This window comes from Brevundimonas sp. D3-1P (assembly GCF_055809335.1).
In genome coordinates this window covers 719,317-832,730 of record NZ_CM147908.1, presented here as the reverse complement: position 1 = coordinate 832,730, position 113,414 = coordinate 719,317, and the positions used below count along the sequence as shown (strand labels likewise).

Annotated in this window: 102 protein-coding genes and 3 tRNA genes (2 of these 105 only partly in view); 74 read left to right on the top strand and 31 right to left on the bottom strand. The window is 67.4% G+C overall.

Going from position 1 to position 113,414, the window contains the following annotated elements:
• The 4 genes from clpX to AC0L6G_RS04175 all read left to right on the top strand — a co-directional run.
• Positions 1–820 carry the 3' portion of an ATP-dependent Clp protease ATP-binding subunit ClpX gene (clpX, locus tag AC0L6G_RS04190; RefSeq protein ID WP_150823963.1) on the top strand. 449 nt of this gene lie to the left of the window's left edge, so 820 of the gene's 1,269 nt are visible here — the last part of the coding sequence; its start codon lies off the left edge, out of view; the stop codon is at positions 818–820.
• A gap of 469 nt (positions 821–1,289) precedes the next feature.
• Complete coding sequence (gene lon / locus AC0L6G_RS04185) at positions 1,290–3,686, top strand: endopeptidase La (protein ID WP_293827124.1); 2,397 nt, start codon at positions 1,290–1,292, stop codon at positions 3,684–3,686.
• A 101-nt stretch (positions 3,687–3,787) separates the two neighbouring features.
• Positions 3,788–4,063, top strand: coding sequence for an HU family DNA-binding protein (locus AC0L6G_RS04180; protein WP_293827125.1), 276 nt, complete (start codon positions 3,788–3,790; stop codon positions 4,061–4,063).
• Positions 4,064–4,095: 32 nt separating this feature from the next.
• Positions 4,096–4,172 (top strand) — tRNA-Val (locus AC0L6G_RS04175).
• 57 nt (positions 4,173–4,229) lie between these two features.
• On the opposite strand, the gene AC0L6G_RS04170 is transcribed toward AC0L6G_RS04175, so the two are convergent.
• Positions 4,230–7,529, bottom strand: a complete 3,300-nt coding sequence (locus AC0L6G_RS04170) for an autotransporter outer membrane beta-barrel domain-containing protein (protein ID WP_293827126.1) — start codon at positions 7,527–7,529, stop codon at positions 4,230–4,232.
• A gap of 312 nt (positions 7,530–7,841) precedes the next feature.
• On the opposite strand from AC0L6G_RS04170, the gene AC0L6G_RS04165 reads away from it, so the two are divergent.
• Positions 7,842–9,092 carry a glycosyltransferase gene (locus AC0L6G_RS04165; RefSeq protein WP_293827127.1) on the top strand — a complete coding sequence of 417 codons (1,251 nt, stop codon included), beginning with the start codon at positions 7,842–7,844 and terminating at the stop codon, positions 9,090–9,092.
• Between the two features lie 72 nt (positions 9,093–9,164).
• On the opposite strand, the gene AC0L6G_RS04160 is transcribed toward AC0L6G_RS04165, so the two are convergent.
• From AC0L6G_RS04160 to AC0L6G_RS04150, 3 genes are all read right to left on the bottom strand, one after another.
• A tRNA-Asp gene (locus AC0L6G_RS04160) sits at positions 9,165–9,241 on the bottom strand.
• Positions 9,242–9,323: 82 nt separating this feature from the next.
• Positions 9,324–9,400 (bottom strand) — tRNA-Asp (locus AC0L6G_RS04155).
• A gap of 97 nt (positions 9,401–9,497) precedes the next feature.
• Positions 9,498–11,129 (bottom strand): AbgT family transporter, encoded by a 1,632-nt coding sequence (locus AC0L6G_RS04150; RefSeq protein WP_293826987.1) that lies wholly within the window; start codon positions 11,127–11,129, stop codon positions 9,498–9,500.
• 205 nt (positions 11,130–11,334) lie between these two features.
• On the opposite strand from AC0L6G_RS04150, the gene AC0L6G_RS04145 reads away from it, so the two are divergent.
• The 25 genes from AC0L6G_RS04145 (at position 11,335) to AC0L6G_RS04025 (ending at position 35,027) form a co-directional block, all read left to right on the top strand.
• Positions 11,335–11,712 (top strand): NADH-quinone oxidoreductase subunit A, encoded by a 378-nt coding sequence (locus AC0L6G_RS04145; RefSeq protein ID WP_291536328.1) that lies wholly within the window; start codon positions 11,335–11,337, stop codon positions 11,710–11,712.
• Positions 11,682–12,311, top strand: a complete 630-nt coding sequence (locus tag AC0L6G_RS04140) for a NuoB/complex I 20 kDa subunit family protein (protein ID WP_087119131.1) — start codon at positions 11,682–11,684, stop codon at positions 12,309–12,311. Before AC0L6G_RS04145 ends, AC0L6G_RS04140 begins: the two co-directional genes overlap by 31 nt.
• Entirely contained in the window at positions 12,308–12,952 is a 645-nt protein-coding gene (locus AC0L6G_RS04135) for an NADH-quinone oxidoreductase subunit C (RefSeq protein ID WP_150823955.1), read from the top strand. Before AC0L6G_RS04140 ends, AC0L6G_RS04135 begins: the two co-directional genes overlap by 4 nt.
• Positions 12,953–13,038: 86 nt before the next feature.
• Positions 13,039–14,217, top strand: a complete 1,179-nt coding sequence (locus AC0L6G_RS04130; RefSeq protein ID WP_293827023.1) for an NADH-quinone oxidoreductase subunit D — start codon at positions 13,039–13,041, stop codon at positions 14,215–14,217.
• Positions 14,214–14,609 (top strand): nuclear transport factor 2 family protein, encoded by a 396-nt coding sequence (locus AC0L6G_RS04125; protein ID WP_293826988.1) that lies wholly within the window; start codon positions 14,214–14,216, stop codon positions 14,607–14,609. The genes AC0L6G_RS04130 and AC0L6G_RS04125 overlap by 4 nt, the downstream gene beginning before the upstream one ends.
• On the top strand, positions 14,606–15,283 hold the full coding sequence (gene nuoE, locus AC0L6G_RS04120) for an NADH-quinone oxidoreductase subunit NuoE (RefSeq protein WP_293826990.1): 678 nt from the start codon (positions 14,606–14,608) through the stop codon (positions 15,281–15,283). The genes AC0L6G_RS04125 and nuoE overlap by 4 nt, the downstream gene beginning before the upstream one ends.
• A complete protein-coding gene (locus AC0L6G_RS04115) occupies positions 15,283–15,546 on the top strand; it encodes a hypothetical protein (RefSeq protein ID WP_150823953.1) in 264 nt (87 codons plus the stop codon). Before nuoE ends, AC0L6G_RS04115 begins: the two co-directional genes overlap by 1 nt.
• 5 nt (positions 15,547–15,551) lie before the next feature.
• Positions 15,552–16,865 (top strand): NADH-quinone oxidoreductase subunit NuoF, encoded by a 1,314-nt coding sequence (gene nuoF, locus AC0L6G_RS04110; RefSeq protein ID WP_293826994.1) that lies wholly within the window; start codon positions 15,552–15,554, stop codon positions 16,863–16,865.
• A gap of 2 nt (positions 16,866–16,867) precedes the next feature.
• On the top strand, positions 16,868–17,359 hold the full coding sequence (locus tag AC0L6G_RS04105) for a hypothetical protein (RefSeq protein WP_293826995.1): 492 nt from the start codon (positions 16,868–16,870) through the stop codon (positions 17,357–17,359).
• Complete coding sequence (gene nuoG / locus AC0L6G_RS04100; RefSeq protein WP_293826997.1) at positions 17,359–19,404, top strand: NADH-quinone oxidoreductase subunit NuoG; 2,046 nt, start codon at positions 17,359–17,361, stop codon at positions 19,402–19,404. The genes AC0L6G_RS04105 and nuoG overlap by 1 nt, the downstream gene beginning before the upstream one ends.
• Positions 19,405–19,407: 3 nt before the next feature.
• Positions 19,408–20,481: an NADH-quinone oxidoreductase subunit NuoH gene (gene nuoH, locus AC0L6G_RS04095; protein WP_293826999.1), complete on the top strand. Its 1,074-nt coding sequence runs from the start codon at positions 19,408–19,410 to the stop codon at positions 20,479–20,481.
• A 40-nt stretch (positions 20,482–20,521) separates the two neighbouring features.
• Positions 20,522–21,013, top strand: a complete 492-nt coding sequence (gene nuoI, locus AC0L6G_RS04090; RefSeq protein ID WP_017503987.1) for an NADH-quinone oxidoreductase subunit NuoI — start codon at positions 20,522–20,524, stop codon at positions 21,011–21,013.
• A 72-nt stretch (positions 21,014–21,085) separates the two neighbouring features.
• The gene (locus AC0L6G_RS04085) at positions 21,086–21,712 is read left to right on the top strand and encodes an NADH-quinone oxidoreductase subunit J (RefSeq protein WP_291536342.1); all 627 of its coding nucleotides are present in this window, start codon (positions 21,086–21,088) and stop codon (positions 21,710–21,712) included.
• Complete coding sequence (gene nuoK / locus AC0L6G_RS04080; protein WP_017503985.1) at positions 21,712–22,017, top strand: NADH-quinone oxidoreductase subunit NuoK; 306 nt, start codon at positions 21,712–21,714, stop codon at positions 22,015–22,017. The genes AC0L6G_RS04085 and nuoK overlap by 1 nt, the downstream gene beginning before the upstream one ends.
• Before the next feature lie 2 nt (positions 22,018–22,019).
• Positions 22,020–24,137: an NADH-quinone oxidoreductase subunit L gene (nuoL, locus tag AC0L6G_RS04075; RefSeq protein WP_293827003.1), complete on the top strand. Its 2,118-nt coding sequence runs from the start codon at positions 22,020–22,022 to the stop codon at positions 24,135–24,137.
• Between the two features lie 4 nt (positions 24,138–24,141).
• A complete protein-coding gene (locus AC0L6G_RS04070) occupies positions 24,142–25,626 on the top strand; it encodes an NADH-quinone oxidoreductase subunit M (RefSeq protein WP_293827005.1) in 1,485 nt (494 codons plus the stop codon).
• Positions 25,627–25,635: 9 nt separating this feature from the next.
• On the top strand, positions 25,636–27,078 hold the full coding sequence (nuoN, locus tag AC0L6G_RS04065) for an NADH-quinone oxidoreductase subunit NuoN (protein WP_473252910.1): 1,443 nt from the start codon (positions 25,636–25,638) through the stop codon (positions 27,076–27,078).
• A gap of 4 nt (positions 27,079–27,082) precedes the next feature.
• The gene (locus AC0L6G_RS04060; RefSeq protein ID WP_293827008.1) at positions 27,083–27,847 is read left to right on the top strand and encodes a biotin--[acetyl-CoA-carboxylase] ligase; all 765 of its coding nucleotides are present in this window, start codon (positions 27,083–27,085) and stop codon (positions 27,845–27,847) included.
• The gene (locus tag AC0L6G_RS04055; RefSeq protein WP_293827024.1) at positions 27,844–28,623 is read left to right on the top strand and encodes a type III pantothenate kinase; all 780 of its coding nucleotides are present in this window, start codon (positions 27,844–27,846) and stop codon (positions 28,621–28,623) included. Before AC0L6G_RS04060 ends, AC0L6G_RS04055 begins: the two co-directional genes overlap by 4 nt.
• On the top strand, positions 28,624–30,297 hold the full coding sequence (locus AC0L6G_RS04050; protein WP_473252909.1) for a ribonuclease J: 1,674 nt from the start codon (positions 28,624–28,626) through the stop codon (positions 30,295–30,297).
• A gap of 54 nt (positions 30,298–30,351) precedes the next feature.
• A complete protein-coding gene (locus tag AC0L6G_RS04045; protein WP_293827010.1) occupies positions 30,352–31,260 on the top strand; it encodes a hypothetical protein in 909 nt (302 codons plus the stop codon).
• Positions 31,261–31,385: 125 nt separating this feature from the next.
• On the top strand, positions 31,386–31,652 hold the full coding sequence (locus AC0L6G_RS04040) for a DUF1467 family protein (protein ID WP_291536349.1): 267 nt from the start codon (positions 31,386–31,388) through the stop codon (positions 31,650–31,652).
• Positions 31,653–31,730: 78 nt separating this feature from the next.
• Positions 31,731–33,047, top strand: coding sequence for a proline--tRNA ligase (gene proS, locus AC0L6G_RS04035; RefSeq protein WP_293827011.1), 1,317 nt, complete (start codon positions 31,731–31,733; stop codon positions 33,045–33,047).
• 2 nt (positions 33,048–33,049) lie between these two features.
• A complete protein-coding gene (locus AC0L6G_RS04030; protein WP_473253210.1) occupies positions 33,050–34,330 on the top strand; it encodes a lipoprotein-releasing ABC transporter permease subunit in 1,281 nt (426 codons plus the stop codon).
• Positions 34,323–35,027 (top strand): ABC transporter ATP-binding protein, encoded by a 705-nt coding sequence (locus tag AC0L6G_RS04025; RefSeq protein WP_291536352.1) that lies wholly within the window; start codon positions 34,323–34,325, stop codon positions 35,025–35,027. Before AC0L6G_RS04030 ends, AC0L6G_RS04025 begins: the two co-directional genes overlap by 8 nt.
• A gap of 40 nt (positions 35,028–35,067) precedes the next feature.
• Here the strand turns inward: AC0L6G_RS04025 and AC0L6G_RS04020 are convergent, their stop codons facing one another.
• Entirely contained in the window at positions 35,068–35,622 is a 555-nt protein-coding gene (locus AC0L6G_RS04020) for a hypothetical protein (protein WP_473252907.1), read from the bottom strand.
• A 120-nt stretch (positions 35,623–35,742) separates the two neighbouring features.
• Between AC0L6G_RS04020 and AC0L6G_RS04015 the strand changes: the two genes are divergently transcribed.
• From AC0L6G_RS04015 to AC0L6G_RS03920, 20 genes are all read left to right on the top strand, one after another.
• Positions 35,743–36,399 (top strand): response regulator transcription factor, encoded by a 657-nt coding sequence (locus AC0L6G_RS04015; RefSeq protein WP_293827015.1) that lies wholly within the window; start codon positions 35,743–35,745, stop codon positions 36,397–36,399.
• A gap of 318 nt (positions 36,400–36,717) precedes the next feature.
• On the top strand, positions 36,718–40,170 hold the full coding sequence (gene dnaE, locus AC0L6G_RS04010) for a DNA polymerase III subunit alpha (RefSeq protein ID WP_293827026.1): 3,453 nt from the start codon (positions 36,718–36,720) through the stop codon (positions 40,168–40,170).
• The gene (locus tag AC0L6G_RS04005) at positions 40,170–40,661 is read left to right on the top strand and encodes a DUF3224 domain-containing protein (RefSeq protein ID WP_293827016.1); all 492 of its coding nucleotides are present in this window, start codon (positions 40,170–40,172) and stop codon (positions 40,659–40,661) included. Before dnaE ends, AC0L6G_RS04005 begins: the two co-directional genes overlap by 1 nt.
• A gap of 84 nt (positions 40,662–40,745) precedes the next feature.
• Positions 40,746–41,342 carry a DUF4142 domain-containing protein gene (locus AC0L6G_RS04000; protein WP_293827018.1) on the top strand — a complete coding sequence of 199 codons (597 nt, stop codon included), beginning with the start codon at positions 40,746–40,748 and terminating at the stop codon, positions 41,340–41,342.
• Between the two features lie 240 nt (positions 41,343–41,582).
• On the top strand, positions 41,583–42,506 hold the full coding sequence (rpsB, locus tag AC0L6G_RS03995) for a 30S ribosomal protein S2 (RefSeq protein WP_293827019.1): 924 nt from the start codon (positions 41,583–41,585) through the stop codon (positions 42,504–42,506).
• Between the two features lie 105 nt (positions 42,507–42,611).
• Positions 42,612–43,553: a translation elongation factor Ts gene (gene tsf, locus AC0L6G_RS03990; RefSeq protein WP_293827020.1), complete on the top strand. Its 942-nt coding sequence runs from the start codon at positions 42,612–42,614 to the stop codon at positions 43,551–43,553.
• 127 nt (positions 43,554–43,680) lie between these two features.
• The gene (pyrH, locus tag AC0L6G_RS03985) at positions 43,681–44,415 is read left to right on the top strand and encodes a UMP kinase (protein ID WP_293827021.1); all 735 of its coding nucleotides are present in this window, start codon (positions 43,681–43,683) and stop codon (positions 44,413–44,415) included.
• Between the two features lie 43 nt (positions 44,416–44,458).
• Entirely contained in the window at positions 44,459–45,016 is a 558-nt protein-coding gene (gene frr, locus AC0L6G_RS03980; RefSeq protein ID WP_291536361.1) for a ribosome recycling factor, read from the top strand.
• A 37-nt stretch (positions 45,017–45,053) separates the two neighbouring features.
• Positions 45,054–45,827 carry a polyprenyl diphosphate synthase gene (uppS, locus tag AC0L6G_RS03975; RefSeq protein ID WP_293827022.1) on the top strand — a complete coding sequence of 258 codons (774 nt, stop codon included), beginning with the start codon at positions 45,054–45,056 and terminating at the stop codon, positions 45,825–45,827.
• Positions 45,827–46,645 (top strand): phosphatidate cytidylyltransferase, encoded by an 819-nt coding sequence (locus tag AC0L6G_RS03970; protein ID WP_473252904.1) that lies wholly within the window; start codon positions 45,827–45,829, stop codon positions 46,643–46,645. The genes uppS and AC0L6G_RS03970 overlap by 1 nt, the downstream gene beginning before the upstream one ends.
• On the top strand, positions 46,642–47,838 hold the full coding sequence (gene dxr / locus AC0L6G_RS03965; protein ID WP_473252903.1) for a 1-deoxy-D-xylulose-5-phosphate reductoisomerase: 1,197 nt from the start codon (positions 46,642–46,644) through the stop codon (positions 47,836–47,838). Before AC0L6G_RS03970 ends, dxr begins: the two co-directional genes overlap by 4 nt.
• Before the next feature lie 27 nt (positions 47,839–47,865).
• Entirely contained in the window at positions 47,866–49,083 is a 1,218-nt protein-coding gene (locus tag AC0L6G_RS03960) for a M50 family metallopeptidase (protein ID WP_293827239.1), read from the top strand.
• Positions 49,084–49,112: 29 nt separating this feature from the next.
• Positions 49,113–51,548: an outer membrane protein assembly factor BamA gene (bamA, locus tag AC0L6G_RS03955; protein WP_291536366.1), complete on the top strand. Its 2,436-nt coding sequence runs from the start codon at positions 49,113–49,115 to the stop codon at positions 51,546–51,548.
• A 28-nt stretch (positions 51,549–51,576) separates the two neighbouring features.
• Positions 51,577–52,185: an OmpH/Skp family outer membrane protein gene (locus tag AC0L6G_RS03950; protein WP_291536367.1), complete on the top strand. Its 609-nt coding sequence runs from the start codon at positions 51,577–51,579 to the stop codon at positions 52,183–52,185.
• Between the two features lie 6 nt (positions 52,186–52,191).
• A complete protein-coding gene (gene lpxD / locus AC0L6G_RS03945) occupies positions 52,192–53,205 on the top strand; it encodes a UDP-3-O-(3-hydroxymyristoyl)glucosamine N-acyltransferase (protein ID WP_293827238.1) in 1,014 nt (337 codons plus the stop codon).
• A gap of 2 nt (positions 53,206–53,207) precedes the next feature.
• Positions 53,208–53,672, top strand: coding sequence for a 3-hydroxyacyl-ACP dehydratase FabZ (gene fabZ, locus AC0L6G_RS03940; protein ID WP_291536369.1), 465 nt, complete (start codon positions 53,208–53,210; stop codon positions 53,670–53,672).
• Positions 53,672–54,460 (top strand): acyl-ACP--UDP-N-acetylglucosamine O-acyltransferase, encoded by a 789-nt coding sequence (gene lpxA / locus AC0L6G_RS03935; RefSeq protein ID WP_293827237.1) that lies wholly within the window; start codon positions 53,672–53,674, stop codon positions 54,458–54,460. Before fabZ ends, lpxA begins: the two co-directional genes overlap by 1 nt.
• The gene (gene lpxI / locus AC0L6G_RS03930) at positions 54,457–55,293 is read left to right on the top strand and encodes a UDP-2,3-diacylglucosamine diphosphatase (protein ID WP_293827236.1); all 837 of its coding nucleotides are present in this window, start codon (positions 54,457–54,459) and stop codon (positions 55,291–55,293) included. The genes lpxA and lpxI overlap by 4 nt, the downstream gene beginning before the upstream one ends.
• Positions 55,290–56,468 (top strand): lipid-A-disaccharide synthase, encoded by a 1,179-nt coding sequence (gene lpxB / locus AC0L6G_RS03925; RefSeq protein ID WP_473252901.1) that lies wholly within the window; start codon positions 55,290–55,292, stop codon positions 56,466–56,468. The genes lpxI and lpxB overlap by 4 nt, the downstream gene beginning before the upstream one ends.
• Before the next feature lie 2 nt (positions 56,469–56,470).
• Positions 56,471–57,541: an FUSC family protein gene (locus tag AC0L6G_RS03920; protein WP_293827233.1), complete on the top strand. Its 1,071-nt coding sequence runs from the start codon at positions 56,471–56,473 to the stop codon at positions 57,539–57,541.
• On the opposite strand, the gene gltA is transcribed toward AC0L6G_RS03920, so the two are convergent.
• Positions 57,529–58,830 (bottom strand): citrate synthase, encoded by a 1,302-nt coding sequence (gltA, locus tag AC0L6G_RS03915; RefSeq protein WP_293827232.1) that lies wholly within the window; start codon positions 58,828–58,830, stop codon positions 57,529–57,531. The genes AC0L6G_RS03920 and gltA overlap by 13 nt on opposite strands.
• A 66-nt stretch (positions 58,831–58,896) precedes the next feature.
• A complete protein-coding gene (gene gltX / locus AC0L6G_RS03910) occupies positions 58,897–60,312 on the bottom strand; it encodes a glutamate--tRNA ligase (protein ID WP_293827231.1) in 1,416 nt (471 codons plus the stop codon).
• On the opposite strand from gltX, the gene AC0L6G_RS03905 reads away from it, so the two are divergent.
• Entirely contained in the window at positions 60,311–62,485 is a 2,175-nt protein-coding gene (locus AC0L6G_RS03905; RefSeq protein ID WP_473252899.1) for a ComEC/Rec2 family competence protein, read from the top strand. The two genes, gltX and AC0L6G_RS03905, sit on opposite strands and share 2 nt — an antisense overlap.
• Here the strand turns inward: AC0L6G_RS03905 and lexA are convergent.
• From lexA to AC0L6G_RS03885, 4 genes are all read right to left on the bottom strand, one after another.
• Complete coding sequence (gene lexA, locus AC0L6G_RS03900; protein WP_291539438.1) at positions 62,466–63,161, bottom strand: transcriptional repressor LexA; 696 nt, start codon at positions 63,159–63,161, stop codon at positions 62,466–62,468. The two genes, AC0L6G_RS03905 and lexA, sit on opposite strands and share 20 nt — an antisense overlap.
• Before the next feature lie 130 nt (positions 63,162–63,291).
• Complete coding sequence (gene trpC / locus AC0L6G_RS03895; protein WP_293827227.1) at positions 63,292–64,086, bottom strand: indole-3-glycerol phosphate synthase TrpC; 795 nt, start codon at positions 64,084–64,086, stop codon at positions 63,292–63,294.
• On the bottom strand, positions 64,083–65,120 hold the full coding sequence (trpD, locus tag AC0L6G_RS03890) for an anthranilate phosphoribosyltransferase (RefSeq protein WP_293827226.1): 1,038 nt from the start codon (positions 65,118–65,120) through the stop codon (positions 64,083–64,085). The genes trpC and trpD overlap by 4 nt, the downstream gene beginning before the upstream one ends.
• A gap of 2 nt (positions 65,121–65,122) precedes the next feature.
• A complete protein-coding gene (locus AC0L6G_RS03885; protein ID WP_473252897.1) occupies positions 65,123–65,713 on the bottom strand; it encodes an anthranilate synthase component II in 591 nt (196 codons plus the stop codon).
• An 89-nt stretch (positions 65,714–65,802) separates the two neighbouring features.
• Between AC0L6G_RS03885 and AC0L6G_RS03880 the strand changes: the two genes are divergently transcribed.
• Positions 65,803–65,982: a peptidoglycan-binding protein gene (locus AC0L6G_RS03880; protein WP_293827222.1), complete on the top strand. Its 180-nt coding sequence runs from the start codon at positions 65,803–65,805 to the stop codon at positions 65,980–65,982.
• Positions 65,983–66,013: 31 nt separating this feature from the next.
• Here AC0L6G_RS03880 and trpE read toward each other — a convergent pair whose 3' ends face one another.
• Positions 66,014–67,531 carry an anthranilate synthase component I gene (gene trpE, locus AC0L6G_RS03875; protein ID WP_293827220.1) on the bottom strand — a complete coding sequence of 506 codons (1,518 nt, stop codon included), beginning with the start codon at positions 67,529–67,531 and terminating at the stop codon, positions 66,014–66,016.
• Positions 67,528–69,435: a peptidyl-prolyl cis-trans isomerase gene (locus AC0L6G_RS03870; protein WP_293827218.1), complete on the bottom strand. Its 1,908-nt coding sequence runs from the start codon at positions 69,433–69,435 to the stop codon at positions 67,528–67,530. Before AC0L6G_RS03870 ends, trpE begins: the two co-directional genes overlap by 4 nt.
• A 168-nt stretch (positions 69,436–69,603) precedes the next feature.
• On the opposite strand from AC0L6G_RS03870, the gene tpiA reads away from it, so the two are divergent.
• The 4 genes from tpiA (at position 69,604) to AC0L6G_RS03850 (ending at position 72,894) form a co-directional block, all read left to right on the top strand.
• The gene (gene tpiA, locus AC0L6G_RS03865; RefSeq protein WP_293827217.1) at positions 69,604–70,356 is read left to right on the top strand and encodes a triose-phosphate isomerase; all 753 of its coding nucleotides are present in this window, start codon (positions 69,604–69,606) and stop codon (positions 70,354–70,356) included.
• A 76-nt stretch (positions 70,357–70,432) separates the two neighbouring features.
• Entirely contained in the window at positions 70,433–70,855 is a 423-nt protein-coding gene (gene secG / locus AC0L6G_RS03860; RefSeq protein ID WP_293827216.1) for a preprotein translocase subunit SecG, read from the top strand.
• A 124-nt stretch (positions 70,856–70,979) separates the two neighbouring features.
• A complete protein-coding gene (locus AC0L6G_RS03855; protein ID WP_291539419.1) occupies positions 70,980–72,632 on the top strand; it encodes a CTP synthase in 1,653 nt (550 codons plus the stop codon).
• 103 nt (positions 72,633–72,735) lie between these two features.
• A complete protein-coding gene (locus tag AC0L6G_RS03850) occupies positions 72,736–72,894 on the top strand; it encodes a hypothetical protein (RefSeq protein WP_293827215.1) in 159 nt (52 codons plus the stop codon).
• Here the strand turns inward: AC0L6G_RS03850 and AC0L6G_RS03845 are convergent.
• The 3 genes from AC0L6G_RS03845 to AC0L6G_RS03835 all read right to left on the bottom strand — a co-directional run bounded on the left by AC0L6G_RS03845 (position 72,891) and on the right by AC0L6G_RS03835 (position 77,532).
• The gene (locus tag AC0L6G_RS03845; protein WP_293827214.1) at positions 72,891–73,454 is read right to left on the bottom strand and encodes a GNAT family N-acetyltransferase; all 564 of its coding nucleotides are present in this window, start codon (positions 73,452–73,454) and stop codon (positions 72,891–72,893) included. The genes AC0L6G_RS03850 and AC0L6G_RS03845 overlap by 4 nt on opposite strands.
• The gene (locus tag AC0L6G_RS03840) at positions 73,451–75,670 is read right to left on the bottom strand and encodes a S9 family peptidase (RefSeq protein ID WP_293827213.1); all 2,220 of its coding nucleotides are present in this window, start codon (positions 75,668–75,670) and stop codon (positions 73,451–73,453) included. The genes AC0L6G_RS03845 and AC0L6G_RS03840 overlap by 4 nt, the downstream gene beginning before the upstream one ends.
• Positions 75,671–75,747: 77 nt before the next feature.
• The gene (locus tag AC0L6G_RS03835; protein ID WP_293827212.1) at positions 75,748–77,532 is read right to left on the bottom strand and encodes an acyl-CoA dehydrogenase; all 1,785 of its coding nucleotides are present in this window, start codon (positions 77,530–77,532) and stop codon (positions 75,748–75,750) included.
• A gap of 119 nt (positions 77,533–77,651) precedes the next feature.
• On the opposite strand from AC0L6G_RS03835, the gene AC0L6G_RS03830 reads away from it, so the two are divergent.
• Complete coding sequence (locus AC0L6G_RS03830; RefSeq protein ID WP_293827211.1) at positions 77,652–78,203, top strand: cytochrome b; 552 nt, start codon at positions 77,652–77,654, stop codon at positions 78,201–78,203.
• Positions 78,200–79,117, top strand: coding sequence for an L-threonylcarbamoyladenylate synthase (locus tag AC0L6G_RS03825; RefSeq protein WP_293827210.1), 918 nt, complete (start codon positions 78,200–78,202; stop codon positions 79,115–79,117). The genes AC0L6G_RS03830 and AC0L6G_RS03825 overlap by 4 nt, the downstream gene beginning before the upstream one ends.
• On the opposite strand, the gene AC0L6G_RS03820 is transcribed toward AC0L6G_RS03825, so the two are convergent.
• From AC0L6G_RS03820 to metC, 7 genes are all read right to left on the bottom strand, one after another.
• Entirely contained in the window at positions 79,114–80,178 is a 1,065-nt protein-coding gene (locus AC0L6G_RS03820; RefSeq protein ID WP_293827209.1) for a patatin-like phospholipase family protein, read from the bottom strand. The genes AC0L6G_RS03825 and AC0L6G_RS03820 overlap by 4 nt on opposite strands.
• Before the next feature lie 24 nt (positions 80,179–80,202).
• Positions 80,203–81,048 carry a 3-hydroxybutyrate dehydrogenase gene (locus tag AC0L6G_RS03815; RefSeq protein ID WP_293827208.1) on the bottom strand — a complete coding sequence of 282 codons (846 nt, stop codon included), beginning with the start codon at positions 81,046–81,048 and terminating at the stop codon, positions 80,203–80,205.
• 54 nt (positions 81,049–81,102) lie between these two features.
• Positions 81,103–81,873, bottom strand: a complete 771-nt coding sequence (yaaA, locus tag AC0L6G_RS03810; protein ID WP_293827206.1) for a peroxide stress protein YaaA — start codon at positions 81,871–81,873, stop codon at positions 81,103–81,105.
• A 728-nt stretch (positions 81,874–82,601) separates the two neighbouring features.
• Positions 82,602–84,014 (bottom strand): FAD-binding oxidoreductase, encoded by a 1,413-nt coding sequence (locus AC0L6G_RS03805; RefSeq protein ID WP_293828463.1) that lies wholly within the window; start codon positions 84,012–84,014, stop codon positions 82,602–82,604.
• A 39-nt stretch (positions 84,015–84,053) separates the two neighbouring features.
• Positions 84,054–86,177 carry a DNA topoisomerase IV subunit B gene (gene parE / locus AC0L6G_RS03800; RefSeq protein ID WP_293828461.1) on the bottom strand — a complete coding sequence of 708 codons (2,124 nt, stop codon included), beginning with the start codon at positions 86,175–86,177 and terminating at the stop codon, positions 84,054–84,056.
• Positions 86,152–87,510, bottom strand: a complete 1,359-nt coding sequence (locus AC0L6G_RS03795; RefSeq protein WP_293828459.1) for an O-antigen ligase family protein — start codon at positions 87,508–87,510, stop codon at positions 86,152–86,154. Before AC0L6G_RS03795 ends, parE begins: the two co-directional genes overlap by 26 nt.
• 23 nt (positions 87,511–87,533) lie before the next feature.
• Positions 87,534–88,712, bottom strand: a complete 1,179-nt coding sequence (metC, locus tag AC0L6G_RS03790) for a cystathionine beta-lyase (protein WP_293828457.1) — start codon at positions 88,710–88,712, stop codon at positions 87,534–87,536.
• A 101-nt stretch (positions 88,713–88,813) separates the two neighbouring features.
• Between metC and AC0L6G_RS03785 the strand changes: the two genes are divergently transcribed.
• Both AC0L6G_RS03785 and AC0L6G_RS03780 read left to right on the top strand, forming a co-directional pair.
• Complete coding sequence (locus AC0L6G_RS03785) at positions 88,814–89,881, top strand: amino acid ABC transporter substrate-binding protein (RefSeq protein WP_473252894.1); 1,068 nt, start codon at positions 88,814–88,816, stop codon at positions 89,879–89,881.
• A 31-nt stretch (positions 89,882–89,912) separates the two neighbouring features.
• Entirely contained in the window at positions 89,913–91,235 is a 1,323-nt protein-coding gene (locus AC0L6G_RS03780; RefSeq protein WP_293828453.1) for a dicarboxylate/amino acid:cation symporter, read from the top strand.
• 9 nt (positions 91,236–91,244) lie between these two features.
• Here AC0L6G_RS03780 and sseA read toward each other — a convergent pair whose 3' ends face one another.
• Together sseA and AC0L6G_RS03770 are read right to left on the bottom strand one after the other, a co-directional pair.
• Positions 91,245–92,069, bottom strand: coding sequence for a 3-mercaptopyruvate sulfurtransferase (gene sseA, locus AC0L6G_RS03775; protein ID WP_473252893.1), 825 nt, complete (start codon positions 92,067–92,069; stop codon positions 91,245–91,247).
• A gap of 128 nt (positions 92,070–92,197) precedes the next feature.
• Positions 92,198–93,652, bottom strand: a complete 1,455-nt coding sequence (locus AC0L6G_RS03770) for a cryptochrome/photolyase family protein (protein WP_473252892.1) — start codon at positions 93,650–93,652, stop codon at positions 92,198–92,200.
• Positions 93,653–93,764: 112 nt separating this feature from the next.
• Between AC0L6G_RS03770 and kdsA the strand changes: the two genes are divergently transcribed.
• The 7 genes from kdsA to AC0L6G_RS03735 are packed head-to-tail and all read left to right on the top strand — an operon-like array spanning position 93,765 to position 101,191.
• Entirely contained in the window at positions 93,765–94,643 is an 879-nt protein-coding gene (gene kdsA, locus AC0L6G_RS03765; protein WP_473252891.1) for a 3-deoxy-8-phosphooctulonate synthase, read from the top strand.
• An 18-nt stretch (positions 94,644–94,661) separates the two neighbouring features.
• The gene (gene rfaE2 / locus AC0L6G_RS03760) at positions 94,662–96,134 is read left to right on the top strand and encodes a D-glycero-beta-D-manno-heptose 1-phosphate adenylyltransferase (RefSeq protein WP_473252889.1); all 1,473 of its coding nucleotides are present in this window, start codon (positions 94,662–94,664) and stop codon (positions 96,132–96,134) included.
• Positions 96,134–97,135: an ADP-glyceromanno-heptose 6-epimerase gene (rfaD, locus tag AC0L6G_RS03755; RefSeq protein ID WP_473252887.1), complete on the top strand. Its 1,002-nt coding sequence runs from the start codon at positions 96,134–96,136 to the stop codon at positions 97,133–97,135. The genes rfaE2 and rfaD overlap by 1 nt, the downstream gene beginning before the upstream one ends.
• Positions 97,135–98,271 (top strand): DUF3089 domain-containing protein, encoded by a 1,137-nt coding sequence (locus AC0L6G_RS03750; RefSeq protein ID WP_473252886.1) that lies wholly within the window; start codon positions 97,135–97,137, stop codon positions 98,269–98,271. Before rfaD ends, AC0L6G_RS03750 begins: the two co-directional genes overlap by 1 nt.
• Positions 98,272–98,296: 25 nt before the next feature.
• Positions 98,297–99,286, top strand: a complete 990-nt coding sequence (locus tag AC0L6G_RS03745) for an SPFH domain-containing protein (protein ID WP_293825040.1) — start codon at positions 98,297–98,299, stop codon at positions 99,284–99,286.
• 21 nt (positions 99,287–99,307) lie between these two features.
• Complete coding sequence (locus tag AC0L6G_RS03740) at positions 99,308–99,766, top strand: NfeD family protein (protein WP_293825038.1); 459 nt, start codon at positions 99,308–99,310, stop codon at positions 99,764–99,766.
• A gap of 30 nt (positions 99,767–99,796) precedes the next feature.
• Positions 99,797–101,191 (top strand): MFS transporter, encoded by a 1,395-nt coding sequence (locus tag AC0L6G_RS03735; RefSeq protein WP_473252885.1) that lies wholly within the window; start codon positions 99,797–99,799, stop codon positions 101,189–101,191.
• Here the strand turns inward: AC0L6G_RS03735 and rnhA are convergent.
• The gene (gene rnhA / locus AC0L6G_RS03730) at positions 101,188–101,640 is read right to left on the bottom strand and encodes a ribonuclease HI (RefSeq protein ID WP_293825033.1); all 453 of its coding nucleotides are present in this window, start codon (positions 101,638–101,640) and stop codon (positions 101,188–101,190) included. The two genes, AC0L6G_RS03735 and rnhA, sit on opposite strands and share 4 nt — an antisense overlap.
• A gap of 111 nt (positions 101,641–101,751) precedes the next feature.
• On the opposite strand from rnhA, the gene AC0L6G_RS03725 reads away from it, so the two are divergent.
• Genes AC0L6G_RS03725 through tatC form a run of 3 tightly spaced genes read left to right on the top strand, consistent with a single transcriptional unit; the run spans position 101,752 to position 103,462 of the window.
• Positions 101,752–101,970, top strand: coding sequence for a twin-arginine translocase TatA/TatE family subunit (locus tag AC0L6G_RS03725; protein WP_291537402.1), 219 nt, complete (start codon positions 101,752–101,754; stop codon positions 101,968–101,970).
• 23 nt (positions 101,971–101,993) lie between these two features.
• Positions 101,994–102,578 carry a Sec-independent protein translocase protein TatB gene (tatB, locus tag AC0L6G_RS03720; RefSeq protein ID WP_366098577.1) on the top strand — a complete coding sequence of 195 codons (585 nt, stop codon included), beginning with the start codon at positions 101,994–101,996 and terminating at the stop codon, positions 102,576–102,578.
• Positions 102,575–103,462 carry a twin-arginine translocase subunit TatC gene (gene tatC / locus AC0L6G_RS03715; RefSeq protein ID WP_291537403.1) on the top strand — a complete coding sequence of 296 codons (888 nt, stop codon included), beginning with the start codon at positions 102,575–102,577 and terminating at the stop codon, positions 103,460–103,462. Before tatB ends, tatC begins: the two co-directional genes overlap by 4 nt.
• Positions 103,463–103,562: 100 nt before the next feature.
• On the opposite strand, the gene glnA is transcribed toward tatC, so the two are convergent.
• Both glnA and AC0L6G_RS03705 read right to left on the bottom strand, forming a co-directional pair.
• Positions 103,563–104,969 (bottom strand): type I glutamate--ammonia ligase, encoded by a 1,407-nt coding sequence (gene glnA, locus AC0L6G_RS03710; protein WP_291537405.1) that lies wholly within the window; start codon positions 104,967–104,969, stop codon positions 103,563–103,565.
• Between the two features lie 82 nt (positions 104,970–105,051).
• Positions 105,052–105,390 carry a P-II family nitrogen regulator gene (locus tag AC0L6G_RS03705; protein ID WP_008261682.1) on the bottom strand — a complete coding sequence of 113 codons (339 nt, stop codon included), beginning with the start codon at positions 105,388–105,390 and terminating at the stop codon, positions 105,052–105,054.
• 117 nt (positions 105,391–105,507) lie between these two features.
• Between AC0L6G_RS03705 and AC0L6G_RS03700 the strand changes: the two genes are divergently transcribed.
• On the top strand, positions 105,508–106,323 hold the full coding sequence (locus AC0L6G_RS03700) for an NAD(P)H-hydrate dehydratase (RefSeq protein WP_291537414.1): 816 nt from the start codon (positions 105,508–105,510) through the stop codon (positions 106,321–106,323).
• Here the strand turns inward: AC0L6G_RS03700 and AC0L6G_RS03695 are convergent.
• Entirely contained in the window at positions 106,320–108,431 is a 2,112-nt protein-coding gene (locus tag AC0L6G_RS03695) for a GumC family protein (RefSeq protein WP_473252884.1), read from the bottom strand. The two genes, AC0L6G_RS03700 and AC0L6G_RS03695, sit on opposite strands and share 4 nt — an antisense overlap.
• 175 nt (positions 108,432–108,606) lie before the next feature.
• Here AC0L6G_RS03695 and AC0L6G_RS03690 point away from each other — a divergent pair, with 175 nt between their 5' ends.
• Together AC0L6G_RS03690 and AC0L6G_RS03685 are read left to right on the top strand one after the other, a co-directional pair.
• Positions 108,607–109,308 carry a polysaccharide biosynthesis/export family protein gene (locus tag AC0L6G_RS03690; protein ID WP_291537416.1) on the top strand — a complete coding sequence of 234 codons (702 nt, stop codon included), beginning with the start codon at positions 108,607–108,609 and terminating at the stop codon, positions 109,306–109,308.
• Positions 109,305–110,561, top strand: a complete 1,257-nt coding sequence (locus tag AC0L6G_RS03685) for a lipopolysaccharide biosynthesis protein (protein ID WP_473252883.1) — start codon at positions 109,305–109,307, stop codon at positions 110,559–110,561. Before AC0L6G_RS03690 ends, AC0L6G_RS03685 begins: the two co-directional genes overlap by 4 nt.
• Here AC0L6G_RS03685 and AC0L6G_RS03680 read toward each other — a convergent pair.
• Positions 110,548–111,891 carry an O-antigen ligase family protein gene (locus AC0L6G_RS03680; protein ID WP_293825012.1) on the bottom strand — a complete coding sequence of 448 codons (1,344 nt, stop codon included), beginning with the start codon at positions 111,889–111,891 and terminating at the stop codon, positions 110,548–110,550. The two genes, AC0L6G_RS03685 and AC0L6G_RS03680, sit on opposite strands and share 14 nt — an antisense overlap.
• Positions 111,884–112,684 (bottom strand): WecB/TagA/CpsF family glycosyltransferase, encoded by an 801-nt coding sequence (locus AC0L6G_RS03675; protein ID WP_473252882.1) that lies wholly within the window; start codon positions 112,682–112,684, stop codon positions 111,884–111,886. The genes AC0L6G_RS03680 and AC0L6G_RS03675 overlap by 8 nt, the downstream gene beginning before the upstream one ends.
• A gap of 98 nt (positions 112,685–112,782) precedes the next feature.
• Here AC0L6G_RS03675 and AC0L6G_RS03670 point away from each other — a divergent pair, with 98 nt between their 5' ends.
• Positions 112,783–113,414, top strand: partial view of a sugar transferase gene (locus AC0L6G_RS03670; RefSeq protein WP_293825008.1) — the 5' portion only. 43 nt of this gene lie beyond the right edge of the window; 632 of the gene's 675 nt are visible here — the first part of the coding sequence; the start codon lies at positions 112,783–112,785; its stop codon lies off the right edge, out of view.

Sequence of the window (113,414 nt, the reverse complement as noted above, 5' to 3'; positions counted from 1 at the left end):
CGGCTATGTGGGCGAGGATGTCGAGAACATCATTCTGAAGCTGCTGCAGGCGTCGGACTACAATGTCGAGCGGGCCCAGCGCGGCATCGTCTATATCGACGAGATCGACAAGATCAGCCGCAAGTCCGACAATCCGTCGATCACCCGCGACGTCTCGGGCGAGGGCGTGCAGCAGGCCCTGCTGAAGATCATGGAAGGCACCGTCGCCTCCGTGCCGCCCCAGGGCGGGCGCAAGCATCCGCAGCAGGAGTTTCTGCAGGTCGACACCGCCAACATCCTGTTCATCGTCGGCGGCGCCTTCGCCGGGCTGGAGAAGGTGATCTCGGCGCGGGGGGCCGGCGCCTCCATCGGTTTCGGCGCCCAGGTCAAGGAGATCGACGAACGCCGGACGGGCGACATCCTCAAGGGCGTCGAGCCGGACGACCTGATGCGTTTCGGCCTGATCCCCGAGTTCATCGGCCGTCTGCCGGTCCTGGCGACGCTGGAAGACCTGGACGAGGCGGCCCTGGTCACGATCCTGACCGAGCCGAAGAACGCCCTGGTCAAACAGTACAAGCGCCTGTTCGAGATGGAGAATGTCGAACTGACCTTCACCGACGACGCCCTGATCGCCGTCGCCAAAAAGGCCATCACCCGCAAGACCGGCGCGCGCGGTCTGCGGTCGATCCTGGAAGGCATACTGCTGGAGACCATGTTCGAACTGCCGACCTTCGAGGGCGTCGAGGAGGTGGTGGTCAACGCCGAAGTCATCGACGGCAAGGCCCAGCCCCTGCTGATCTACTCCGAAGCCTCCAAGAAGAAGGCCGACGGCGCCGCCTGACGGACGATCGCCGCATGAAGACAAGGGCCGGGGAGGGCGACTTCCCCGGCCTTTTTCGCGCCAGTCCAATCCACATCGTCTCTTTCCCACAACGTGGGGAGGGGGGACAGGTTGAGCGGCTCTTGACGTCCCACAGGCGCCCGCGATGCGGCGCAGGGCCCCTCCGTCCTCGTCATCCTCGGCACAAGGCCGAGGATGACGGATTCTGAGAGGCGCTCCGCCCAGCCCTCCATCCCACTTCGCAGCCGTCCGGCGCGGGGAGAAACGCGCATGTCCGGCCCCGAAAACACTCTGCGGCCACGCAGATGTGGGCCGTTCGCCCGCCACGCTTGAACCGCGGGTCTTTCAAACCACATACTCATCCGAACGCCGTCGGAATCGACGGGTCGTCACGCGCTGGCCGGGCCTGTCGTCCGGGCGACCGTGACGGCGGGCCGGAGATACGCAATGGCCCGGGAGTATGTGCATCATGACTGAACCCAAGATCCTGCCCGTCCTGCCGCTCAGGGACATCGTCGTCTTCCCGCACATGGTGGTGCCGCTGTTTGTCGGCCGCGAGAAGTCGGTGAAGGCCCTCGACGAGATCATGAAGGGCGACAAGCAGATCCTTCTGGCCACCCAGAAGAACAGCATCGACGACGATCCGTCGCCCGAAGCCATCTATCCCGTCGGCGTGCTGGCCTCGGTGCTGCAACTGCTGAAACTGCCCGACGGCACGGTGAAGGTGCTGGTCGAGGGCAAGAGCCGCGCGCGCCTGACGCGCTTCACCGACCGCGAGGACTATTTCGAGGCCGAGGCCGTCGAGATCGAGGACGAGCCGGGCGAGGCCTCGCAGGCCGAGGCCATGCTGCGGGCCGTGGTCGAGCAGTTCGAGAACTATGTGAAGCTGAACAAGAAGGTGCCGCCCGAGGCCCTCAGCTCCATTCCCCAGATCGCCGACGCCTCCAAACTGGCGGACTCGGTCGCGGCCCATCTGTCTGTCAAGATCGCCGACAAGCAGGGCCTGCTTGAAACCTTCGAGGTGCCCAAGCGGCTCGAGAAGGTCTACGGCCTGATGGAGGGCGAGATTTCCGTCCTCCAGGTCGAGAAGAAGATCCGCTCGCGCGTGAAGCGCCAGATGGAGAAGACCCAGCGCGAATATTATCTGAACGAGCAGATGAAGGCGATCCAGCGCGAGCTGGGCGAGACCGACGACGCGCGTGACGAGATCATGGACCTGGAGAAGCGCATCCGTAAGACGCGCCTGTCCAAGGAAGCGCGCACCAAGGCCGAGGCCGAGGTCAAGAAGCTGCGCAACATGAGCCCGATGTCGGCCGAATCGACCGTTGTCCGCAACTATCTCGACTGGCTGCTGTCCGTGCCGTGGGGCAAGGCCAAGCAGAAGCCGATCGACCTGGCGCGCGCCGAGGACATCCTGGAAGAGGATCATTTCGGCCTGGAGAAGGTCAAGGAACGGATCATCGAATACCTGGCGGTCCAGGCCCGCACCGGCAGCCTGAAGGGGCCGATCCTGTGCCTTGTCGGCCCTCCCGGCGTCGGCAAGACCTCGCTGGCCAAGTCCATCGCCAAGGCGACCGGGCGCGAATACGTCCGCATGTCGCTGGGCGGCGTGCGCGATGAATCGGAAATCCGCGGCCACCGCCGGACCTATATCGGCTCCATGCCCGGCAAGATCATCCAGTCGATGAAGAAGGCCAAGACCACCAACGCCTTCGTCCTGCTGGACGAGATCGACAAGCTGGGCGCCGACTGGCGCGGCGACCCGTCCTCGGCCCTGCTGGAGGTGCTGGACCCGGCCCAGAACTCGACCTTCGGCGACCACTATCTGGAGGTGGACTACGACCTGTCCCAAGTGATGTTCGTGACGACCGCGAACAGCCTGAACATGCCGCAGCCGCTGATGGACCGGATGGAGATCATCCGCGTGTCCGGCTACACCGAGGACGAGAAGGTCGAGATCGCCAAGCGCCACGTCCTTCCCAAGCAACTCAAGGACCATGGTCTGAAGGACGGCGAACTGATCGTGCCGGACGACACGATACGCGACCTGATCCGCTACTACACCCGCGAGGCCGGGGTGCGGTCGCTGGAGCGCGCCCTGGGCGGACTGGCCCGCAAGGCCGTGCGCGAGATGGCCAAGACGGGCGTCAAGACTATCATGGTCGATGAAGCCAAGCTGGCCGACTATGCGGGCGTCAAGAAGTTCCGCTATGGCGAGACCGACGAGGAGGATCAGGTCGGGATCGTCACCGGCCTGGCCTGGACCGAGTTCGGCGGCGACATCCTGACCATCGAGGCGATCAAGATGCCCGGTCGGGGCCGCATGACCGTGACCGGCAATCTTAAGGACGTGATGAAGGAGTCGATCTCGGCGGCGGCCTCCTATGTGCGGTCGCGGGCCCTGGCCTTCGGCGTCAAGCCGCCGGTGTTCGAGAAGACCGACATTCACGTCCACGTGCCGGACGGCGCCACACCCAAGGACGGCCCGTCCGCAGGCGTCGCCATGACGGTGGCCATGGTCTCGGTCCTGACGGGCGTGCCGATCAGGAAGGACATCGCCATGACCGGCGAGATCACCCTGCGCGGTCGCGTCACCGCCATCGGCGGCCTGAAGGAGAAGCTGCTCGCGGCCTTGCGCTCCGGCGTCAAGACCGTGCTGATCCCGCAGGAGAACGAGAAGGACCTGGCCGATGTGCCCGACAATGTGAAGTCGGCGCTGGAGATCGTGCCGATCTCCACGGCGGACGAGGCGCTGAAATGGGCGCTGGTCGGCACGTTGACCCCGGTCGAATGGGACGAGGCGGCCGAACCGCTGCCGACCCCCGTTCCGCCCCTGGACGGGCCGGCCGCCACGGTCAGCCACTGACCGTCGCCTGACCCACCACGCCGCCGGCGATCAGCCGGCGGCGTTTTGGTTTTTGACGCAACCGCCGATCTGCCCTTTACTGATTCGTCTGGAGGGGACGGATGACCAAGGCAGAATTGATCGGCCGCATGGCCGCGGCGGCGAACATCAGTCGCGACCAGGCCAAATCCGCGCTGGAGGCCTTTACCGACGGGGTCGCCGAAGCCCTGACGCAGGGGCGCGACGTCAAGCTGATCGGCTTCGGCAGCTTCGTCGCCGTGGATCGCAAGGCGGGCGTCGCCCGCAATCCGCAGACCGGCGCCGCCGTGGTGCGGCCTGCTTCGCGCACCGCGCGCTTTCGCCCCGGCGAAGGTTTGAAAAGCGCCTTGAACGGCTGAGACGGGGAGGGCATAAGCCCGTCTCGCTTTGAGGGCGGCTAGCTCAGCTGGTCAGAGCATCTCGTTTACACCGAGAGGGTCGGCGGTTCGAACCCGTCGCCGCCTACCAAACAAAAGGCCGCCGGAGCGATCCGGCGGCCTTCGTTTTTGGCGCTTTGGTCGCCGGTCAGAAGCGGAAGCTGGCCCGCAGCAGCAGCGAGTAGCGGACGTAATCCTCAAGCAATTCGGCGTCGCCGGTCAGAGACAGCATCCCCAGCTCGTTGCCGAAGTTCAGGCGGAAGCCCAGGATCGGCCCGCCCCCTTCGATGGCGTCCGGCGACAGGATGAAGTCCGGGCCGCCGCTGGCGAAACGGGCGATGGTCTCGCCCGCGTCCACCGAGATGTTCTGGCGATAGCCGACGCGAAGTTCGGGTCGGATCCAGCCGTTGCGGCCAAAGCCGTAGCCGATGTTCATCGCCGCCACGGCCGAGAAGATGTGGCTGTCGCGCGAATCGATGTCCAGATCGAAGCCGTCGCCGCCGCCGCTCTCGCTGCGCGAACCTTCCGACAGATGGAAGTATTCGCCGTACAGTTCGGGGCGGATGTTGAGCCGGCCGAAGTTGCGCTCGTACGAGGCGCCGCCCGCCACCGCGGCGGTCCAGCCGTGCCAGTCGGACTTGTTGTTCAGATAGACGCCGCTGGCGACCAGGGAGCGGTCGGCGTTGAAGCTGGCGTAGCCGCCCGCCGCGCGGGCCCAGGTTGTCCAGTACTGCCCCTGGGCCCGCCAGTAGAGGCCCAGTTCCAAAAGGTTGGCGGACAGGACCTCTTCGGCCTCGGCCTCCGGGTCCTTGATGTCGGACGAGGTGAAGGCGGCCGAAATGCCGATAGCGCCCAGGCCCGTGCCCTTTTCCACGCCGCCCGCGACGCCGAAGCCTTCCGAGCGGAAGCCGTAGGAATCGGTCTTGTCCTTGTCGGCGTAGAAGTTGATCTCCTGCACCCAGGCGCTGGTCTCGCCTGGGGCGGCGACGGCGTTGCGGCCGGTCAGGGCGCGGGTCACGGCGTCGACGCCGGCCGCCAGCGACATCAGCGGTCCCCCCGAATGGTCGGGCAGCATCTGCTCGTAGGCGTCGATGAAGCCGTCGCGCGTCGTCTGCGACAGGAAAAGGTTGCGCACCGTCTCATTGTCGCCCAGGGCGGCGTAGACGGCGTCGTAGGCCGAGGCTTCGACGGGGATCAGATCGGCTTCGGCGGCCGAGCGGCGGCGCGCGTCGATATAGACGGTGTTGGCCGCCTGATCGACGCCGCCTTCGACCACATAAAGATAGGGCGAGCTGCCGCTGAGCAGGCTCTGGTCGATCTGGCCGACGTTCAGCGAACCGGCGGTGATGATGTCGAACCGCTCGGGCCCTTCCAGCAGCGAGGCGAAGCGCACGCCCAGGGTCGAGCCGGTCGCCAGGGTGGCCGCGCCGCTGACGTTGAAACCGCCCGAGGCGCTGGTGGCCGGGTCAAGAGTGACCAGCAGCGTGCCTTCTGCCCCCACGTTCAGGCTGGTGACGCCGACCACGCCGGTCTGGGTCGCGTTCAGCGTGCCCTTGCCGATGTTGATGTCCAGCAGGCCGTCGGCGTTCTTGATGGCGCCGGTGACGACCGCTCCGCCGCTGATGTTCAGCTTGTCCGCCCCGGCGCCGAAATCGATGTCGCCATTCACGACGCCGTTCTCGATGTCGAGCGTATCGGCGCCCGAGCCCAGCTTGACGGCGCCGACGATGGCCGGCTCGCTTGCGTCTGGAACGCCGTCCTTGTCGGTGTCGGTCGCCGTGCTGTCCGAGGCCGCCGGTATGCCGTACTGACGCAGGGTCACGCCAGAGGTGTTGGCCGACAGGTCGATGGCCGTGACCGTGCCGTCCACGGCCGTCGCGTCGGTGCTGGTGGGCGTCAGGGAGCCGACGATGGCCCCGGCGTTGTTCAACTGGTTCAACGTCCCCGACTGATCGCGGATGACGACGGCCGAGCCGTGGTCGCCGCCGAAGGACGCCACCAGATTGCCGGTGTTGGTCAGGGAGCCGACATTGGCGCCGGCGCCGATCAGGATGCCGGTCGCGCTCTGGGTCTGGCCGCCCGAGGCCACGGCCTGGATGGCCCCCGAGTTGACGATGGCGGGGGCGGTGACGCCCGATCCGATCCAAAGGCCGGTGGCGTTGGCGTCCACGGCGGTGGAGGACACGCCGCCCTCGTTGCGTACGCCGCCGACGACGTTGACGGTCTGGCCGCCTGCGACGCCCAACTGCACGGCGCGCGATTCGATGCCGGAATAGAGGCCCGAGGCTGTGATGGAGCCGCGGTTGATCAGGCCATAGGCCGCATCGCCCGAGCCCACGGCGCCCAGGGTCACGGCCTGGGTGGTCGATCCGACCAGCAGGGCCGGCGCGCCGCCCAGCGAGGTGATCGAGGCGGCCGTCTCGCTGGCGTCGGGGATGCCGTCGCCGTCCCGGTCGGAGTCGTCGCGGTTCTTGACGCCGTCGCCGTCGTCGTCCTCGTCGCCGTTCTTGACGCCATCGCCGTCGTCGTCGCCGTCGATGCCGGCGGCCGAATAGGCCAGGGCTTTATCGAGCAGGACGCCGCCCGCCACATTGGCGCCCACGCGGACCGCCGGTCCGCCCTGAAGCAGGTCGTCGGCGTCCAACTCTTCCAGGAACAGGGTCGTGGCGTTGTCGTAGGAGCCCGTGGCGGGGCGCGCCGGCGGCGGGGTGGTGTAGCGATAACCGGTGGCGACCACCGACGAATGGATTTTCAGCGCGCCGCCCACGTCGCCTTCGATGGAGACGCCGGTGGCATTGGCGCCCAGAGCCGAGATGGTGCCGGCCAGATCGACGTTTCCGGTGATCGGACCCGTCGTGCGAATGGCCGCAGCGTTGTCGCCGGTGGCGCGGATCGTGCCCAGGCTCTGCAACTTGCCGTTCAGGCCCGTCTCGACCGCCAGGCCGTAGGAGTTGGCGCCCTCGACCGTGATCGCGCCGGTGCTTTCGACCAGGACGTCGCCGGTGAAGGGCGAGGGGCCCGCGACGCGTACGCCGTACCGCCCCGTGCCGGTCGCGAACGGACCGTCCAGGTCGCCGTCGCCGTCGGTATCCTTGACGTCGGCCGTTTCCTGGGTGTCGTTGACGGTGATCGAGCCGCCGACGATGACCGATCCCGTATTGCCGCCGTTGACCAGCAAGCCGGTCGAGCCGTCAGCCGACTTGTCCATCGTGATCGAACCGCCGCTGTCCAGATCCACCGTGTGGTTGGAGTCCAGCGTCACGGCGGCGCCCGAGGCCACGGCGACGCTGCCGCCGCTGGCGATGCGGATGTTGTCCGGGCCCGTGCCGGTCGCGTTCGACGTCTGGATCGGGGTCGTGCGGGCGTTTGAGACGACGATCTCGGCCTGGGACCCGGTGGCGACCATCAGAGGGGCGATCGCCACGGCGGTCGCGAGCAGAATACGCATTCGGTAGAAACCCCTGGTGGTCACGCACAACGGTACAGGCGACCCCTTAGCAGGGTCCGCGCCAGCCTTCCTCAAGTTTATCGAATTTGAGGCGAATGCAAGGCCGCGGGAGCCGACGGGCCCGTCTATGACGCGACTGGCGTTCTGCGAAACGCAAGCTTTACGGCGAATACGGAGGGATTTGGCCCGGCCGCTCTTGAGCTTTGCCACGACCGGGTTTACGGGCGTCGCACGGTCTTGCGCCGCGTCCACAACGACGCATCCAACGAACCCCTCCGGCGTTCGACAGCCCAGACCAGACGAGAACGCCCCATGAGCATGACCGACCTCGACGTCCAGGAAAGCGAACTCCGACTGATTCCGGGGCTGGACGTGGAAGTCGCCGATACGCTGCGGGCGCTGAAAGCCGCGGCGATGGACGAGCGGCCGCGCCTGGTGGACACCACCATGCTGTTCGCGCCCCGTTCGGGCGGGGTGAAACGGTATCTCCTCTCCAAGAAGGCCTGGATCGAGGCCAACCGGCCGGGCGTCAGCCATTCGCTGATCGTGCCGGGCGCGCGGCACAAGGCCGGGGCCGACGGCGTCGTGCGATTGCGCGCGACCAAGCTGCCGTTCGGCGACGGTTATCGCTGGCCCACCTCCGTCAAGCGCTGGAGCGCCTGGGTTGCGGCCATGAAGCCGTCGATCATCGAGGCGGGCGACCCCTATACGCCGGGGCAGGGCGCCTTGGAGGCCGGCCAGAGGGTGGGATGCCCCGTCGTCGGCTTCTGCCACTCGGACCCGGCGGGCCTGGCCGCCCTGCACTTCGGCGAATGGGCCAAGAAGCCGGTCGAGAAACGCTGGGCGCGCCTGTTTTCGCAGTTCGACCGCGTCGTGTCGCCCAGCCGCTTCATCGCGCGGCGGCTGGAAGAGGCGGGCGTCGACAATATCGTGATCCGGCCCCTGGGCGTGGAGATCGACACATTCCGGCCCGAGCGCCGCGACCGACAATGGCTGCTGGACCGGCTGGGTCTGGATCAGCACGCGCGCCTTTTGTGTTTCGCCGGACGCCCGGCCAAGGAGAAGAACGTCGACGTGCTGATCGAGGCGGTCCAGAAGCTGGGTGCGCCCTATCACCTAGTGCTGGTCGGCGCCGGGTCGGGCATGCCGGACGAGGACCGGGTGATCTCCCTGCCTTACGAGACCGATCCCCGCGCCGTGGCCAAGATCATCGCCAGCTGCGACGCCTTCGTCCACGCCAACGACAAGGAGCCGTTCGGCCTGATCGTACTGGAGGCCATGGCCTGCGGCCGGCCGGTCGTGGGCGTCAACGCCGGCGGCGTGGCGGAGACGGTGGACGAGACGGTCGGCCAGCTAGCGGCGCGGGCCGAGGCGGCGGACTACGCCGAGGCGGTCCAGGCCCTGTTCGCACGCGACATCGAGGCCATCGGCCGGGCGGCGCGCGAGAAGGCCGTCAGCCAGTTCGCCTGGACCCGGGTGTTCGAGGATCTGTGCAATGTCTATGGCGAACTGACGGGCGAGGCCGCCTTCATGAGCGCCGACGCGGAACTGCATCTGCACTGAGCGCGGGCAGCCGGGCGTGCGCCGCCCGAGCCGGCGGGGCGCGCCACTTCTTCTAGCGATCTGGAAAAGAAGTGGCGCGAGTGACGGGGCTCGAACCCGCGACCTCCGGCGTGACAGGCCGGCACTCTAACCAACTGAGCTACACCCGCGTACCTGCGACGAAACTTTTGAGCTGTTTCGAAAGCCTTATGGGAAGGCGGCGTGCGCCACTCTTTCTATTCCTAGAGAGAGTGGCGCGAGTGACGGGGCTCGAACCCGCGACCTCCGGCGTGACAGGCCGGCACTCTAACCAACTGAGCTACACCCGCGTTTCCCGGCCGAAGCGGCTGTGCGCCCCGGCGAGGGGCGTCGTTTAGGCGGCCCGACCCAGCGCGTCAAGCGACCTTTTTCGGAGAAAGACGCCGCTCAGCGCGAGGGGGCCGGCGACGGTGCGACCGCGGCCGCCTGGGGCGGGCTGTGCGGCCCGGCGACGCCGCCCGCCGCGGGCTCCTGGGCGGCGACGGCGGGGGCGGGCGGCTGGTAATGAACGCCGACGCCCGGCCCCAGCGGCAGGTCGAAGGCGACCCAGGCCGCCACCATCGCCAGGCCGGCGACCAGGAAGGCCCCGGCGTAGGGCAGCATGGTGGCCATCAGCGATCCCAAGCCGAATCGCGGGTCCCATCGCTGGGCGAAGGTCAGGATCAGCGGGAAATAGCTCATCAGCGGCGTGGCGATGTTGGTGACGGAATCGCCCATCCGATAGGCGGCGGTCGTCATCTCGGGCGAAATCCCCAGCAGCATGAACATCGGCACCACGATCGGCGCCAGGGCCGACCATTTGGCCGAGGCCGAGCCGATGAACAGATCGAAGAAGCAGGAGACGAAGACCACGCAGATCAGGAGCAGCGGGGCGGGGAGGGCGATGCTCTTCAGTCCCGCCGCCGCGTTCACCGCCAGGATCGGTCCCAGGCCCGACCAGTTGAACATGGCCACGAAATGGGCGGCGAAGAAGGCCAGCACGATATAGGGCGCCAGCTGGGCGACGCCGTCGCGCATCATGGCCACCAGATCGCGGTGCGACTTGATCGCGCCCGACCCCGCCCCATAGGCCCCGCCTGCAACGAAGAAGGTGACGGCGAAGAAGGCGACCAATGAGCGATAAAGCGGATTGAAGCGCTGCTCCGGGTCGGCCTCGGGGTCCACGAACGGAGAGCCGGGCAGGAAGGTGATCAGGGTCCAGAGCGCGAGCATGCCCAGCACCGCCAGGGCGGCGAAGCCCAGGCCGCGCTTCTCGGCCGATGTCAGGGGCTGTCTCTCCCTGGCGGCGGGCGCGGCCACGCCCTCTGCAGGCTTCCAGACGCCCAGGCGCGGCTCGATGACCCGGTCGGTCAGAAACCAGACGATGGGGGTGAAGACGAAGACGACGCCGACGATGAAGAACCAGTTGCCGGCGATGTTGACCGAATAGGACGGGTCGATAAGGCGGGCCGCGGGCTCGGTGATGCCCAGGATCAGGGCGTCGCTGGCCCCCGGAAACAGATTGCCGGCATATCCGCCGGAAACGGCGGCGAAGCCGGCCGCCAGGCCGGCCAGCGGATGACGCCCGGCCGCGGCGAAGATCACCGCCGCCAGCGGAATGACCACGACATAGGAGGCGTCCGATGCGTGATGCGACACCATCCCGGTGATCACCACGATCGGCGTCAGTATGGCGCGCGGCGCATTCAGCAGGGCGCCGCGGATGGCGGTGGCGAACAGGCCGGTGCGCTCGGCGACGGAGGCGCCGTAGATGATGGTGATGACGATCCCCAGCGGCGGAAAGTCGGCCAGGGTGCGCGGCATGCCGATGATCAGCCGCTCAAGATTCTCGCCCGACAGCAGGCTTTGCGCCGCCAGACGGTCGCCCGTCACGGGATTGACGGCCGACCAGCCCAGGCCCGCCCCAACCATGCTGAGCACGATCAACCCGCCGATCAGCCAGAGAAACAGGAAGACCGGATCGGGCAGGCGATTGCCGATCCGTTCCACGGCGTTCAAGGCGCGGCTGGCGACGCTCATTCGGATGACTTTCGGTTACGCGGGAGAAGCCGCCATAGGGCTTCGGCGGCGCATGAGGCGCAAGCATCGGGCCTGCGACATATGGCGCGCGAAGTTGCGATCCATTCTCAATGAAAACCCAATGCGCGCAGGGGTTTGAACGGCGACGTTGTTGGGTCTAAGAAGCGCCGAATCCCGCCTCTCCCCGGCGGACGAGGTTCTTCGAATGAACGCATTTCTTCTAGAATATCTGCCCGTGCTGGTGTTCGCCGGCGTCGCGGCCGTGGTCGGCATTCTCTTCATCGTCCTGCCGCTGTTGCTGGCGCCGAAGAACCCCGATTCCGAAAAGCTGTCGGCCTATGAGTGCGGCTTCAACGCCTTCGACGATGCGCGGATGAAGTTCGACATCCGCTTCTATCTGGTGTCGATCCTGTTCATCATCTTCGACCTGGAAGTGGCCTTCCTGTTCCCGTGGGCGGTGTCGATGTTCGATCTGTCGCACGCTGGAATGGTGTTCGCCTTCTGGTCGATGATGGTCTTCCTGGGCGTGCTGACCATCGGCTTCATCTACGAATGGAAGAAGGGAGCCCTGGAATGGGAGTAGTCGCCGCTTCCAAGCCTGCGGGCCTGGTCTCCGCCTCGGGCGCGCCGCTGGTTCCGGCCGGCGCCGGCGCGCGTTCGACCGTCGAAGGCTACGACCCCAAGGTTCACGACAAATTCTTCGAGGCGGTGAACATGGAGTTGGGCGAGCGGGGCTATCTGGTCGCCGCCGCCGACGACGTCATCAACTGGGCCCGCACCGGCTCCCTGATGTGGATGACTTTCGGCCTGGCCTGCTGCGCCGTCGAGATGATCCAGATGTCGATGCCGCGTTTCGACGTCGAACGCTTCGGCATGGCGCCGCGCGCCAGCCCGCGCCAGTCGGACCTGATGATCGTCGCCGGCACCCTGACCAACAAGATGGCCCCCGCCATCCGCAAGGTCTACGACCAGATGCCCGATCCGCGCTACGTCGTGTCGATGGGCAGCTGCGCCAACGGCGGCGGCTACTATCACTATAGTTACAGCGTCGTGCGCGGCTGCGACCGGGTCGTGCCGGTGGACGTCTATGTGCCCGGCTGCCCGCCGACGGCCGAGGCGCTGCTGTACGGCCTGCTGCAGCTTCAGAAGAAGATCCGTCGCACGGGGACGATCGACCGATGACCTCCCTTGCTGTCCAGGCCCGACAGGAGGCCTTCCTGACGCCGCTGGGCGCCGAGATGGTCGGCGCGCTTTCGGGCGAAGGCTGGGGCGTCGAGGCCCAGGTGGCCTATGGCGAACTGACCCTGGTCGCGCCGCGCGAGCGGATCGTCGAGGTGATGACCGCCCTGCGCGACCAATTCGGCTTCCAGCAGTTGCTGGACCTCTGCGGGGCCGACTACCCGGATCGCAAGGAGCGGTTCGAGGTGGTCTATCATCTGCTGTCGCTGACCCGGAACGCGCGCCTGCGCGTCAAGGTGTCGACCGACGAGGTTCAGCCCGTGCCGTCGATCATCGCCGTCTATCCGGCCGCCAACTGGTTCGAGCGCGAAGCCTACGACATGTTCGGCATGCTGTTCTCGGGACACCCCGACCTGCGCCGCCTGCTGACGGACTATGGTTTCGAGGGGCATCCGCTCCGCAAGGACTTCCCCATGACGGGCTATGTCGAGGTCCGCTACGACGAGGAACAGCGCCGCGTGGTTTATGAGCCGGTCAAGCTGACGCAGGAATTCCGCACGTTCGACTTCCTGTCGCCGTGGGAAGGCGCCGACTATCCCGCGCCGGTCCTGCCGGGCGACGAAAAGGCGGGGGGCCAGGCGTGATGGCCGATACGACCCATACCCTGCCGCCGCTGGGCGTCGATGTGTTCGAGGACGACCTGGACACCCGCACCGCCCACGCGCGCGAGATGGAGGACCGCAAGTTCACCATCAACTTCGGCCCGCAGCACCCGGCCGCGCACGGCGTGCTGCGCCTGGTGCTGGAGCTGGACGGCGAGATCGTCGAGCGCGTCGATCCCCACATCGGCCTGCTGCACCGCGGCACCGAAAAGCTGATGGAGGCCCGCACCTATCTTCAGAACGTGCCGTACCTGGACCGGCTGGACTACGTTTCGCCGATGAACCAGGAGCACGCCTTCTGCCTGGCCGTCGAGAAGCTGTTGGGCATCGAGGTTCCGTACCGGGCGCAGCTGATCCGCGTCCTGTATTCGGAAATCGGCCGCATCCTGTCGCACATGCTGAACGTGACGACCCAGGCCATGGACGTCGGCGCCCTGACGCCGCCGCTCTGGGGCTTCGAGGAACGCGAGAAGCTGATGGTGTTCTACGAGCGCGCCTGCGGCGCCCGTCTGCACGCCAACTACTTCCGTCCGGGGGGCGTCCACCAGGACCTGCCGATGGACCTGATCGACGACATCGGCCGCTGGTGCCAGGAGTTCCCGCCGGCGCTGAAGGACATCGAAAGCCTGGTCACGGAAAACCGCATCTTCAAGCAGCGCAACGTCGATATCGGCGTGGTGTCGAAGGAGAACGCCTTGGCCTGGGGCTTCACTGGCGTCATGCTGCGAGGCTCGGACATCGCCTGGGACCTGCGCAAGTCGCAGCCTTACGAATGTTACGCCGACCTGGACTTCGACGTGGTCGTCGGCAAGAACGGCGATTGCTGGGACCGCTATCTGGTGCGCATCGAAGAGATGAAGCAGTCGACCCGGATCATGGAGCAGTGCATCCACAAGCTGCGCAACTGCCCCGGCGAGCCGGTCCTGGTCGAGAACAACAAGATCGTTCCGCCGCGCCGTGGCGAGATGAAGCGGTCGATGGAATCGCTGATCCATCACTTCAAACTCTACACCGAAGGCTTCTCGACGCCCGAAGGTGAAGTCTATGCCTCGGTCGAGGCGCCCAAGGGCGAGTTCGGCGTCTATCTGGTGTCGGACGGGACGAACAAACCCTATCGCGTGAAGATTTCGGCGCCGGGCTTCCGCTCGCTGCAGGCGATGGACTGGATGAACCGCGGCCACCAGTTGGCGGACGTGTCCGCCATCCTCGGCTCGCTCGACATCGTTTTCGGAGAAGTGGACCGATGATCGAGCTTCTTGCCAACGACGCTGGCTATTGCAGTTACTACGCCATTAACCGTGACGCCTCGGCGACCGTCGAAGAATTTGGTCGCGCCTACAACGCCCATGACATTTCAGGGCTAAAAGCAGTTCTCGCCGTCAACGCGCAATTTCTCAATGGCACGGTAACGCCGGCAATTGAGCGTATCGCAGATTGGGAAGGCCGAATTTTCCCAGAGACTCCAGTGCTTCGGTTCACAGCTTCCAATCGTCTTTCGCGATATGACCTTGTCACGCAAATCGAAGATTACGAAGGCGGAAGTGCAACTGGCGAGGAACTCGCAGTCTATCGCGTCGAAGGCGGCTGCATAGTGGAAGTGCACATGAGCAACGAACACAGGGTGGATTCCAACCGATGAGCGTTCGTCGTCTCGCCAAGGATCAGCCTGACTCGTTCGCCTTTTCGGCGGATACGATGGCCAAGGCCGAATGGTGGATCAAGAAATACCCGGAAAGCCGCCGTCAGTCGGCGGTGATCCCGATCCTGTGGCTGGTGCAGAAGCAGGAAGGCTGGGTGTCCGAGCCCGCCATCCGCGCCGTCGGCGACCTGTTGGGCATGGCCTATATCCGGGTGCTGGAAGTCGCGACCTTCTACACCATGTTCATGCTGGAGCCGGTCGGCAAGACGGCGCTGATCCAGGTGTGCGGCACCACGCCCTGCATGCTGCGCGGGGCCAATGAACTTATGCGGGTCTGCAAGGAGAAGATCGGTCCCAAGGATCATCTGTCCGCCGACGGCCGCTTCACCTGGCAGGAAGTCGAGTGCCTGGGCGCTTGTTCGAACGCCCCGATGGCCCAGATCAACGACTACTATTTCGAGGACCTGACGCCCGAGACCATCGGCCGGATCATCGACGATTTCGCCGCCGGCAAGTCGCCAGAGCGGGGCTCCTACGCCGGGCGCACCAATGCGGCGCCGGCAGGCGGGGCCAAGACCCTGCTGGACCCGAAACTGTACGACGGTTCGGCCGCCGCGCCGATCGCCAAGCTTCCCAACAGCGATCCGGCCCCGGCCGAGAAGGCGCCCGCCTGATGCCCGCGCCCGATCTGAACACCGAGGCGGGGCGCGCGGCCTATCGCAAGGAACTGCGCGGCGTCGGGCGCCCGTTGCGGGCAGGCGGGCTGGCGATGGTGGTCGGCGCGGCCGTGCTGATCCTGATCTCGCGTCAGGGCACGGTGGGCGCCTGGGCGGTCAACGTCTCCTACTTCATGCTCGCGGCCGGCTGGGCGATGGTCATCGCCGCCATCTGGATGCGCACCCGCCACCACAAGCGCCGTCTGGCGGAAGGACTCTGAGGGCCATGGTCGGCATTCTCGAAGACAAGGACCGGATCTTCACCAACCTGTACGGCTTCCACGACTGGACGCTGGACGGGGCGAGGAACCGCGGCGCCTGGAACGCCACCAAGGACATGCTGGACCTTGGCCGCGACTGGATCATCAACAACGTCAAGGCCTCGGGTCTGCGCGGCCGGGGCGGCGCCGGCTTCTCGACCGGCCTGAAGTGGTCGTTCATGCCCAAGGAGGTGAAGGATCGTCCTCACTACCTGGTCGTCAACGCCGACGAATCCGAACCCGCGACCTGCAAAGACCGGGAGATCATGCGCCACGATCCGCATCTGCTGATCGAGGGCTGCCTGATCGCCAGCTTCGCGATGCAGGCCCACGCCTGCTACATCTATCTGCGCGGCGAATACGTGCTGGAGCGCGAGCGGATGGAAGCCGCCGTGAAGCAGGCCTATGAGGCCAGGCTGATCGGCAAGGACAACGTCCACGGCTGGGACTTCGACGTCTATATCCACCACGGCGGCGGCGCCTATATCTGCGGCGAAGAGACGGCGCTTCTGGAGTCGCTGGAAGGCAAGAAGGGCCAGCCGCGCCTGAAGCCGCCGTTCCCGGCCGGCGCGGGCCTCTACGGCTGCCCCACCACGGTGAACAACGTCGAGTCGATCGCCGTCGTCGGCACGATCCTGCGTCGCGGCGCCGACTGGTTCGCCAGCTTCGGCCGTCCGAACAACACCGGCACCAAGCTGATGTCGCTGTCGGGGCACGTGAACACGCCCTGCGTGGTCGAGGAAACCATGTCGATCCCGCTGCGCCAGCTGATCGAGGATCACGGCGGCGGCGTGCGCGGCGGCTGGTCGAATCTGAAGGCCATCATCCCGGGCGGCGCGTCCTGCCCGGTGATTACGCGCGAACAGGCCGAGACGGTTCTGATGGACTTCGATTCCATGCGCGAGATGCGGTCGTCCCTGGGGACGGCGGGCGTCACGGTCATGGATCAATCGACCGACATCGTGAAGGCGATCGCCCGCATCAGCTACTTCTTCAAGCACGAGAGCTGCGGCCAGTGCACGCCGTGCCGCGAAGGCACCGGCTGGATGTGGCGCGTGCTGGAGCGGATGGCCGTGGGCGAGGCCGATCCGTCGGAAATCGATCTGCTGCTGGATGTCGCCGGCCAGGTCGAGGGCCACACCATCTGCGCCCTGGGCGACGCCGCCGCCTGGCCGGTCCAGGGCCTGATCCGTCACTTCCGTCACGAGATCGAAGAGCGGATCGCCACCTACCGCAGCCGCCGTGCGAACTTCGCCGGCCACGCCATCGCCGCGGAGTAGGGATGCGCCTTTCGCCCGCCATCGTGATCGGAGCCTTCGCTCTCGCCGCCTGCGGCGAGCGTGAAGCTGCGCCCGCGCCTGCGGAAAAGGGTTCGGCCGAGGTCGCGACATCGGACGCGGTTCAGGCGGCGCCCGAGGTTCTGGCCGCCGACGAACTGCGCCGCGTGTGCCAGGCCGGTCTGGCCCGGATTCATGGCCAGGAGCCGGGGGCCATAACGGTCGAGAGCGTTCAGAACGGCGTGGTTCGTGCGTCCTGGCGCGCGCCGGTCGACGGCGGGCGGATGCGCGCCGACTGCCGCGTGGACAACGATCTGATCGTATGGAAACCGCTCGATCTGCCCGATGCAACGCTCGTTCGCTGGATGAACCAGTCGGGCGATCCGGTGATCCGCTACGTCCTGGACGGCGACACGATCACCATCACACAGACGCTCCCTGACGGGACGACGGACCGCGCCGATCTGGCCGTTCCCGCTGAAGAAGAGGCCCGCTGATGCCAGTCGCCAAGGTCAACGGCGTCGAAACCGAGTTCGAGCCCGGCATGACCGTGCTCCAGGTCGCCGAACGCGCGGGGCAGGAAATCCCGCGTTTCTGCTACCACGAACGCCTGTCCATCGCCGGCAACTGCCGCATGTGCCTGGTCGAGGTGAAGCCCGGACCGCCAAAGCCCCAGGCCTCGTGCGCCCTGCCGGCCGCCGACGGCCAGGAAATCTTCACCGACACGCCGATGGTCAGGAAGGCCCGCGAAGGGGTGATGGAATTCCTGCTCATCAACCACCCGCTGGACTGCCCGATCTGCGACCAGGGCGGCGAGTGCGACCTGCAAGATCAGTCGGTCGGCTACGGCCGCGACGGTTCGCGCTATTCGGAGAACAAGCGCGCGGTCGAAGAAAAGAACATGGGTCCGACGGTCAAGACCTTTATGACCCGCTGCATCCAGTGCACGCGCTGCGTCCGGTTCATCACCGAGGTCGCCGGCGTGCCGGACATCGGCATGATCTCGCGCGGCGAGGACGCCGAGATCACGACCTATCTGGAAAAGAACATCGACTCGGAACTGTCGGGCAACGTCAACGATCTGTGCCCGGTCGGCGCCCTGACGCACCGTCCGTGGCAGTACCACTATCGTCCGTGGGAACTGAAGAAGACCGAGACCATCGACGTCATGGACGCCCTGGGATCGAACATCCGCGCCGACTATCGCGGGTCCGAAGTCATGCGCGTGCTGCCGCGCGTGAACGAGGGGATCAACGAGGAGTGGCTGTCGGACAAAAGCCGCTATGTCGTCGACGGCCTGACCGCGCGCCGCCTGGACCGGCCGTGGATCCGCGAGAACGGACGCTTGCGCGCCGCGACCTGGAACGAGGCGCTGGACGCCGTCGCCGCCAAGATCAAGGCTGCGCCGGCCGACCGTATCGGCGCGATCGCGGGCGACCTGCAGGACGCCGAGTCGATGAAGGCGACGCTGGACCTGTTCCGCGCCCTGGGCTCGAACAACACCGATTGCCGCCAGGACGGCGCCGCCTTGGGTTACGGCCCGCGCGAGGGCTGGCTGTTCAACTCCGGCCTCGAAGGCATTGAGGAGGCTGACGCCGTCCTGATCGTCGGCGCCAATCCGCGCACCGAGGCCCCGCTGCTGAACGCCCGTCTGCGCAAGGCCTGGCTGAAGGGCGGGATGGAAATCGGCGTCATCGGCGAACAGGCCGATCTGACGTTCGACTACGCCTATCTGGGCGCCGGCTCGCAGACCCTGGCCAAGCTGCCCAAGTCGGCGTTGGACTTTCTGACCAATGCCGAGCGTCCGGCGATCATCGTCGGCGCCGGCGCGCTGGGCGGTGAGGGCGGCTCGGCCGTCCTGAACGCCCTGGGCGCCCTGGCCAGGAAAGTCGGCGTCGTGACCGACGGCTGGAACGGCTTCAACGTCCTGCACCACGCGGCGGCTCGCGTGGGCGGTCTGGACATGGGCTTCGTGCCTGGCGCAGGCGGTCTGACAGTCGGCGAGATGCTGAAGCCGGATGCGCTGGACGTTCTGTTCCTGCTGGGCGCCGACGAGGTCGATCCGACCGGATCGAACGCCTTCCGCGTCTATCTGGGCAGCCATGGCGACCGGGGCGCACACGGCGCCGACGTCATCCTGCCCGGCGCGGCCTATACCGAGAAGTCGGGGCTTTACGTCAACACCGAGGGCCGGGTGCAGATGGCCGAACGGGTCGTCTTCCCCAAGGGCGAGGCCAAGGAAGACTGGGCCGTCATCCGGGCCCTGTCGGCCCGGGTCGACAAGACCCTGCCTTACGACACCCTGGAGCAGCTGCGCGCCAAGCTGATGGGCGACCATCCGACGTTCGGCCGGATCGACTATCTTCCGGCGCCGACGATGTTCGACGTGGCGTCGCTGGGCGTCGAGGGCGACCTGGGCGACCGCGCCTTCGTCTCGGTCGTGGCCGACCCCTATCTTTCCAACCCGATCGCGCGCGCCAGCGCGACGATGGCCGAGCTGTCCGCCCTGCGGACCCAGCCGGTCGCAATGGCGGCGGAGTAAACCATGGACCCCGTTTCCTTCTGGGCCACGCCGCTGGGCTGGACGCTGATCACGGTCGGTCAGGTCCTGCTGATCACGGTCGGCGTGCTGATCGCCGTCGCCTTCCTGCTGCTGGCCGACCGCAAGGTCTGGGCCGGGGTGCAGATGCGCAAGGGCCCCAATGTCGTCGGCCCCTTCGGCCTGCTTCAGTCCTTCGCGGACATGATCAAGTTCGTGCTGAAGGAGGTCGTAATCCCGGCCGGCGCCGACAAGGCGGTCTTCATCATCGCCCCGATCATCACCGTCATCCTGGCCTTCATGGCGTGGGCGGTCATTCCGTTCGCCCCCGGCTGGGTGGTGTCGGACCTGAACGTCGGCATCCTGTACATCTTCGCGGTGTCGTCGCTGGGCGTGTACGGCATCATCATGGGCGGCTGGGCTTCGAACTCGAAGTATCCGTTCCTGGGCTCGCTGCGTTCGGCGGCGCAGATGGTGTCCTATGAAGTCTCGCTGGGCCTGATCATCATCAATGTGATCCTGCTGGCCGGCACGATGAACCTGTCAGCCATCGTCGACAGCCAAAAGGGGATGTTCTGGAACTGGTACGGCTTCGGCGGCGGCGCCGACACCTGGCCGCTGGTCGTGATCCTGTTCCCGATGTCGATCATCTTCTTCATCTCGGCCCTGGCCGAGACCAATCGCCCGCCGTTCGACCTGCCCGAAGCCGAGTCCGAACTGGTCGCCGGCTATCAGGTCGAATACAGCTCTACCCCGTATCTGCTGTTCATGATGGGCGAGTACGTCAACATCGTCTTCATGTCGGCGATGATCAGCCTGCTGTTCTTCGGCGGCTGGAACCCGGGCGTGCCGCAGGCCTGGATGGATGGGCTGCCGGCCTGGATCGCCTATACGATCTATCTGCTGACCTTCATGGCCAAGACGGTCTTCTGGTTCGTCATGATCTCGATGGTGAAGGCCTTCGTGCCGCGCTATCGCTACGATCAGCTGATGCGCCTGGGCTGGAAGATCTTCCTGCCGACGTCGCTGGTGGCGGTCGTTATCGTCTCGGCCTGGCGCGTGTTCGTGGTGGGGTCGTGATGGTCGCGCCGAAGACGCCTGCTCTCAAGGATAAGTGCTGATGTTCACCCGTATCGTCCAGGCGACCAAGGGCGCGATGATGCTGGACGTCATCGGCGCCATCGGCCTGTCGCTGAAATATATGGCGCGGCCGAAGATGACCGTGAACTATCCGTTCGAGCGCAATCCGCAGTCGCCGCGCTTCCGGGGCGAGCACGCCCTGCGCCGCTATGCGAACGGCGAGGAACGCTGCATCGCCTGCAAACTGTGCGAGGCCATCTGCCCGGCGCAGGCCATCACCATCGAGGCCGAACCGCGCGCCGACGGCAGCCGCCGCACGACCCGCTACGACATCGACATGGTCAAATGCATCTACTGCGGCCTGTGCCAGGAGGCCTGCCCGGTGGACGCCATCGTGGAGGGGCCCAACTCCGAATTCGCCGTCGAGACGCGCGAGGAGCTGCTCTACGACAAGCAACGCCTGCTCGACAACGGCGACCGCTGGGAACGGCAGATCGCCAAGAATCTGGAACTCGACGCGCCTTACCGCTAAGGCGCATCTCGCAAAACAGGTCGCCGATTCCGAAAGGGGTCGCGGCCGAGACGAAAGGGGCTTCGTCCCGACATGCTGCAAGGCATAGCCTTCTATCTGCTGGCTGCGGTCGCCACGGTTTCCGGCCTTCTGGTCGTGACCGCGCGCAACCCCGTGCACAGCGTGCTCTGGCTGATCCTGGCCTTCTTCTCCTCGGCCGGCCTGTTCGTGCTGCTGGGGGCCGAATTCCTGGCGATGCTGCTGGTCGTCGTCTATGTGGGCGCGGTCGCGGTGCTGTTCCTGTTCGTCGTCATGATGCTGGACGTGGACTTCGTGAAGCTGCGCGAAGGCTATGCGCGCTATCTGCCGCTGGGGGCCGTGATCGCCGCCGTGCTGCTGGCCGAGATGATCATCGTGTCGGTCGCCGTGGTGCAGGGCGGGGCGGCGGCGGGCCTGCCGGCGCCGGGCGCGCCGGACGCCAGCGTCACCAATGTCGAGGCCATCGGTCGCGTACTCTACACCGACTACGTCTATTTCTTCCAGGCGGCCGGGATCGTGCTGCTGATCGCCATGATCGGCGCCATCACCCTGACGCTTCGCCACAAGCCGCATATCAAGCGCCAGAACCCGGGCGATCAGGTGAACCGCGACCGTCTCAAGTCGGTCGAGATCAAGCCCGCCGCCACGGGCGAAGGCGTCAGCGCCGAGGAGCTTCTGTGATGATCGGTCTGACCCATTATCTGACGGTCGCCGCGATCCTGTTCACCATCGGGGTGTTCGGCATCTTCGTGAACCGCAAGAACGTCATCATCATCCTGATGTCGATCGAACTGATCCTCTTGGCCGTGAACATCAACTTCGTCGCCTTCTCGACCTATCTGAACGAGATCAGCGGACAGATCATGGCCATGTTCGTCCTGACCGTCGCCGCCGCCGAGGCCGCCGTCGGCCTGGCGATCCTGGTGACCTTCTTCCGCAACCGCGGCGACATCGCCGTCGACGACGCCTCCGTGATGAAGGGCTGAGCGTGACCTTCCATACCCTCGTCATTCTCGGGATCTTCGCCCCGCTGTTGGGCGCCGCCGTCGCCGGCTTCTTCGGACGCCGGATCGGCGACATCCCGTCGCAGGCCGTCACGACCGGCCTGCTGTTCTTCTCGTGCGCCGTCGCCTGGACGGTGTTCGGCCAATGGACCTGGGGCCATCTGGAGCCCTTCACCATCCGCTTGGCGCCCTTCATCAATGTGGGCGACTTCCAGTCGGCCTGGTCGATCCGCATCGACGCCCTGTCGGCGACCATGCTGATCGTGGTGACGAGCGTGTCGTCGCTGGTGCACCTGTATTCCTGGGGCTACATGGCCGACGACGACAGCCGGCCGCGCTTCTTCGCCTATCTGTCCTTGTTCACCTTCATGATGCTGGCGCTGGTGACGGCCGCCGACTTCATGCAGATCTTCTTCGGCTGGGAAGGGGTGGGGCTGGCGTCCTATCTGCTGATCGGTTTCTGGTTCAAGAAGCCGACGGCCAGCGCCGCCGCCATCAAGGCCTTCGTCGTCAACCGTGTAGGCGACTTCGGCTTCATCCTGGGGATCATGACGATCTTCTGGATGTACGGCACCATCAACTTCGCGGAACTGTTCCCGCTGATCGCCACCAAGGCCGGCACGACGTGGGAGTTCCTGGGCGTCCAGTGGTCCGCGCTGGATCTGGCCGGATTCCTGCTGTTCATCGGCGCCATGGGCAAGTCGGCCCAGTTCTTCCTGCACACCTGGCTGCCCGACGCCATGGAAGGTCCGACGCCGGTGTCGGCTCTGATCCACGCGGCGACCATGGTCACGGCCGGCGTCTATATGGTTTGCCTGTTGTCGCCGATCTATGAGTATGCGCCGGGCGCCTCGCAGATCATCGCCATCATCGGCGCGATCACGGCCCTGTTCGCCGCCACGGTCGGCCTGACCCAGAACGACATCAAGCGGGTCATCGCCTATTCGACCTGTTCGCAGTTGGGCTACATGTTCTTCGCGGCGGGCGTCGGCGCCTATCAGGCCGCCATGTTCCACCTCTTCACCCACGCCTTCTTCAAGGCCCTGTTGTTCCTGGGCGCCGGTTCGGTGATCCACGGCATGCATCACGAGCAGGACATGCGCAAGATGGGCGGCCTGTGGAAGCTGCTGCCCGTCACCTATGCGGTGATGACCATCGGCACCATCGCCATCACCGGTCTGGGCATCCCCGGCGTCGGCGGCTTCGCCGGCTTCTATTCCAAGGATTCTATCATCGAGAGCGCCTACGCCTCGGCCGCCGGCGGCCACGGCGCGGTGGGCCTGTTCGCCTTCTTCGTCGGCATCATCGCCGCCGGCCTGACCGCCTACTATTCGTGGCGTCTGGTCTTCATGACCTTCCACAACAAGCCGGTGTGGAAGGAAGAGGGGGCGCATCACGCCGACGATCACGCCACGGACGCGCAGTTGGAAACCCACTCCGAGCCGTTGCCCGACGCCGACGGTCACGGCCATGCGGTCGCCCATGCCGCGCATGACGATCACGGCCACGACGATCACGGCCATCATGGCCCGCTGCATCCACACGAAAGCCCGCCGGTCATGCTGATCCCGCTGATCCTGCTGTCGGTCGGGGCGGTCGCCGCAGGCTTCGTCTTCGCGCCGCACTTCATCGGCCACCACGAACACGAGTTCTGGCGCGGGGCCATCTTCACGGGCGAGCACAACCACGTCCTGCACGAAAGCCACTCGGTCCCGACCTGGGTGAAGTGGTCGCCGCTGATCCTGACGCTGATCGGCACGGCCTTCGCCTACTGGATCTATGTCGCCCGTGAAGGCATGGGCGCACGGATGGCGGCGCGCGACGGCGTCATCTACCGCTTCCTCTACAACAAGTGGTATTTCGACGAGCTGTACGACTTCGTCTTCGTGCGCGGCTTGCGCGCCATAGGGAACTTCTTCTGGAAGATCTGCGACGTGAAGATCATCGACGGGCTGGGGCCGAACGGCGCCGCCTGGGTCTCGCTGAAATCCGCCGCTCGACTGGCCAAGATCCAGTCCGGCTATGTCTATCACTACGCCTTCGTGATGCTGCTGGGGGTCGCCGGTCTGCTCACCTTCGCCATCCTCGCGTGGGGAGCCTGATCTCGTGCCCTACATTCTGAGCCTCGTTACATTCCTGCCCCTGGTCGGGGCCCTGGCGATCTTCGTCGCCCGGCTGACGTCCAAGACTGCGGACGCCGCCGCGCCGGCCGCGCGCTGGATCGCGCTGATCACCACTCTGGTCGTGCTGGCGGTCTCGGTCGTGCTGGTCGCCGGCTTCGATCCGGCGAACACCGGCTATCAGTTTGTGGAACTGGTCCCCTGGTTCGCGGGCGCCAGCTATCATCTGGGCGTCGACGGGATTTCGGTCCTGTTCGTGCTGCTGACCGCCTTCCTGATGCCGATCTGCATCCTGGCCAGTTGGAAGTCGGTCGAGACGCGCGTCGTCGAATATATGATCGCCTTCCTGGTGCTGGAGACGCTGGTCGTCGGGGTGTTCACCGCGCTGGACCTGTTCCTCTTCTACATCTTCTTCGAAGGCACCCTGGTCCCGATGTTCCTGATCATCGGCATCTGGGGCGGTCAGAACCGCATCTACGCGGCCTACAAATTCTTCCTCTACACCCTGCTGGGGTCCGTCCTGATGCTGCTGGCCATGCTGTGGATGGCGCACGAAGCCGGCACCACCAGCATCCCCGAGCTGAAGCGCTTCGCCTTCGACCCGGCCGTTCAGCCGATCCTGTGGTTGGCCTTCTTCGCCTCGTTCGCGGTCAAGATGCCGATGTGGCCGGTCCACACCTGGCTGCCCGACGCCCACGTCCAGGCGCCGACGGCCGGTTCGGTCATCCTGGCCGGCATTCTGCTGAAGCTGGGTGGATACGGCTTCATCCTGTTCAACGTGCCGATGTTCCCGATGGCGTCGGAGATGTTCCGCCCGCTGGTCTTCACCCTGTCGGTGATCGCCATCGTCTATACGTCGCTGGTCGCCTGGCGTCAGACGGACATCAAGAAACTGATCGCCTATTCGTCGGTGGCCCACATGGGTTTCGTGACCCTGGGCATCTTCTCGGGCAACGACATCGGCATGCAGGGCGCCATCTTCCAGATGATCAGCCACGGCCTGATCTCGGGCGCGCTGTTCCTGTGCGTCGGCGTCGTCTACGACCGGATGCACACCCGCGAGATCGCCTTCTACGGCGGCCTGACGTCCAGGATGCCGTGGTACGCCGCCATCTTCCTGATGTTCACCATGGCCAACGTCGGCCTGCCGGGCACCTCGGGCTTCATCGGCGAAGTGCTGACCATGACGGGCGCGTATCACGCCTCGACCTGGGCGGCGCTGGTGGCGGCCTCGGGCGTGATCTTCTCGGCCGTCTATGCGCTGACGCTCTATCGGGCGGTCATGTTCGGCGAGATCACCAATCCGAAGCTGGAGACCATCGCCGACATCGACAAGCGCGAACTGCTGCTGTTCGCGCCGCTGATCGTCGGGACCCTCTGGCTGGGGGTCCATCCGGCCTCCGTCCTCGATTACACCGGGCCTGCCGTCGAGGCCCTGACCAGCGCCTATCGCGCCGCGATCGGCGGGTGAGACTTAAAGATGCCTGATCTGTCCTCCGCCCTGCATCTCGCCGCCTCGGAAGTCACCCTCGCGGTCGGCGCCCTGGTCCTGCTGATGGTCGGCGCCTTCGTCGGCGACAAGAGCGCCCGCCTGGTGTCCATCCTCTCGGTCCTGCTGCTGATCGCCGCCGCCGTCGTCGCCATCGTCGGACCGTGGGGCGTCGCCTTCAACGGCGCCTATGTCGCCGATCCGCTGGCCATCTACGCCAAGAGCCTGATCTATCTGTCGGCCGCCGTCGCGGTCGTGCTGGGCGACGGTTGGATGAAGCGCACGCGCATCGCCAAGTTCGAATATCCGGTCCTGATCGTGCTGGCCTCGGCCGGCATGGGCATGATGGCGTCCTCGGGCGACCTGATCTCCATGTATGTCGGGATCGAGCTGCATTCGCTGGCCCTCTACGTGCTGGCCGCCTTCCACCGCAACGACGTCAAGGCGTCCGAGGCAGGTCTGAAGTATTTCGTCCTGGGCGCCTTGTCGTCGGGCCTGCTGCTGTACGGCGCCAGCCTGATCTACGGCTTCGCCGGTTCGATGCGGTTCGAGGACATCGCCGCCGTCGCCGCCGACAATCCCGGCCCGGGCCTGGTCTTCGGCCTCGTTTTCCTGATCTGCGGCCTGGCGTTCAAGGTTTCCGCCGCGCCGTTCCACATGTGGACGCCCGATGTCTACGAAGGCGCGCCGACGCCGGTCGTGGCCCTGTTCGCCACGGCGCCCAAGGTGGCGGCCATGGTGCTGATCGCCCGCGCGCTGGAAGCCGGTTTCGGCGACGCCCACGCCCAATGGTCGCAGGTCCTGATCGCCATTTCGGTGATCAGCTTCGTCGTCGGCGCCTTCGGCGGCCTGGCGCAGAAGGATATCCAGCGTCTGCTGGCCTATTCGTCCATCGCCAACATCGGTTATGCTCTGCTGGCCATTGCGGCGGGAACGGCCGAGGGGCTGCAGGCCATGCTGATGTTCATGACGCTCTACGTCATCGACCAGCTCGGCTTCTTCGCCATTCTGCTCAGCCTGTCCAAATCGGGCCGGCCGATCCGGCGCATCGCCGATCTGGCCGGTCTGAAGAAGGACCGTCCGCTGACGGCTGTCGCCTTGACGGCGCTATCGCTGTCGGTGCTGGGAATGCCGCCATTCTCGGGCTTCTGGGGCAAATACTATGTGTTCGGCGCCGCCGCCGATGCGGGCCTGTGGCCGGTCGCCGCCGCCGGTCTGGTCGCCTCGGTCGTCGCGGCCTTCTACTATCTGCGGATCATCAAGCTGATGTGGTTCGATGCGCCGGTCGACGACATCGCCACCGACAAGGCCCCGGCCGAGGCCCGGTGGGTCGGCTGGGCCTGCGCCGCCTTCGCCTTCCCGTTGGTGATCGTCGGTCTGACCTGGCTGGACCCCCTGACCAAGGCCGCGAGCGCCGGCTTCGGAAACGGGTAGGGCGTTGACGCCCGCCCCCCTGGTCATCCTCGAGGAGATCGACTCGACCAACGCCGAGGCGCGCCGCCTGGCCGAGGCCGGGGAAGCCGGGCCGCGCTGGATCGTGGCCCGCCGCCAGACCGCCGGTCGCGGGCGGCGTGGCCGAAAATGGGAGACGGAGCAGGGCAACCTGGCCGCCACCCTGCTGGTCACGACGCCGCGTTCGGCGGCGGAGGCCGCCCAGGCCACCTTCGTCGCGGCCCTGGCTGTCGCCGACCTGCTGGACGTTTTCGTCTCGCCCGCCCTGGTGACGATCAAATGGCCCAACGACGTCCTGCTGGACGGGGTCAAGGCGTCGGGCATACTGGTTGAGTCCGGGCGGCATGGGAACGGCGACCTGTGGCTGGCCATCGGAATCGGCGTGAACCTGGCCCATGCGCCGGAAGGCACCGAACGGGGCGCGACGTCGGTCGCCGACCGCCTGCGCGCCGACCTGGCCTATGTCCCCCCCATCGAGGCCGCCGCCGAGATCCTGGCCGAGACCTTCGCCGTCTGGTGGGGCCGCTGGCAGACCTTGGGCTTCGAGCCGGTGCTGGACGCCTGGACCAGCCGTCTGGTCGGTCTGAACGGCCCGTGCACGGCGCGCCTGGACAATGAGACGATCGAGGGCCTGGCCGAAGGGGTGGAGCCGGACGGCGCGCTTCGCCTGCGTCTGGCGGACGGCGCCGTGCGTCTGATTTCCGCCGGCGACGTCTTCTTCGGCGCGATGTCGAAGGTCGGGGCGGCCTGATGCTGTTGGCCATCGAGCAGGGCAACACCAATACGCTGTTCGCCGTTCACGACGGGCGCGACTGGATCGCCCAATGGCGCGCCGCGACAGAGGCCAGCCGCACGGCCGATGAATACGCCGTCTGGCTGAACCAGCTGATGGTGATGAAGGGCTTGCGGGTCGCGGACCTGACCGGATGCATCATCTCCAGCGTGGTGCCGCAGTCGATCTTCAACCTGCGCAACCTCGCGCGTCGCTATCTGAACATCGAGCCCCTGGTGATCGGCGAGAACGTCGAGCTGGGCATCGACGTGCGCATCGCCAAGCCCAGCGAGGCGGGGGCCGACCGGCTGGTCAACGCCATCGGCGCCAAGCTGGTCTATCCCGGCGACCTGATCGTGATCGACAGCGGCACGGCGACCACCTTCGACATCGTCGCCGGCGACGGCGCCTTCGAGGGCGGGTTGATCGCGCCCGGCATCAATCTGTCGCTCCAGGCCCTGCACGAGGCGGCGGCCAAACTGCCGCGCATCGCCATCCAGCGGCCCGAGCATGTGATCGGACGCGGCACGGTCGAGGCCATGGAATCCGGCGTCTTCTGGGGCTATGTTTCGCTGATCGAAGGCTTGGTCGGGCGCATCAAGGCCGAATGGGGCATGCCCATGACGGTCATCGGCACCGGCGGCGTCGCCAGCCTGTTCGAAGGCGCGACCGACAGCATCGACCACTTCGATTCCGACCTGACTATCCGTGGCCTCCTCGCAATCTGGCGTCGCAACGCCCATCTGACTGACTGAATGAAAAAGCAAAACCAAGACGAACTCGTTTTCCTGCCGCTGGGCGGCTCGGACGAGGTCGGTATGAACCTGAACGCCTATGGCTTCGGCCCGGAGGCGAACCGTGAGTGGCTGGTCGTCGATGTCGGCGTCACCTTCGGCGACCTGTCGACGCCGGGCGTGGACGTCATCGTGCCCGATCCCACCTATCTGCAGGGCGAGACGATCAAGGGCATCGTCCTGACCCACGCGCATGAAGACCATATCGGCGCGCTGGGTTGGCTGTGGCCGCGCATAAAGGCGCCGGTCTATGCGACGCCTTTCACCGCCTATCTGATCCGCGACAAGCTGCGCGAGCGCGGCATCTTGGACGAAGTCGAACTGATCGAGGTTCCGCTGGGCGGCACGGTCGATATCGGATCGTTCGGCGTCACGTTCGTCAACATGACCCACTCGATCGCCGAGCCCAGCGGCCTGGCCATCGACACGCCGTTGGGCCTCGTGTTCCACACCGGCGACTGGAAGATCGACGACCAGCCCGTCATCGGCCGGCAGACCGACGCCCCCGCCATCCGCGCCTTGGGCGACGAGGGCGTGCTGGCCATGGTCTGTGATTCCACCAATGTCTTCGTGCCGGGCGTCGCCGGGTCCGAGGGCGATGTCGCCGTCGCCCTGTCCAAGCTGATCTCGACCCTGAAGGGCCGCGTCGCCGTTGGCTGTTTCGCGTCGAACGTCGCGCGCATGGACAGCGTCATCCGCGCGGCCGAGGCCTGCGGCCGTCGCGTGGCCCTGGCCGGGCGGTCGATGCACCGGATCACGGCCGCAGCCAAGCACGTCGGCATGTTGCAGGACGTCAAACCCTTCCTGTCCGATGAGGAGGCCCGCGTCTGGCCCGCCGACCAGATCCTGTATCTGTGCACGGGCAGCCAGGGCGAGGCGAGGGCGGCGCTGTCGCGCGTCGCCGACGGGACGCACCCGACGGTCAAGCTGGGCCTGGGCGATCACTGCATCTTCTCGTCGCGCCAGATTCCGGGCAACGAACTGGCCATCGGCAATCTGCAGGACCGCCTCGCGGACAGGGGCGTGCGCCTTTACACCGAGAAGGACCATCCCGGCATCCACGTTTCGGGCCACCCCTGCCGGGACGAACTAAAGCAGATGTACGAATGGGCGCGGCCGCAGATCGCGGTGCCGACCCACGGGGTGCGTCGCTTCCTGCTGGAACACGCCAATCTGGCCAAGGAGGTCGGGGTCCAGGAGACCGTCACGCCGCGCAACGGCGACATGGTTCGCCTGGCGCCGGGACCGGCCCAGATCGTGGACGAGGTTCCCAACGGTCGCCTCTATGTCGACGGCGGGATGCTGGTCACGGAGCAGGGAGAGGCGCTGAAGGAGCGTCGCCACGCCTCCACCAACGGCGTGCTGATCGTCAGCTTCGCCCTGGACAAGCGCGGGCGCATCGTCAGCGACATCGACATCCGCAGCGTCGGCCTGCCCGGCGACCTGCAAAAGCCGCTGGGCGACGTTCTGGACGACCTGGCCGAGCGGGTCGAGCAGGTGGTCAAGGGCCTGAAGGGCGAAGCGCTGGAAGACGAGATGGTCATCGAACAGGCCATTGCGCGCGTGCTGAAAAAGGCCAGCCAGCAGGTCTGGGATCGCCGCCCCATCGTCGAGACGGTCGTCCTGCGCGTCTGATGCAACCTTGACCATTCGGGCGCATTGTCTGCGCTCGAACCCTTGGGGCGCCCGATGTGGAACAAGCCGAACCGCGCGGACCGTGTGTTGGATCGGGTTCGCCATGCCCGCCATCCGCTGCATGGCTGGCGGCGCTGGGCGGTGATCGCGGGGCAGGGCCTGGCGGGATTCGTCGTGCTGTTCGCCCTGGTCAATCTGACGCTCAGCCTGTCGACCTTTCGCGGCGAAGACCCGTTCGCCCGCACGGTGCACGAATTGCGCGTTCTGTGGTTCAGCCCGCCGCCCGGCCATCCCATGTCGCCGTCCGCTTTTCCGACCGTCTATGGGCGCGATTTGGGGCCTGCGCCCGACACCGCCGCCATCCACGCCTTTCTGGAGCGCGAGGCGGAGGACGGCGTATTCCTGCTGGACCATGTGATGGTCGATCGTGTCCTGAAGCTGAACGGCCGGGTCGACGCCCGCAGCCTGCCGGTCGGCGTCTATGTCGGCGCCCACGCCCTGGGACCTGACGGTCTGCCTTTCGTGCCGGTGACGAAGTTCCTAGCGCACTATCTTCTGTTTCCGCGCCACGCCTATATTCTGGTCGTGCCCGAGCAGGGACCAGCCATCGCTTTTTCGGCCAGCCAGAACGCCAAGTTCGGCATCGACGTCCATCCCGACCGCCTGTCCGCCGAAGTCGCGCCCTTCACGCCGGAAGCCTACGACTTTCCCAGTTCGGGCGAGGCGCTGCACGAAATGACGCGCATCACCGACGATCCCGCGCGGGTCGCCGGCGCGGTCGGGGCGCTGAAAGGGGCGCAAGCGCGGCTGGAGAAGGAAGGGCTGACCTATGGCCTGCTGGCGCCCAACTCCAATACAGCGGTCGGTTGCGTGCTCCAGGGATCGGGCGCCATCACCGAGCAGGCGCGGTCGTCCATCCTGCTGGCCCTGCGCGCGCCGGGCTTCGGCGCCCGATGCGATTAGCGGTCGCGACAAAGTCGCCGGTTCGGCTATAGGCGGGGCTGTGGCTGCATGCCCGCCTGCTGCGTCCGACTGGCGCGACGGCCAGGGCTTGTCGGTCTTCTGTCGACAATCTTGCGAGGTCCGTCATGCCTATCGGCCCCCTGACCATGATCGGCATCTACATCATCGTCTGGTGGACGGTGCTGTTCGCGGTTTTGCCGCTCGGCACGGCGCACGAAACGCACGAGCCGCCGACCGACGGCGCCCAATGGGGAGCGCCCGCGACGCCCAATTTGAAAAAGAAGTTCCTGACCACCACCTGGGTCGCCGCCATCGTCTGGGCCTTCGTCATGGTGCTGATCTTCACCGGCTGGCTGCCGCTGCCCGACTTCTCCAGCGCCCCGGCGGTCTAAACCGCGCAACCGGCCTAGCTTTCGCCCCGGTCCAGCGGCTAAAGCCTTGGTCCGTTTCTACGCCTAGGATTCAAGACCATGCGCTTGTCGCGCTATTTCCTGCCCACGCTGAAGGAAGCCCCGTCGGACGCCCAGATCGTTTCGCACCAGCTGATGCTGCGCGCCGGGATGATCAAGCAGGAGGCCGCCGGCATCTACGCCTGGCTGCCGCTGGGTCTGAAGGTGCTGCGCAAGATCGAGCAGATCGTGCGCGAGGAGCAGATGCGGGCCGGCGCCGTCGAACTGCTGATGCCGACCCTTCAACTGGCCGATCTGTGGCGGGAGTCGGGGCGTTACGACGCCTATGGCCCCGAAATGCTGCGCATCACCGACCGGCACGAGCGCGAGCTGCTGTACGGCCCCACCAACGAGGAGATGATCACCGACATCTTCCGGGCCTATGTGAAGTCCTACAAGTCGCTGCCGCTGAACCTGTTTCACATCCAGTGGAAGTTCCGCGACGAGCGCCGCCCGCGTTTCGGCGTCATGCGCGGCCGCGAATTCCTGATGAAGGACGCCTATTCCTTCGACCTGGATGAGGCGTCGGCCCGTGTCGCGTACAACCGCATGTTCACCGCCTATCTCAATACCTTCGCCCGCATCGGCTTGAAGGCCGTGCCGATGCGCGCCGACACCGGCCCCATCGGCGGCGACCTGAGCCACGAGTTCATCGTCCTGGCCGAAACCGGCGAGAGCGAGGTCTTCTGCGACCGCAGGCTGGTGGAAATGGCGCCGCCGGGACACGATCTGGACGCCGAGGCCCTGCAGGCCGTGTTCGACGAACGCACCGCGCTCTACGCCGCGACCGAGGAAATGCACGACCAAGCCCAGTTCGAGGCCAAAACCGCAGAAGGCGACCGTTTGTCGGCGCGCGGCATCGAGGTGGGGCACATCTTCTATTTCGGCACGAAATACTCCGCCCCGATGAAGGCCAAGGTGGCAGGGCCGGATGGCCAGGACGCCGAGGTCCATATGGGCAGCTATGGCGTGGGCGTCTCGCGCCTGCTGGGCGCCATCATCGAGGCGAGCCATGACGACGGCGGAATCATCTGGCCGGACGCCGTGGCTCCGTTCGACGTGGTCGTGATCAATCTGCGCGCCAATGACGAAGCCGTCTCTGCCGCATGCGAGGACGCCGTCGCCCAGCTGGAGAAGCTCGGCAAGGACGTGCTGTACGACGACACAGACGAGCGTCCGGGCGGCAAGTTCGCCACCGCCGATCTGATCGGCGTGCCGTGGCAACTGACCATCGGTCCCAAGGGGCTGGCGGACGGCGTGGTCGAGCTGAAGCGTCGCGCTACCGGCGAGAAGGTTTCCGCGCCGCTCGCAGAAGCTATCGAAAGGCTGACCGCTTGAGCCTGCCGTCCCGCCCGTCCGGCGCCTTCTCCGCCTGGGAGATCGGCCTGGCCCTTCGCTATCTGCGCGCCAAGCGCAAGGAAGGCGGCGTCGCCACCATCGCCGTCATCAGCTTCATCGGCATCATGCTGGCCGTCGCCGTGCTGATCAGCGTGATGAGTATCATGTCCGGTTTTCGTTCGGAACTGCTCAGCCGGATGCTGGCCTTCAACGGTCATATGTATGTGCAGGGTCCGGTTTTGACATCGCCGGACCGAGACGCGGTCCTGAAGAAGATCGAGGCGATTCCGGGCGTCTACAGCGTAAACCCCCTGAACGAAGCCCAAAGCCTGATCCGCGTAGGCAACTTCACGACGGGTGTGATGGTCAAGGGTATCCGCCCACAGGATCTGGCCAAAACGCAGTACGTTTTTGACAGCCTGTCGCCCCAAGAGCGCGCTAGCTTCGGTCAGGGTGCGTATGGCGGCGACCGGGTGTTGATCGGCGCCGCTTTGGCGAACTCTTTGGGGCTGCGTGTTGGCGACGCCATCACCGTCTATTCGCCCACCGGCGCCGACAGCGCCTTCGGCAACCTCGGCGGATTGGAAAAGACCTATTTCGTGGGCGGATTGTTCCGTTCGGGAGCGGCCGATTACGACCGTGCCTTCATGTTCATGCCCTTGGAGCAGCAGCAGCTCTTCTTCGGCAAGGAAGGCGTCTGGGACGCCATCGAGATCAAGGTCGACGATCCCGATCAGGTCGGCGCCCTGACCCCCGCCATCCGCGACGCGGCCGGCCCCGGCTCGGTCGTCGGCGACTGGCGCGAGCGCCTGGCCGCCTTCTACGGCGCGCTGAAGGTCGAGCGGGTGGCCATGAGCATCATTCTGGGTCTGGTCGTCGCCATCGCCGCGATGAACATCATTTCCGGCATCGTCATGCTTGTGAAGAACAAGGGGCGGGATATCGCCATCCTGCGGACCATCGGCGCCAGCCCGTCGGCCATCCTGCGCGTCTTCTTCATGGCCGGCGCCATGATCGGGGTCGCGGGCACCCTGGCGGGCCTGCTGCTGGGTCTGCTGTTCTGCTGGAACATCGGCTCGATCCAGCATTTCCTGGAGTGGGCGTTGCAGACCAAGCTGTTCGATTCCGACGTCTATATGCTGGACGCCATTCCCGCGCTGGTGGACCCGGTGGACGTGACCTGGGTGGCTTTCTGGTCGCTGCTGATGAGTTGTATCGCCAGTCTGCCGCCGTCATGGACCGCGTCGCGGATCGATCCCGTTGAGGCGCTCCGGTATGAGTAAGGCTCCTATTTTGTCGGTGCGCGGCCTGACTCGCACCTATCCAACGGCCCAGGGCGGCCTGACCGTGTTGAAAGGCGTCGATCTGGACGTCTATCCGGGCGAATTGGTCGGGCTGATCGGGCCGTCAGGTTCGGGCAAGTCGTCGCTGCTGCACGCCGCCGGCCTGTTGGAAAAGCCGACCAGCGGCGCCGTCGCCATCGACGGCGAGCAAGTCGGCGATCTGGACGAACGTGCGCGCACCCGGCTGCGCCTGGGCCGCATCGGCTTCGTCTATCAATTCCACCATCTGCTGCCCGAGTTCGACGCCCGCGACAATGTCGCCCTGCCGATGCGGATCGCCGGGGTAGGGCAGGAGGAGGCGCGCAAGCGCGCCGCCATCACCCTGACCGCCCTGGGTCTGGGCGAGAGGCTGACGCATCAGCCGGCGCAACTGTCGGGCGGCGAGCAGCAGCGCGTGGCCATCGCCCGCGCCCTGGCCAACGGGCCGCGCCTGCTGCTGGCCGACGAACCGACCGGGAACCTGGACCCCGCCACCAGCCAATCGGTGTTCGAATCCCTGCGCGACCTGGCCAAGACCACGGGCGTCGCCGCCCTGATCGCCACCCACAATATGGAGCTGGCCGGGCATATGGACCGGGTCTTCGCCCTGAAGGACGGGCATCTGGAAGAGCGGGCGGCCCAAAGCCACGCCTATTGATCGGATAGCGGTCGTCCCGGGCGAGGCGTCCTGTCCCGGCTCAGGAATAGGTCGGCGACAGCAGATCGATTTCAGGCGTCGGGTCTGCGTCGCCTTCAGCCTTTTCTTCGAACGGCGACCAGGTCTCGGCCAAGGCCGCAACTGAACCGACGACGCCGGAGTCGGCCTCGGCTTGGCGCAATGCGGTCCAGGACAGAAAGGCCAGCAGCCGCGCGCCATCGCATGGCTGGCGTTGCATCGCCGTCTCCAGCCACGCCGTTTCTGCGGGCCGGAGCAAAGGCGAAACCAGCCCCGGCGTCGAGAACAGCCGGCGCTCGGTCGATGCTTTCCTCCATAGAAGGGAGGTCAGGACGTGCGGCGCCTCCGTGATGACGTCCTGGAACCGCGCGACGGCGGCGGGCGCGCCTTCGACGCCGCAAAGGCCGCCGCCGCCGCTGAAGATCAAGGCGCCGGATAGACCGCCCCGGCGCGCCTTGGCGGAAACGAAACGGCGGATATCCGGCCACACCGGAGCTTCGGCGTCATGCTGCAACACGATCACGGCCGCTTCCTGGCTCGCGGCCGGAGGAGCGGGGCAGTGGGATCGCGACGTCATCCGTCATCGCTTAACCAAGCCTAAATTCTGTTCAACTGCGTGTGACTACGAGGTTCCTCGACGGCATTGGCGCTGTATTCTGGCGATATGCGAACGACGACGAACGCCATGACGGATTCCATGGCGCCAAAAGACAAGCGCCCCGAAACGGACGCCGACCCGGCCTTCGCTCCAAACAGCCAGGGTGACTCCCGTTTCGAAATCGTCGTGATCGACGACGACGCGCTGATCCTTGAGGTGACGCTGCTGACTTTCCGCGAGGCCGGGTATTCGGCTGTGGGATTCAGCGATCCGCTGGACGCCCTGATGTGGGCGTCCGACGCCGATCCGACGCTGATCGTTGTCGATCTGAAGCTGCCGGGGATCGAGGGACTGGACCTGGTCAGCGCCTTCTGCGCCTTCGGCCGTCATGCGGTGATCTTGGTCAGCGCCTACGTCGATGTGCTGACGACCGTGGACGCCATGCGGCTTGGAGTCGACAACGTTCTGACCAAGCCCGCCCCGCCCGAGCGTCTCTTGACGGCCGCGGCGCATGCGTTGGACGCGCTGTCGCGCGCGCCGCGACAGGATCAACTGACCTTCACCCGTCGGGAGCGTCAGGTGGCGGAGTTCATCGTGGCCGGTCGCACCACGAAACAGATCGCCCAGGCCCTGGCGCTCAGTCCCCGCACGGTGGAGTTCTTTCGCGCCAGCCTTTTGCGCAAAACCCAGTCCCCCAACTCCGCCGCCCTGGCCTCGGCTCTGACGCGGCTGGGCTTTGTCGCCACCGACGCTTGACGAGAACGCATAGAGAACATAGAACAGACGGAGAACGGTTGCGAGGTCGGAAAAAGCCATGCCGCGTTTAGTGAGGGATATGTTGTCGCTGGCTTGCTGCGGCGGCTTCGTCTGGATGGTGTGGAGCCTGGCCTTCAGCGTCGCCTCCGCCTGACAGCGGGGCGGCCTCTCAGCTGAAGGCGCTCCTTCTGGATTCCTTCTGGATATCGTCCCCGGCTGGGGACGAACGCGCCTCGCATATGGCCCGCGACGTTCGGTCGGTGCAGGATGGGGCGCGGGCCTTGCGTCCAGCAAAGCGGAGATTCAGTGAACCAGTCGATGAACAGCCAGGGTTTCGTCCATTTGCGCGTGCGCTCGGCCTATTCGCTGCTGGAAGGCGCGATCAAGGCCAGTAAGGTCGGCAAGCTGGCGGCGGACGCCGGCATGCCCGCCGTCGCCGTCGCGGACCGGGCCAATCTGTTCGGCGCGCTGGAGTTCAGCCAGACCGCCAGGGATGCGGGCGTTCAACCCATTGTCGCCTGCGCTCTTCCAGTCATCGGCATCGGCGGCCAGATCAACACCCGATGGGCCAAGACGCCTACCGTGGTGCTGTTGGCCCAGGATGCGACGGGTTGGCTGAACCTGTGCGCCCTGTCGTCCTCGGCCTATCTGGACGCCGGGGAGATGGCCGAGCCCGGCGTGGCCTGGGATCAGGTCGTCGCGCGCTCCGAAGGGTTGATCCTGCTGTCCGGCGGACCGGACGGGCCGGTCGATCCCCTGTTCGCCCAGGGCAAGACGGCGGAGGCCGCCCAGGCGCTCCAGGCCATGCACGCCGCCTTCGGCGACCGCTTCTATGTGGAGCTGCAACGTCATGGCCTGGACGATGAGAAGCGCGCTGAGCCGGGCCTGGTTCGCTGGGCCTACGACCACGACGTTCCCCTGGTCGCCACCAACGACGTCTATTACGCCAAGGCGGCCCAGGCGAAGTCGCATGACGCCCTGCTGTGCATCGCCGACGGCGCCTTCACCGGCCAGGAGGATCGTCGCCGCATCACCGGCGAACACTGGTTCAAGTCGGCCGGGGCGATGCGCGAACTGTTCGCCGACCTGCCCGAGGCCTGCGACAACACCATCGACATCGCGCGGCGCTGCGCCTTCCTGGTTCAGACCCATGCGCCGATCCTGCCGCGCTTCGATACCGGAGCCGGACGCTCCGAGGCCGACGAACTGGCCCACCAGGCGCGCGAGGGGCTGAAGGTCCGGTTGACCCAGGTCACGCCGGCCGTGTCCGAAGAGGAATACTGGACCCGCCTGGAGTGGGAGGTCGGGATCATCCAGCAGATGGGGTTCCCAGGATACTTCCTGATCGTGTCGGACTTCATCAAATGGGCCAAGACGCACGGCATACCGGTCGGGCCGGGGCGGGGGTCCGGCGCCGGCTCGCTGGTCGCCTGGTCCCTGACCATCACCGATCTGGACCCGTTGCGGTTCGGTCTGCTGTTCGAACGGTTCCTGAACCCCGAGCGGGTCTCCATGCCCGACTTCGACATCGACTTCTGTCAGGAGCGGCGCGAAGAGGTGATCGACTATGTCCAGGCCCGTTACGGCAAGGATCGGGTGGCGCAGATCATCACCTTCGGCACCCTGCAGGCGCGGGCGGTGCTGCGCGACGTCGGACGGGTGCTGCAGATGCCGTTGGGCCAGGTGGACCGGCTCTGCAAGATGGTGCCGAACAATCCGGCCAATCCCGTCACCCTGGCCCAGGCCATCGACCTGGAGCCTCGGCTTAAGGAGGCGCGCGACGCCGAACCGGCGGTGAAGACCCTGCTGGAAACGGCCTTGGAGCTGGAAGGGCTTTACCGCAACGCCTCGACCCACGCCGCCGGCATCGTCATAGGCGATCGTCCTCTGACGGAATTGGTGCCGCTGTATCAGGACCCGCGTTCCACCATCCCGGCCAGCCAGTTCAACATGAAATGGGTCGAGCCGGCGGGCCTGGTCAAGTTCGACTTCCTCGGGCTGAAGACCCTGACCGTGCTGGACCGGGCGCGGGGCTATCTGGCGCGGCGCGGCGCGGTGCAGGAGTGGAACCAGCTGCCGCTGGACGATGCGCGCACCTACGAGCTGATGGCGTCGGGCCAGACGGTCGGGGTGTTTCAGCTGGAATCGCAGGGCATGCGCGACACGCTGCGCAAGATGCGCTGCGGCTCCATCGAGGAGATCACCGCCCTGATCTCCCTCTATCGGCCGGGACCGATGGAGATGATCGACACCTATATCGACCGCAAATTCGGCCGGGCCGAGGTCGACTATCTGCACCCCAGTTTGAAGGAGGTGCTGACCGAGACTTATGGCGTGATCATCTACCAGGAACAGGTGATGAAGATCGCCCAGATCCTGGCGGGCTACAGCCTCGGCGAGGCCGACCTGCTGCGTCGCGCCATGGGCAAGAAGAAGAAGGAGGAGATGGACTTCCAGCGGGCGCGCTTCATCAAGGGCGCCCTGGAGAAGGGCGTGCCGGAAGGCCAGTCCGGCTCCATCTTCGACCTGGTGGCCAAGTTCGCGGGCTATGGCTTCAACAAGTCGCACGCCGCCGCCTACGCCCTGATCTCGTTCCAAACGGGATGGCTTAAGGCCAATCAGCCGGTCGAATTCTTCGCCGCCTCGATGAGCCTGGACCTGTCGAATACGGACAAGCTGGCGGTCTTCTATCAGGATGCGCGGCGGTTCGAGGTGCCGGTGCTGTCGCCGGACATCAATCGCTCCTCCGCCGACTTCGACGTGGCCTGGGAGGACGGCAAGGGGGCGGTGCTCTATGCGCTTGGCGCCATTCGCAACGTCGGCCTGGAGGCGATGAAGCATGTCATCGAGGTGCGCGAGACGGGCGGCCGGTTCGCCGACATCTTCGACTTCCTGGAGCGGGTCGATCCGCGCTGCGTCAACAAGCGCGCGCTGGAGGGGCTGGCCAAGGCGGGCGCCTTCGACAGCATCCATCCCAACCGTCGCCAACTGGTCGAACAGGCCGATGTGCTGATGGCCTATTGCCAGAGCGTGGCGGCCGAGCGCGCCTCGTCCCAAGTATCCCTGTTCGGCGGGGATCAGGCCAGTGCGGCCCGGCCGCGTCTGAAGACGGTCGAGCCGTGGGTGGGGCCAGAGCGGCTGGACCACGAATTGGCGGCCGTGGGCTTCTACCTGTCCGGCCACCCCCTGGACGAAATGACGTCGGCCCTCAAACGCAAACGCGTCACCTTCGTCGCCGAGGCCGTTCCCCTGGCCGAAGGCGGGCACGAGGCTTTCCAGATGGCCGGAGTGGTGCGCCGCAAGCAGGAACGGGCCAGTGCGCGAACGGGCGAGAAGTTCGCCTTCGTCACCTTTTCGGACCCGACAGGCGAGTTCGAATGCCTGTTTCCGCCCGAGCAGCTGCGTCGATGCCGCGAGGTGCTGGAGCCCGGCGCCTCGGTCATGGTGCGGGTCCGCGCCAAGGCGTCGGAAGGCGAGGTGCGCTTCTTCGGCGACGATGCGGCGCGCATGGATAATCTGCTGGACGACGCCAACATCGGCCTGCGCATCCATGTTTCGGCCCGAACCGCCGACGCCGAGGCGTTGAAGGCGCGGCTGGAACGCGCACGATCCGGCGCGATCGGCAAGGGAGGAGAAGTCTCCCTCATGATCGCCGGCCTCGAACAGGGGCGGGAGGTCGAGGTCAGGATCCCCGGCCGTTATCGGCTGGACGGCGCCCTGCGCGGCGCGCTGAAGTCCGCGCCGGGCGTGGTCATGCTGGAGGACGCCTGATGGCCGGCGGTCTTCTGGCGTTCGCCCTATTTCTGTCTCCGCCGCAGATCGACCCTGCAGCGGCGCAATCCGTCCCAACCCAAGGCGCCGCTATGTCTCACGCTATCGGAACCTTCGACGTTCAGATCACGCCCATCGCCGCCGAGGCGGATGCGTCTGCCGAGGCGCACGGTCGGCTGCGGATCGCCAAGACCTTTCACGGCGACATCGAAGGAGTCGGTCTGGGCGAGATGCTTGCCGTCCGAGACGGTTCGTCGGGCGCCTATGTGGCCATGGAGCGCGTGACAGGGACGATAGATGGTCGAAGCGGCGGCTTCTCGCTCGTTCATCGCGGGATCATGGACGCCGGTGCGCAGACATTGCTGATCACCATCGTTCCCGGTTCGGGCAGCGGGGATCTGATAGGCGTAAGCGGCGTCTTTCATCTGACCTTAGCTGATGGCGAGCACCGCTACGACCTTGAATACAGCCTGCCCAACACCGCGCCATGAGCGCCGGTTAAAGGCTAAGCTTATGAATTCACGGAACCTCACGGGCGCGTGATGAGTTTGGTCAGTCCATAGGGAGACTGTTCCATGAAATATCTCGCCATCGCCAGCGTCGCCTCGCTGGCTCTTCTCGCAGCCTGCAACCAGGGCGGCGACAGCGCCGGCCAGAACGCCAACGAAACGGTCAACGCCACGCAGGACGCCACCTCCGGGGTCGTCGGTCAGACTTCGGCCATGACCATGGGCGCCAACACCGTCGAAGGTTTCGTCACCGGCCTGGGCGTCAGCAACATGTATGAGCTGGAAGCGGCCAAGATCGCCGCCGCCAAATCGACCAACGCCGACGTCAAGGCCCTGGCCGCGATGATCACCAAAGACCACACCGCAGCCGGCGAAAAGCTGGGAACGGCCGTCGCAGCCGCCGGTCCGAACGTGACCATACCGACCGCCTTGGACCAGCGTCGCCAGGGGCTGATCGACAATCTGAACGCCGCCACGCCCGGCGATTTCGACAAGGTCTATCTGAACCAGCAGGTCGCGGCGCATAACGAGGCCCTGACCCTGCTGAACGGTTTCGCAGGCAACACGGACGCGCCGGCCCTGTCGACCTTGGCCCGCGAACTGATCGCCCCGGTGACGATGCACCGCGATCGCGCTCAGGCGCTGTTGGATGCGATGAAATAGTCCGCGTCTTGACAACGTGAAGCGGGAGGCGGTCTCGGAAGAGGCCGCCTTTTTGCTGTCGTCCATGCCGCGATCGTGGGGCGGCGCTTGCTATTGCGGCTTATCCCGCCTACATGGCCCCCGCATTTCGCAACGCGGGTGAGGCGCGATTCGGGGAGAAATCCCGATTCGCACCATTCCGAGGGTCGCCAGACCTTTAATCCCCCGCGCCACGTCGATCGGAAAAAGGACTGAACGATCATGGCTCTGCCAGAATTCTCCATGCGCACCCTGCTGGAAGCGGGCGCCCACTTCGGCCACCAGACGCACCGCTGGAACCCGAAGATGGACCGCTACATCTTCGGCTCGCGCTCGAATATCCATATCATCGACCTGTCGCAGACGATGCCGCTGTTCCACCAGGCCCTGGTGGCGGTGCGCGACGTCGCCGCCAAGGGCGGCCGCGTCCTGTTCGTCGGCACCAAGCGTCAGGCCTCGGAGCCGGTGGCCGAAGCTGCAAAGCGCTGCGCCCAATATTACATGAACAACCGTTGGCTGGGCGGTACGCTGACCAACTGGCGCACCGTTTCGGGTTCCATCGCCCGTCTGCGTGAACTGGAAGGCATCCTGGAGAACGGCGGCGAAGGTCGCGTCAAAAAGGAACTGCTGACCCTGCAGCGCGAGAAGGACAAGCTGGAGCTGTCGCTGGGCGGCATCAAGGACATGGGCTCGATCCCCGACATCATGTTCGTGATCGACACCAACAAAGAAGCGATCGCGATCCAGGAAGCCCGCAAGCTGAACATCCCGATCATCGCCATCCTGGACACCAATTCGGACCCCGACGGCATCACCTATCCGGTTCCGGGCAACGACGACGCCGCCCGCGCCATCCAGACCTACTGCGACTTGATCGCCGATGCGGTTCTGGATGGTCTGGCCGCCGGCGCCTCGGCCTCCGGCATCGATCTGGGCGCTTCGGAAGCCCCGGTCGAGCCGATGTTGCGCGAAGCCTCGGCTCCGGTCGCCGCTGAAGCCGCTCCGGCCGGCACGGAAGGCGCCGCCGCCGAACTGGAAGCCGCCGCTCAATCGGCCCCCTCCGAACCGGCTGGGGCCGACGAAGCCGCCCAGGCCGCCACTTCGGAAGCCAACGACGCGGTCGAGACCGAGAAGGCCACGGGCTGATCGCCCGGCGGTCTTCATAGAGAGGGCCGTGCATAGAACCGACACACGGCCGGGCCATCCAGGTCCGGCCGTTCCGCATACGATACATCCCCTAAGGAGAAGAACATGGCCGAGATCACTGCCGCCCTCGTGAAGGAACTTCGCGAGCGTTCGGGCGTCGGCATGATGGACTGCAAGAAGGCGCTGGTTGAGAACAACGGCGACATCGACGCCGCCATCGACTGGCTGCGCGCCAAGGGTCTGTCCAAGGCCGCTAAGAAGGCCGATCGCGTCGCCGCCGAAGGCCTGGTCGCCGTGGCGTCCAAGGAAGACGGCAAGGGAGAAGTCGCCGCCGCCATCGAATTCAATGCGGAAACCGACTTCGTCGCCCGCAACGAACTGTTCCAGAACGCCGCCAAGCAATTCGCCCAGCTGGGCCTCGAGCACCACACGGTGGAGTCCCTGCACGGCGCCGAGCTGGAATCCGGCAAGACGGTCCAGGACGAAGTGACCAACATGATCGCCACCATCGGCGAGAACATGCAATTGCGCCGCGCCGCCCGCCTGTCGGTGTCGGAAGGCGTCGTCTCGACCTACGTCCACAACGCGGTTTCGCCCGGCGTCGGCCGCATCGGCGTGCTGGTCGCCCTGGAAGGCGAGGGGGACAAGACCGCCTTGCGCGAACTGGGCCGCAAGATCGCCATGCACGTCGCCGCGACCGCGCCGCTGTCGCTGAACACCGACGACCTGGACCCGGCCGCCATCGAGAAGGAACGCACCGTCCTGACCGAAAAGGCCAAGGAAGAAGGGCGCCCTGAAGCCATGATCGCCAAGATCGTCGAAGGCCAGATCAACAAGTTCCAGAAGGACGTCGTGCTGTCCAAGCAGCCGTTCGTCATGGACCCGGACGTGACCATCGAACAGCTGGTCGCCAACTCGGCCAAGGAACTGGGCTCCTCGAACCTGCACCTGGCCGGCTTCGTCCGCCTGGCGCTGGGCGAAGGCGTCGAGAAGGTCGAAGGCCCCGACTTCGCGTCGGAAGTCGCCTCCATGATGGGCGGCGTCTAAGCGTCCACCCCCTCATTCGTGAGGGTTTTGTATCAGAAGGGCGCGTTCGGCTTTGATGGCCGGCGCGCCCTTCGTCTATAAGAAGCCGCCTGATTCAAGGGCGCAGCAGCCAACGGACCCTCCGCCCATGCCCGACGCTCCCTCGAACTTCCGCTACAAGCGCGTCCTGCTGAAGGTCTCGGGCGAGGTGCTGATGGGCGATCAGACGTTCGGCCTGGACATGAAGACGGTCGATACCGTCGCCAATGCCGTCGCCGATGTCGCGGCCGAAGGGGTCGAGATCTGCCTGGTCATCGGCGGCGGCAACATCTTCCGCGGCCTGTCCAAGGCGGCGGCGGGGATGGAGCGCGCCCAGGCCGACTATATGGGCATGCTGGCCACCATCATGAACGCTCTGGCCATGCAGTCGGCGCTGGAGAAGATCGGCGTCTCGACCCGCGTGCAGAGCGCCATTCCGATGGCCGCCATCGCCGAACCCTACATCCGCCGCCGCGCCCTGCGTCACCTGGAAAAGGGCCGGGTGGTGATCTTCGCCGCCGGCGTCGGCGCGCCGTTCTTCACGACAGACTCAGGCGCCGCCCTGCGCGCCGCCGAAATGGGCTGCGACGCCTTGCTGAAGGGCACCAGCGTCGACGGCGTCTATACCGCCGATCCCAAGAAGGATCCGACAGCGACCCGCTACGACACCCTGACCTATCAGGATGTGCTGGCCAAGGATCTGCGCGTCATGGACGCCTCGGCCATCGCCATGATGCGCGATACCGGCATCCCCATCGTGGTCTTCTCGATCCGGGAAGACAATTCCCTGCGCCGAACCCTGACCGGCGAAGGCACGTTCACGGTCATTCGGGACGCCGCATAAGGCGTCCGCGCGGCCAGGAAGAAAACGAAGAGAGACCAAGAGCATGGCGAAACCCGACCTCAAGACCTACCGCGACCGGATGGACCGCTCCGTCGCCGCCCTGAAGGAAGAGTTCAGCGGCCTGCGCACCGGACGCGCCAACGCCGGGCTGCTGGAGCCTGTCCGCGTCGAGGCCTATGGCTCGGCCTCGCCCCTGACCGCCGTCGCCGCCATCAGCGTGCCCGAACCGCGCATGATCAGCGTCAATGTCTGGGACAAGGGCATGGTCGGCGCCGTGGAAAAGGCGATCCGCAACGCCAACCTGGGCCTGAACCCCATCGTCGACGGCCAGACGCTGCGCATCCCCGTGCCGCCGTTGACCGAGGAACGCCGCAAGGATCTGGTCAAGCTGGCCGGCAAGTACGCCGAGCAGCAGAAGATTTCCGTACGCAACGTGCGTCGCGACGCCAACGACGATCTCAAGAAGGCCGAGAAGGCGGGCGAGATCAGCCAGGACGAACAGAAGAAGATGGAGACCGAGGTCCAGAAGGACACGGACGCGGCCATCAAGCGCATCGACGAGGCCTTGAAGACCAAGGAACAAGAGATCATGCAGGTCTGAGGCGAAACGGCTTGGGCCTGAAGGGATCGCACGACAGATGACGGCAGACCGCGTCGCGCCTCCCGGCCAACGCCCGGAAGACCTGCGTTCCGAGGGGCCGCGTCATGTCGCCATCATCATGGACGGCAACGGGCGCTGGGCCAAGGCGCGGGGCCTGCCGCGCGCGCTCGGCCACCGCGAGGGGGTTCAGGCGCTGAAGCGTACGATCCAGGCGGCGCCGGATCTGGGCATCCGGTGCCTGACCGTGTTCGGCTTCTCCACCGAGAACTGGAGCCGGCCCGAGGACGAGGTTTCGGACCTGATGGGTCTGGTGCGAACCTATGTGGCCAGCGACCTGACGCGGCTGGAAAAGGCGGGCGTGCGTCTGCGCATCCTGGGGCGCCGTGAAGGCCTGCCCGCCGACATCGCCGACATCATCGACAAGGCCGAGGCGAAGACGGCGCACAACGAGCGCTTCCTGCTTCAGGTCGCCTTCAACTATGGCGGCCGAGCAGACCTGGTGGACGCCGCGCGTCGGCACATGGCGCGCCTGGCGTCCGGCGAGACGACCGAGCCCCTGACCGAACAGACCTTCGAGGCCGGTCTGGCTACGGCGGGATCGCCGCCCCTGGACCTGATCGTGCGGACGTCGGGCGAACAACGGCTGTCGAACTTCCTGTTGTGGGAGGCGGCCTACGCCGAACTGGTGTTTCAAGACATTCTATGGCCGGACTACGGTCCCAAGGCCCTGGCCGAGGCGGTCGCCGCCTATGGCCGTCGCGAGCGTCGCTATGGCGGCCGCGAGGTCGAACCGATGCGTGAAACAGCCTGATGGCGGTCAAGGGACGCGACATCGCCCTACGCGCCGCTTCCGCCGTCGTCCTGGCGCCGGCCGCCGTGGCCGCGACCTGGGCCGGGGGCGTCTGGTTCCTGGGCCTCATGGTGGCGGCCAGCGTGGTCCTGGCGTTCGAATGGGCGGCGATGAGCGTGCCGCACGCCAGGCGCGTCATGGGCGGCGCCGTCAGCTTCGGCGTCGTCGCGGCCGTGGTCAGCGCCCATTTCGGCGTCATGTCGGTGGCCTTCATCATGTTGGTCTTCGGAGCCGCAGCCGCCGGCGTCTACGCGCGCAGCCGGGGGCAGGAGGCGTTGGACGCCGCCTATGGGGTTCTCTATCTAGGTTGGCCCTCGGTTCTGTTGATCTGGTTGCGCGGCGTGGACAGCCCGGTCGGCCTGCACTGGACCGTGCTGGTCTTCGCTGTGGCCTGGTCGGCGGACATCCTGGCCTATCTGGCGGGATCGACCTTCGGCGGCCCGAAGCTGTGGCCGCGCTTTTCGCCCAACAAGACCTGGTCCGGCTTCATCGGCGGCATTCTGGCCGGGGCGGTCGCGGGCGCCGTGATGACCGCCTGGGTCGATATGGGCGCTCTGACCGTGGTGTGGGGCGCCATTCTGGGCCTGGCGGCGGCCTTGGCGACCATGGCGGGCGACCTGTGGGAGTCGGCGCTGAAGCGACGGTTTGGCGTCAAGGACGCGGGCAACACCATCCCCGGACATGGCGGGCTGCTGGACCGGGTGGACGGGTTGATGTTCGCCGTCGTCGTGGTGGCGGCCGGGCGCCTGATGGTCCTGATGCTGGAGCAGGGCGCGTGATCCGTCGCCGCGTCACGGTGCTGGGCGCGACCGGATCGGTCGGCTCCTCGACCCTGGACCTGATGGCCCAGGCCGAGGCGTCCGGCGCGGGCGGTTTCGAGGTCGAGGCCCTGACTGGCGGGGCCAACATCGCCAAACTGGCCGAGCAGGCCCGGCGCTGGAAGCCGCGATTGGCCGTCACCGCCGATCCGGCGCGGTTGGAGGAATTGCGGGCGGCCCTGGCCGGGACCGGCGTCGCGGCGGCCGCCGGGGAAGCGGCTGTCGTGGAAGCCGCCACCCGACCCGCCGACTGGATCATGGCCTCGATCGTCGGCGCCGCGGGGCTGAGGTCGGCCTGGGCGGCGGCGGGGACGGGCGCGACCCTGGCCCTGGCCAATAAAGAAAGCCTGGTCTGCTGCGGCCCCGCCCTGATCCAGCGGGTCGGGCGGGCAGGGGGGAGACTGATCCCGGTCGATTCCGAACATTCGGCCATCTTCCAGGTGTTTCCGGCCGAGGCGCCGGAACGGGTGGCGAAACTGGTGCTGACGGCTTCGGGCGGCCCTTTCCGCCAGACCCCGCGCGAGCGGATGGTAGCTATCACGCCCGAACAGGCCGTCGCTCATCCGAACTGGAGCATGGGCGCCAAGATTTCGGTCGACAGCGCCACCATGGCCAACAAGGGCCTGGAGATGATCGAGGCGGCCTATCTGTTCGCCATGCCTCAAGAGCGGATCGAGGTGGTGGTCCACCCCGAATCGATCATCCACAGCCTTGTGGAATATGTGGACGGATCGACCCTGGCGCAGATGGGGCCGCCGGATATGCGCACCCCCATCGCCTGCGCCCTGGCCTGGCCCGACCGGATCGCCTGGCCGGCGCCGAAGCTGAACCTGGCCGCGCTGGGCCGGCTGACGTTCGAGGCGCCCGATCTGACGCGGTTCCCGGCTCTCGATCTGGCGCGCCAGGCGCTGAGGGCTGGGGGCGCGGCGCCCGCCGTGTTCAACGCCGCGAACGAGGTCGCGGCCTTCGCCTTCCTTGACCGAAAGCTGGCGTTTCTCAATATTGCCGCAGTCGTCGCCGAAACCCTTGAGCGTGCGACGAAAGCGGGGATGGTTTTCGGCTCTGGAGACGCCTGCGGCGCGGCCCTGACGGTCGACGCCGAGGCGCGTCGAATGGCCGGATCCGTCATCGCCGGCCTTGCCAACGCGGCCTGAGGACAGGCCAGGGGAGACGATTTTCGAATGCTGGGCGTCATGGGTCAGATCCTGATCTCCATCGCCTCGTTCCTGCTGGTGCTGACCTTCATCGTCACCATCCACGAACTGGGTCATTTTCTGGTCGCGCGCGCGTTCGGCGTGAAGGTGGATCGCTTCGCGGTCGGCTTCGGCAAGGCTGTGTTCAGGCGGACGGATCGCCACGGAATCGAATGGCGGCTGGGATGGCTGCCCCTGGGCGGTTATGTGAAGTTCTCAGGCGACCTGGATGCGTCCAGCGTGCCCGATCAGGCCGGGCTGGATCGGTTGCGCCAGCGGGTGGTCGCCGAGCGCGGGCCGGGGGCCGAGCGTGATTACTTCCATTTCAAGCCGGTATGGCAGCGCGCCCTGATCGTCGCCGCCGGTCCGGTCGCCAACTTCATTCTGGCCATCACCATCTTCGCCATCGTCTTCATGGCGGTGGGAACGCAGTTGCGCCCGGCGCGCGTGGCCCAGGTCCAGACGGGATCGCCCGCCGCCGCCGCCGGTTTCCAGGTCGGCGACCTGATCACCCAGGTCAACGGCAAGACCATCAAGGATGGCGGCGAGGTGACGCGCACCGTGATGCTGTCGACCGGCGACCCCGTGCATTTCACGGTCGAACGTGGCCGGGAAACGCTGAGACTGACCGCCGTTCCCGAACGCCGCGAGGAGAACGACCCCGTGGCCGGGCGGATCAAGGTGGGCCGGATCGGCCTGGGCCTGGGGTCGACAGCCGCCGACGTGCGCCATGTCCGCTATGGTCCTGTCGGCGCCATAGTCGAGGGCGTACGCCAGACCGGCGACGTGATCGGCTCGACCTTGACCTATCTTGGGCGGCTCGTGACGGGTCGTGAATCCGGCGATCAGTTCAGCGGCCCGCTGGGCATCGCCAAGGCGACCGGCTCCCTGACGACGGCGGCGGTCGAGGCCAGCCCGGCGCCAAGCCAGATGGCCGTCAATCTGGTCCTGACGCTGACGACCCTGGCCGCCATACTTTCGATCGGAATCGGCTTTCTAAATCTGCTTCCCATTCCGATCCTCGACGGCGGGCACCTGCTTTTCTACGGCTATGAGGCCGTGGCCAGGCGACCTGTGTCGGCGCGGTTCCAGGAGATGGGCTATCGCGCAGGTCTTGCGCTTTTGGCGGGATTTATGTTGTTCGCGACGTGGAACGACCTACAGAAGCTCAACCTCCTCCAATTCCTCGGCGGGCTCGTTTCGTGAGCCGACGCCAGCCCCCGATGGTTTCCCGTATGAATGACATGACCTCCAGCGCCGCCGTCCGACTGAGCGCCCGTTCCAGCCTGCTGGCGCTGGCCGTCGCGGCCGGCCTCGGCGCGCCTGCCCTGGCCCAGACCGCGCCCGCCGCCACGTCCGCCCAGACCGCCGCCGCGCCCCAGGCGGCCGAAGGCGAGCAGACGCCGCGCGTGGAGATCGCCGCGCCCCAAACCATCACCATCAACCGCATCCTGGTGCAGGGCGCGCAACGGATCGACCAGACGACGGTCCTGTCCTATCTGCCGATCCGTCCGGGCGACGCGGTGGACGCCTCTGTTCTGGATGTCGCGGTTCGCACCCTGTCGCGCACCGGCCTGTTCGCCGATGTCCAGCTTGGCGTTCAGAACGGCGACCTGATCGTGCAGATCAAGGAAAACCCGATCATCAACCAGGTGGTGTTCGAGGGTAACAAGGCTTTGTCGCAGGACAAGCTGACCAAGGAAGTCACCCTGGCGCCGCGCGGCATCTACACCCGCGCCAAGGTCCAGGAAGACGTCGGCTCCATCGTCGAGCTGTATCGCCTGCAGGGCCGCATCTCCGCGACCGTGACGCCCAAGCTGGTGCAACTGGACCAGAACCGCGTCGATGTGATTTTCGAGATCAACGAAGGCCCGCAGACCGGCATCAGCGCGGTCAACATCCTGGGCAACCAGGCGTTCTCCGACCGCGATGTGCGCGGGGTGATGGTGACTGAGAAGTCCACCTGGTGGAAGTTCTTCTCCAGCAACGACAACTACGATCCGAACCGCCTGGAATACGACCAGGAGCAGCTGCGTAAATTCTACACCAACCGCGGCTATTACGACTTCCGCGTGGTGTCCTCTGTCGCCGAATTGCAGCCGGACGACCAAGCCTTCCAGCTGACCCTGACGCTGAACGAAGGCGACAAGTACAACTTCGGCGAGGTCAAGGTCGTCACCCAGAACGACCGTCTGAACGCCGACTTCCTGCAGCGGCTTATCCCCATTCGCTCGGGCGACCTGTACGAGAGCGACAAGATCGAACAGGCGGTCGACGCCCTGACCTTCGCGGCCGGCTCGGCCGGCTACGCCTTCGTCGAGATCAATCCGACCTATCGCGCCAACCCCGACACCGACACGGTGGACGTGACCTTCAATGTCTCCGAAGGCCAGCGCGTCTACATCGACCGCATCAATGTGGTCGGAAACACCCGCACCATCGACCCGGTGATCCGCCGCGAACTGATGCTGACCGAAGGCGACGCCTTCAACCGCGCGCTGATGGAGCGGTCGCGCAACAACCTGCGCGCCCTGGGCTTCTTCAAGGACGTCACGGTCGAGGAGACGCGCGGCGGCGCGCCGGACCGTTCGGTCATCAACGTCAACGTGCAGGAGCAGCCTACGGGCGAACTGTCGGTCGGCGCCGGCTTCAGTTCGGTCGATTCCTTCACCGTCAACCTGGGTATTTCCGAGCGGAACTTCCGCGGACGCGGCCAGAACGTGGTGGCCCGCCTGGAGTGGGGCTCGCTGCGCCAGCAGGTCGACTTCCGCTTCACCGAGCCCAAATTCCTGGGCCGGGACCTGCGCGCCGGCTTCGATCTGTTCCACTCGCGCTACGACCTGAGCGAATATTCATCGTACGACTATCGTTCGACCGGCGGCGGGTTGCGTCTGTCCTATCCGCTGAACGGCAATATGCTGCTCAGCACCCGCTACTTCTTGAAGTCGGACGAGATCATCGTGCCGTACGGCTATTGTTCAAGCGTCGGCCAGGGATCGTCGGCGCTGTGCGATCAGGTCGGCAGTTATATCAACTCGGCCGTCGGCTATACGCTGCAGATGAACTACACCAACGATCCCGTTCGCCCGACGCGCGGCTGGGCCGGGTCGTTGCGCCAGGACCTGGCGGGTCTGGGCGGCGACGTGAACTATGTGAAGACCGAAGCCGACGCCAGCTGGTACTATGGCTTCACGCCGAACTGGGTCGTCAGCCTGCAGGGTTCGACCGGCTACATCAGCGGGTGGAACGGCGACCCGATCCGCATCAACGACCGCTTCTTCAAGGGCGGCAACAGCTTCCGCGGTTTCGAGACCGCCGGCATGGGGCCGCGCGACCTGAACACCACCGATGCGCTGGGCGGCAATTTCTACGCCATCGGGACGGTCGAGCTGACGCTGCCGAACTACCTGCCCGAGCAATACGGCATCAAGACTTCGCTGTTCGCCGATGTGGGAACCCTGGGCGTGCTGGATGACCGCTACAAGCTGACCACGACCGGCACGACGAACGCCAATATCGCCGATGAGCTGTCGCTGCGCGCGTCTGCGGGCGTCAGCATCCACTGGAAGTCGCCGATGGGTCCTATCCGCTTCGACATTTCCAAGGTTCTGTCCAAGGAAGACTACGACAAGACGGAATCCTTCCGCTTCTCGACCTCCACCCAATTTTAATCGCGGCTATCGTCCGCACGAGGAACCCATGAAAGCTCTGATCATCGCGGCGACCGCCGCCGCTTCGCTTCTGGCCACCGCCGCCTCGGCGCAACAGGCCGCCGCGCCCGCCAACCCCGGCCCGGTGATCCCTGGCGTCTGCGTCTATTACAACGCGCGCCTGCTGGCCCAGTCGTCGGCCGGCCAGGCCGTCGAAGCCCGGATGCAGCAGTTGGCCCAGGAAGTTCAGGGCGAACTGCAACCCTACGCCACGCAGATCCAGACCGAAGCCCAGCAACTGCAGACCTCTGGCGCCAGCTTGCCGGCGGATCAGCTGCAACAGCGCCGCCAGGCCCTGCAGCAGCGCGCGCAGGAAGCCCAGCAACTGGAAGCGACCCGCGAGAACGAACTGCGCTACACCCTGGGCATGCAGCGCCAAGCGATCACCGAGGCCGTTTCGCCCATCCTGACCGCCCTGTATCAGGAAAAGGGCTGCGGCCTGCTGCTGGATCGCGAAAGCGTCTTCATGATGAACCCGGCCATGGACGTCACGGACCTGGCCATCCAGCGCCTGAACACCGCCCTGCCGACGCTCAGCTTCAACCGCATGACCGTGCCAGCCCAGCCGCAGGCTCAGCAACCGGCCGCCGCCCGCTAAGCGTCGATGCCGGATTCCCGCTTCTTTCAGACGCTTTCGCCCCTCAGCGTCGCCGAACTGGCGGCCAGGATCGGCGGAGCGGTCGAACGAGGCGGGGATCGCATCATCGCCTCCGTCGCGCCCTTGTCCTCTGCGGACGGGGGCGCGATCGCGTTTCTGGGCGACCGAAAATTCGCCGGCGTGCTGAGGGAAACCCAGGCCGGCTGCGTGATCGTGCCGCCCGAGGCCGTGGAGATGGCTCCGGCCGGCGCAGCTGTCATCACCTCGCGTACCCCCCACGCCGCCTGGGCAAAGGCGTCGATCCTGTTGCACCGGCCCATCCTGCTGGATCAGGCGATCACGCGCGGCGAGGCGATCGAGGACGACAGCGTGGTGATCGAGCCCGGCGTGGTCCTGGGCTCGGGCGTGCGCATCGGTCGGGGATCCCGCATCGGCGCCAACAGCGTCATCGCGCCCGGCGTCCAGATCGGCCGCGACTGCGTGATCGGGGCCAATGTCAGCGTCGGCTTCGCCCTGATCGGCGACCGGGTGAAGCTGTACGCCGGCGCGCGCATCGGCGAGGCCGGCTTTGGCGCGACCGGGACCCAGGCCGGGGTGATGGATATCCCGCAGCTGGGACGGGTCATCCTGCAGGACGGCGTGACGGTTGGCGCCAACAGCTGCATCGACCGGGGCGCCTATGACGACACCGTCATCGGCGAGAATACAAAGATCGATAACCTGGTCATGGTGGGCCACAACTGCGTCATCGGTCGCAACTGCCTGCTGGTCGCCAACACCGGCATATCCGGCTCGGTCACGGTAGGCGATAACGTGATCTTCGGCGGCAAGGCGGGGGTCGGCGACCACATCACCATCGGCGAGGGCGCGCGCGTCGCGGCGGGCGCCGGCGTGTTGGCCGACGTTCCTGCGGGGGAAACCTGGTCGGGCTATCCGGCGCGGCCGATCCGACAGTTCTTGCGCGAGACCGTCTGGCTCGCCAAACAGGCCTCATCGAAGAAGGCCCCGAAGGAATCATAGGGATGAGCGAAGACGGCAAGATCGATTACGCCGAGGTGATGCGGCGGCTGCCGCACCGCTATCCCTTTCTTTTGGTGGACAAGGCCGAGGATTTCGTGCCCGCGACTTCCATCGTCGGGATCAAGAACGTCAGCCACAACGAGCCCTTCTTCCCCGGCCATTTCCCCATCGACCCGGTCATGCCTGGCGTGCTGATCGTGGAGGCCATGGCCCAGACCGGCGCGCTTCTGATGTCCAAGACCCTGGACGTGGCCGTGGCGGACAAGGTCATCATGTTCATGTCCATCGACGGCGTGCGCTTCAGAAAGCCTGCCCGGCCCGGCGATCAGCTGCGCATGGAGGTCAAGGTGATCAGGGCGCGGGGCGACGCCTACAAGTTCCGGGGGGAGACCTCCATCGACGGCAAACTGGCCGCCGAGGCCGAGTTCATGGCCATGGTCGTGACCGTGCCAGAGCCCGCCGCCTGATGAGCGTTCATCCGACCGCCGTCGTCGATGCGACAGCCGTTCTGGCGGACGGGGCGCGGGTCGGGCCGTGGTGCACGGTCGGACCGAACGTAACGCTGGCGCAAGACGTGCGCCTGATCAGCCATGTCGTCGTCCAGCAGGATACGACGGTCGGGGCGAATACGACGATCCACCCCTTCGCCGTGATCGGCGGCGATCCACAGCACAACGGCTACAAGGGCGAGCCGGTGCGGCTGGAGATCGGCGAGAACAATCTGATCCGCGAGCACTGCACGTTCAATCGCGGCACGCCGCAGGGGACGGGCGTCACCGTGATCGGTTCGAACAATCTGTTCATGACCGGTGCCCACGTGGGTCACGACTGCGTGGTCGGCGACAATGTCGTCATGGCGAACAACGCCACCCTGGGCGGCCACGCCCGGGTCGGGGACAAGGTCTTCCTGGGCGGCCTGTGCGCCGTGCACCAGAACGGGCGTGTGGGGCAGGGGGCGATCATCGGGGGCCTAGCGGCCGTGACGCGCGATGTCATTCCGTATGGCTCCGCCTGGGGCAATCATGCGCGTCTGCGCGGGCTGAACCTGATCGGGTTGAAGCGCAAAGGCTATGGCAGGGACCAGGTGCGGCGTCTGCTGGCCGCCTATCGCGACCTGTTCGAAGGCGAGGGGGAGTTCGCCAGCCGGACCGAGCGTGTGACGGAACGCTATTCAGACCTGCCCGAGATCGTCGAGATACTGGCCTTCATCCGCGAGGGCGGCAAGCGGCCGCTGTGCCTGCCGAACGCGGAATGACCAGCCCCAAGCTCGGCCTGATCGCGGGCGGGGGCGATCTGCCCCAGGCGGTGGCCCAACGCTGCGAGGCCGAGGGGCGCGGCGTCTATATCGTGCGCCTGGACGGCTTCGCCGACCCTCATTTGACACGCTGGCCCGGCGACGACTTCGGCATGGCGCAGATCGGGGCGATCTTGAAGGCGCTGAAGTCGAACGGCTGCGGCGCGGTGTGTCTGGCGGGCATCGTCAGCCGCCCCGATTTCAAGACCTTGAAGCCGGACTTCAAGGGCGCGACCCTGCTGCCCGGCATCGTGGCGGCGGCGGCCAAGGGCGACGACGCCCTGTTGCGTAAAATCCTGTCGGTGTTCGAGGCCGAGGGGTTCGCGGTCGAAGGGGCGGACGACATCCTGGGCGGCGAGACGCTGAGCCCCGGCTCCCTGGGAACGATGACGCCCACGCCGGAACAGTTGTCCGATTTGAGAAAGGCGCTGCACGTCGCGGAAAAGGCGGGCGAACTGGACATTGGTCAGGGCGCGGTCGTCTGCGACGGTCTGGTGCTGGCGGTCGAGGCCCAGGAGGGCACGGACGCCATGCTGGGACGGGTCGCCGGCCTGCCCTCGGACTTGCGCGGCTCGGCGTCGGAAAAAAGGGGCGTTCTGGCCAAGGCGCCCAAGCCGATCCAGGACCTGCGCGTGGACATGCCGGTCATCGGGCCGCGAACGGTCGAGATGGCGGCGGCGGCGGGCCTGGCCGGCATCGGCGGGGTGACGGGGCGTCTGATCCTGATCGACCGGCCTGCCGTCATCGCGACGGCGGACCGTCTGGGCCTGTTCGTCTGGGGCGAGACGCGATGAGCCGGCCGCTGAAGATCATGCTGGTGGCGGCCGAGGCTTCCGGCGACGCCCTGGGCGCCGGCCTCGCCAAGGCGTTGAGAGCGCGGCTGGGCGACGATGTCGCCTTCGTCGGCGTCGGCGGGCCGCGCATGGCCGCCGAGGGCGTCGCCAGCCCGTTCGACATCGCCGAACTGTCGATCCTGGGATGGATCGAAGGTTTGCGCGCCTATGGCAAGGTCAGGCGGCGGGTCGCCGAAACGGCGGCGCTGGCCGAGCGCGAACAGCCGGACGCCGTCGTCCTTATCGACAGTTGGGGTTTCACCATTCGCGTCGCCAAGGCCATTCGCGCCGCGCGGCCGGACGTGCCCCTGATCAAATACGTCGGCCCTCAGGTTTGGGCCTCGCGTCCTGGCCGCGCCAGGACCCTGGCGGGGGCCGTCGATCACCTGCTGGCCCTCTATGGTTTCGATGCACCCTGGTTCGAGCGTGAGGGCCTGGCGACGACCGTCGTCGGCTCTTCGGCCCTTCATATCGACATGACCGGCGCAGACGGCCCAGCCTTTCGTACGCGGCGCGGCATAGCGGCCGAGGCGAAGCTGCTGCTGGTGCTGCCGGGCAGCCGGCCCAGCGAGATCGCGCGCATGACGCCTGTCTATGAGGAGACGGTGCGCAAGCTGAAGGCCGTGGACCCGACGCTGGAAATCGCCGTGGTCGCCGCCGGAACCGTAGCCGGGGATGTCGCCGGCCGGATCGCCGCCTGGCCGTTCCGGGTCCATCTGGTCGATGAGGCCGAGAAATACGACGCCATGCGCGCCGCCGACGCGGCCTTGGCCACCAGCGGCACGGTTTCGACCGAACTGGCCCTGGCGGGCGCGCCCATGGTCATCGCCTACAAGATCGACGCCCTGTCCTACTCGCTGATGAAACGGATGGTGACGGCCAAGCACATCACCCTGTTCAACATCGCCGCCGACGACCAGATCGCCCCCGAATACATCCAGCACGAGGCCACGCCCGCCATACTGGCCTCAGCCGTGGGACGGCTGTTGTCCGATCGCGCCCTGGCGCAGGAGCAGGCGCGACGCCAGACGGCGGCGCTGGACCTGATGGGGCGCAACGGGCCAGATCCGTCCGAACTGGCGGCCGACGCCGTCTTGCGCGTCATCGCCGCCAAGGCTGGCGCGGAGCCGATCTGAAGATGGTCCGGATCCTCAGCCCCCGCCGGGCGGCCGAGGTTCGCGCAGCCCTGCAGATGGGCGTGGCGGCGACGGCCGGCCTCTACCTGGCCACCGTTCTGGGGCTGCCCCATCCTTATTGGAGCGTCATCTCCGCGATCGTGGTCGTTCAGGCTAGCGTCGGGGGTGGAGTGGTGGCCATCGCGCGGGATCGGGCCATCGGAACCGTGACCGGCGCCCTGGTGGGGGCCGCGTTCGCCTTTCTTCGGCCCCCTGGCCTGGAGAGCCTGGCGCTGAGCATCGCCGTATCGACGGCGGTTCTGGCGTTTCTCGGCGCCGGCCGCTCATGGCTGAAGATCGCTCCAGTGACCGCGACCATCGTCATCGCCGGCGGCGCGGGGTCGGAGGGGCCGGGCGCCCTGGCGTTGGACCGGGTCATGGAGATCTTCGTCGGCTGCGGGGTGGGGGTGATCGCCATTTTGGCGCTTTTCCCGCGCCACGCTCGGCAGACCTTCACCCTCCAGGCGAGGGAGGCCGCAGGCGAGGCCGCGGTGCTGCTGGCCTTGGTCGCGAAGGGAGACGCCCGCGACGCGGCGGAGATCACGCGCCGTCACGCCGATCTGAAGCGGCGGCTCGACGCCTTGGGTCAAGTCGCGAAGAACGTGGTGGATTTCCCGGGCGTGCAACGCGAAACGGCGGACCGCGCCGCCCTGGCCCGCGCCTTCTGGCGGGTGCGCAGCGACATCGTCATCCTGGGGCGCGGTTTTCACGACCAAGGCGCAGACAGGCGGTTGGCGCCCTGGTCGGAAGACGTCGCACGCGCGGTCGAACGGCTGGAGGCGCTGTCGCGGGGCGAGGCCGCCGATCCCATGGGGCCGATCGACCAGAGCCTGGCCCTGTCCATCGCGGTGGAGGGCGACGACATGGCCCTGGGCGCCGCCGCCATCGGCGTGGCGCACATGCACCGCGACCTGGACGACCTGGCCGCCCGTTTCCGCGATCTGCGTCTGGTGTGGCGCCAAATCAAAACGCCGGGGGACGTATCCCCGGCGTTCTGCATTCTCAGCGTTCGCGACCCTGATCAGCCGCGCTGATCGATCGGCACATAGTCGCGCTGGGTCGGGCCGGTGTAAAGCTGACGCGGACGGCCGATCTTCTGCGACGGATCGGCCATCATTTCCTGCCACTGCGCGATCCAGCCCACGGTGCGGGCCAGGGCGAACAGGACGGTGAACATGCTGGTCGGGAAGCCCATCGCCGACAGGGTGATGCCCGAATAGAAGTCCACGTTCGGGAACAGCTTGCGCGAGGTGAAATATTCGTCCGACAGGGCGACCTTTTCCAACTCCTTGGCGACCACGAACAGCGGATCATTCTCGCGGCCCGTGGCGGCCAGGACTTCGTAGGCCGACTGCTGCATGACCTTGGCGCGCGGATCGTAGTTCTTGTAGACGCGGTGGCCGAAGCCCATCAGCTTGTATTTGCGGTCTTTAACGCCCTGGATGAACTCGGGGATCTTGTCGGGAGTGCCGATTTCCTTGAGCATGTTCAGCGCCTCTTCGTTGGCGCCGCCGTGCGACGGGCCCCACAGGCAGGCGATGCCGGCGGCGATACAGGCGAAGGGGTTGGCGCCCGACGAGCCGGCCAGGCGGACGGTCGAGGTCGAGGCGTTCTGCTCGTGGTCGGCGTGAAGGGTGAAGATGCGGTCCATGGCGCGAACCAGGGCCGGATCGACGTGATAGTCCTCGGCTGGCACGGCGAAGCACATGCGCAGGAAGTTTTCGGCGTAGGACAGGTCGTTGCGGGGCGACACGAACGGCTGGCCGACATGATATTTATAGGCGCGGGCCGCTATGGTCGGCATCTTGGCGATCAGGCGGATGGCCGAGATGTCGCGTTGCACCGGATCGTGGATGTCCAGGCTGTCGTGATAGAAGGCCGACAGGGCGCCGACGATGCCGACCATGATGGCCATCGGATGGGCGTCACGACGGAACCCGTCGAAGAAGCGGTCGATCTGCGCATGCAGCATGGTGTGCATGGTGATCGAGTTCTCGAACTTCTCGTACTGTTCGGCGGTCGGCAGTTCGCCGTGCAGCAGCAGGTGGCACACCTCGACGAAGTTCGATTGCGACGCCAGTTGGTCGATCGGATAACCGCGGTGCAGCAGCACGCCGGCGTCGCCGTCGATATAGGTCAGGGCCGATTCACAGGCGGCCGTGGAGGTGAAGCCGGGATCGAAAGTGAAGGCGCCCGTTCCCGCATAGAGCTTGCGGATGTCGATGACGTCCGGGCCGGTGGAGCCCGACAGGACCGGCAACTCGATGGTCTTGTCCTCGAAGGACAGGGTCGCCGAGCCGGCGGTTTTGGCTTGTTCAGTCATGAATGCCCCTTTGCATCATACGTCCAGGCGCGGGGAGGCGTCGGGCGCTTTTTGGTTTGTGGGTGATCACTTAGTCTGTTGCAGCGCATCATCCAAGCGCCCGAGACTTTCGTCGCGTCCCAGGGCGGATAAAGTGCGTGCGATGTCGGGTGAAGCTGACCCTGCGGTAAGCGCCGCGCGCATCGGCGGGCCGATCTTGCCGAATCCGACGCCCTCTGATTCCGCAAAGGCCTTGAGTTCGGCCTCCAGGGCGAAGACGTCCCAGGATTGGAAAAGGGCCAGCCGTTCGCGCAGGCGGCTCAGGCGATCCAGCGTCTCGCCCGACAGCAGGGCGCGGCCCTTGTCGTCGATGTCGAGCGGGCGGGTCTTCAGCACGAAGGCCGTCTGATCGGCCAGGTCCAGCACCGTCTTGGCGCGATCCTTGACGAAGGGCATGGCGCGGTGAAGTCGTACCTCGTCCGCCTCGGCCAGGACGTGGCCCTTCTGCAGGTGGGCGTCCAGCGCCAGCTTGGCCAGACGCTCGTCGTCGGCCAGGCGCAGCCAGTGGGCGTTGACGTGCGCCAGCTTGTCGAAATCCAGCCGCGCGGGCGCCTTGCCGATGCCGGCCAGATCGAACCATTCGATGGCCTGGGCGTCGCTGAACAATTCGTCGTCGCCGTGCGCCCAACCCAGCCGGGCCAGATAGTTGCGCATGGCCTCGGGCAGATAGCCCATCTCGGCGTATTCATGGACCGCCTGGGCGCCATGCCGCTTGGACAATTTGGCGCCGTCCGGCCCGTGGATCAGCGGGATGTGGGCGAACACCGGCCGCGCCCAGCCCAGGGCGTCGTAGATCAGGCTCTGGCGCGCGGCATTGTTCAGGTGATCGTCGCCGCGAATGACATGGGTCACGCCCATGTCGTGGTCATCGACGACCACGGCCAGGTTGTAGGTCGGCGCCCCGTCGGACCGCAGCAGCACCAGGTCGTCCAGATCGTCGGTGGACCAGCTGACCGCGCCCTGGACCTCGTCGGGCACCGTCACCGTGCTCGATTGCGGTCTGCGGAAACGGACGACATGCGGCAGGGCTAGGTCGTCGACGGTGGGTGTCCGGTCGCGCCAGGGCGATTCGAAACTGCGTTTCTCGGCCTTGGCTTCGTCGCGCAATCGCCCGGTCTCTTCCGCAGTGGCGAAGTCGCGATAGGCGTGACCCGTTTCAAGCAGCCGATCTACGACCTCGCGGTGGCGGTCGGCGCGGCTGAACTGGAACACCGGCTCCTCGTCGGCGAACAGTTCCAACCAGCTGAGGCCGTCGAAGATCGCCTTGACGGCCGCGTCGGTCGAACGCTCGCGGTCGGTGTCCTCGACGCGGATCAGAAAGCGCCCTGCGTGTCTCTTGGCATACAGCCAGTTGAACAAGGCGGTTCTCGCCCCGCCGATATGCAGATAGCCTGTCGGCGAGGGGGCGAAGCGGGTGACGACAGTCGAGGAAGGTGAGGTCATGGGGGAGGGGTCCGTAGGCGAGGCCCTTATACGCCCCGATGCGGCAAAGCCTACCCCCGCCGCGCGATTGCGATCCTGGCTGGCCGAGCAGGTCGCGGCCCAGGCGTCGCGGTGGCGCCTGTGGGGCCCTGTGGCCTTCGGCGGGGGATGCGCCGGCTATTTCGCCCTGAGGTTCGAGCCTGCGTTCTGGCCGCTGGCTGTGGCCGTCGCTGCGGCCGCGTCGGCCTGGGGTCTGGCCAAGGCCCGTGGAGCGTCGCGCCGGATCACATGGCCGTTGCTAATGATCGCCTGTATGGCGGCCGACTTGGCGGCGGCAAAGGCGCGCACCGCCTTCGTCGCCGCGCCCATCGCGCCCGCCCTGTCCGCGCCGACCGTCGTCGAAGCCTGGGTGGTGGACGTCGACAGCCCCGGCCAACGCGGCGCGCGCGTGGTGATCGCGCCGGTCTGGATTCGCGATCTGGCGCCGAACCAGACGCCGGTCCGGCTGCGCGCCACCGTGCGGGGCGAACCGCCGCGGCCGGGCGAGGCGATCAGACTTTTCGCCATTCTGAACCCGCCGCCCCCGCCGGCCAGCCCGGGCGCCTACGACTTCGGCCGCAACGCCTTCTTCCAGGGCTTGGGCGGGGTGGCCTTCGCCTTGAGCGAGACGCGCCAGGCCGATCTGCCGCGTCCGCCCAGGCGTCTGCGCCTGGAAATGGCGGTGAACGGCGCGCGCTACGCCCTGGCCGAACGGATCGTGGCGCGGTTGGGCGAACGGACGGGCGGGATCGCAGCCGCCATGACGACCAGTCACGAGACCTGGATCAGCCAGGACGACATGGACGTGATGCGCGATTCGGGCCTGGCGCACATTCTGTCTGTGTCGGGCCTGCACATGGCCATCGTCGGCGGCTTCGTCTTTTTCGCTGTGCGGCTGGGCGTGGCTGCCTGGCCCTGGCTGGCCTTGCGCGCGCCCGGAAAGAAGATCGCGGCCGTGGCGGGCCTGTTGGCGGTGGGGGCCTATCTGGTGGTGTCGGGCGCGCCCCCGCCGGCCGAGCGGGCCGCGATCACCGCATCCATCGCCTTTCTGGCCATACTGCTGGATCGCCAGGCCGTGACCATGCAAGGCTTGGCGGTGGCGGCCTTCATCGTCCTGGCCATACAGCCCGAAGCCATCGTGACGCCGGGGTTCCAGATGTCCTTCGCGGCGACTGCGGCCCTCGTGGCCTTGGTCGAGGCCTGGCCCACGGGTCCGAGAGAGATTTCCGCGCCCTGGCCCATCCTGGCGGTTCAACGATTCGCCGGCTGGATCACGGCGGCGGTCGCGGCCAGCCTCGTCGCCGGCATGGCGACCGGCCCCTTCTCCATGCAGCATTTCAACCGCACGGCCATGTATGGCCTGCTGGCCAATCTGGGCACGTCGCCAGTGGCGGATTTCGTTCTGATGCCCGCGCTGGCTCTGGGCGCCGCGCTGGAGCCCCTGGGACTGGGCGCGCCCTTTCTGTGGGTGGCGGGCTGGGGCGTCGATCTGATGCTGGCGATAGGGTCCTGGACCGCCAGCCTGCCGGGCGCGGTTCGGACAATCCCCAGCGCGCCGGATTTCGTCCTGCCCATCGCCTTTCTCGGCGTGATCTTCATCTGCCTGTGGCGGGGACGGCTGCGCTGGCTGGGCCTGCCGCTGGCGGCGGCGGTGCTGGTCTGGCCCCGAGCGCCGGCGCCGGACCTCTGGATCGGAGAAGGCGGAACCAACGCGGCCTTCAGCCGCCAGGGCGAGGCGGTCGTCCTGCGGCCGGGCGTGCGGACGTTCGCCGTGGATCTGTGGTCGCGGCGACGGGGACTGGCCTTGACGGAACGCGAGGCGGACGGCTGGAGCTGCGACCGCTTCTCCTGTGGCCCGGACGATGCCGCCGCCGGGCCGGTCGCTCTGTGGTGGGGGCGCCGTGCGCCGGATGTCGAAAGGCTGGCGGCGCTGTGCCGAACCGCTGCGGTCATCGGCGTGCGCCCCGTCGTCACCGAGCTTCCCTCGGCCTGCGCCGGTCGCCTGGTTCTGGACGGCGTCGATTTCGCCAGAGGCGGGGCGGTCGAACTCTGGCGCGACGGCCAGGGCTGGCGTGCGGTTTGGACGACGGAGGTGCGCGGCAGACGCCCCTGGACCCGCCGAACGGACCCCGAGGTCAGTGATAGCGGCGCATGAGGCCGACCAGCTTGCCCTGAACCTCGACCTGGTCGGGGCCGAAGATGCGGGTCTCATAGTTGCGGTTGGCGGGTTCCAGGGCGATGGAGCCGCCCTTGCGGCGCAGGCGTTTCAGGGTCGCTTCCTCGCCCTCGACCAGGGCCACGACGATCTCGCCATTGGTCGCGGTGTCGCCGCGCCGGATCACGACCAGGTCGCCGTTCAGGATCCCGGCCTCGATCATCGAATCGCCTTCGATCTCCAGGACATAGTGATCCCCCTTGCCCAACATGGATTCCGGCACGGGCAGGCGCTCCTGCTCGTGCTGGATGGCGGCGATGGGCGTGCCGGCGGCGATCTTGCCCAGAAGCGGCAGTTCGCGCGTGTCGTTGGCGGCCATCGGCGCGTCCCGCGTCGGGGCGCCCCCCTCGATGACATCGGGCTTGAACCCGGGCCGGCCGCGCGGCGCGCCGGCGGTCGCCTGTTCAGGCAGTTTGGTGACTTCCAAAGCGCGGGCGCGATGGGCCAGGCGGCGGATGAAGCCACGTTCTTCCAGGGCGGTGATCAGTCGGTGGATGCCGGACTTGGAGGCCAGGTCCAGCGCCTCTTTCATCTCGTCGAACGAGGGAGAGACGCCCGTCTCCTGAATGCGTTCGTGGATGAACATCAGCAGTTCGTGCTGTTTGCGCGTGAGCATCGCCCGGTCCTCATGCGCCCGCTCGGAGAATCAGAACGGGCCGTGAACATTGGCGATGTTCTGTAAGTGTTCCTTCCTAATGTCAACTTAACGGCGACGTTCGCCAACGCTTGTACGGGCGGGACGATCGTCAGGCCGCAAGCAATGCGCGGGTCGCGCCTGCGACATCGTCCTGCCGCATCAGGCTTTCGCCGACCAGGATCGCCTGGGCGTGGGCGGCCGACACCCGCGCGACGTCGTCAGGCGTCAAGATGCCGCTTTCGGCGACCAGCAGGGCGCGGACAGGGCTGAGCATCGACAGGCGTTCGGTGACTTCCAGGTCAACCTCGAAGCTGCGCAGAGACCGGTTGTTCACGCCGACCAAGTCGCCGCCCAACGCGCAGGCGCGGGCCATTTCGTTTTCGTCGTGCGTCTCGATCAGCGCATCCATGCCGAATCGGTCGGCCTCCGACAGCAGTTCGGCCGCCAGGCCGTCATCGATCATGGCCAAGATGACCAGGATGCAATCGGCCCCCAGGGCGCGGCTCTCGGCGACCTGCCACGGATCGACCAGGAAGTCCTTGCGCAGGCAGGGAAGGGCGACCGCCTCGCGCGCCGCCGTCAGATAGGCGTCGTCGCCCTGGAAGCTGGGCCCATCGGTCAGCACCGAAAGGCAGGCGGCGCCCCCTGCCTGATAGGCCCTGGCCAAGGCTGGCGGATCGAAATCGGGCCGGATCAGGCCCTTGGACGGGCTGGCCTTCTTGATCTCGGCGATCAGGGCGGGGCGGCCCGTTTCTTCCTCCACGCGCTCCAGGGCGGCGCGGAAGCCGCGCGGGGCCGAAGCCGAACGGGCCAGGGCCTCGATCGCGTCTTGAGACGTGGCGGCCTTTCGGGCGGCGACATCCTCGCGCTTATAGGCGGCGATGCGATCGAGAATGTCGGTCATGCGTCGTCTTCGGGGTCCAGAGGCGTCGTGGTGATCCGGGCCAGACGCTCCAGCGCCAGGGCCGCGCTTCCGTCGTCGATGGCGGCTGCGGCCAGGGCGGCGCCCTCGGCCAGGTCGCTCGCGCGGTCCGACACCACCAAGGCGGCGGCGGCGTTCAGCACCACGATGTCGCGATAGGGCCCGGCCCGGCCCGCCAGCAGGGCGCGCAGAGCCGTAGCGTTCTCCTCGGCGTCGCCGCCGCGAATGGCGTCGACGGAACTGCGCGGAAGGCCGGCGTCTTCGGGCGCGACCTGAAAGCGGCGGACAACGCCGTTGTTCCATTCCGCCACCTCGGTCGGACCCGAGGTGGCCAGTTCGTCGAGCCCCTGGCCATGCACCGTCCAGGCCCGCGTCGCGCCAAGCCGTCCCAACACCTCGGCCAACGGCTCCAGCAGCCGGGAATCATAGACGCCCATGACCTGCCGCTTCGCAGACGCCGGGTTTGAAAGCGGCCCCAACAGATTGAATACGGTGCGAAAGCCGAGCTCGGCCCTGACCGGCCCGACATGGCGCATGGCGCCGTGATAGGCGGGCGCGAACAGAAAGCATATGCCCGCCTCGTCCAGCGCCTTCCTCTGCTGCGCCGGAGATGCCATCAGGTTGACGCCCAGGATCGACAAAACGTCGGAAGATCCTGATTTCGAAGACATCGCTCGATTGCCGTGCTTGGCGACCTTCAGGCCCGCGCCGGCCAGAACCAAGGCTGCGGCGGTTGAGATGTTGTAGGTGTGCTGGCCGTCGCCGCCGGTGCCGCAGGTATCGATGACGTCATAGGGATGGTCCAAGGTCAGGGCGGCTTCTCGCATGGCGGCGGCGAAGGCGGCGATCTCGTCCACCGTCTCGCCCCTGATGCGCAGGGCGGTGACGGCGGCGGCGACCTGAGACGGCGTCGGTTCGCCGCGCAGGCAGGCGGCGAAGAAGTCGTGCGCCTGCTCCGACGTCAGCGGCTGACCCTCGACCAACCGGGCCAGGATCGGCTTGAATCCGTCAGCCACGATCAGGCGGTCGCGAGGCGCTTCACGCCGGCGATCGTCAGGAAGTTGACCAGCATGTCGTGGCCATGCTCGGTGGCGATGGATTCCGGGTGAAACTGAACGCCGTGGATCGGGCGGCTGCGATGCTGCAAGCCCATGATCTCGCCGTCGGCGGTCCAGGCCGTGACCTCCAGGCAGTCCGGCAGGGTCTCGCGTTTCACCGCCAGCGAATGATAGCGGGTGGCGGTGAAGGGCGAGGGCAGGCCGGCGAAGACGCTTCGGCCCTCATGCAGGATCGGCGAGGTCTTGCCGTGCATCAGGGTCTTGGCGCGGATCACCTCGCCGCCGAAAGCCTGGCCAATGGCCTGATGCCCCAGGCAGACGCCCAGGATCGGGATGGATTCGGGCGCCGTCTGGATCAGCGGCAGGCAGATTCCCGCCTGATCGGGCGCGCACGGGCCGGGCGACAGCAGCACGGCGGCGGGGTTCAGCGCCCACGCCTGGTCCACCGTCAGATCGTCGTTGCGCACCACATGGGTCGGCGCGCCCAACTCCGCGAGGTAGTGGACGAGGTTGTAGGTGAAGCTGTCGTAGTTATCGACGACCAGGATCATGGCTTGGCTTTTAGGCGTGGTCGGTCGCCGCGCCAAGGCGGCGCGGTCGTTAAAGCGCATCTTAACACTGGCTGACGCAGTTTTGGGCCGTGAAACTGACCGCTGAACAAGACATCGCCGACAAGATCGCCGCCGCGAAGGCCAAGCTGATCGAGGTCGAACCCGATCCGATCCATCCGCTGGCGGCCCTGGGGGCCGCCGCGCTTGCGGCTGCGGCGGCCATCGCCATGGCCGGGGTCGTCGTGATCGGGCCAGGCGTTCACCTTTGACCCTGCCGCGACCTACGGCGCCCGGTAAGGCTTAGCGATCGCCAGTGCGGAAGCGCCAGGCTTCCTCGGCCGCCCGCATCGGGGCGCGCGCCTTGTGCCGGGTCTCGGCGTATTCGGCGGCCGGGTCGCTGTCGGCGACGACGCCGGCGCCCGCCTGGACGAAGATTCTGCCGTCCGCGAACAGGGCGGTGCGCAGGGTGATGCAAATGTCCGCCTCGCCTCCAGCTGAAATATAGCCGATCCCGCCGCCGTAGCCGACCCCGCGCTTTTCGCTTTCCAGCTCGTCGATGATCTCCATGGCCCGCACCTTGGGCGCGCCCGACAGGGTGCCGGCGGGCAAGGCGGCCAGCAGGGTGTCGACGGCGTCCAGCCTGGGATCGGCCTTGCCGCGCACGTTGGAGACGATGTGCATGACCTGGCTGTAGCGTTCGACGACGAAGCTTTCCGTCACCTCGACCGTGCCGGGCGCGGCCACGCGCCCCACGTCGTTGCGGCCCAGGTCCAGCAGCATCAGGTGCTCGGCACGCTCCTTGGGGTCGGCCAGAAGTTCGGCCTCCAGCGCCTTGTCCGCCTCGGGCGTGGCGCCGCGCGCCCGGGTGCCGGCCAGGGGACGAATGGTCACTTCGCCATTTTTCAGGCGGACCAGGATTTCAGGGCTGGAGCCGGCCAGCTGAAAGCCGTCGAAGTTCAGATAGAACAGATAGGGCGAAGGATTCTGACGACGCAGCGAACGATAGAAGGCGAAGGGATCGGCTGACCAGGGCGCGGAGAAACGATGGCTGAGCACGACCTGGAAGATGTCGCCGGCGGCGATATAGTCCTTGGCCCGGGCCACCATCCCGCCAAAGCCCGCTTCATCGACCGGCGAGGCGAAGGCGGGCGCAGGCGTCTCCAACGGCGGCGCGCGGACGGGCAGGGGCTCGCGAAGGGCGGATTCGAAGGCGTCGAGGCGCGTGATCGCCGCCTGATGCGCCACCTCCGCCTCCAGTCCGGCATCGGGGTAGGCGGCCGCGATCAGCACGATCTCGTGACGCACTGAATCGAAGATGGCCACCAGCGACGGACGGGTCAGGACGGCGTCCGGCAAGTCCAGCGGATCGGGATTGGGCGCGCCCAATGGCTCAAGCAGCCGCACCATGTCGTAGCCGAACACGCCGAACAGACCGGCCGCCATCGGCGGCAGATCGTCGGGGAGGTCGAACCGCGAGGCTGCGATCAGGCTGCGCAGCGATTCCAGCGCCGGCTGGGCATCGCGCGTGAAGACGCCCTGAGCAATGCCGGAACCGCGCGCGATCTCGGCGGCGTTGGCGCGGCAGCGCCAGACCACGTCGGGGTCCAGCGTCAGGATCGAGTAGCGGCCGTTGACAGCGCCGCCTTCCACCGATTCCAGCAGACAGGAATAGGGGCGATCCCGGCCCAGTTTCAGATAGGCCGAGACCGGCGTCTCCAGGTCGTCGATGATCCGGCGCACGATCACCTGCGGCCGACCGGCCCCAAGACCGGCGGCGAAGGCGTCGAAATCGGCGGCGGCGGTCGTCTCCGTCGTCATTGCGCCGGGGCGGTCGGCTTGGCGTCGGCCGACAGCCCCAGGGCCGAGAGCGCCTGAGCCGGATCGTTCTTGGCCTTGGAGCGCTGGGCGCCGGCGGCGAAGGACGATTGCACCATGGCCTGGACCAGTTCCTGGGTCAGACGCGGGCGCACCTGTTCGGCCAGCGGGCCGGCGGCGGCAGGATCGGCGGCACGGACATTGTCCACGCGGCCGACGACATAGGCGGTCTGCGACGCCGGTTGCGAGAAGGCCTGGCCCTTGGATTGGCCGAACAAGCCCTGGAGCACGCCCTGGCCCAGCGCGTCCTGCGTGGCCTGGTTGCGGACGACGCCGGTGCGGACCGTCAGGGGCGCATTCACCGAGCGGGCGACGGCGGCGATATCCTCGCCGTTGCGGAAGCGGGCGGTCAGTTCCTCGGCCTTGGTCGAGAGGCGGCGCAGGGTCTCGCGCTGGATCCACTGTTCGGCCAACGGCGCACGGACTTCGGCCAGGGTCGGCAGGGCCGAGGGGCGGATGTCGTTCACGCGGATGGCGAAATACTGCCCCTGGCCGGCGTCGATCACGTCGCTCTCGCCGCCCTTGGCCAGGCTCCAGGCCGTTTCGAAGATTTGCGGCGGGGCGTTGAGGGCCTGGCCGTTCGGCAGCTTTCCGTCCTTGGTGAAGGGCGGCAGGTCGACCATGCGACCGCCAGCCTCGCGCGCGGCGTCGGCCAGGGATTTGCCAGCGGTGCGGGCGGCTTCGTACTTCTCGACCTTGGCGTAGGTCTGGGCCTTCACGTCCTCGGCGCGCAATTCCTGAACCAGTTCCTGGCGGGCGCTTTCCAGCGTGGCGGGCGCAGCCGGCTGAATGGCCGTGACCTTGGCCACGGCGAAGCCGACGCCGGCCTGGACGGGGTCGGACACCTGATTGGGCTGCAGGCCGAAGACGGCGGCGGCCGTGGCGGCGTCGCCGATGGCGGCGCGCGGCGTGGCTTCGAAACTGGCGGGGGCGATGTTGTTGGCGCGGCCGACATCGGCCGGCGACTGACCGGCCCGCAGGGCGGCGGCGATCTTTTGAGCCGTGTCGCGGTTCGGCGCGGTCAGGGTGACGAAGGTGCGGGTCTCGGGCTTGCCCAGCGTGTCCTTCTTGAACTCGAAACGCTCGCGAATGCGGTCTTCGGAAATCGGGGCGCTGCTGGCCGCTTCGGGCGTGAACAGCACGACCGAGACCATGCGGAACTCGGGCGCGCGCAGACGCTCGGCGTTTTCCTGGATGAAGGCGTTCAGCTGGGCGTCGGTCGGGGCCGGCACCTGGCCGGCCATGGCCGAGGTCACTTCGAACCAGCGGCCGTCACGCGACTCCAGGGCCGAACCGGCCAGCAGGGCGCCATAGATGCGCGGCACGCGGGCGCCGGCGAAGACGGCGGCCCCGAAATGCTCGGTGGCGTATTGATCGCGCAGGTCCTGCTCAAGCATGGCGGGGGTCAGGTTCTGCTGGGCCAAGGCGGCCTGATAGGCTTGCTGGTCGAACTGGCCGGTCACGGAGTTGAAGAAGGCCGGAATCTTGCGAATCTGCTTGACGATCAGTTCCTGGCCCGGGCGGATGCCCGCCTTCCACGCCCAGTTCAGGAAGCCCAACTGCTCGGTCTGTTCGGCCAGGAAGCGGGTGTGGATGTTCTCGGCCACCAGGTCCTGATTGGTCAGGGGCCGGCCCACCTGTTGCTGCAGCCGCTCGCGCACCTGGTCGAAGGCGGTGCGGAACTCCGCCTCGTTCATCGAACGCGCTCCGGCGTCGATCACGTGTTTGGGCCCCAGATTCGAGAACACGTCCATGCGCGCCCCGACGATGACGAAACTGATCGCGATAAGCACGAGCAGGGCGGCCGCCCATTTGGATCGAGAGAAGGCGCGAAAGGCGGTGAGCATTCGAAAACCCGAGACTGGCCGAGATGGAGGGCCGAAATTGGGGGGAGCGATATTGGCGTCAGCTGTCGCGTATAGTCGGGCCGGGCACGACCCCGCAAGGACGGCTTCATGTCCAGATTGCGGCGCGCCCTCTTGGCTTCGCGGTTTGCGCCCCCTAGACAGGCGGCCATGAAACAATCCGTGAAGATGATCGTCGGCAATTGGAAGATGAACGGCCTGGGCTCGGCCCTGGTTGAAGCCGAGGCGATCGGCGAGGCCGCAGGCGCGGTCGATGGCGCGTGCCGCGTCGCCCTCTGTCCTCCCGCCACCCTGGTCGCGCGCATGGCCCAGGCGCTTGAGGGCGGTTCGGCGTCGGTGGGCGGCCAGGACTGCCACGCCAAGCCGTCCGGGGCCTTCACCGGGTCGATCTCGGCCGAGATGCTTGCGGACGCCGGCGCGACCCTGGTGATTCTGGGGCATTCCGAACGCCGCGCCGCGTTTGGCGAGACCGACGCCGACGTCGCCGCCAAGGCCGAAGCGGCGGTCGCCGCCGGGCTGGAGCCCATCGTCTGCGTGGGCGAAACCCTGGCGCAGCGCGAAGCCGGCCAAGCCGTCGCCGTGGTGTCGGCCCAGGTCGAAGGCTCGCTGCCCGACAGCCTGTCCGAACGGCCGTTCGCGGTGGCCTATGAGCCGGTCTGGGCCATCGGCACGGGCCTGATCCCGACGTTGGAACAGATCGCGGAGGTGCACGCCGCCGTGCGGGCCGCCATCGTCAAGCGGTTGGGGGAGGGCGCGCGCACGGCGCCGATCCTTTATGGCGGTTCGGTCAAGCCGGACAACGCCAGGGACATCCTGTCCACGGCCGAAGTCGGCGGCGCCCTGGTCGGCGGCGCCTCGCTGAAGGCGGCGGACTTCATTCCGATCATCCAGGCCGCTGTCTGAGGTTTGCCCCGCGCCCGCTTCGGTGATAGAGGCCGCCGCTTGATCGGCGCAGATACGCGCCCACATGATTGACGCCATGCTCCAGACCATTCTGCTCGTCGCCATTATCATCGTCGCCGTCGCCCTGACGGGGGTGGTGCTGCTTCAACGGTCCGAGGGCGGCGCCCTTGGAATGGGCGGCGGGCCTTCGGGCTTCATGACGGCGCGGGGCGCCGGCAACCTGCTGACGCAGATCACCTGGATCCTGGCGGCCATGCTGTTCGGCCTGACCATCGTGTTGACCGTTGTCGGCAATATGGACCGCGCCGCGGTGTCCGGCATCGACGCCGACGCCGTCGGCTCGCTGGCCACCACGCCGCAGACCCAGACGCCGCAGCAGCCCGCACAGCAACAGCCCGCCGCGCCGGCCCAGCCGGCGGCTCCGTCGCTGGACGACCTGGAGGCCAGCCTGCCTTCGGCGACCGCCCGGCCGGCGCCGGCACAGCCGCCCGCTCAATAAAGGTCGGACATTCGACCTGAGTTTTGGAAAGCGCGCCCTGCGGCGCGCTTTCTTCTTTTGATCAACAGTTCGATTCGCCGCGGGACATGCGCCGCTCGCGAATCATGGAGTAAGGTGTCCGCCCATGGCTCGCTATGTGTTCATCACCGGCGGCGTGGTTTCCTCGCTAGGAAAAGGCCTCGCTTCCGCCGCTCTCGGCGCTCTTTTGCAGGCGCGAGGCTACAAGGTCCGCCTGCGCAAGCTGGACCCCTATCTGAACGTCGATCCGGGCACGATGAGCCCGTACCAGCACGGCGAGGTCTTCGTCACCGACGACGGCGCCGAGACCGATCTGGACCTGGGCCACTATGAGCGGTTCACGGGTGTCTCGGCCGCCAAGTCCGACAACATCACCACGGGCCGAATCTATTCGACCATCCTGGAGAAGGAGCGTCGCGGCGATTATCTGGGCGCGACCGTCCAGGTCATTCCGCACGTGACCGACCAGATCAAGTCCTTCTGCTTGACCCCTGCCCTGACCGACGAAGGCGAGGACGTCGACTTCGTCCTGGTCGAGATCGGCGGCACCGTCGGCGACATCGAGGGGCTGCCCTTCTTCGAGGCGATCCGCCAACTGGGCCAGGATTTGCCGCGTGGTCAGTCGTGCTTCGTCCACCTGACCCTGCTGCCCTTCATCAAGACCGCAGGCGAGATGAAGACCAAGCCGACGCAGCACTCGGTCAAGGAGCTTCGCTCGATCGGCATCCAGCCGGACATTCTGCTGTGCCGCTGCGAGCAGCCGATCCCGGCCGACGAGAAGCGCAAGATCGGCCTGTTCTGCAATGTGCGCGAAAGCGGCGTGATTCAGGCGATGGATTCGGCCGACATCTACGCCGTGCCGCTGGACTATCATCGCGAGGGGCTGGACCGCGAAGTCCTGGCCCATTTCGGCATCGTCGATGCGCCGGAGCCCGATCTGTCGCGTTGGCAGGAGATCGCGCGTCGCCGCCTGCACCCCGACGGGGAAGTCACCATCGCCGTGGTCGGAAAATACACCGTCCTTAAGGACGCCTACAAGTCGTTGATCGAGGCGCTTCATCACGGCGGGGTCGCCAACAACGTCAAGGTCAACATCGACTGGGTCGAGGCCGACACCTTCGAAGGCGATCCCGAGGCCTGCGAGGAGCGTTTGCAGGGCGCCCACGCGGTGCTGGTGCCCGGCGGCTTCGGCGAGCGCGGCTCGGAAGGCAAGATCGAGGCGGCCCGTTTCGCCCGCGAGCGCAACATCCCCTATTTCGGCATCTGTTTCGGCATGCAGATGGCCGTGATCGAGGCGGCGCGGAACCTGGCCGGCTATCCCAAGGCCTCGTCGACCGAGTTCGGGCCCACCGCCGAGCCGGTCGTCGGCCTGATGACCGAATGGACGCAAGGCAATCAGCGCGTGCTTCGCCAGCAGGGCGGGGACCTGGGGGGCACCATGCGGCTGGGGGCCTATGACTCGACCCTGGCGGCCGGGTCCAAGATCGCCGAAATCTATGGTGCGACCGAGATCAGCGAACGGCATCGTCACCGCTACGAGGTCAATATCAACTATCGCGAGGCCATCGAGGCCAAGGCGGGCCTGGTCTTCGCCGGCCTGTCGCCCGACGGCGTGCTGCCCGAGACGGTCGAACGTCCCGACCATCCGTGGTTCATCGGCGTCCAGTATCATCCCGAGTTGAAAAGCCGTCCGTTCGCGCCCCATCCGCTGTTCGCCAGCTTCATCGGCGCGGCCGTGGTTCAAAGCCGGCTGGTGTGACGTAACTCTGTTCACGGACCTGCGATTCCGCCGGGCGCGGCTTTTGCGTTAGAATGGCCGGGACGGACCGATTTGGCACGGTTCGAATGTCGTGGGACCGTCGATGATCGGCGAGCTGCTCTATCATCTGCACCGGCACGTCCGCCTGGTGCTGATCGCCGGCGGGCTGATGTTCGTCCTGGGCGCGATGCTGCTTGGCTATGAGGCCGTGCGGCACATGGAGCAGCGGCCGGCCCGGCCTGCGCAGGCGTCCCAGGCCTAGCCACGCTTCTTATCGACAAGCGGCAGGCCCGCCGCGTCGGGCGGCGTCTCGCCGCCTGGACCCAGCGCACGCTGCATGAAGACGACATCGCGCCAGTCGTCGTGCTTCCAGCCGGCGGCCTTGAATATCCCGGCGTCGGCGAAGCCTCGGGCGCGGTGCAGGGCGATGGAGCCGAGATTTTCCGAATCGCCGATGACGGCGACCATCTGCCGAAGTCCCATCGCTTCGCAGCGCTGGAGCAGGGCGTCGAGCAGGGCGCCGGCGACGCCGCGACCCCGCGCCCAAGGCGCGACATAGATCGAATCCTCGACCATGTAGCGATAGGCTTGGCGCGTGCGAAACGGTCCGGCGTAGGCATAGCCGGCGACCGCGCCGTCCATTTCGGCGACCAGCCGGGGCAGGCCGAGCGCCGCGACCGCTCCCAGCCGCGCCGCCATCTCGGCCTCATCGGGCGGCTCCAGCTCGAAGGTGCCGCGCCCCTTGGCGACGCTTTCGGCGTAGATGGCGGTGATCGCCGCGATGTCGTCGGGACCGGCGTCGCGAACTGTCGGGGTCGTCACGCGGTCTCCCAGCCCTTTTCGATGGCCCAGACCGCGAAGGCGTAGTCGTGGGCGACCTCCTTCAGATAATCGAACCGGCCGGCCGCGCCCCCATGCCCCGCTTCCATATTGATCTTCAGCAGCACAGGCTTGCCCGAGGTGGTCGCCGGCCGCAGCTTGGCCACCCATTTCTCCGGCTCCCAATAGGTGACGCGCGGGTCGGACAGGCCGCCGGTCGCCAGCACGGCCGGATAGGCCTTGGGCTCGACCTGATCGTAGGGGCTGTAGCTGAACATATAGTCGTAGGCGGCCGGGTCCTCGATGGGGTTGCCCCACTCGGGCCATTCGGGCGGGGTCAGCGGCAGGGAGGTGTCGCTCATGGTGTTGATCACGTCGACGAACGGCACCTGGCCGATGACGCCGGCCCACAGGTCCGGGCGCATGTTGTTGACGGCGCCCATCAGCAGCCCGCCCGCCGATCCGCCCTGGGCGACGATGTTGCCGGCCGTCGCGTATTTCCGCCCGATCAGGTGTTCGGCGGCGGCGATGAAGTCGGTGAAGGTGTTCTTCTTGGTCATCCGCCGCGCCGCCAGGAACCAGCTCCAGCCCTTGTCTGAACCGCCCCGGATGTGGGCGATGGCGTAGATCCAGCCCCGGTCGACCAGCGACAGCCGATTGGTCGAGAAGCTGGCCGGCATCGGGATGCCGTAGGAGCCGTAGCCATAGAGCAGCAGCGGCGCGGATCCGTCGACCGGCGTGGACTTGCGCCGCAGGACCGTGACGGGGACCAGTTCGCCGTCTGCGGCCGGGGCGTTCAGCCGCTCGACCACATAGTCGGCCGGGTCATGACCGCTGGGCACCTCCTGGGTCTTGCGCAGGGTCCGCTCGCGGCTGGCCATGTCGTAGTCGAAGGTCTGGGTCGGCGTGGACGGCGAGTTGTAGGCGTAGCGGGTGATCGTGGTGTCGAACTCCGACGCCCCGGCCAGCGACAGGGCGAAGGCGGGCTCGTCCACGGCGATCTCGTGCTCGGCGCCAGCGCGGTCGCGGATGATGATGCGGGTGTTGGCGTCAGCCCGTTCCTGGCGCGCCAGATGGCCCTTGGTCAGGTCCAGCCCCTCGATGAAGCGGCCCGGCGTATGGGGCACCAGGTCCTTCCAGTTCGTCTTGCCCGGCGCCTCGCTCGGCGCCTCGACGATCTTGAAGTCGATGGCGTCGTCGGCGTTGGTGCGGATCACCCAGCGGTCGTCCCAGTGGTCGACGTCGTAGCGGGTGGCGACGACGCGCGGCTCAAGGATCACGGGCTCGGCTGTCGGCGTCGCCGCAGGGATGTATCGCGCCTCGCTGGTTTCCTGGTTCTGGATGCCGATGACGATGAACTTGTCGTCGGCTGTGCGGCCCACGCCGATAAACATGCCGTCGTCGGCCTCTTCATAGACCAGGGTGGTCTCGCCGCCGCGCGCCGGGCGGCGGAAAATCTTGTCCGGGCGGCCGTTGTCGTCGCGATTGGTCCAGAATATCCATTGGCTGTCGGGCGAGAAGACGAAGTCGCCGGTGGCGCTGTCGATCACCTCGGGCAGGACTTCGCCGGTCGCCAGATCCCTGACGTAGATCTTGTGCACCTCGGAGCCCTGGGCGTCTTCCGCATAGGCGAACAGGGCGTGGTCGGGGCTGTGGCTCGCGGCCGAAACCTCGGAATAGGCCTTGCCCTTGGCGAGTTCATTGGCGTCCAGAAGCAGTTGGGGCGTTGGCGCGACGACGAAATTCTTCGTCACCGGCTGGCCGTCCGCCATCCATGTCCCCTGGCGCTCGACCCGCATGTAGCGGGGATGCTGATCGCCGGTCCGGTATTCGACGTAGTAGTTCCAGCCGCCGTCGGGGGCGGGGACGGAACTGTCGTCCTCCTTGATGCGCCCCCGCATCTCCGCGAACATCGCCTGCTGCAGGGGCAGGGTGGAGGCCATCATGGCCTCGCGATAGGCGTTCTCGGCCGTCAGATGCGCCTTGACCTCGGCCTTGATCAGCGTCGGGTCGCGCAGAACGGCCTGCCAGTTGTCGTCCTTCATCCATTGATAGTCGTCGGTGCGGGTGCGGCCGAGCTGTTCGATGACGACGGGGATCTTCTTGGCGACGGGCGGTTGGGGCATCGAGGTTCCGGCAGGTTGACGGGCGAGGGCGGGGGCGGCCGAGGCGGCCAGCGCCGTCGCCGCGGTGGACATGATCACTTGCCGACGGTTCATCGGTCGCTCCCCTATTCGTTCCGAAGGCCGCACCTTGCGGGGGACCGGCGGCCAAGGTCAATGAGGCGGCGGACGGTTCATCCCGCCAGAGCCGCGACCGACAGGCGTTGCAGCACGGCGCCGCCCTGGCCCACGGCCGCCAGGCGGCTGGAGACATGGCCCAGCACATTGGCGGCGTAGATTTCGTAGAGGTCCAGCTTGCCCCGCAGCCAGGCGGGATCGCCGTCGTTCGCGTCCAGCCTGGCCTTGGCCGCCAGGGCGCCCTTGGCCAGCATCCAGCCGCCGACGACATCGCCCATCAGCTTCAGATAGGCGTCGGCGGCGGCCAGCACGTCGGCGGCGGCCTCGGGATCGGCCTTCTGGTCCAGAAGCCACAGGGTCGCGTCCTGGACGGCCTCGATGGCGGTGGCGAACCGTTCGACGGGCTTGCCGGAATAGAGGCCTCCAAGGCGGCCCAGGGTGACCTTCATGTCGGCGATCAGGGCCTTGGCCGATTCGCCGCCGTCCATCGACAGCTTGCGGCCCACCAGGTCCATCGCCTGGATGCCGTTGGTGCCTTCATAGATCGGGGCGATGCGGGCGTCGCGATAGTATTGGGCCGCGCCCGTCTCTTCGATGAAGCCCATGCCGCCGTGGACCTGGACGCCCAGCGAGGCGACCTCGCAGCCGACATCGGTGGACCAGGCCTTGGCGATGGGGGTGAACAGGTCCTCGCGGCCCTTCCACCGGCGGCGCTCTTCTTCGGAACCTGCATGTCTGGCCAGGTCGGCGGCGACGCCGGTGGACAGGCAGATGGCGCGGGCGGCGGAGATCTTGGCCTTCATGACGCCCAGCATCCGGCGCACATCCGGGTGGTCGAAGATCGGGGCGTTGGCTTCTCCCGTCCAGGTCGAACGGCCCTGGCGACGCTCCAGCGCATAGGCCAGGGCATGCTGATAGGCGCGCTCGGCGATGCCGACGCCCTCGACCCCGACGGCCAGGCGGGCGGCGTTCATCATGACGAACATATGGGCCAGGCCCTGGTTCGGCTGCCCGACCAGTTCGGCGGTCGCGCCCTCATAGCTCATGACGCAGGTCGGCGAGGCGTGGATGCCCAGCTTGTGCTCGACCCCGACGGGGCGGAAGGCGTTGCGCTCGCCCAGCGTCCCGTCGTCCTTGACTGCGAACTTGGAGGCCAGGAACAGGCTGATGCCCTTCGGTCCCTTAGGCGCGTCGGGCAGGCGGGCCAGCACCAGATGAACGATATTGTCGGTGGCATCGTGGTCGCCCCAGGTGATGAAGATCTTCTGACCGTTCAGCGCATAGGTCCCGTCGCCGTTCGGCGTGGCGGTGGCGGTCAGGGCGCCCAGATCGGAACCGGCGCCCGGCTCGGTCAGGACCATGGCGCCGGTCCATTCGCCGCTGACCAGCTTGGTCAGATATTTCGCTTTCTGCTCTTGCGTGCCGACCTGTTCCAACGCCTCGATGGCGGCGAGCGACAGCATGGGGCACAGGCCGAAGGCCATGTTGGCGGCGTGCACCGTCTCATAGGCCGCCAGTTCCAGCGCCTTGGGGAGGGCCTGGCCGCCCGCCTCGGCCGGAGCCGACAGGCCGGTCCAGCCTCCAGCCGCGAACTGGCGATAGGCGTCGGCGAAGCCCGGCGCTGCGGTGACGGCGCCGTTGGCGTAGGTCGAACCCTGTTGGTCGCCGATGCGGTTCAGAGGCGCCAGCACCTCTTCGGAGAACTGACCCGCCGCCTCCAGCACCGCCGAGGCGACATCGGCGTCATAATCGGGAAAGGCGCCGGTCGCGGCGACATCGGTCATTCCGGCGACGGCCTCCAGGGTGAAGGCCAGGTCTCGAACGGGCGCGCGGTAGGTCATGGGTTTCCTCAATCGGCTTTGCGGCCTAGATGCCGCGTCAAGACAGGGTGTCGCAAGCGTCTTGGCGACGCGTCCCGTCTCTGCGCAAGGTGACGTAGCGCCGTCACGGAAGGGAAGCCATGGGCGAACCGCGAAATCGATATTCGACCGTGTCCCTGTTCCTGCATTGGGGCCTCGCCCTGGCGGTCCTGGTCCAGGTGCTGCTGATCGCGGCGCACGAGAATACCGAAGGGCCGATGTCGGGCCAGTTCGTCATGCTGCACAAGTCGCTGGGTCTGACGATCCTGCTGCTGACGCTGGCGCGGATCGGCTGGCGGCTGGCGCACCCGGCCATCGCCTTGCCCGCGCATTTGCCGCCCTGGCAAAGGCTGGCGGCGCGGGCGACCCATGTGTTGTTCTATGTGGCGTTGATCGTCATTCCGATGACGGGCTGGCTGGCGTCGTCGGCTGGCGGGCGTGAGATCGCCTGGTTCGGCCTGTTCGACTGGCCGCTGCTGCCGATCGGCGGCGGTCGCGCCACGGCGCGCGGCTTCATGGCGGCGCACGGCCTGGCGGTGAAGGGGCTTTATGTCCTGATCGCCCTGCATGTCCTGGCGGCGCTCAAGCATCAGTTCGTCGACCGGGACAATGTGCTGCACCGGATGATCCCGCTGATTCCTCGCCGACCGTGAGCGCGACGCCGCACGAGGCCGCCAGGGCGCTGGCGGACGGGGCGCTGATCCTGCTGCCGACCGAGACGGTCTATGGGCTGGGAGCCGACGCCGGCGCCCCCGAGGCGGTGGCGGCTATCTTCGCAGCCAAGGGCCGTCCGCGCTTCAACCCGCTGATCTCTCACGTGGCGGATGCCGAGATGGCGGCCGACATCGGGGTGTTCGACGCAGCGGCGCAGGCTTTGGCCCAGGCCTTCTGGCCGGGGCCGCTGACGCTGGTCACGCCGATCCGGGATGCGGGGCGTGTCTGCGACCTGGCCCGCGCCGGGCTGGACAGCGTGGCGATCCGGGTTCCGGCCCATCCTGCGGCGAAGGCGGTGCTGGCGGCGTTCGGCGGCCCGGTGGTCGCGCCCTCGGCCAACCGCTCGGGCCGGCCCAGCCCGACGACCTTCGCCGATGCGGTCGAGGAGACCGGATTCGCCGTCGCCGCCGCCGTCGACGGCGGGCCATGCCGAGTGGGGCTGGAGAGCACGGTGGTCTCGGCGCTGGACGGGCGTGTCGCCTTGTTGCGCCCCGGCGCCGTCACGCGAGAGCAGATCGAGGCCGTGGTCGGCCCGCTGGCCGACGACGGGGAGGGGCGGCGCTCGCCGGGGCGGCTTGCGCTGCATTATGCGCCGGACGCTCCGGTGCGGATCGAGGCGACGGCGGCGGCGCCGGACGAAATCCTTTTGGGCTTCGGTCCTGGCGTGGGCGAGACCCGCTGGAGCCTGAGCCCGACCGGCGACCTGTCGCAGGCGGCGGCCAATCTGTTTCGGCTGCTGCGGGAAGCGGATCGGCAAAAGCCGGCCGCCATCGCCGTCTCGCCCATTCCAGGCACGGGGCTGGGCGAGGCGATCAACGACCGTCTGCGCCGCGCCGCCGGCTTTGTGGGCTAGCCGAAGCGGGCCTGCATATCGACGCTGGACTGGCGGCCGACGGCGCCCAGGCAACTGTCCAGCCATTCGTCGGCGGCGGCGCGACCACGCGTCTTGAGGTCGTTCAGGAAGCTCCATTCGGTGTTGAACTTTGTCCGCAGCGACAGGTCCGACAGCCAGCGGTCCGCCTCGATGGCGTGCATCCGCACATGGCGATAGGGGCCCTGGCCGCTTACGTCGATCTGGCCCTGGCCGATCATCTCGCCGGCGATGGCGATGGCGCGCAGTTCGGCGACCAGGGGCGCGTTGAAGACGATCTCGTTCAACCGATCCATGATGTCGGCGGCGCTGCGGGGCGTCTCGTCGCGGGTCATGGGGTTCAGCGTGACCAGCAGAACGTCGTCGGGCGTATCCTCTCCCGTCAGGGGCCATAGCGGCGGATTGGTCAGATAGCCGCCGTCCCAGTAAGGCTCGCCCTCGATCTCCACCGCTTGGAACAGATGCGGCAGGCAGGCCGAGGCCATCAGCACGTCGGGCGTGATTTCGTCCGAGGTGAAGACCCGCGCCCTAGCCTGGCGCACGGCCGTCGCGGCGACGAACAGCTTGATGTCCGACGCCCGCACCGCGCCGAAGTCGACGGCGGCCTTCAGAACCCGATCCAGAGGATTGTGGTTCAGGGGATTGAATTCATAGGGGCTCATGGACAGGGCCAGGGTCTCGCCGGCGCGCCAGAACGGATTGTCCTTGATCCAGTCGGGCGTCTGGGCGGCGTTCCAGATGGCGCTGTCGCCGAAGACGTTGCGGCCGCCGGACTGATTGATCTCGCGCCAGAGCTTGTCCAGGGCCGCGCGGGCGTCGCCGGCGGCCAGGCCCGAGACCAGGGCCGTTCCGTTCATCGCGCCGGCCGAGACGCCCGATACGGCGCGGAAATCCAGGCGGTCGTCCTCCAGCAGCCGGTCAAGAACGCCCCACTGAAAGGCCCCGTGCGCCCCGCCGCCCTGGAGCGCCAGGCAGATCGGGCGTCTGCCGGGCGATCGTCGCGCCGTGTCCGGCTCGGCGGCCTTGCGTCTGAAGATCGCCATGCGCCCCTGTTCGCCCCCCGCTGTCTATTGCGCGGTCCAGCCGCCATCGATGGAGAAACTGGCCCCGTTGGCCGATGCGCCCAGGTCGCTGACCAGATAGAGGAAGACCCCGACCAATTCCTCGGTCCTGACGAACCGCTTGGTTGGCTGGGCGGCCAGGATGACATCGGTCAGCACCTGCGACTCGGTCATGTGGCGCGTTCGGGCCTGGTCCGCGATCTGTTTCGCCACGATCGGCGTCTCGACGAAGCCGGGGCAGATGGCGTTGCAGGTGATGTTGTCCCGCGCCAGCTCCAGGGCGACGGTCTTGGTCAAGCCGATGATCCCGTGCTTGGCCGCGACATAGGCGGACTTGAAGGGGCTGGCGACCAGACCGTGGGCCGAGGCCATGTTGACGATCCGGCCCCGTCCCTGGGCCTTCATGATCGGGATGGCCGCGCGGGTGGCGTAGAAGGCCGAGGACAGGTTGATGGCGATGATCTTCTCCCACTGGTCGGCGGGGAAGTTCTCGACGGATTCGACGTGCTGGATCCCGGCGTTGTTGACCAGAATGTCCAGCCGGCCCAGTTCGCGCCGGGCGAAGGCGACCATGTCGGCGATCTGTTCGCCATCGGTCATGTCGGCGGGATGGTAGAGCACGCGCCGCCCGGACGACGCCGCCAGGTCGGCGCGGATGCGCTCGATTTCGGCCGGATCGCCCAGGCCGTTCAGAACCACGTCGCCGCCCGCCGCCGCGACCGCCCGCGCCAGGGCCAGGCCGATGCCGGAGGTCGAGCCGGTGACGACCGCCGCCTGACCGGCCAGGTCGCCGATCTGGCGCAGCGCGGGCTTGGCCTGGTCGTCGGTCGAGGTGTTTGGCCGTTGTGACATGGGTCCGCCCTTTATGATCTTTCCTTCGAGACTAGCGGCAGGACGGGGCGGGGATCAAGAATTTCCCGACCTGATGAATATCCAGTCGCTGTCGGTCGAGGCGGCCTTGTCGAACCGATAGCCGTCGCGGTCGAAAGCCTTCAGGTCCACGGCCCGTTCCACCCGCTCGTCGATGGCGAATCGGGTCATCGCGCCGCGCGCCTTCTTGGCGAAGAAGGAGACGATGCGGGTCTCGCCGTTCTTCTCCTCGCGAAACTGAGGCGTGACCACCGGCAGTTTAAGCGCCTTGGCGTCGACGGCGCCGAAATATTCCTGGCTGGCCAGGTTGACCAGGGTCGGGTCGGCCTGGCCGGCGGCGTCCGCGTTCAGTTGCATGGAAATGCGGTCGCCCCAGAAGTCGTAGAGGCTGGCACCCCGCCGCGTCTTCAACCGCGTGCCCATCTCCAGCCGATAGGGCTGGATGCGGTCCAGCGGACGCAGCAGGCCGTAGAATCCCGACAGGATGCGCACATGGTCCTGGGCGAAGGCCAGGGCCTCGGCGTCCAGTTCGCGCGCCTTCAGGCCCTCGTAGACGTCGCCGGCGAAGGCGAACGCCGCCTGGACCCCGTCGGTCGATTCGGCGTCGAAGGCCTTGAACCGTTCGACGTTCAGGGTCGCCAGATCGTCGGAGATTCCCATCAGACGGCGCAGGTCCGCCCGCGTCTGTCGCCGGGCCGTGACCGCCAGGCTGGCGGTGTCGTCGCGGAAGCGGCGCTCGGTCGCGGGCAGGGCCGGATCGGCCTCGGTGAAGTCCAGCCGCTTGGCGGGGGAGAGAACGATCAACAAGACAAGGCTCCGTGACGACGCCGCCCAAATAGGCCGCTTCGACGCCGATTTGAACCGGGTGCGACGCTGGCGCGTCCGGGCGTGCGAAAGCGCCCTCGCGCTTTCGCTGCGAAGTGGGATGGAGGGCTGGGCGGAGCGCCGGGCCTTCGCCCGGAGTGTGAGTTTGTAAGTACCGTTTCGACGAAGGGTATGACGCTCCGCGCGGTTGGTTGGCCTGCAAGCTCGGGGCGTCGAGCGGTGGCGGTCTTATCGCCTAACCCCATAAGCTTGCGACGGGTCGGCGGGGTCTGCGAAACCCCGTCCCGAGTGCGGCCGAGTATCCCCCTCGACCCTCCGACACCGCTCCATGAGTCGATGTCGGCGCGATGGAGTTTCACCATCGCTCCCGTTCCATCCGCTCCCGCCGCCGCAAGGTCGCAGGCCTTACGAGCCCTCCGGTGCGACGAGACGGCTTTAGAATACGCGCGTTTCGGAGGGGGGATGGATGATGGGGGAGATAATTCGCCAAGCGGTTGGATTCGCGGGGAATGCACCAGCCGCATTGTGATGGCTGGCATTGAAATCCGTCATCCTCGGCCTTGTGCCGAGGATCCATAATCCCGGTGTCCGCCGCCGTCCCCCGTCCTTTGAGACCGAGCGTATGGATCCTCGGCACAAGGCCGAGGATGACGAGCGGAGGGGGCAGGTTCCTTTCGTCTCCCCCAAGATTTGGGGAGGAGACGGGACGTTCAGAAAAGCACCGCCGGGTTCATGATGCGGTCGGGGTCGAGGGCGCGGCGGATGGCGGCCATGGTCTCGATCTCGATGGGGGATTTGTAGCGTTTGACCTCTTCGGTCTTGAGCCGGCCCAGGCCGTGCTCGGCCGAGATGGAGCCGTCGTAGCGGGCGACCACGTCGTGGACGACCTGGGAGCCTTCCTTCCAGCGGCCGATGAAGGCGGAGATGTCCTGACCGAGGCCGGGCAGGATGTCGTAGTGCAGATTGCCGTCTCCGACGTGGCCGAACACCGAAATTCGGGCGCCGGGGTGGAACCGTTCGACGGCGGCGGAAGCCTCGTCGATGAAGTCGGCGATGCGGCTGATGGGCACCGAGACGTCGTGTTTCCAGCCGCCGCCCTCGGGTTTCAGAGCCGCCGAATGCTCCTCGCGCAGGCGCCAGAAGGCGGCGCGCTGGGCGTCGTTCTGGGCGATGGCGGCGTCGGTGATCAGCCCCTCTTCGAAGGCGACCTCCAGCAGGGCCTGCATCTGGGCTTCGGCCCCGCCGGGCGCGCCCGAGGCGATCTCGATCAGGACGTACCAGTCAGGGGTCGTGTCCAGCGGTTCGCGGGTGTCGGGGATGTTCTTCAGCACCAGCTCCATGCCCAGGCGCTTCATCAGTTCGAAGGCTTCGACGCCGCCGCCGGTTTCGGCCTTGGCGCGGGCGAGCAGTTCGACCGAGGCGGCGGCGGTGTCCAGCCCCACGATCGCGACGGCGCGCGAGCGCATGATCGGGAACAGTTTCAGCGTGGCGGCGGTGACGACGCCCAACGTGCCCTCGGCCCCGATCAGAAGCTGCTTCAGATCATAGCCGGTGTTGTCCTTCCTGAGCCGCTTCAGGCCATGGAAGACCTGGCCGTTCGGCAGGACGGCCTCTATGCCCAGCACCAGATCGCGCATCATGCCGTAGCGCAGCACCTGGGTGCCGCCGGCGTTTGTGGAGATGACGCCGCCGATGGTGGCGGACCCCTCGGCGGCCAGGCTGAGCGGGAAGTAGCGGCCGGCCGCCGTCGCCGCCTGTTGCGCTTCCAACAGGGTCAGGCCGGCCTCGACCGTCATGGCGTCGTCTAGAGGAGTGACGTCGCGGACGGCCCGCATCTTCTTGAGGGACAGCAGGACTTCGCCAAACGGAATCTGACCGCCCACCAGGCCCGTGCCGCCGCCCTGGGGGGTGATGGCCAGGCCTTCGCGCGCGCAGATGGAGACGGCGCGGGCGACCTCGGCCGTCGAGCGGGGGGTCAGAAGGAGCGGCGTGTTCCCGGACCACCGATTGCGCCACTCGGTCAGGAACGGCGCCACGACCTCGGGGTCCTGGGTCCAGCCGCCGTCGCCGAGGGCGGCCTTCAGGTCGTCGAGGACGGCGGAGGAGGGGGCGGTCGTGCTCATGGCCCCCTTGTGTCAGGCGTGGCGGCGCGTTGGAAGCCTTCAGACGTCCAGTTCTTCTTTCACGAACTGCGCGTTTTCCTGGATGAACTGGAAGCGGGCCTCGGCGCGCTTGCCCATCAGGCGTTCGACCAGATCCTCGATGCTGGATTCGGCGTCGGGCACGGTGATGCGGGCCAGGGTGCGCTTCCTGGGGTCCATGGTGGTCTCCTTGAGCTGCGAGGCCATCATTTCGCCCAGGCCCTTGAAGCGGCCGATCTCGGTCTTCTTGCCCTTGAAGACGGTGGCCAGCAGTTCGTCGCGGTGGGCGTCGTCGCGGGCGTATTCGCTGAGCGGACCCGCGCTGATCCGATACAGGGGCGGCAGGGCCATGAAGACGCGGCCCTGGCGGATGGTCTCGGGCATGACGCGATAGAAGAAGGTGATCAGCAGGGCCGCGATATGGGCGCCGTCCACGTCGGCGTCGGTCATGATGACGATCCGCTCGTAACGCAGGTCGTCGATGTTGAACCGATTGCCCGGCTGGACGCCCAGGGCCAGGGCCAGGTCGGACAGTTCGACGTTCTGGCGCAGCTTGTCCGCCGTGGCGGAGGCGACGTTCAGGATCTTGCCGCGCAGGGGCAGGATGGCCTGGGTCGTGCGGTCGCGCGCCTGTTTGGCCGAGCCGCCGGCCGAATCGCCCTCGACGATGAACAGTTCGGTGCCCTCGGCGGCCTGACGCGAACAGTCGGATAGTTTGCCCGGCAGGCGCAGCTTGCGGGTGGCGGCGGCGCGCTGGACCTCCTTGTCCTTCCTGCGGCGCAGGCGGTCCTCGGCGCGGTCGATGACGAAGCCGAGCAGGGCGTTGGCCTGTTTCGGGCTTTCGGTCAGCCAGTGGTCCAGCGGGTCGCGCAGCAACTGTTCGACCAGACGCGCGCCCTCGGGCGAGGACAGGCGGTCCTTGGTCTGGCCCTGGAATTCGGGATTGCGGATGAAGACGCTGATCAGGGCGCCGGCGTTGGCGATGACGTCTTCGGCCGTGATGACGCTCGCGCGCTTTTCGTTGGTCAGTTCGCCATAGGCCTTCAGACCCTTGACCAGGGCGGCGCGGAAGCCCGCCTCGTGCGTGCCGCCGTCGGGGGTCGAAACCGTGTTGCAGTAGGACTGGATGAAGCCGTCGGCCTCGCCAAAACCGATAGGCGACCAGGCGACGGCCCATTCGAAGGCCCCCGCCTCGCCCTGACGCTCGGCGCGGCCGGCGAAGACGGGGGTGACGGTCTCCAACTGGCCGACGCGCTCGGCCAGGGCGTCGGCCAGACCGCCGGGGAAGTGCAGCAGAGCCTGGGCCGGGGTGGCGTCGACGATGCGTTCCGGCGCGCAGGTCCATTTGATCTCGACGCCGCGGAACAGATAGGCCTTGGAGCGGGCCATGCGGAACAGGCGGGCGGGCTTGAAGGCCGCGCCCATGCCGAAGATCTCTTCGTCCGGCTTGAAGCGGATCAGGGTGCCGCGCTTCCTGGACGGCTGGACCTGCTGGATGGGGCCGAGGACGTGGCCGCGCGAGAAGGACTGCTTCCACTCGAACCCGTCGCGCCAGACGGTGACGTCCAGATGCTCGGACAGGGCGTTGACGACCGAGACGCCGACCCCGTGCAGGCCGCCGGACGTCTCATAGGCCTTGCCCGAGAACTTGCCGCCCGAGTGGAGGACCGTCATCACCACCTCCAGCGCCGACTTGCCGGGATGTTTGGGGTGGGGATCGACGGGGATGCCGCGCCCGTCGTCGCGGACGGACAGATAGCCGTCCGCGTCCAGATCGACGGTGATCAGCTTGGCGTGGCGGGCCACGGCCTCGTCCATCGCATTGTCGAGGACTTCGGCGAACAGGTGGTGAAGGGCGCGTTCGTCGGTGCCGCCGATATACATGCCGGGGCGTTTGCGGACGGGCTCCAGCCCCTCCAGCACCTCGATCGACGAGGCGGAATAGCCGGTGGAGGCGGCCGTGGCCGCGGCGGCCTGGACGGGCTTGGGCGCCGGCGCCGGCGTCGGCGCGACAGCGGGCGCGGCCTTCGCGGCCTGGGGCGCGGCCTGGGGCGCAACCTGGGGCGGGATCGCCGCAGGACGCTTTGTCGGCTCGGGCTTGCGAGCTTCGGGTTCGTCGTCAAAAGCGAAGAGGTCGGCGGCCATTCACATAGTCTGAGGCGATTCGGGGCCGGTTCTGGTAGGCCCGCAAAGCCGGTCGGGCAAGCGGCGCGCGCGCAGGCGCCCGAACCGGGGCCGGATCGAAGGTCACGGCGCGCGCCGTTATGGCCAGCATCAGCACCCAGGGCAGGTTGGCGTGGGTCAGAAGCACGCTCTCGGACAGGCTGAGCGCGGTGAAGACGGCCAGATAGGCGATGCTCCAATAACCCTCGCGCGCGCCCAGACCGTTCAGGCGCGCGACGATCATGACGGCGGAGACGGCCATGAGAGCCCCCACGGAGACGGCGCCGGGCCAGCCCAGTTGGACCAGCAGGTCGATCCAGCCGTTGTGGGCGCTTGGCACCGGCCATTGGGTCTCGATGCGGATTTCGCGCGCGGGGATGGAGTCCACGCCCCAGAAGGCGCTGAAGCCATAGCCGGTCCAGGGCCGTTCGGCGACCTTGCGCATCAGCGCCTCCCAGATCAGGGTGCGGCCGGTCAGGGACGGATCCTTGCCCAGGGCTTCCAGGATGGCGGCGGAATCGGAGTTCCACAGCCAGGTCGCGCTGGCGACCGTGACGACGCCCAGCCAGACGCCGACGACGGTGACGACCGCGCCCCCCTGTTTCAACGCCCACCATCCGCCCACCATGCCGACGCCCAGCATCCAGCACAGAAGCGAAGTCTTGGACTGGGTGGCCAGGACCAGGAGGGTGGTCAGGCCCAGGGCGACGAGGGCGGTCCAGAAGCCGCCCTTGCGGCCCGCGATATGGTCGGCGGCCAGCGTCGCGGCGGAGGAGACGGCGCCGACAACCATGACCAGGCCCATCTGGTTCTTCTCGTACCACAGACCGCGCCACAGGCCGGCGTTGTCGAACTGGTGCACCCCGACCTTGGGATAGGCGAAGACCATGACCAGGCTGCCGACCGCCATGACCAGGCCCGTATGCATCAGCAGACGCGGCAGGGCGGCGTTTCGGAACCGCGCGCCCAAATAGACGGCGAAGGCGCTGTTGATGGCCATGGCGATGACCCGCCGTTCGGTCACGCCCGGGTCTATGGACCAGTATTGGGAGGCGAAGGCCAAGCCGACCAGGCCGAACATCATCAGCCAGGCGGGCCAGGCGCGGATCACCCGGTCGAAACGAAAGACGATCAGCCCGGCGATCACGGCGTAGACCGGCAACCACATCAGGCGCAGCACCGGCGTCTCGGCCTGGTCGGGGGCGACGAGCGGTGCGATCAGGGCGCCGGTCAGCATGAAGACGACAAAGCCGGCCGCCCACTGCTCCCACAGCGGCGGCGAATCGTCCGAGGTCTGGACAGGCGAGGCGCGCACGGCCGGACAGTCGGCTCGCGCGCTTAAGGAACCGTGAGCGCGGCGGCGAAGGCGGCCAGGCCGTGTTCGAGGTCCGCGATCAGGTCGGCGGGGTCTTCCAGCCCGACGTGAAGGCGAATCAGTTCTCCCTCCAGCGTCGGCGGATGGGCGCGATAGGCCATTTGATGCGTCTCGCACGTGATTAGGCTTTCGAACCCGCCCCAGGAATAGCCCAGGCCGAACAGGGTCAGGGCGTCCAGAAAGGCTGCGCCCGCCGCCCCGTCGCCGCCCTTCATCACCACGCCCATCAGCGAGGCGGCGCCGGAGAAGTCGCGGGTCCAGAGATCATGCCCGGCGCCGCCGGGCAGGGGCGGGTAGAGGACCCGCGAGACTTCCGGCCGCCCTTGAAGCCATTCGGCCACGACCAGGGCCGAGCGCGCCTGTTCGGCGTAGCGCAGCGGCAGGGTGCGCAGACCCCGCAGGGCCAGCCAGGCGTCGTCCGGCGAGACGTGCCAGCCCAGGTCCTCGATCACGTCGCCGATGGCGCGGCGGCAGGCGGGATCGTCGACGGCGATGCTTCCCATCAGGACGTCCGAATGACCGCCGACATATTTGGTCACGGCCTGGACGCTGACGTCGACGCCGTGGGCGAGGGGGCGGTAGGCCAGCCCGGCCGCCCAGGTGTTGTCGACGACGGTCAGGACGCCGCGCGCGCGACAGGCCCGGGCCACCGCGGCGACATCGACCATTTCGAATGTCAGGGAGGCGGGCGATTCCATCAGCACCAGCCGGGTGCGCCCGGTCAGGCCAGCGACCACGTCGGCCGCGCCGGCGTCGCCGGGCAGGAAGCGGGTCGTGACGCCGCGCGCGGCCTGGTAGCGGCTGAGGAACCGGCGCGTCGGGCCATAGACGGCGTCGGTCGTGATCACCTCGTCCCCCGGCCGCAGCAGGGCCAGCAGCGGCACGGTGACGGCCGCCAGGCCCGAAGGGACGAGAAAAGCCTCGGCCGCGCCTTCCAGATCGGCCAGGGCGTGACGGAGCGCACGCGCCGCGCTGGTTCCCGACAGGCCGTAGGTCGGGCCAGCCGCCTCGTCGCGCATGACGCCGGCCGTGTCGCTGAGCATTGTGGAGGCGCGTTCCAGCGGCGGATTGACCGGGCGGCGCCCCTGGCCCCGGCGCGTGGCGGAGGCGATCAGGCGGGTGCGGTCCGAATGCGTCGGCATGGGCGATCCATGGGTTGCGGTTCAGGGCCTAAAGGCCTCTAAAGCCTGCGGGGCGCAAGCGGCGAGGGACCAACGCGATGCGGTGCTGGATGATCGGGACGATGGCGCTGGCCGTGCTGGCGGCCGGTTGCGGACGCCAGGACGCGCCCCCGGCAACCGACGCGCGGCCCGAAGTCCCGGTCGCCACCGTCCCCGGCGCCCCGCCGGACAGCCCGACCCTGGCGGCGATCAAGCGACGCGGGCGGCTGAATTGCGGCGTGCATCAGGGGCTGGTCGGCTTCGCCTACACGGACAATCGCGGACAGTGGCGCGGCTTCGACGTGGACTTCTGCCGGGCGACAGCCGCCGCGATCCTGGGGGACGGCGACGCGGTGCGTTTCGTGCCGTTGTCGGCGGCGGAACGGTTTTCGGCCCTGAACGACGGGCGGATCGACGTGCTGTGGCGCAATTCCTCCTGGACCATGACCCGCGACGCGGGCGAGGGTTTGGTCTTCGCCGGGATCAATTATTACGACGGCCAGGGCTTTCTGGTGCGGCGCTCGCTCAATCTGAACAGCGCCACCGAACTGACAGGCGCGCGGGTCTGCGTGCAGTCCGGCTCGACCTCCCAGGCCAACGCCGTCGACTATTTCCGATCGCGCGGCATCGAATACCGGCCGGTCGTCTTCGACACCGAAGACGCGGCCAGGGACGCCTATAACCGCGAGGACTGCGACGCCTTCAGCGCGGACATCTCCGCCCTGGCGGCGGCGCGCACGGTGCTGACCAGTCCCAACGAACACGTGATCCTGTCCGACGTCGCTTCCAAGGAGCCGCTGGGCCCAGTCGTCCGGGCGGGCGACGAACGCTGGGCCTCGACCGTGCGCTGGACGCTGAACGCCCTGATGCTGGCCGAGGAGCTGGGCGTCGCGCGCGCGGAGGCGGACGACCTGGCCAAGACCTCGACGGACCCGCGCGTGCGGCGCCTGCTGGGGGCGGAAGGCGACTTCGGTCCCATGCTGGGCCTGTCCAGGACCTGGGCCAAGGACGCGATCGCGGCGGTCGGAAACTATGGCGAGATTTTCGAGCGCAATCTGGGTTCGCAATCGGCGCTCGACCTGGAGCGCGGTTTGAACGCACAATGGAACGCGCGCCCGGCCGGCTTGATCTATGGGCTGCCGATCCGATAAGCGCCGGACAGCATCGCATCCTGGGGGACAGATGACCGAGACGAAACGCGGCCTGGCGCTGCATTGGCTGATGCTGATCGGATTTTCCGTCGGCCTGGTCGGCGGGCTCGCCGTCAACCTGGTCCTGGGGGCCGATACGGCCTGGGTCGTCTGGCTGACGGACAATGTCACGGGGCCGATCGGTCAGATATTCCTGCGCCTGCTGTTCATGATGGTGGTCCCGCTGCTGTTCTCGGCCCTGGTGGTCGGGGTGGCGGAGATGGGCGACCTCAGCGCTCTTGGCCGCGCGGGGATCAAGACCCTGCTTCTGACCATACTGGTGTCCAGCATCGCCGTGGTGATCGGCCTGGTGATGGTCAACGTCTTCCAGCCCGGTCGCGGGGTCGATCCGGCGGTGGCGCAGCAGTTGCTGGCCCAGGGCAAGGACGGCGCGGCGGGCATCGTCCAGAGCGGACGCGACACCAACATCCAACTGGGCGACTTCTTCCTGGATCTGGTGCCGTCCAATGCGGTGACGGCGGCGGCGGAGAACGCCATCCTGCCGCTGATGGTCTTCGCCCTGTTCTTCGGAATCGGCCTGGTCATGGCCAAGAGTCCGGCGACGGATCGCCTGCAGGAAGTGATCCAGGGGGTGTTCGAGGTCTCGATGACCCTGATCAACCTGTTCATCAAACTGGCGCCGCTGGCCATCGCCTGCCTGATGTTCAACCTGGCGGCCCTGTTCGGATGGGACCTGCTGGTCCGGCTGGCGGCCTTCGTCGGCGTCGCCGTCGGGGCGATGGCGATCCATATGTTCGTGGTCTATCCGCTGGTGATCTGGCTGTTGGGCGGACGCTCGCCCATCGCCTTCTTCAAGGGCGTTCGCGAGCCGATGGTGGTGGCCTTCTCGACCGCCTCGTCCAACGCCTCCCTGCCCGTGTCGCTGAAGGCGGCCGAGGAGCAGTTGAAGCTGCCGCGCAAGATCGCCCGCTTCGTCCTGACCGTCGGGGCGACCGCCAACCAGAACGGCACGGCCCTGTTCGAGGGGGTGACGGTGCTGTTCCTGGCCCAGTTCTTCGGCGTCGACCTGTCGATCAGCCAGCAGGTGATCGTGATGCTGGTCTGCATCCTGGGCGGGGTGGGCACGGCGGGCGTGCCGGCGGGCTCCCTGCCGGTCGTGGCCATGATCCTGGTGATGGTGAAGGTGCCGCCCGAAGGCATCGGCCTGATCCTGGGCGTCGACCGCTTCCTGGACATGTGCCGCACCACCCTGAACGTCACCGGCGACCTGGTGCTGGCGACCGTGGTGTCGCGCGGCGAGGACGACGCGCCGGAAGAGCCGGGCGAACCCGCGCCGGTCGCCGCGACGGCCTGAGGCTGGGGATCAGCCGGTCTGGACGGGCGTGTCCTCGCGCGCGCCCCATTCCGACCAGGAACCGTCATAGAGCCGCGACGGCCGGCCCAGTTCGGCCAGGCCCAGCGTCAGTATGGCGGCGGTGACGCCCGAGCCGCAGGTGGTGATGACGGGCCGGTCCAGGTCCAACCCGATGTCGGCGAACGCCTGGGCCAGGGCCGCGCCGCGCTTCATCGTTCCGTCGGGATTCAAAAGCTGGCCGTAGGGCAGGTTCAGCGCGCCCGGCATATGGCCGGAGCGGACGCCGGGGCGAGGCTCGGGCGCCAGCCCCTCGAACCGGGCGGCGCCGCGGGCGTCGACGATCTGAACGCCCTGTCCGACGGCGGCGCGAACGTCGCTCAGCTCGGCCACGGCGCCGGGGACGGGATCGACCTGGAAGCTCGCGGGACGAGGCGTCGCGGCGCCCCGTTCGAGCGGACGCCCCTGCGACCGCCACAGAGGCAGACCGCCGTCCAGCACGCGCACGTCGCGCGCGCCCATCGTCCTGAACATCCACCAGACCCTGGCCGCAGAGAACAGGCCGGCCGTGTCATAGACCACGATCTGGTCGGCCGCCGCGACGCCCAGGGCGCCCGCCACCGCGGCGAACGCCGACGGCGACGGCATCATGTGGGGCAGGGGGCTCGCGGCGTCCGACACCGCGTCCAGGTCGAAGAAGACCGCCCCCGGAACATGCGCCTGTTCGAAGTCGGCGCGGCCGTCGCGGCCGTCCAGGCTCCAGCTGCCGTCGATGATCCGCAGGTTCGGCTGGCCCAGCCGGGCGGCGAGGTCTTCGGGCGAGATCAGGAAGCTCATGGGCGCGCCTTCATGCTCGGGAAAAACGCCGTCGGATTCCATCGGTGCGGACCCTTTCGCCGTCGACCAGGGCGTCGTGGAGGACGACGATCCGCATGGCCGGACTTTCGGCCTGCGGGCCGGTGCGGTCAATCGCGATCGCTTTGGTCGTCGCGGCGCCCCGAGACGATCTTCAGAGCCTCCAGCGCGCGGGCGCGGGCCTTGTCGTGCTGGACGACCGGATGGGGATAGTCGCGGCCGAGGCGCACGCCCGCCTCGCCCAGCACCTCGGCCGGCGCCGTCCAGGGCGCATGCAGCCAGCGGTCGGGCACGCGCGCCAGTTCGGGAACCCAGCGCCGCACATAGCCGCCCTTCGGGTCGAACTTCTCGCCCTGGGCGACCGGATTGAAGATGCGGAAATAGGGCGAGGCGTCGGCGCCCGAACCGGCGATCCACTGCCAGTTCTGCACATTGCTGGCCAGGTCGGCGTCCACCAGCGTGTCCCAGAACCAGGCCTCGCCTTCGCGCCAGTCGATCAGAAGATGTTTGACCAGGAAGGAGGCGGCGATCATCCGCACGCGATTGTGCATCCAGCCCGTGGCCCACAGCTGTCGCATGCCCGCGTCCACCAGCGGATAGCCCGTCCGGCCGCTTTTCCAGGCCTGGAGCGCCCTCGGATCGTCGCGCCACGGCATGGAGTCGTATTCGGGGCGGAAGGCGCGATCGACGATGTAGGGGAACTGGTGCAGCAGATGGGCCGAGAACTCGCGCCAACCGATCTCGGCGACGAACTTTTCGGCCTCGGCGGACGAGACCTTGCCCGCCGCAGCGGCATGGCGAGCGCGTTCGATGGCGCGCCACGGGCTGATTTCGCCCCAGTGCAGATGCGGGGACAGACGGCTGGAAGCGGGACGGTCGGGAAAGTCCCGGTCCCGTGCATAGGTCGCCAGTCCATTGGCGAGGAAGTTCGACAACGCCCGTGCGGCGCCCGCTTCGCCCGGTGTCCAGTCGAATGCACCCGACCAGTCGGGGGACGTCGGATGCAGGCGCCAATCGTTCAGATCGTCGCTGTCCACCCCGGTCGGCGTCGAGACGCGCCCGGGCCCGGCCGCAGGGGGCGGAGGCTGGCTCTTGGAAAGCAGGGTCTTAAGAAAGGGCGTGAAGACTTTGTAAGGGCTGCCCGATCCGTTCATTACGGCGCCCGGACGGCGCATGAGGGCGGCGTTGAAGCCGCGGCACTCGACGCCATCCGCCTTCAGCGCATGGGCGATCTCCGCGTCATGTTCGAAAGCGTTCGGCTCGAACAGTCTGTTCATATAGACCGCCTCGGCGCCGGTTTTGGCGATCAGGCCCTGGATTACGGGCAGAGAAGCGCCGCGGCGCAGGATCAGGCGCGATCCGCGATCCTGCAACGCGCCGTCGAGGGCGCGCAGCGACTTGTCCAGCCACCACCTCGACGCCGCGCCGACGGGTCGGTCATAGCGGTCGTCCAGGATGAACACCGGCAGGATCGGCCGTCCCGTTTCGTGGGCCTGAGTCAGGGCCGGGTTGTCCCGAAGCCGCAGGTCGCGGCGGAACCACAGGATGACGGGCTTATTGGCCAAGCGGGAGAACTCCGTGATAAGTTGCGCCGATCGCCGACGAGCGCCACCTGATGGCCTCATGCTTGCGGCAGGACCGCACGCCAGACCCAGTTTAATGCAGAAAGCCGTACCTGTGAGCCGACCCAACGCTGTCATTACGTTGTCCGAAGGTCTTCGGACGCCTGTCGTCATCGGCGGCGGCGCGCGAATCGCCTTCATCGCCGGACCGTGCCAGATGGAAAGCCGCCAGCACGCGCTGGAAACCGCCCATGCGCTGAAGGAGATCGGCGAGCGGTTGAACGCGGGCGTCATCTACAAGACCAGCTTCGACAAGGCCAACCGCACCAGCGCCAATGCGGCGCGCGGCATCGGCCTGAAGGAAGCCCTGCCGATCTTCGCCGAAGTCCGCGAAGTCACCGGACTGCCGACCCTGACCGACGTCCATTCCGAGGCCCAGTGCGGTCCGGTGGGCGAGGTGGTGGACGTGCTGCAGATCCCGGCCTTCCTCAGCCGCCAGACCGACCTGCTGCTGGCCGCCGCCGCGACCGGCAAGGCCATCAACATCAAGAAGGGCCAGTTCCTGGCCCCCTGGGACATGAAGAACGTCGTCGCCAAGGTGGTCGGCGCCGGCAATCCGAACGTGATGGCCTGCGAGCGGGGCGCCAGCTTCGGCTACAACACCCTGGTCAGCGACATGCGCGCCCTGCCGGTGCTGCGCGAGATCGGTTGTCCGGTCGTGTTCGACGCGACCCACAGCGTTCAGCAGCCGGGCGGGCAGGGCACGTCCTCGGGCGGCCAGCGCGAGTTCGTGCCGGTGCTGGCCCGCGCCGCCGTCTCGGTGGGCGTGGACGCCGTCTTCATCGAGACCCATCCCGATCCCGATCATGCGCCGTCGGACGGCCCCAACATGGTGCCGCTGGACCAGTTCGAAGCCCTGGCCGCGCAATTGATCGCCTTCGACGACCTGGCCATCAGGCTGGGCGCCAAGGCGCCGGTGGCGCAGGCGGCGTGAATCCTCTAGGGCGGGCGAATGTCTGACACCCTGGACCTGGGCGCCCTGCAGAGCCTGCTGGAGCGTGTGCGCGGCCTGAAGATCGCCTGCGTCGGCGACCTGATGCTGGATCGCTACGTCTATGGCGAGGTCAGCCGGATTTCGCCCGAGGCGCCGATCCCGGTGCTGCGCGCCGCCCGCACCGTGGCCATGCCCGGCGGCGTCGGCAATGTGGCGCGCAACATCGCGGCCCTGGGCGGGACCGCCCGGCTGGGCGCCGTCGTCGGGGACGATGCGGCGGGGGCGGAGCTGACGGCCCTCATCGCCGCCGAGCCGGGGATCGAGGACCTGCTGGCCCGGCCCGCCGGCGCCGCGACCATCGTCAAGACGCGCTTCGTCTCGGCGGGGCAGCAGCTGCTTCGGCTGGACGATGAGGCTGCGGCGGTCGAAATCGAGAATTCAGACGCTTTCACAGGGGCTTCCGCATATCTTTTGTCAGATTACGCGAAGGGCGTGGTCGGGGACGCCTTGATTGCGAAGGCCCTAAATGCGGCCAGGGCGTCCGGCGCGCCGGTGGTGGTCGATCCCAAGGGACGCGATTTCGCGCGTTACGGCGCGGTGGACGTCATCAAGCCGAACGCTTCGGAACTGGCGGGGGCCACCGGCCTGCCGGTCGGCACGGACGCCGAGGTCGAGGCGGCGCTGGAAGCCCTGCTGGCCGCCACGACCGCCCAGGCCGTCGTCGTCACCCGCGCCGGCAAGGGCATGAGCCTGGCGCGGCGCGGCGCGGCGGTGAAGCATTTCCCAGGCCGCGCGCGCGAGGTGTTCGACGTGTCGGGCGCCGGCGACACCGGCCTGGCCGCCATCGGCCTGGCGCTTGGGGCGGGGGCGTCGCTGGAGACGGCGGTGCAGTTCGCCATCCTGGCTTCGGGCGTCGTGGTCGGCAAGGCGGGGACGGCCGTCGTCACGCCCGCCGAACTGATCGAGGCCGAAGTCAGCCAGCACGCCAGCGCGGCCGTCGCCAAGGTGACGCCGCTGGACGAACTGGCGGCCGAGGTCGAGGGCTGGCGGCGCCAGGGGCTGAAGGTCGGTTTCACCAACGGCTGTTTCGACATCCTGCACCGGGGGCACGTCGCCTATCTGGCGCAGGCGCGCAGCTGGTGCGACCGGCTGGTCGTGGCGCTGAACACCGACGCTTCGGTGAGGCGATTGAAGGGCGAAGGCCGGCCGGTCAACGACCTGGACAGCCGGGCCGTGGTGATCGGCGGTCTGGCCAGCGTGGATCGCGTGACCAGTTTCGACGATCCGACGCCGCTGGCCCTGATCGCACGGCTTCGGCCCGACGTGCTGATCAAGGGATCGGACTACAGCCGCGAAGGCGTGGTCGGCGGCGACCTGGTGGAAAGCTGGGGCGGGGAGGTGAGGCTGGCGGACTTCAAGGACGGCTTCTCCACCACGCGGACCATCGAGAAGATGGCCTGTGCTGAATCCGCGGCGACAGGGCAAGGATGATGACGCCCAGAATGATCGTGGTGACGGGCGGGGCCGGCTTCATCGGCTCCAACATCGTGGCGCGGCTGACGGCCGAGACGGCCCATGACGTGGTGGTCTGCGATCGGTTGGGGACCGCCGACCTGGCCAAATGGAAGAACCTGGCCAAACATCCCATCGCCGATTTCTGGTCGCCCGAGGCGTTGTTCGAGCAGCTGGAACGCCATGCCGAACGGATCGAGGCCGTGGTCCACATGGGCGCCGTTTCCTCGACGACCGAGCCGGACGCCGACCTGATCCTGCGGACCAACTTCACCCTCTCGCGCGACCTGTGGGACTGGTGCGCGATCCGCGATGCGCGGATGATCTACGCCTCGTCGGCGGCGACCTATGGCGATGGGGAAACAGGGTTCGACGACGATGACGATGCGAAGTCCCTGTCTCGGCTTCGGCCGCTAAACGCCTATGGTTATTCGAAGATGTTGTTCGATCAGTATGCCGTTCGACAGTCGGATCGGGGCCAGGCGCCGCGTCAGTGGGCGGGCCTGAAGTTCTTCAACGTCTATGGACCGAACGAGGGTCACAAGGGCGCGATGAAGTCGGTCGTGGCCCAGATTTGGCCTAAGGTGCAGGGCGGCGAGACCGTGACCCTGTTCCGCTCGCACAATCCGAACTACGCCGACGGCGGGCAGATGCGCGACTTCGTCTATGTCGACGACGTGGTCGACATCGTCGAGTTCCTGTTGCAGTCGCCCCAGGTGTCAGGGGTGTTCAACGCCGGGTCGGGGCAGGCGCGTTCGTTCGCGGACCTGGCCCGGGCCACCTTCGCCGCCGCCGGCAAGGAACCGTCCATCGACTATGTCGACACGCCGGTCTCGATCCGCGACCGCTATCAGTATTTCACCCAGGCGCGCATGGACCGCATCCGCGCCGCCGGCTTCCAGGGGCAGTCCACGCCGCTGGAAGAGGGCGTGCGCCGCTATGTCCAGAACTTCCTGTCCACGGCGGATCCGTACCGCTGATGCGCCGGCTGACCTTCAGACAGTGGGTCGGCTATGCGGGGTTCGCCGTCGTCCTTGTCGTGACCGTCGCGGTCGCCGTCTGGAGCGGCGATATACTTCGGGCCGGCCTGGACCCCCAGGTTCCGTTCCAGACCTATGAGCCCCCGCCTGCCCCAGACTATCGCTCGGCCTCCTCATGGGCGTTGCAGGACGACGGCCGGTCGGACCAGGCGGCGGTCTTTTTCGTCATGCCGACGACCTTCGACGGCGGTTCGGGCTGGAACGGGGCGATAGACGACGCGCGGGCCAACGCCTATATGCGCCGCGTCGTCCTGCCCAACTACGCCTCGCCGTTCGCGCGCGAGGCCAAGGTCAGCGCGCCGCTATATAGGCAGGCCAGCCTCTACACCCGCCTGACCCTGCGCGACGACGCGCGCGAGGCCCGGGCCTTTGCCTATGAAGACGTGAAGCGGGCCTTCGATCTGTGGCTGGCGAACCATCCGACAGGCCCCATCGTCATCGCCGGGGTCGAGCAGGGCGGCGAACTGGCCGCACGCCTGGTGCGCGAGGAGTTGCAGGCGCATCCCGCGCTGAAGTCGCGGCTGGCGGCCGCCTATCTTATCGAGACCCTGATCAGCCCGGAAATGTTTGATCGGCGGATCGCCCCGTGCGACGCGTCCGATCAGACCGGGTGTCTCGTGGCCTGGATGTCGGTGCGGAACGGCGACGAATCGGCCGCGCGCCGGGCGCTTCGTCGGGCGCTGGAGTGGAACGGCCGGGGCGAATTGGTGGAGTTGAAAACGGCGCCGATCTGCGTCAATCCCGTCACGGGCGCGATCAGCCAGCCCCGCGCCGAGGCCCGCCAACATAGCGGAGCGACCAACGCCACGGGCCTGGAATGGGGGGCCCGGCCGGCCTTGACCGGACGTCTGGTCTCGACCGAATGCCGCGGCGGACTGCTGTGGCACAGCGCGCCGGACGCCGACTTCCTGACCGCCGGGGGAAGCTGGGCGGATCGGCGCAAGATCGTGCCCTACAACCTGTTCTACGGCGACATCGAACGCGACGTGGCGACCCGGGTCGCCGCCTGGCGCCGCAAAGCGGCGTCCGAGCCCAGGCCGCCGGTTTCTGTGGCGCCGCTCGCGCGCAGCGGGTAGGTTCGACGCCTCAGGGAGGGTTTTCATGGACGTAACTACCATATTCGCCGGCGTCGTGCTGCTGCTCGCCATCGTGCTCTTGATCAGCGTGATCAAGATCGTGCCGCAAGGGCGCGAATTCACGGTCGAACGGTTCGGAAAATACACCAAGACCCTAAGCCCCGGCATCGGCTTCCTGACCCCGTTCGTCGAGCGCATCGGACGCCGCATGAACATGATGGAGCAGGTGCTGGACGTCCCGACCCAGGAAGTCATCACCAAGGACAACGCCATGGTGCGGGTGGACGGCATCGTCTTCATCCAGGTGATGGACGCGGCGCGCGCCGCCTATCGGGTCGACGATCTGACCTACGCCATCGCCCAGCTGTGCATGACCAATCTGCGGACCGTGGTCGGGTCCATGGAGTTGGACGAGGTGCTGAGCCAGCGCGACAGCATCAACACCCGCCTGCTGCACGTCATCGACGCGGCGACAGAGCCCTGGGGCGTCAAGGTCAACCGGATCGAGATCAAGGACCTGACCCCCCCGACCGATATCACCAACGCCATGGCCCGCCAGATGAAAGCCGAGCGCGAACGCCGCGCCGTCATCACCGAAGCCGACGGCGAGAAGTCCGCCGCCATCGCCCGCGCCGAGGGCGCCAAACAGGCCGCCATTCTGGAAGCCGAAGGCCGCAAGGAAGCCGCCTTCCGCGACGCCGAGGCCCGTGAGCGCGAGGCCGAGGCCGAGGCCCGCGCCACCGCCATGGTGTCCGAGGCCATCGCGCGCGGCGACGTGAACGCCATCAACTATTTCGTCGCCCAGAAATATGTCGAAGCCTTCGCCGAACTGGCGCGCAGCCCGCAGCAGCGCACCGTCATCGTGCCGACGGAGATGAGCGCCCTGGTCGGCACCATCGCCGGCATCGGCGAAATGGTCGGGTTGGCCAAGGAGCAGAACGGGGCGGCGACCCCGCCCGCCCGGCCTGCGGCGCCGCGTCGTCCGGCGACGGGCGGCGTCCCGCCCTCGGCCTGATCCAAGGAAGGAGGCTGATCCATGACCGCGCTCGTCGATCTCTACGCCGCCCAGCCGTTCTGGATCTGGCTGGCCGTGGGTGTGCTGTTGCTGGCGGTCGAGGCGATGTTCTCGACCGAATGGCTGTTGTGGCCCGCCGTTTCGGCCGGGGTCGTGGCCGTAATGACGGCCGCGGGGGTGCGGCTGGGCCTGCCCGGCGAGGTGGCGGTCTTCGCCCTGCTGACCGTGATCGCCACCCTGCTGTCGCGCCGGCTGATCGCCAAGGCCAATCCCGAGGGACCCGACATCAACGACCGCGACAGCCGCCTGGTCGGCCAGAGAGCCAGGGTGGTGGAGGCCTTCGTCGGCGGACGGGGGCGGGTTTTCGTCTCCGGCGCCGAATGGCCGGCCGAGATCGAGGGCGAGGCGCCGGGCGAGGGGCAGGACGTGGTGGTCAAGCGCGTCGACGGCTCGCGCCTGACGGTCCAGGCCGCCGTCTGAACCGCCAACCGTCGAGGGCGTTGGCCTGAGATGACCAGCCAGAATGTCGCCGCCGACGGCCTGCCCACGCCCCGCCGCTATTGGGCGATCGTCTCGATTGGCCTGGGCATCACCCTGGCCGTGTTGGACGGGGCCATCGCCAACGTCGCCCTGCCGTCCATCGCCCAGGACCTGCAGGCGTCGGCGGCGGCCTCCATCTGGATCGTCAACGCCTATCAGATCGCCATCGTCGTCGCCCTGTTGCCGCTGGCGTCGCTGGGCGAAATCGTGGGCTATCGCCGCGTATCCCAAGTGGGCCTGGCGGTCTTCACACTGGCGTCCCTGGCCTGCGCACTGTCCGATTCGATCCTGACGCTGAGTCTGGCCAGGGTGCTGCAAGGCTTCGGCGCGGCCGGGATCATGAGCGTGAACGGCGCCCTGGTGCGCTTCACCTATCCGCAGCGGCTGCTGGGCCGCGCGGTGGGAATCAACGCGGTGATCGTGTCCATGGCCGCCGCCGCCGGCCCGACCATCGCCAGCGCGGTCCTGAGCGTCGGCGAATGGCGCTGGCTGTTCGCCCTGAACATTCCGCTGGGGGTGCTGGCCGTGTCGATGGCGGGGTTCACGCTGCCGCACAATCCGTTGCAGAAACGGCGTTTGAACATCGTCGGCGCCCTGTTGAGCGCTGCGGCCTTCGGCTTCGTGATCACCGGGATGCAGGCGCTGGCGCACGGAGAGGCCTCCGTCTTCGGCTTCGGCCTGACGGGATTGGGGCTTGCGGCTGGGGTTCTGCTGGTTCGGCACGAGCGGCCCAGCCGAACGCCGCTGATCCCGCTGGACCTGTTGGCGCGGCCGATGTTCGCCCTGTCGGTGGCCACTTCCATCATCTCCTTCACCGCCCAGATGATGGCGTTCGTCGCGCTGCCGTTCTTCCTGCAGGGGCCGTTGGGGCTGAACGCGGTCCAGACGGGGCTGCTGATGACGCCCTGGCCCCTGGCGACCATGTTTGCGGCGCCGCTGGCCGGCTATCTGTCGGATCGTTATTCCGCCGGAGTGCTGGGGGCGATCGGGCTGACGCTGTTCGCCTGCGGCCTGATAGCCCTGAGCCTGCTGAACGCCGAATCCTCGCATTTCGACATCGTCTGGCGCATGGCTGTGTGCGGCGCGGGCTTCGGCTTCTTCCAGTCGCCCAACAATCGCGCCATGCTGTCCGAAGCGCCGCGCGAGCGGGCCGGGGCGGCGGGCGGCAGCCTGGGGACGGCGCGGGTGCTGGGCCAGTCGATGGGCGCGGTCGTGGTCGCCTTCCTGCTGTCCGCCGCGCCCGTGACCGGCGTGCGGCACGGATTCCAGATCGCCGCCATCGCCGCCCTGTTCGGCGCGGTGATGAGCGGGGCGCGCATCCGCCGCCGTCCATCCGAGCCGGACAAGGAGGTCGAGGCGGTCTAACGCGCCTTGAGATCGGCGACCCCGCGATTCGCCAGCTGGTCGGCGCGCTCGTTCAATTCGTGGCCGGCGTGACCCTTGACCCAGCGCCATTTGACGTCGTGCCGGGCGCGGGCGGCGTCGAGCCTTTGCCACAGGTCGGCGTTCTTCACCGGCTTCTTGTCCGCCGTGAGCCAGCCGCGCGCCTTCCAGCCGCGCATCCATTCGGTGATGCCCTGCATGACGTATTTGCTGTCGGTGTGCAGTTCGACCCGGCAGGGACGTTTCAGGGCCTCCAGCGCCATGATGGCGGCCATCAGCTCCATCCGGTTGTTGGTGGTGTTGGCCTCGCCGCCCCAAAGTTCCTTTTCGTGGCCGCCGGCTGTCTGAAGCACGGCGCCCCAGCCGCCCGGGCCGGGATTGCCCTTGCAGGCCCCGTCGGTATGGATGATGACGTGATCGGAGGGACTCATGGTCGCGCAGGCCTACAGCCTCCCTTGGCGGGACGCCATGACTGCGCCTATATGCGGGTCGAATAAGAGTGGATGGGATCGGATGACCGATCCCCGCGAGGAGAATACGCCATGGGCTCCATGAGCATCTGGCACTGGGCCATCGTCATCGTCGTGGTCGCCCTGCTGTTCGGCGGCCGCGGCAAGCTGTCCAGCATCATGGGCGACGCCGCCAAGGGCATCCGCGCCTTCAAGGACGGCCTGAAGGACGACGACAAGAAGGACGGGCCGCACGGCGGCGTCAGTTCCCTGCCGCGCACCGATGCGGAAAAGGAAGAGCTGAAGCGCTAGCCGTCGTCTGTAAGGGCTGACGCATGGGCGGGCTCGGCCCCGGAGTCGGGGGCTTCGAATTAGTGGTGATCGGCCTGGTGGCCCTGCTTGTCGTGGGGCCAAAGGATTTGCCGATCCTGATGCGTCGCGTCGGTCAGATGGTGGCCAAGGCCCGCGCCATGGCCAATGAGTTTCGCACCAGTTTCGACGAAATGGCGCGCCAGTCCGAACTGGACGACCTGCGCAAGGAGGTCGAAGCGCTGCGAACGGGGCAGGCGGCGATGTATCCGCTCGGCGCCGAGGCCGATGCGGCCTTCAAGGACATCAACGCCGGGTTGACCGCGCCGGCCGCCTCGACGGCTTCGCCTTCATCTGCGCCTGAGGTTGCGGCCGCGACGCCCGCAGTCGACGAATGGCCCGATACCGGCGCCGCGCCGACCGTCGTACCCGCCGCGCCCGCGACCAGGCCCGCCAAGGCCAAAGCCAAGCCGGCCGGTTCCGCCAAGGTCAAGGCGGCCGGGGCGGCTCAGACCAAGGCCGTTCCCTCGAAAACGCCCAAGACGCCCAAGACGACCCCGGCGGGCGCCGCCACGCCCAAGGTCGCGCGCAAGAAGGCTGCCGACCTTTGACCCTGTCCGATCGTGACGAAGCCGAGATCGAGGCGTCGCGCGCGCCGTTGATGGATCATCTGATCGAACTGCGCCGGCGGCTGCTGATCTGCGTCATCGCCTTCGCGGTCGGTTTCATTGGCTGTTTCGCCTTTTCCGAGCCGATCTATCTGTTCCTGGTCAAGCCGTTCGTGGCGGCGCAGGCCTTCTATTCCTCGGTCGGGCCCCACGGGCACGTCTCGCCCCTGGACCTGATCCTCGGCACGGCGGGGCTGAAGGCGCTGCCGCACGTCAATGGCCATACGGTCAACCTGATCTATACGGCGCCGCTGGAAATCCTGTTCACCAAGATGAAGTTGGCCGGGTTCGGCGCGGTCTTCGTCGCGTTTCCGGTGCTGGCCTGGCAGCTTTATCGCTTCGTCGCGCCGGGGCTTTACCGCAACGAGCGCGGCGCCTTCCTGCCGTTCCTGGTGGCGGCGCCGGTGCTGTTCCTGCTGGGAGCGGCGCTGGTCTATTTCGTCATGCTGCCGTTCGTGATGTGGTTCTCGCTGAGCCAGCAGATCGTGGGCGACGGGGTGGCGGCCAATCTGCTGCCCAAGGTGTCGGACTATCTGAACCTGGTGACGGCGCTGCTGCTGGCCTTCGGCCTGTGCTTCCAACTGCCGGTCGTGATGACCCTGCTGGGGATGGCGGGGCTGATCAATTCCAAGCTGATGTCTTCGGGCCGTCGATACGCCATCGTCGCGGTCGTGGTGGTCGCCGCCGTCGTGACCCCGCCCGACCCGATCAGCCAGCTGATGCTGGCCGTGCCCATGGTGCTGCTCTACGAGGTGTCCATCTGGTGCGTGCGGCTGATCGAATTGCGCCGCAGGAAGGCCGACGAACTGGAGGCCGAGATCGCCTGACCCCTGGCCGGTCGGGACGGCTGAAAGCCTCATGTTCAGACATGGAAAAGGGCCGGAGGATCGCTCCCCCGGCCCTTCGCCGTTCGGCCCGATCCGAAGATCAGCAGCTGTAGTACATGTCGAACTCGACCGGGTGCGGATGCAGTTGCAGGCGCATCACCTCTTCCATCTTCAGGTCGATGTAGCTGTCGATGAAGTCGTCGTCCATGACGCCGCCCTTCTTGAGGAAGGCGCGGTCCTTGTCCAGGTTGTCGAGCGCTTCCTTCAGCGAGCCGGAGACCTCGGGGATCGAGCCGCGCTCTTCCGGCGGCAGGTCGTAGAGATTCTTGTCGGCGGGCGCGCCCGGATCGATGCGGTTTTCGATGCCGTCCAGACCGGCCATCAGCAGGGCCACGAAGGTAAGATAGGGGTTGCCCATCGGGTCGGGGAAGCGGGCCTCCAGGCGCTTGGCCTTGGGCGACGAGACGTGCGGGATGCGGATCGAGGCCGAACGGTTGCGGGCCGAATAGGCCAGTTTCACCGGGGCTTCGTAACCGGGCACCAGACGCTTGTAGGAGTTGGTCGTCGAGTTGGAGAAGGCGTTGATGGCCTTGGCGTGTTTGATGATGCCGCCGATGTACCACAGGCATTCCTGGGACAGGCCGGCGTACTGGTCGCCGGCGAACTGAGGCTTGCCGTCCTTCCAGATCGACATGTGGACGTGCATGCCCGAGCCGTTGTCGGCGAACATGGGTTTCGCCATGAAGGTCGCCGACTTGCCATAGGCGTGGGCCACGTTGTGGATCACATACTTATAGAGCTGAAGCCGGTCGGCCATGGTCAGCAGGTCCGAGAACTTCAGGCCCAGTTCGTGCTGGGCCGGCGCCACCTCGTGGTGATGCTTCTCGGGCTGCAGGCCCAGGTCGCGCATGACGCCCAGCATCTCGCCGCGCAGATCCTGGCCGGAATCGACCGGATTGACCGGGAAATAGCCGCCCTTGGGTCCGGGGCGATGGCCCAGATTGCCCTCGGCGTATTCGGCGCCGGTGTTGACCGGCAGTTCGACCGAATCGTAGCTGTAACCCGTGTCGTGCGGCTGGGTGGACCAGCGCACGTCGTCGAAGATGAAGAACTCGGCTTCCGGCCCGAAGAAGACCTGGTCGCCCACGCCCGAAGACTGGACGTAGGACAGCGCCTTCTTGGCCATCGAGCGGCTGTCGCGATTGTAGGGCTCGCCCGTGTCTGGGTTCAGCACGTCGCAGAACAGGAACATCGTGGTCTGCTGGTAGAAGGGGTCGATATAGGCCGTGGTCAGGTCCGGCTTCAGCAGCATGTCGGACTCGTTGATGGCCTTCCAGCCGGCGATGGACGAGCCGTCGAACATCGTGCCTTCGGTCAGGAAGTCCTCGTCGACCAGGTCGACGTCGAAGGTGACGTGTTGCAGCTTGCCGCGCGTGTCGGTGAAGCGAACGTCCACATACTGGACGTCCTTTTCCTTGATCTCCTTGAGGATCTTGCTGGCGCTCATTCTCGGAAGTCCTGTTTCTTGTCGTTTGGGGAGGAGACCGGACCGCGACCCGAGGGCCGAGGCCGGGAGGGGTTGGTCGAAGTCAGACGGCCTGTGCGCCCGTTTCGCCGGTTCGGATGCGGATCACCTCGGCGACGTCGGAGACGAAGATCTTGCCGTCGCCGATCTTGCCCGTGCGGGCCGAGGTCTGGATGGCCTCGACCACCGCGGGCGCGAGATCGTCGGCGACCACGACCTCGATCTTGATCTTGGGCAGAAAGTCGATGACGTATTCGGCGCCGCGATACAGCTCGGAATGACCCTTCTGGCGGCCGTATCCCTTGGCCTCCAGCACAGTCATGCCCTGCACGCCCACGTCCTGGAGCGCTTCCTTGACGTCATCCAGCTTGAAAGGCTTGATGATGGCTTCGATCTTCTTCATGGCGACCCCGGAGCGGCGCACGAAATGCAGCGGCGCTCGGGCCTGAATGGGACACACCAAGGGCGCTCAAAGCAAGCGGTTTTCGCAGAAAAGCCACGGATAATCGGAAGGCGGACAATGCAGATCAACGACCCGGCGCTGTGGCGCAGTTTTCTGCCCTGGCCGAGCGCCGAGACGCACAAACATTCTCGCGGGCGTCTGGCGGTCGTGTCGGGCAGGGCGCACCACACGGGCGCGGCGCGTCTGTCGGCGCGGGCGGGGTTGCGGATGGGGGCGGGCGTGGTGCGGATTCTGTGCCCGCCCGACGCGGCTGCAGTGATCGCCCCGGCCGTCCAGGCGATCATGCTGACGCCCTTCGCTTCGGCCGAGGCGCTGGGGCGCGAGGTCGTCGGCTCGGACGCGGTCGTCGTCGGTCCGGCGGCGGGCGCCGACGAGGCGACCGTGGCCAATATCCAGGCCCTGGCGCTGAGCGGCGCGGTCCTGGTGATCGACGCCGACGGCCTGACCGCGTTCAAGGGGCGGACGGCCGATCTGATCGGACTGCTGGACCGCGACGACATCCTCACCCCGCACGAGGGCGAGTTCGAGCGCCTGTTTCCCGGTCTGCTTGAACAGGGCCGGGAAGCGGCGGCGGCCGAGGCGGCGCGCCAGACCCAGGCGGTGATCGTGCTGAAGGGGTCCGAAACCCTGGTCGCGGCGCCGGACGGCCGAATCCGGCGCAATCCCAACGGTTCGCCCTGGCTGGCCACCGCCGGCAGCGGCGACGTGCTGGCGGGGATGATCGGCGGCCTGGCCGCCCAGAGGATGGACAGTTTCGAGGCCGCCAGCGCGGCGGTGTGGATTCACAGCGATGCGGCGGAACGGTTCGGGCCGGGCCTGGTCGCCGACGATCTGAGCGAAATCCTGCCCCGCGCCCTGGCGGCGCTGCGCTAGATCCGGGTGTAGATGAAGCGCGGGATGTGGAACCTGCGCATGTTCATGACCACGCCCGCCACCGCGCCGCCCGCAGCTTCGACCCGTTCGATCAGATTGGCGGCGACGGCCGTGCGCGTCTCCTCCGCCTCGATCACCATCAGCGACAGGTCGGTCAGGGGCGCCAGCAGCAGCGCCGCCGAGGATCGTTGCAGCGACGGCGTATCGACGATGACGACGGGGAACCGCGCCTTGACGCCATCGACGAAGCTGCGCCAGCGCGCCTCGGAGATGTTCGACCCCGTGCGCGTCATCGGCGTGGTGACATAGAGGTTGCTGTCCTCGACGCGCAGGACATAGGGATTGTCGGGAACGTTGGTCAGCCGCCCGCCCAGGGCGTGGATAGCCATGGCGACGCTGGCGTCGGCCAGCGGTTCGGCGTCGATCAGCAGCGTCTCGATCCCCGACCGGAAGGCCGAGGCCATGGCCAGATCCAACGCAATGCTGGTGACGCCCACGCCGTCCTCCGGTCCGATCACGGCCAAGGCCGCATGGGCGGGCGCGGTTTCGCGCAATCGGCGCAGGATCAGCGCCGCCTGGTCGGCCGTAAGCCGCGAGGTCAGCGGCCGCCAGCGCGGCAGGGGATCGTCGTCCTCCTCGCCCAGGGGGACGGTGGCCAGGACCGGGGCGCGCAGCCGCACCTCCGCATCGCGCGGGGTCAGCATGACGGGCGATGCGGCGGCGGAGACGATGACGACCGCCAGCGCCGCCAGCGTTCCGACGGCCAGGCCGGCCGCCAGGATCAGCAATCGGCCAGTGCGGGCCTTGGTCGGCGGCTGTGCGGCCTCGATCACGCGGACATTGGCGTTGGCGCCGGCGATGGAGCTTTGCAGCCGAGAATCCTCGGCGTTTTCGGCGACGCTGCGATAGGCGGTTTCGGTCAGGCTGCGCTGGCGCGTCAGTTCGCGGTAGCGCGGTCCGATCTCGACAAGGCCGGCCAGACGGGCGCGCACGGCGCCGAGCGCGTCGGCCAGCTGGGCGCGGCCGGACTGAAGGCCCGCCAGCTCGCCCCGCGTCGTGGCCAGCTGGGTCTCGATCTGCTGGGTCACGGGGTTGGGGCCGCTGCGCACCAGGGCTGTCTGAGATGGCGGCGCGGCGGCGATCTGGGCTTCCAGGTCCGCGATCTGGCGATCCAGTTCGACGACGAGGGGATAGCCGTCCGCGTAGCGGGCGGCGGCGACGCGGCGACGTTCGCGCAACAGCATAAGATTGTCGGTCAGGGCCGTGACCTGCTGCGAGCGGGTGTCGTCGGTGTTCAGGGCGATGACCGCCGCCGAGTCGCGGAGTTGCTGCGCCAGACGGTTCGCCCGCGCCGCGGCGGTGGCGATCAACTGGTCCTGGGCGGCCAACTGGGCGGTCAGGGTGGTCTGCTGGGACTGCACGCCCTGGATTTCCTGGTCGTAGTCGCCGATGGCGTAGCGGTTGGACAGGTCCGCGATCTGGGCCTCGGTGGCGGCCAGTTGATCGGACAGGCCGCGCTGCTGGTTGGTGACGGCGGCGCTGTCGGCGCGCTGGAAGATTTCGCGGCGGCTGGCGATGTAGTTCTGGACCAGGCGATTGACGAAGTCGGCCGCGACCCGGGGATCGCGATGGCGCAGCCGCACCTCGATGGTGTTGGACTGGGGGACGTTCTCGATGGCCAGGTCGCGGCCCAGTTGCTCCAGCGCCGCGTTCATGCCCGCCGGCCCCGACCGCGCCTTCGGATAGACCCGCATCAGGCCGATGTCGGTCAGAGTCTTCTCTCGGATTTCGCGCGAGCCGAGTATCTCCATCTCGGCATGGACGATCTGGGCGCGATCGAAGGTCTGGGGATTGCCGCTGGCGTCCTCGCCCACGGCGCGACGGAAGACATAGTCGTCCCCCAGCAGGATCAGGAGGCGCGATTGGGCGGTGTAGACGGGCTGGGCCAGGGTCGCGGCGGCCAGCGCCAGCAGCACCGGGATCAGGAAGGCGATCAGCGCCTTGCGCCAGTGATAGAAGGCCGGCGTCGCCAGCTCGCGTATCGTGATCGCCGACCCCGTCTTCGAGGGGCGCTGGTCTTCGGCGAGTTTCAGCGTCTGGTCGGTCAATACGCGGCTCTGAGCAGGACGATCCCGCCGAGTGGGGGCGAGGCTGCCGGTCAGCCCGCCCCATAAAGCCCTGAGTCGGAGCCGGGACGCCAGTCCGGCCTTGGCATTGTCGGTGAAAAACAGAAAGATGCGACGGGCGGCGGCGTGCGAGTCGGTCCGCGACTAAGGAAACCCGATGGCCGTCTGGCGCATGATCGCGATCGCCCTGGTGCTGTTTTCGGCCGCCTGCGCCTCGGGCGGCGGCGTGCGGGGCCAGGCCCAGCCCTATGATTTCGCACCCTGGGGCCAGGACGATTATCAGTATCGGCTGGCCGCAGGCGACGGACTGAGACTGAACTTTCTGGTCGAAGACGGATTGAACGCCGATGTCGTCGTGGGGCCGGACGGGCAGGGGGTTTTTCCGGTGATCGGGCCGGCGCCGGTCGGCGGCCTGACCGTGCGCGACGCCAGCCAGCGTCTGACCGAAGCCTACGCCGGGGTGCTTCGCAATCCGCAGGTGCAGATCAGCGTGGCGACCTATGGCGCGTCGCAGATTTACGTCGGCGGCGAGGTCAAGACCCCCGGCGTGGTGCAGATTCGCGGCGAGATGAACACCGCCCAAGCCATCTTCGCCGCCGGCGGTTTCGCCGAGACGGCCGGAACGGGCAAGGTGGTGGTGCTGCGGCGCGTCGCCGACGGGCGGCTGGCCTCGCGGATCGTGGACGCCAAGGCGCTGCTGAACACCGATGCGCGGCAGGATTTCCTGCTGCATCCCGGCGACCTGATCTTCGTGCCGCGCAGCGCCATCGCGGAGGTCAACCTGTTCGTGCGGCAATATTTGAATGGGGTGCTGCCGTTCAACTTCGGCTTCAGCTACGACCTGAACCGCTTCCGATGAGAGCGCTGGCGGGGCGGATCGGCCGCGCGTCGCCCTATCTGACGGCCGTCGTCGAACAGGGCCTGTTCTCGCTGTTGAACCTGGGCGTGGTGCTGGTCCTGGGCCGGCTGATGTCGCCCGATCAATTCGGGGCCTGCGTCTTCTGGTTCTCGGTCGCCTATGTGCTGGCCAGCGTGCAGAACGCGATCAGCGTGGCGCACCTTCAGGTTCTGGCCGGCGGCCGGGGCCTGGACCCCGCGCGGTTCGAGACCGAACGGTTGATGCTGGGCGCCGCTGCGTGCTTCTGGCTGGCGGTCGGGCTGGGCGCGGCCGTGACGATCGGGATCAACCGCGGCGGCGCGTTCGGCGTCTGGACGGCGGCGGCGTTCACGCCCGCCTATCTGCTTCAGCAATATGTGCGGCTGACTCTTTTCAGCCGGGGCCAGGGCCGCGCGGCGGCGGTCCAGACCGGGGCGGTGCTGATCGTGGCCGTCGCCCTGCTGGCCCTGGGGAGCCTGCTGTTCAACCCGTTAAGGGCCGAGCAGGTGCTGGGGCTCATGGGGACGGCCTATGCGGTCGTGGGGCTTGTCGGCCTGGCGCGCGCCAGCAGGGGCCTGTGGGGCGGTCTGATCCGCGCCCTGCCGGGCTATGTCGCCTATGGCCGGCAGTCCGGCTGGCTGTTCCTGGGGGTGTCGAGCACCGAGGTTCTGGCGCGGTTCTATGTCTTCGCCGTCAGCGCGGCCTATGGGCCGGGCGTGCTGGCGGCGCTGTCGTTCAGCCAGACCTTTCTGCGACCGGCGCCGCTTCTGGCCTCGTCCTGGAGCATGGCGGCGAGGAACGACCTGGCGGCGCGGCGGGACGCCGGCGATTGGCGCGGCTATGTCCGGCTGCTGAGCGTGTCGGCCGCGGCCGGGGCGGTCTTCGCCCTGTGCTGGACCGGGCTGATCTGGGCGGCGTGGCCCACGATCACGGAGCTGGCGTTCGACGGCAAATACGCCGACGCGCGCTGGATGCTGCCGCTGTGGGGCTTGAGCGCAGCCTTCGGCTTCGTCCAGGTGGCGGCCAGCACGGGATTGCAGATATTGAAGGCGTTCAAGGCCCTGGCCATCGCCAACGCCTCGGCCTCGGCCGTGGCGGCGGTCGGGGTGCTGTGGGGCATCGGCCGGCTGGGGCCGGGCGGCGCCATCGTGGGCACGGCGGCGGGCCAGGGGCTGGAAGCGGCGGCCATGCTGGCGGTGCTGGCGGTGCTGATCCGTCGTCTCAGGCGCGGCTGAAGCGCCGCTCGATCTCCACCCCCAACAGCAAAAGCACTGCGCCGAAGATGGAGTTGGCGGTGAAATAGCTGCTTTCCATGAAGTTGTGGCCGAACACCATCAACGGAAAGACGCCCAGCAGGAGCGCCGCGGCCAACCTTCGCCGGTCCCCGCCGACGGCCTCGCGGATCAGCCCCAGACCGCCGAAAACCCAGCGCATCAGGATGAGGACGGCGCCGGCCAGGCCGACCAGGCCGGTCGTGACCGCCAGGTCCAGGAAGCCGTTGTGCGCCTCGTTGGTGAAGGCGTCGGGCTGGGCGAACCAGGCGTCCGTCTGCAGGCTGGGTTGGACCGATGGGTCGATGTCCCAGAACGAACCGAAGCCCCAGCCCTGGATCGGTCGCCTGACGAACTCGTCCCAGACGAAGGTCCAGACGTCGGTGCGCTGGGTGAAGGTGACGCCGGCGAACGGCGCCCAGGGATCGTCGCCGACCACGAGACAATAGGCCAGCCAGCCGAACGCCGCTCCGGCCAGAACGGCGCCGACGACGGCGATCAGCCCCAGCCGCACGATCCGACGCTGGGCCATGACCGCGACGATGGCCGGCGTGGCGCAGGCCAGGGCGGCGAACAGGCCCATGCTGGTCTTGGACAGGCTGGCGATCAGAAGCACGACAGCCATCGCCGTGACGCTCCACCAGAAGGCGCGGGTCCGCCAGTCGCTGCAGGCCCAGGCGTAGGTTCCGCAGACGAACCCGGCCAGCAGCATGACGGCGCCCAGGGTGTTCTTGTGCGAATGGATGGCCGCCAGGCCCAGGGGCGTCATCGACACGCCCGGCGCCGCGATCCAAGACAGAACATCCACCCCGACCAGCACGGCGCATCCGGTCGCCATGGCCAGATGCAGCCGCCGGCTGTCGCCCAGCCCGATCGCGATGGCGACGCAGATCGCCAGATTGACCGAATAGAGGATCAGCCGCCGCGTCGACACCGTCGGGTCCAGCGCCCAGCGCGTCGTCAGGGCGAACCAACCGAACAGGGCCAGCAGCGGCAGAAGCCTGAGCGTCATGGCCGGCAGCGCCCGACGACGGAACCACAACAACGGCGCCGACAGGGCGAACAGACCCAGCCAGACGACGCGGTTCACGGGCGACGCCTCGGCGCCGCCGGTCAGGGGATCGATGGCGATCTCGTGCTGATAGGGATTCGGACCGACGCAGACGTAGAGCAGCATCAACACCAGCACCGCTCCGGCCCACAGGGCAAGCAGACGATCCGCCTGGGCCTCGCGCTTGTGCGCGTCCGCATCCAGGCGTCCCCGCCAGGCCTCCAGGCGGGCGGCGTCAGTCACGAGGGCGGGCGGATTTGAGCCCCAGGCGGAAGGCGACCGAATCGATCAGCCCCAGTCCCAGACCGTAGAGGCCGCGCATCAGATAGCGTCTCCACAACCGGCCAGGCTCGCGCGCCAGACGATACAGCCAGACCAGTCCGCGATCCTCCATCCACCGGGGAGCGGACGGCGTGCGGCCGGTCAGGGTGGTGATGGAACTGCCGATGCACAGGCCCAGGCCCGTGGCGCGGCCGTCGTCGATGATGCGCTGGCAGAACTTCTCGGACTGGGGCGGTCCCATGGCCACGAACACGAACCGGCCGGGATGGGCGGCGACGAAATCGACGGCGGCCCGCACGGCGTCCGCATCGTGGATGAACCTCATCGGCGGATTGTGGTGGGCGACGCGCGTCAGGCCGAACTGTCCGGCGAGGTCGGCGATCGCCGAGGCGTCGCCGCCGATGATGGTGATCGGGTCGTCCGGCGCGATCACCTCGTGGAACAGCCGTTCGACGATGTGGCAGCCCGGCGCGAAGCCCGGGTCAACGCCGCCGAGCGCGGCCGTCTTTCGCAACACGCGGCTGTCGTTGGTGCTGAGCCAGGCGCGGCCGCTGATATGGTCGAACTCCGCATCCTGGCGGCGCAGCCAGGCGTGTTCGGCGTTCGGCGTGATCAGGATGTCGAACGGCAGGTCCGCCGGGCGGGCGGCCAGGGCCGCGACCGCCTGATCCGTCGTCAGCGGATGAAACCGCAGCCCGGCGAAGCGGATTTCGAGTTCCGGTCGAAAGACGTGGCGGGGCGACAGGCTGTTCATGATGCGACCGTTCTGCGTTGCAGCGGCGCAAACTGCAATTCGCTTGCCGCTTTCAACCGTCGCGCGCGACCTGGCGTGGTTCTTGATATAGGGGCCGCATGAGCCACGCCGCCTTGCCATTGTCGAACGAAACCCCGGCCTCGCCGCGCCTGGCGGGCGGCCGCGACGTGCGCCTTGGCCTGGCGATGAAGCGCCTGATGGATATCGCCGTTTCGGCCGTGCTGCTGGTGATGCTGGCGCCGCTGCTGCTGGCGATCGCCCTTCTGGTCAAGGCGACCTCGCCGGGCCCCGCCTTCTATGGCGTGGACTGGGTGGGACAAGGCGGCCGCCGGTTCCGGGGCTACAAGTTTCGAACGATGGTGATCGGGGCCGACCGTCAGGAAGAGGCCTTGCAATCCCGAAACGAGATGCGAGGTCCTGCTTTCAAGATGGAGAACGATCCGCGCATCACACGGCTGGGCCGCGTGCTGCGCCGCTACAGCCTGGACGAGTTCCCGCAGCTGTGGAGCGTGCTGAAAGGGGACATGAGCCTGGTGGGGCCGCGTCCGCCGCGCGCGCACGAATACGTCCGCTTCACTCCGTTCCAGATGGGCAAGATGGCGGTCAAGCCGGGCATCACCTGCCTGTGGCAGGTCGAGGGCCGCCACCGGATCAACGATTTCGATGAATGGGTGCGGCTGGATATCCACTATATCGAGACCTGGTCGCTGGGCCTCGACCTCTGGATCCT

Coding starts and splice junctions, on each gene's coding strand:
- lon (WP_293827124.1), top strand. CDS start 1,290: ATGACTGAACCCAAGATCCTGCCCGTCCTGCCGCTCAGGGACATCGTC.
- AC0L6G_RS04180 (WP_293827125.1), top strand. CDS start 3,788: ATGACCAAGGCAGAATTGATCGGCCGCATGGCCGCGGCGGCGAACATC.
- AC0L6G_RS04170 (WP_293827126.1), bottom strand. CDS start 7,529: ATGCGTATTCTGCTCGCGACCGCCGTGGCGATCGCCCCTCTGATGGTC.
- AC0L6G_RS04165 (WP_293827127.1), top strand. CDS start 7,842: ATGAGCATGACCGACCTCGACGTCCAGGAAAGCGAACTCCGACTGATT.
- AC0L6G_RS04150 (WP_293826987.1), bottom strand. CDS start 11,129: ATGAGCGTCGCCAGCCGCGCCTTGAACGCCGTGGAACGGATCGGCAAT.
- AC0L6G_RS04145 (WP_291536328.1), top strand. CDS start 11,335: ATGAACGCATTTCTTCTAGAATATCTGCCCGTGCTGGTGTTCGCCGGC.
- AC0L6G_RS04140 (WP_087119131.1), top strand. CDS start 11,682: ATGGAAGAAGGGAGCCCTGGAATGGGAGTAGTCGCCGCTTCCAAGCCT.
- AC0L6G_RS04135 (WP_150823955.1), top strand. CDS start 12,308: ATGACCTCCCTTGCTGTCCAGGCCCGACAGGAGGCCTTCCTGACGCCG.
- AC0L6G_RS04130 (WP_293827023.1), top strand. CDS start 13,039: ATGGAGGACCGCAAGTTCACCATCAACTTCGGCCCGCAGCACCCGGCC.
- AC0L6G_RS04125 (WP_293826988.1), top strand. CDS start 14,214: ATGATCGAGCTTCTTGCCAACGACGCTGGCTATTGCAGTTACTACGCC.
- nuoE (WP_293826990.1), top strand. CDS start 14,606: ATGAGCGTTCGTCGTCTCGCCAAGGATCAGCCTGACTCGTTCGCCTTT.
- AC0L6G_RS04115 (WP_150823953.1), top strand. CDS start 15,283: ATGCCCGCGCCCGATCTGAACACCGAGGCGGGGCGCGCGGCCTATCGC.
- nuoF (WP_293826994.1), top strand. CDS start 15,552: ATGGTCGGCATTCTCGAAGACAAGGACCGGATCTTCACCAACCTGTAC.
- AC0L6G_RS04105 (WP_293826995.1), top strand. CDS start 16,868: ATGCGCCTTTCGCCCGCCATCGTGATCGGAGCCTTCGCTCTCGCCGCC.
- nuoG (WP_293826997.1), top strand. CDS start 17,359: ATGCCAGTCGCCAAGGTCAACGGCGTCGAAACCGAGTTCGAGCCCGGC.
- nuoH (WP_293826999.1), top strand. CDS start 19,408: ATGGACCCCGTTTCCTTCTGGGCCACGCCGCTGGGCTGGACGCTGATC.
- nuoI (WP_017503987.1), top strand. CDS start 20,522: ATGTTCACCCGTATCGTCCAGGCGACCAAGGGCGCGATGATGCTGGAC.
- AC0L6G_RS04085 (WP_291536342.1), top strand. CDS start 21,086: ATGCTGCAAGGCATAGCCTTCTATCTGCTGGCTGCGGTCGCCACGGTT.
- nuoK (WP_017503985.1), top strand. CDS start 21,712: ATGATCGGTCTGACCCATTATCTGACGGTCGCCGCGATCCTGTTCACC.
- nuoN (WP_473252910.1), top strand. CDS start 25,636: ATGCCTGATCTGTCCTCCGCCCTGCATCTCGCCGCCTCGGAAGTCACC.
- AC0L6G_RS04050 (WP_473252909.1), top strand. CDS start 28,624: ATGAAAAAGCAAAACCAAGACGAACTCGTTTTCCTGCCGCTGGGCGGC.
- AC0L6G_RS04045 (WP_293827010.1), top strand. CDS start 30,352: ATGTGGAACAAGCCGAACCGCGCGGACCGTGTGTTGGATCGGGTTCGC.
- AC0L6G_RS04040 (WP_291536349.1), top strand. CDS start 31,386: ATGCCTATCGGCCCCCTGACCATGATCGGCATCTACATCATCGTCTGG.
- proS (WP_293827011.1), top strand. CDS start 31,731: ATGCGCTTGTCGCGCTATTTCCTGCCCACGCTGAAGGAAGCCCCGTCG.
- AC0L6G_RS04025 (WP_291536352.1), top strand. CDS start 34,323: ATGAGTAAGGCTCCTATTTTGTCGGTGCGCGGCCTGACTCGCACCTAT.
- AC0L6G_RS04020 (WP_473252907.1), bottom strand. CDS start 35,622: ATGACGTCGCGATCCCACTGCCCCGCTCCTCCGGCCGCGAGCCAGGAA.
- AC0L6G_RS04015 (WP_293827015.1), top strand. CDS start 35,743: ATGGCGCCAAAAGACAAGCGCCCCGAAACGGACGCCGACCCGGCCTTC.
- dnaE (WP_293827026.1), top strand. CDS start 36,718: ATGAACAGCCAGGGTTTCGTCCATTTGCGCGTGCGCTCGGCCTATTCG.
- AC0L6G_RS04005 (WP_293827016.1), top strand. CDS start 40,170: ATGGCCGGCGGTCTTCTGGCGTTCGCCCTATTTCTGTCTCCGCCGCAG.
- AC0L6G_RS04000 (WP_293827018.1), top strand. CDS start 40,746: ATGAAATATCTCGCCATCGCCAGCGTCGCCTCGCTGGCTCTTCTCGCA.
- rpsB (WP_293827019.1), top strand. CDS start 41,583: ATGGCTCTGCCAGAATTCTCCATGCGCACCCTGCTGGAAGCGGGCGCC.
- tsf (WP_293827020.1), top strand. CDS start 42,612: ATGGCCGAGATCACTGCCGCCCTCGTGAAGGAACTTCGCGAGCGTTCG.
- pyrH (WP_293827021.1), top strand. CDS start 43,681: ATGCCCGACGCTCCCTCGAACTTCCGCTACAAGCGCGTCCTGCTGAAG.
- frr (WP_291536361.1), top strand. CDS start 44,459: ATGGCGAAACCCGACCTCAAGACCTACCGCGACCGGATGGACCGCTCC.
- uppS (WP_293827022.1), top strand. CDS start 45,054: ATGACGGCAGACCGCGTCGCGCCTCCCGGCCAACGCCCGGAAGACCTG.
- AC0L6G_RS03970 (WP_473252904.1), top strand. CDS start 45,827: ATGGCGGTCAAGGGACGCGACATCGCCCTACGCGCCGCTTCCGCCGTC.
- AC0L6G_RS03960 (WP_293827239.1), top strand. CDS start 47,866: ATGCTGGGCGTCATGGGTCAGATCCTGATCTCCATCGCCTCGTTCCTG.
- bamA (WP_291536366.1), top strand. CDS start 49,113: ATGAATGACATGACCTCCAGCGCCGCCGTCCGACTGAGCGCCCGTTCC.
- AC0L6G_RS03950 (WP_291536367.1), top strand. CDS start 51,577: ATGAAAGCTCTGATCATCGCGGCGACCGCCGCCGCTTCGCTTCTGGCC.
- lpxD (WP_293827238.1), top strand. CDS start 52,192: ATGCCGGATTCCCGCTTCTTTCAGACGCTTTCGCCCCTCAGCGTCGCC.
- fabZ (WP_291536369.1), top strand. CDS start 53,208: ATGAGCGAAGACGGCAAGATCGATTACGCCGAGGTGATGCGGCGGCTG.
- lpxA (WP_293827237.1), top strand. CDS start 53,672: ATGAGCGTTCATCCGACCGCCGTCGTCGATGCGACAGCCGTTCTGGCG.
- lpxI (WP_293827236.1), top strand. CDS start 54,457: ATGACCAGCCCCAAGCTCGGCCTGATCGCGGGCGGGGGCGATCTGCCC.
- lpxB (WP_473252901.1), top strand. CDS start 55,290: ATGAGCCGGCCGCTGAAGATCATGCTGGTGGCGGCCGAGGCTTCCGGC.
- AC0L6G_RS03920 (WP_293827233.1), top strand. CDS start 56,471: ATGGTCCGGATCCTCAGCCCCCGCCGGGCGGCCGAGGTTCGCGCAGCC.
- gltA (WP_293827232.1), bottom strand. CDS start 58,830: ATGACTGAACAAGCCAAAACCGCCGGCTCGGCGACCCTGTCCTTCGAG.
- AC0L6G_RS03905 (WP_473252899.1), top strand. CDS start 60,311: ATGGGGGAGGGGTCCGTAGGCGAGGCCCTTATACGCCCCGATGCGGCA.
- gltX (WP_293827231.1), bottom strand. CDS start 60,312: ATGACCTCACCTTCCTCGACTGTCGTCACCCGCTTCGCCCCCTCGCCG.
- lexA (WP_291539438.1), bottom strand. CDS start 63,161: ATGCTCACGCGCAAACAGCACGAACTGCTGATGTTCATCCACGAACGC.
- trpC (WP_293827227.1), bottom strand. CDS start 64,086: ATGACCGACATTCTCGATCGCATCGCCGCCTATAAGCGCGAGGATGTC.
- AC0L6G_RS03885 (WP_473252897.1), bottom strand. CDS start 65,713: ATGATCCTGGTCGTCGATAACTACGACAGCTTCACCTACAACCTCGTC.
- trpE (WP_293827220.1), bottom strand. CDS start 67,531: ATGACGACGGAGACGACCGCCGCCGCCGATTTCGACGCCTTCGCCGCC.
- AC0L6G_RS03870 (WP_293827218.1), bottom strand. CDS start 69,435: ATGCTCACCGCCTTTCGCGCCTTCTCTCGATCCAAATGGGCGGCCGCC.
- tpiA (WP_293827217.1), top strand. CDS start 69,604: ATGAAACAATCCGTGAAGATGATCGTCGGCAATTGGAAGATGAACGGC.
- secG (WP_293827216.1), top strand. CDS start 70,433: ATGCTCCAGACCATTCTGCTCGTCGCCATTATCATCGTCGCCGTCGCC.
- AC0L6G_RS03855 (WP_291539419.1), top strand. CDS start 70,980: ATGGCTCGCTATGTGTTCATCACCGGCGGCGTGGTTTCCTCGCTAGGA.
- AC0L6G_RS03850 (WP_293827215.1), top strand. CDS start 72,736: ATGATCGGCGAGCTGCTCTATCATCTGCACCGGCACGTCCGCCTGGTG.
- AC0L6G_RS03840 (WP_293827213.1), bottom strand. CDS start 75,670: ATGAACCGTCGGCAAGTGATCATGTCCACCGCGGCGACGGCGCTGGCC.
- AC0L6G_RS03835 (WP_293827212.1), bottom strand. CDS start 77,532: ATGACCTACCGCGCGCCCGTTCGAGACCTGGCCTTCACCCTGGAGGCC.
- AC0L6G_RS03830 (WP_293827211.1), top strand. CDS start 77,652: ATGGGCGAACCGCGAAATCGATATTCGACCGTGTCCCTGTTCCTGCAT.
- AC0L6G_RS03820 (WP_293827209.1), bottom strand. CDS start 80,178: ATGGCGATCTTCAGACGCAAGGCCGCCGAGCCGGACACGGCGCGACGA.
- AC0L6G_RS03815 (WP_293827208.1), bottom strand. CDS start 81,048: ATGTCACAACGGCCAAACACCTCGACCGACGACCAGGCCAAGCCCGCG.
- AC0L6G_RS03805 (WP_293828463.1), bottom strand. CDS start 84,014: ATGAGCACGACCGCCCCCTCCTCCGCCGTCCTCGACGACCTGAAGGCC.
- parE (WP_293828461.1), bottom strand. CDS start 86,177: ATGGCCGCCGACCTCTTCGCTTTTGACGACGAACCCGAAGCTCGCAAG.
- metC (WP_293828457.1), bottom strand. CDS start 88,712: ATGCCGACGCATTCGGACCGCACCCGCCTGATCGCCTCCGCCACGCGC.
- AC0L6G_RS03785 (WP_473252894.1), top strand. CDS start 88,814: ATGGCGCTGGCCGTGCTGGCGGCCGGTTGCGGACGCCAGGACGCGCCC.
- AC0L6G_RS03780 (WP_293828453.1), top strand. CDS start 89,913: ATGACCGAGACGAAACGCGGCCTGGCGCTGCATTGGCTGATGCTGATC.
- sseA (WP_473252893.1), bottom strand. CDS start 92,069: ATGAGCTTCCTGATCTCGCCCGAAGACCTCGCCGCCCGGCTGGGCCAG.
- rfaE2 (WP_473252889.1), top strand. CDS start 94,662: ATGTCTGACACCCTGGACCTGGGCGCCCTGCAGAGCCTGCTGGAGCGT.
- rfaD (WP_473252887.1), top strand. CDS start 96,134: ATGACGCCCAGAATGATCGTGGTGACGGGCGGGGCCGGCTTCATCGGC.
- AC0L6G_RS03750 (WP_473252886.1), top strand. CDS start 97,135: ATGCGCCGGCTGACCTTCAGACAGTGGGTCGGCTATGCGGGGTTCGCC.
- AC0L6G_RS03745 (WP_293825040.1), top strand. CDS start 98,297: ATGGACGTAACTACCATATTCGCCGGCGTCGTGCTGCTGCTCGCCATC.
- AC0L6G_RS03740 (WP_293825038.1), top strand. CDS start 99,308: ATGACCGCGCTCGTCGATCTCTACGCCGCCCAGCCGTTCTGGATCTGG.
- AC0L6G_RS03735 (WP_473252885.1), top strand. CDS start 99,797: ATGACCAGCCAGAATGTCGCCGCCGACGGCCTGCCCACGCCCCGCCGC.
- rnhA (WP_293825033.1), bottom strand. CDS start 101,640: ATGAGTCCCTCCGATCACGTCATCATCCATACCGACGGGGCCTGCAAG.
- AC0L6G_RS03725 (WP_291537402.1), top strand. CDS start 101,752: ATGGGCTCCATGAGCATCTGGCACTGGGCCATCGTCATCGTCGTGGTC.
- tatB (WP_366098577.1), top strand. CDS start 101,994: ATGGGCGGGCTCGGCCCCGGAGTCGGGGGCTTCGAATTAGTGGTGATC.
- glnA (WP_291537405.1), bottom strand. CDS start 104,969: ATGAGCGCCAGCAAGATCCTCAAGGAGATCAAGGAAAAGGACGTCCAG.
- AC0L6G_RS03705 (WP_008261682.1), bottom strand. CDS start 105,390: ATGAAGAAGATCGAAGCCATCATCAAGCCTTTCAAGCTGGATGACGTC.
- AC0L6G_RS03700 (WP_291537414.1), top strand. CDS start 105,508: ATGCAGATCAACGACCCGGCGCTGTGGCGCAGTTTTCTGCCCTGGCCG.
- AC0L6G_RS03690 (WP_291537416.1), top strand. CDS start 108,607: ATGGCCGTCTGGCGCATGATCGCGATCGCCCTGGTGCTGTTTTCGGCC.
- AC0L6G_RS03685 (WP_473252883.1), top strand. CDS start 109,305: ATGAGAGCGCTGGCGGGGCGGATCGGCCGCGCGTCGCCCTATCTGACG.
- AC0L6G_RS03675 (WP_473252882.1), bottom strand. CDS start 112,684: ATGAACAGCCTGTCGCCCCGCCACGTCTTTCGACCGGAACTCGAAATC.